Source organism: Alcanivorax sp. 24 (genome assembly GCF_004360225.1).
GTDB classification, from domain to species: domain Bacteria; phylum Pseudomonadota; class Gammaproteobacteria; order Pseudomonadales; family Alcanivoracaceae; genus Alloalcanivorax; species Alloalcanivorax xiamenensis.
This window is the reverse complement of record NZ_SNUA01000003.1, coordinates 1-115,343: the sequence shown is the minus strand read 5'-3', so window position 1 is coordinate 115,343 and position 115,343 is coordinate 1. Positions and strand designations below refer to the sequence as shown.

Here is a 115,343-nt window from a genome sequence, read left to right as displayed (position 1 = left end):
CGGTAAAACCGTGATTGAATGCCGCCTCGGTGACGCTGGCCACACGCCCCTGCTCCAGCGCCCGCCGGCTCGCTTGCAAACGCACGCGCCACACCATGCCCATGGCGGTCTGATCATGGCGGGCAAAAGCGCGGGTCACGGTGCGAGGCGACACATGGTGGGCACGGGCCAGCGCCACCAGCGATAACGACGGGTCCTCGAAGTGCGCCTCGATAAACCGGCAGAGACGGCCATGAAGATCGTTTTCAACCGCGCCGTCGAGGCGCTCGCCCTGCCATTCCAGTGCCACCGCCGCCAGGTCCAGTAACGCGAGCCCGAATTGTTCCGCCGCGCCGATCCGGTCGTCACCCACTTCCAGGGCGGCGGCTTGTTGAATCATGGTCCGCAGCGGCGCGACCCCAGGACGGTGCGGTGCCAGGGCCTGGCCAATACCGCGCTCCGCCTGGGGGAAACGCCGCAATAAGGCCCGGCGTGGAAGCCGGACCAGATAAACCCGGCCGGCTTCCAGCGTGCATTGAAATGGCCTGCCGGCGTCATAAAGAATCAGGGTACCGTCCGTCAGCGGCGTCTGATGACCATTCTGTTCCATCACACCACTGCCGGATTCAGCGAAGCCAATCCACAGATCCTCATCCGGATGAGTGCGCAGATGACTGGCCTCCCGGCTCCAGCGGTGCAATGGCGCCTCCATGGTGCTGATCGCGGCGGGACCGAGATCCCGCACCGACAGACGGCCATCAAACGGAGTCCGACTCAACAGACGGCTGTCGGCGGGAATGCAGTGCCGGCACACCACATCGTGCCAGTATTCGAAACGGCGGGGACGCTCCAGATGATCGGTGGCGTATTCCACATGCATGGGCGGACTCCAGGCGGCTCAAGGTTCGGCCAGCTTGTTAAGCTGCGCCGCGTCGACGCCGATGGCAAGCCCTCAGGCCACCCCTTTTACGATGAACACGTGCCAATCCGCGCCCTTGACCCGGTGCTGCATGGCTTCCTGGTAGGCGGGACTGTGATACCAGGCGCGTGCCGCCTCCACGTCCGGGAACTGGAGAATGACCGCGCCCTCCATGGCCGGCCCTTCCAGCACTTCCAGATCACCGTAGAACGCCAGCGGGGTGATCGGATGGTCCCCCCGGGCGGCCTTGGCGCCTCGGGCGTAAATCTCCAGTTCCGCCGGGTCATGGGTGGTTTCTTTCATCAATACGATGTAGGCGGTCATAACCTTCTCCTGATTGAGAGTCTGTTCAAGATCGATGGCATGATACGACGTTCATCCGCGCCCCAAGCAAAACAAGCGCTAATTGTTCGCGATCACACTCCGTGACCTTTGCTGTAATTACCCGAGGCGTGGTGTCTGAGATAGTCGCTAGGTGTTGCCCCCAACAAGCGGCGAAACATGCTGCTGAAGGCTCGGCTACTGCCATAGCCCAGATCCCGCGCCACTTTTTGCACGCCGTCACCGGCCAGCAAGCGCGGCAAAGCCTCGGTCAGGCGCAGTCGTTGCCGCCACTCGCCGAAACTCATACCCAGTTCCTGCGTGAACAGTCGCGACAGCGTGCGGGCGCTGGCGCCGACTTCCAGCCCCCAGTCGTCCAGGGTCCAATCCTGCCGCGGCGCCGCCATAAGGGCCTGGCAAATCACCTGCAAGCGCCGATCGCGGGGCATTGGCAAATGCAGCGGCATCGATTCGAGACTGAAAATTTCGCTCAGAATCAATGCCTGCAAACGCTGGTAGAACGTGTCCCGCCGAGGCCGCAGCTCCAGATCAACGGCCCGCAGAATCATCTCCCGCAGCAATGGGGTCACCGCCAGCACGCAACACTCCGGCATGGGCGACGGCGCCCGGCTCCGGTCAATAAACAGCGTGCGCATGCGCACCACCCCGGACATCACGATTTCGTGCTCGACATAAGGGGGAATCCACACGCCTCTGGTCGGTGGAATGACCCAGGCCCCCTGCTGACTGATCACCCGCATCAAACCGCTGGCGGCGTAAAGGAACTGTGCCTGCCGGTGAGAATGACGTGATACCCGCCAGCCATCGGAGTAATCGAGAGCAACGGCGGCGAATGGGGCACTGGAGGCGTGATCAATCAACATGTCCGTTTCGATGACTTCACTGTCTGATACGAAGATTAAGGACAATCTATCATGGAGCGCTCGAACACCCCATTGGTTTCCATCAATGCCCTCACAGCAGCCATAGCCAAAGACCAGGTGCCATGAACCACCCCAGGACCGTCATCAGATTCATCAACGCCGCCCATGTCATCGACCACATGTTCATGTTGATTTTTCCCGCCGCCGTGCTCGGCATGACCTCGGGTTTCGGGCTCGGATACGCCGAGATGATCGGCCTGTCGCTGGGCGGATTCATCGCCTTCGGCGCCTGCTCACTGCCCGCCGGATGGCTTGGAGACCTGTGGAGCCGACGCCGGATGATGCTGATGTTCTTCTTCGGTATTGGCGCAGCGGCACTGATCACCGGCCTGGCGAAGGACGTGCCGGTGCTGGTGGCCGGACTCACTCTGATCGGTGTATTTGCCGCCATCTATCATCCCGTGGGCACGGCAATGCTGGTGTCGCACGCCGAGAACCCGGGACGAGAGATCGGCATAAACGGGATGTGGGGCAACCTCGGCGTGGCGTTTGCCGCTTTGTTGACCGGCTTCCTTACCGCTCGCTTCGGCTGGCGGGCCGCGTTCATCTTGCCCGGCGCCGTGTCGATCCTGACCGGGATCGGGTTCCTGTTCTGTGTCGGCGAACATCCCCCGCCCCACCTGACACGGAATACGACGGCGCGGGACAGTGCCGGCAGCGGTATTTCCATGCGCCGGGTATTCATCGTGCTGGCCATGGTCACGGCCACCGGTGGCGTAGTGTTCAATGCCAGCACCGTGACCTACCCAAAGCTGTTTCAGGACCGTCTGGCCACGCTTATCGACTCTCCGGACACTCTGGGGATCGTGGTCAGTCTCGCCTACGCCTTCGGGGCTGTCGCACAGTTGATCATGGGCCGCCTGATCGACCGGCTGAGCCTCAAGGCGCCATTCGTTATCCTTACGCTCTGCCAGGCACCCTTACTGGTGATGCTGGCTTTCGGCCAGGGCGGCACCGTGGTTTTGTTCGGAGCCCTGTTCATGTTCGCCGTTTTCGGTCAGGTGACCGTAAACGATGCCATGGTCGCGCGTTTCGTCGCGCCGCGTTGGCAGTCACGAGTCTTTGCTTTGCGTTACTTCCTGTCGTTCGGCGCCAGTGCGGCGGCGATCCCGATGATTGCTTATCTGGAGCCGCGCCATGGCCTGCTCGGGCTCTATCTGGTGCTGGCCTGTTTCGCCACACTGACATTCGTTGCCGCGTTGATCTTCCCTGCCACCGGGACATCACGGGCGGAGGCCGCCAGCACCTGAGGCAAATCGTCGCTTTCGACGATGGCTCGGCCATCGTGGCTCTTCTAGTTTCAGAAGCGCTGTCCGGTCCGTCACCGATCCGCGAACCCGGACCGCGGGACCCGCTAACAATAAAACGCCAGGAGGCCCCATGTACCTTACTCAGCCCTTGCACAAAGCGCTTCTGGAAGTGCCTGAACGCACCGCCACTGTGTACGGCGACCGACGGCAAAGCTACCGCGATCTGGTTTCGCGGGTTTCGCGGCTGGCGGGCGGTTTGAAGGCACTGGGGCTCGGCACCGGTGACCGTGTCGCCATTCTGAGTCTCAATTCCGACCGGTACATGGAAGCCATCTACGCGACTTTCTGGGCCGGTGGCGTGATCAATCCGGTCAACATCCGCTGGAGTCCGCAGGAAATCATTTACTCCCTGGACGACTGCGACAGCACTATTCTGGTAGTGGACGATACCTTTTTGCCTTTGCTTGAGGAACTGCGGCAAGGGTCCCGCTCGTTGAAAACCGTCATTTATGCCGGCGATAAAAGCGCCCCCGCCGGCACCCATGATTTCGAAGCCCTGATCGCCGGCAGCACGCCGGTGGCGGACACCCATCGTCACGGCGATGATCTGGCGGCGGTGATGTACACCGGTGGTACCACCGGCAAACCCAAGGGCGTCATGCTCAGCCACACCAACCTGTACATTGACGGGTTGGGTTCCCAGGCGGTGTCCGGCATGCCCTACCGCTCGGTGACGCTGCACGCGGCACCGACTTTCCATGTGGCCGGAACAGGGTTGATCCTGCAAGCCACGGCGCGTCTGAATACCAGTGTCATCATTCCCATGTTCGAGCCGTTGGCGGTGCTGAAGGCGATCCAGCAGGAGCGCATTCTGGAGGCCTTCCTGGTGCCCACCATGATCCGCATGGTGTTGAGCCATCCGGACTTCGCGCAATACGACCTGAGCAGTCTCAAACATCTGCTTTACGGCGCGTCGCCAATCGACAGCACTTTGTTGAACCGCGCCCGTGAGGCATTGCCCCAGGCCCGCTTCCTGCAAGCCTACGGCATGACGGAATTGTCCCCGACGGTCTCCATCCTCACTCCGGACTGGCACACCGAGGAAGGTTTCCGCAGCGGCAAGATGATGTCCGCCGGCCGTCCTTTACCAATGGTGGAAATGCGCATCGTCGACGACAACGATGAGCCCGTGCCAGCCCGGACCCGCGGAGAGATCGTGGTGCGCGGCCCCGTGGTCATGCAGGGTTACTGGAACAAACCGGAACAAACCAACGACGCCCTGCGCGGCGGCTGGATGCACACCGGTGACGCCGGCTACATGGACGAAGACGGCTTTGTCTATGTGGTCGACCGGATCAAGGACATGATCGTCACCGGTGGCGAGAACGTTTATTCCGCCGAAGTGGAAGAAGCGGTACTGCAGCTACCGCAAGTGGCCCAATGCGCGGTGATCGGCATTCCCGATGGCGACTGGGGCGAACGTGTCCACGCCGCGGTGGTATTGCAGGATGGAGGCGCGCTGGAGCTGGATGAATTGATGGTCCACTGCAAAACGCTGATCGCCAACTACAAGATTCCTCGCAGTCTGGAAGTGCGCACCGAGCTGCCGTTGTCTCCCGCCGGCAAGCTGCTCAAGTACAAGCTGCGCGAGGAACACTGGGGCGGACGCGAACGGCAGGTCAGTTGAGCCGCCTTTGCTATTGATCATCAATGGTGAACGACAACGAGCCCAGCGGCCCGTAGTCAGCGCGGTAGACCCCTGGCACGAACGCCAGCGGCTTGCCCACGGTGCCGGTCATCAGCAGTGTTTCGCCGTCCAGAGACCAGCCCAGCTGGCGCGCCTTGTCGAGCATCCATTGTGATCCATCAACGGCACCGCCAAGGGAACTGTTGGCCGGTGCCTCCAGCAACAGCGCCTCATCCCGGTACAGTTCAATCCGGATGGTGTCCAGACTGGCCAGCGTGGCGTCATTCCATGGCTGTGTTTCTCCCACCAGAAAGGCATCCGCACCCAGATTGATCGCCGCCAGATTGGGCGGCGTCAGGTCCTCCGACCGGGCGAAATCCACATTGACGAACTCCAGCGCCGGCGCCACCGACACCGGCCGCCCTCCGGCATCCACGAAAACCGCCAGCTCGCACTCGATCATGGCCTTGCCACGGCGGGACAGACGAGCCCCCGATTGCAGACGTCTATTCGGATAAAGATGCCCCAACATGACCTCATACAATCCCAGATGGGCTTGTATACGCGGGTCGGTCAGCCCTGCTTTCAGCGCGTGGAGGGCCTTCTCCCCGACCACGGCTTGCGCCAGCTGACGCGCCAGTTGATAGCCTTCCATCTCGGTCAAACCCGGCGGTAGTGGCGGCAATGTCTTGTGCCGGCAAACCGCCTCCGCCAACAGCGGCACGAATGAAGTCAGGTCAGTCATAACAGCCGCCTTTGTAGTGCTATTGGCCGGAGGCGTGGCGTTTGGATCATGCGATCAGGTCTCTGTTTTAATCAGGGGGCTACTTGATGACCGTCCGGTGCAGTACCCGCTCATGGCCTTCATAGCCACCATTGGCTTTATGCAAAACCGCCCGGTTATCCCACATCACCAGCATGCCCGGTTGCCATTCATGCTGATACTGGAATTGCTCACGGGTTTGCCAGCGATACAGGTCCATCAACAGCGCCATGCTGTCGTCCGGATCCATGTCCTGGAATCCGAGGATGTAACCGATACAGCCGAAGATCGACTCATTGCCTGTTTCCGGGTGCGGGCGGATGATTGGGTGCGGTTGCACTTTGTAGGCTTCATCGGAGGCCAGGATCTTGAATCCTCTCCCCTTCCCGGAATCCTGCTCGCCATAGATCCCGTCCGGCGCGTAGGCCCGCTGCGCCGAGTGCAAGGCCACCTTATCCCGCAACCGCCGCCGCAGTTCCTCCGGCATTTCCCGTAATGCCAATTCCTGGTTAATGAAATCCGTATTCCCACCATGAGGTGGAATAGTGATGCCATACAGAATAGTGGCCGCCGGCGGAGTTTCACCGAAGCTCCAGTCTGTGTGCCAGCTGTCGGCGAAAATCGGTGACGTTTCATCGGCGGTGCGGCGCAACTCGATGATATTGGGCCGGTCTTCCATGGAAGCAATGTAGGGGTCGCCGGCGAAGTCACCGAAATAACGGCTGAACCGTTCCAGGTCATCATCCGACAAACTCTGATCGGGGAATACCACTACCTTGTGTTCCAGCCAAACCTCGCGGACCGCAGCCACCGTGGCCGAGTCCAAGGGGCGGGACAAATCCAGTCCGTTAATCATGGCGCCGCAGGCGGCACCGGTGGGGCTCACGGTGAATGACATTACTCGCTCCTGTTCTATTTATCATGTGAACGACTATGCGGGAGCCCGCCGGCCAATACATTGCTGGAAAGCGAGCATTATTTGCAGTTGACGACACCTGTCCGCCCCGCCACTAACCGTGTCCGGCCCGCTCTGGTTATGCTTGGCTGAGCAGGAGGCAAACCATGAATCATTTTCACGTGGCCCATTTGTGGGTTTCCGGACTGTTGCAAGCGTTCGAGAAAGTCGGCCTCGATACCCGGCAACTGGGCACCGGAATCCATGAGATTCGTTAAGGGCAAATTATCGACGGCCATCACCTCGGCATCGAAGCCACCCGCACCCTGTGGCATCGCGCCAGCGCCATCAGCCATAACCCACTACTCGGCATCGACGTGGCGCGCCGCCAGAGCCCGCGCACCGGCGGTGTGCTGCTGCCGATCATGCTGCACAGCCCGACCGCACTGCAGGCATTACGCCACATGGTGGACTACCAGCCCCTGCTCAGCGACAGTGGCCAGTACCGGATCCACCCGGTGTCCACGAACCGGCTGGTACGCTGCGAATACGTTCCGGCACCGGATGCCGTGGTGGTCTCCAATCAACAGGTGCTGTCCATTGTCACGCAAACGCTGGGGCTGCTGCGCACGGTCACCAATCATCGACTCCGGGTGCGGCGTTTCTTTGTCCCCGAAGGGATGGCGGCGGAACCTATCGGCCAGGCGTTGAACTGCCCCTGCCTGGGCCATTCCGGTAACTTCTTTCTGGAAATGGATGGCGAGGCCATGGCGGCACCGGTCAGTGAACGTGATGAGCACCTCTACCAGATCAATCTCAGTTACGCTGAAGGGCTGATTCGTGCCAAGCGCCGCCGGCAAACCTTCATCGACGGTATCAAGGAACTGATTGATGACGACCGGCCGGCGCTCCGCACCATTGACGATGTGGCCCTGGCACTGGGGTTGCACAAACGCGTGCTGCAACGTCACTTGCGTGAACATGACACCAGCTTTCGGCAACTTAAGATCTCCGTGCTGAAAACCCGCACTCTGCAACGCATGATCGTTCAGGGCTGGCGCACCGATAGTATCGCCGAGGAATTGGGCTACGCCGACCTCAGTACCTTTCATCGCGCCTTCAAGAACTGGTTTGGGGTGTCCCCCCGGCGCTTCAGAGAGCAGCCGCATGTGTAAGAGCCCGCTCTGTTCAACCGCTAGAAGTGCCATCAGGTCGTGATACAGCCCCACGGTCCAGATGAAACTGCAGGAGGGATCGTCAAACCTTGCCTCGTATCCCGATACCGTTGTTATCCACGCACGCCGATCAGTCTCAGATAAATGGCGGTGAACTCTTCCACCTTCTGTTCGAAGGCGGCGTCGTCGTCGGGCAGCTCTCGCGCGAAGCGGGTGAAAGTCGCGTTCATCACCCCCGCCAGCAACTCCGGGTCGGCCACCGGGTCGGCCCGGCCTTCCGCCACCAACCGTTCGACATAATGTGCCATGCGCCGGGCCGGGCGACGCCGCATCTCGTCACGCATGGCACGCACTTCCTCATCCCCTTCCGCTTGGTGCTCCACCACCGTGAGCAGCGCCGCGTTGGCGGCATGGGCGGCAAGGAAGGCGCGGGTAGCGGCTCGTCCCAGTTCGTAGGGATCGTCAATGCCGGGGAATTCATGGGCGGCAAGAAATTCGTCGCGTAACGCCGCGACGACTTCGAGGAAGGCCTCCCGCTTCGAGGCAAAGTAGGCATAGAACGCTGGCCGGGAGACCTCGGCCTCGGCGGTGATCGCGCCAATGGAGGTGCCGCCGTACCCGGAGCGGGCGAAGGCCCGGGCCGCCGCCTCCAACAGCACCGTGCGCATGGGGTGTTCCTCCCCTGCCCGGCGCCGACGCGCCACCGCCCAGGCCGGCCGACTCTTTCCGCAAGCCGGTTTCGTGGCACGATCGGACATCATTGCTACTCCCTTCCCAACTCCTTCAGGATTCGCGCACGTAACTTGTACTTCTCGATCTTATTGGTGGGAGTACGTGGAATCTCATCAATCAGCCGGATATAGCGCGGCCGCATGTATTTGGGCATGGTCTCCGCGGCGAAGTCGTGCAAGGCCTGCTCACTGAGCCGCGCACCATCCGCCGCCGTCACATAAGCCACCACGTCATCCTCATCGCCCTCACTGCTGGCGATGGCGAATACCGCGGCCAGTGCCACCGAGGCATGTTGATTGAGCAAATCCTCCACCTGGAATGAGGACAGGTTTTCGCCACGCACCCGAATCCGGTCACCCAGGCGATCCAGGAAGGCGAACATGCCATCTTCCAGTTGCACCGCCGCGTCGCCGGTATGAAACCACAGGTTGCGCCAGGCCGCCACGGTGGCCTCCGGCTTGCCCAGATACTCGCTCATGATCAGGCCTGGCAGTTTCGGCCGCACCGCCAACTGGCCCGGTTCGCTGGGGCCACATCGCTGGTCCTGGTGATCCAGCACCGCCACTTCCATGAACGGCGTCGGATCCCCCATCAGCCGTCTGGGCCGATTCTCTCCGCCGGGCAGGACCGCCATGCCCGCCGCCGCGGCCCGCTGTTTAACCTGCTCGTGGGAGCGCCCCCGGTACAAGTCCGCCGGCGTGCCTTCACCTTCGGCGGTCTCCTCGAACAGCAGGCCAAGCGGTGAACCCGACTCGGTTTGTCCAAACCCGGCGGTGACAAAATCCAGCCCGAACCGGCGCGCCACCAGAGCGTGATGCTCAGGCAACGGCTGCATGTGCACCTTGTTCAGGGTATTGCGCCGGTCATCCGGTCCTTCCGGCGCCTTGGTCAACCAGGGAATCATCACATCCAACAGAATCGCCGTGGTCGCTCCCCGGGAGGCGACACGTTTCCAGAAATCACCGGGACTGAAACGGTTCCACACCGCCACTTCACAGCCCACCCAGGCGGCGCGCGCCACATTGGCGATGGCCCCGCCGACGTGGTACAGGGGCAGATCGTTGTAGACCACGTCGTCCGGGGTCAGCGGTTGCCGCAGTTTGAACGTGTACTGCGCCATCCATCGGTATGGCTGCAGTACGCCCTTCGCCGGTCCGGTGGTGCCGGAGGTATAGACCACGTTCGCCGGATCATCAAAGGAGATGGTGATATCCGGCCGCGCGGCCGGCGCCATGAGTGACGCCCAGGACGACTCGGCGAAACGGCTATCGACCTCCTCACGGTGACTCACATGATCGTGAGCATCGGCCGGTGGATCGTAGACGATCACCGACGGCGCCGCCGCCAGATCACCGGCGACCTGATTGACCGCGCCCAGCAGGGCCGGATCCGTCACCAGCAGTTTCGGCGCGGTGTCATTGAGCTGGTATGAGAGCAACCGCCCGGTGTAACTGAAATTCACCGGACAGTACACGGCTCCGGCCTTCCAGATGCCGAACATCATCAGCGCGCTCACCATGGGGTTCAAGGTGAAGACGCTGACCCGGTCCCCCTTGGCAATACCCAGAGCAGCAAGGTTACCGGCGATGTGGTCGGTACGTTCGCCGAAGTCCGCGTACGTGAGGGTGACGTCATCCTCGCCATAATGGAAGAACGGTCTTTCCCCGGCCACCTTCGCCCAGTGATCAAGCCGTTCGGTAACGATTTCGCCGTCTTCCCGCAGCAAGGCGGTCAGTTCCGTCTCGTTCATTGTTGCTCTCCCGAATCAAAGTCTGAGTTGTTGTTCTCACGCCGCTTTTGAATCATGGCCTGGCACCGAATGAGGGCGGTCCGACCTGATCGGGCAGCAATCGATAGGCATCGCGTACCCAATCGCAGAGCAAGGCACGGCTGTCACGGGGGTCGATAAGGTCCTGGGCGCCAAAGTGCTCCGCGGTACGGAACGGCGACGAAACCGCCTTCAGCTCCGCGGCGATCTCGGCGATGGTGGCGGCCGGATCGTCGCTGGCTTCGATCTGCGCGCGGAACGCGGCCTCGATGCCTCCCTGGACCGGCAGCGACCCCCAGTCACCCGACGGCCATGACCAACTGCGGCTGGCGCGGTGACGATTGATGATGCCGGCACCGCCAACGCCGTAGACACGGCGCAGAATGATCTCGGCCTGCGGTACCCGCGCCTGATAGACGGCGGCGATGGCCCGCGCTCCCGCTCGGATAGTGGCACGGCGTTCCGCCACCGAACCGATGGTCATGCCGGCCTGGTCGGTGAGACTGACGATTGGCAGATGGAAAGTCTCGCACAGGTCCACCAGACGACCCACCGCCTGCGCACCTTCCACCGACATGGTGGCGCCCCGCATCGGATCCGACGCGATCACGCCCACCGGATGACCGTCAAGGCGCGCCAGGGCGGTGACGATACCGTCCCCGTACTCGGCGTAGGTGAACACGGATCCAGCGTCGAAAATGGCCTCCAGAATCGGCCCGATGGCGTACGGGTGCCTCGGGTTGCGCGGGATCGCGCTCAGCAGCGCGCTTTCCCGGCGCGCCGCCGGATCCAGCGACGACACCACCGGCGGAAGCTCGAAGGCGCTGCCGGGCAAATATCCCAGGAACGTCCGGATCACCGCGAACGCAGTGGCCTCATCGGGAACGATGCGTTCCACCGAGCCGGTACCGCGGTGTATGTCGGCACCGCCCAGTTCCTCCTTGGTCAGGTCCTCACCGGTACCGCCACGCACCACCGGCGGCCCCGCGGTGAACAGCTGCCCCAACCCCTCGACCATCACCGCCAGATGCGACATCACCAGACGCGCCGCTCCCAGCCCGACCGTCGGGCCGAGGCAAGCCGCCACCACCGGCACCAGGGAGAGGTTGTCCACCACCGCGTCCCAGGCCGGGTTGACCGGGATATAAGTGAAGCCGTTCTCCCGTGCCGTCTTGACGCTGCCGCCGCCACTGGCGCCATCGAGCAGACGCACCACCGGCAAACGCATCTCGCGCGCGTAGCGCTCGGCATAGATCTGTTTATCGTGGATCGCGGCATCGCCAGACCCACCACGCACGGTGAAGTCGTCCACGCCCAGCACTATCTTGCGGCCTTCCACCGTGGCCGTCCCGGCGACGAAGTTGGCCGGCAGGATGCGCTCGGCGCGACCGTCCACATAGTCCACAAAACCGGTCAGGGCGCCGATTTCGCGGAAACTGTCCGGATCCGCCAGCGCGGTGACACGCTCCCGTGCGGTCAACTTGCCCGCCACCCGTTGCCGCTCGACCTTGGCCTCTCCCCCCATGGCCTCGGCGAGTTGGCGGCGGCGCACGATTTCCGCCACTTCCGCCGACCAGTCTTCCACCACCGTTTCGGCAACCGGCGCCCCGCTATGCTCCACCGGGCTGCCATAAACAAGCACATCCCCTTCGTCGACAAAGTCACCGGCCGCCGCGACGACGCCGTCGATACGCATGGACTCCGTCGCGCGGATCACGTGCTCCATCTTCATCGCCTCGACCACCAGAAGCGGCGCGCCCGCCGGCACCACATCACCCGGCGCCACGTCCATCTTCAACAGCACCCCACCCAGGGTTGAACGAACCGAACAGGCGCCATCCGGTACCTGAGGATGGAGAATGTCGCGCCGTTCCTGCCCGATTGCCGCCACCGGAGCCCCCCTTCCCGGTCGGCGGTGGGAGAGTAGCGCCGGCAAATTCTGATCCAGATAGCCGGTATCGAACCGTCCCCGCACGAAGTCCGGCTCGGTGACGATCCCGTGGACCAGATCCAGATTGGTGGGCACCCCCTCGATCCCGAACTCCGCCAGGGCCGCCGCCGTCCGCCGGGCAGCGGTGACGAAATCATCACCGTGACCGATGACTTTGGCGATCAGGGAGTCATATCGGGGGCTCACCCGGTAGCCCGCGTAGCCATAGGTGTCCACGCGCAATCCGGGTCCGGAAGGCAACGCGAAACCGTGGATGACCCCGCTGCCCGGGCGGGGCGAGCCATCGACGTCGAGGGTTTCGAGATTAACCCGGGCCTGAACCGCGAACCCTCTGGGCAGCGGCGGCTCGGCCAGGCCGATATCCGGCAGCCGCGCCCCGTTCGCGATACGCAGCTGGGTCGCCACCAGGTCCACTCCGGTGACCTGCTCGGTGACGGTATGTTCCACCTGCAGGCGCGGGTTGGCCTCCATGAAGAACACCTCATCGCCGTCGACAAGGAATTCAAAGGTTCCCAGTCCGCGATAGTTCAAGGCCCTGGCAAGCTGCAATGCCGCGGCGACGATGCGGTCGCGCTGGTCGGCCTCCAGCGCCGGACTCGGGGCGATTTCGATGAGTTTCTGATGGCGGCGCTGGATACTGCAGTCGCGCTCGCCCAGATGCTGGACGCTGACGCCGTCGCCCACCACCTGAATCTCGATATGTCGGGGATTACGGGCCAGACGTTCCACATACAGCGCATCATCGCCGAAAGCCTGTGCGGCCTCGGAGCGGCATCGTTCGAACGCGGAGGGCAATTCAGCACGATCGGTAACCGCGCGCATGCCACGCCCGCCGCCCCCGGACAGGGCTTTGATCATCACCGCTCCGTGCTCACTGGCGAATGCTTCCGCCTCGGCCAGCGTGGTGGCGCCAGTGGTGCCAGGCATGACGGCGACGCCCTGCTCCATGGCGAAGGCCCTTGCCCGTGCCTTGTCCCCGAGCATCGCCAGGGTATCCGCGCTCGGGCCTATGAACACCACTCCGGCCTCGGCACAGCGGTGGGCGAAATCCGCATTCTCGCTGAGAAATCCGTAGCCCGGATGAATCGCGCCGCAACCGGATGAGAGCGCGGCTTCGATCAGGGCACTGGCATTCAGATAAGCGGCCACCCCGGTTCCCGCGAGCACGACCGCCTCATCAGCGCGATGAACATGCAAGGCGTCTTTGTCGTCCTCCGGAAACACCGCGACGGCCCGCCCTCCCATCTCATGAATCGCCCGGATAATGCGGACGGCGATCTCTCCACGATTGGCGACCAGCACACTGATCGCACCCTGGTCTGTGGTCTCGGCCATGAGCACCTCTTTATTGTTGACATTAGTGTCAACGAACTATGCTGGCCGACCATTTAATGCGTCAAGGCCTTTTACGTTTTTCAGGATTGCCCCACCCGCCTGCGCCGGTTGGCCAAAACCATGTGCTCTTCCCGCGTATCGGACCGGTTCCGCCGTGTACAACGTCCCGTCCCTGGCGTTACATCTTTACCTTCAAGCTCTTAGAGCCTGTTTACGATCTTTACGCCGCCGCGCCGGAGTTCCCTTCTCTCCTGGTGGAAAGTGTCGTCAGGCCGTGATTTCGATTGTGCTATGTAGTCCGTCTACATGAACAAGTGTAATCGCGGCCTGGCGGAAAAATACCCGGAGGGCACAGGGGGGGGGCCGGCCCATCGGGTTGCACTGAAAAAGCCGCCAGACGACGCCCCGGCCTTTGCCTTTGGCCCCAAAGCCTGCAGTCCGTGACGCCCTCTGGCGGCTTTTCCTGCAGCAACGCGGTGGTGTAAAGATCGTGAACAGGCTCTTAGCCCCGACCTTCACCGCGGCCCCGAAGCCGCCGGACAACAGGAACCCGGATCATGAAAAAAGTGATCGCCGAATCGCTGTCATCCATCACCGACTATCAACTGATCGAAACCGAGCGGCCCAGCCCCGGCGAGGGGGAGATTCTGATAGGCGTGGCCGCCTGCGGGCTCGGCTACGTGGATTCTCTGGTCGCCCTGGGCCGCTACCAGGTAAAACCCGCGCTACCGCACACACCTGGCCGCGAAGTAGCGGGCCGGATCCTGGCAGTGGGCGCCGGTATCGAGGCCCCGCGGGTGGGAGAACGGGTGATGGCCACCGTCAACGGCGGCCTGGCTGAGTACGCCCTGGCCCCGGCAGCGGAAGTCCGACCTATACCGGACGCCATGACGTTCGCCGAAGCCGCCGGCTTTCGCGTCAACTACCTGACCGCGCTGCACGGGCTGGTCGACCGGGCCCAGTTGCAGCCCGGGGAAACCGTGGTGGTGTTTGGCGCCGCTGGCGGTCTTGGCGCCGCCGGCGTGCAGGTGGCCAAACGGCTCGGCGCTCGTGTGGTGGCGGTGGCGTCTTCCAGGGAAAAACGGGCGTTCTGCCAGAAACTGGGTGCCGATCAGGTGTTGGATAGTGAGCCGGATGGCTGGCGGGAGCGGCTGCGGGCCGCCTGCGGCGGCACGGCACCGGACGTGGTATTTGATCCGGTGTGCGGTCCGTTATTCGAACCGGCGTTCCGTTCTCTGCATTGGCGTGGACGCCATCTGATCCTCGGCTTCACCGGTGGGCCGATCCCCTCACTCAGGGTGAATCTGCCACTGATGAAAGGGGCGGGCCTGATCGGCGTGGATGTCAGACAGTTCCTGGAAAAGGAGCGGGCGCGAGGCCATCAGCACCTGGCTCGGTTGCTGAGCTGGGTGATGGAAGGTGATCTGAAACCACCGGTCGGCCGCGTCTTCCCGCTAGACGCCTTCATGGAGGCACTGGAGTTCGCTCTGAGCGGCGCCGGGTTGGGTAAAACCGTGGTCGCCATCGCTGAGCCGTAAACACCTTTGGCCACCGGACGGGGTGGCCCTTCTTTCCCAATGTCTTATCTCAAAAATCGCATTATATTTCATAATGCATATTATAAATCAATAACCAAGCCCGGCCTTACCTCTTGCCCCTGTCGATTCATGCATTATAGTACATGTCAGTGTACTGGCTGTACCTAGCACCGAATCGATAACCACAACAATCTCGACAGCAAGGGAGAGAAGCCGACATGACACAAGCCAAGGCTATGCGCGAGCCCGCCGCCGAGCCCCTGCCCCGCCATTTCAACGCCGCCGAACACTTCATTGACCGTCACCTGAAAGAAGGTCGTGCCGGAAACCTGGCGATCATCGACCGCGACGGTGAAATGACCTACGCACGCCTCGCCGAACGAGTAGCTCGGGCGGCCGCCATGTATCATGCCCTGGGGCTGCGCCAGGAAGACCGGGTGGCTCTCGCCATGTCCGACAGCGCTGACTATCTGGCCTGTTTCTGGGGCGGCCTGAAAGCCGGAGTGGTGCCGGTCTGTCTGAACACACTGCTCACCCCGACCCAATACCGTTACATCCTTGGCGACTGCCGTGCCCAGGTATTGATCGTGGAGCAGTCCCTTTATGCCCAATTCGCTGAGTTGATCCCGGCGCTGCCCAACCTTGAAAAAGTAATCGTGGTGAATGGCCGGGAGGCGAATCACGACACTCTGACGGAACTGCTCGACAGCGCTTCACCGGAGAGCCACTGGGCCGGGACCACCTGCGACGATATCGCTTTCTGGCTCTATTCCTCCGGTTCCACCGGCAATCCCAAGGGTGTCCCTCATCGTCACGCCAGTCTGTACTGGACCGCCGAGTTGTACGGCAAGGGCGTACTGGGTATTCAGCCCCATGACCGTATTTTTTCCATCGCCAAACTGTTCTTCGCCTACGGTTTGGGTAATGGCATGACGTTTCCACTTTCGGTGGGCGCCACCACCATCCTCTACGATGGCCGCCCGACCCCGGCCGCGGCACTGGAGATCATGGAACGGCACCAGCCGACGATCTTCTGCGGCGTGCCAACGTTGTACGCGGCACTGCTGGCCGATCCCCAACTGGCCCGACACCCCGGCTCCAAAGCTTTGCGCCGCAGCATTTCCGCTGGTGAGGCGCTGCCCAAAGAGACTGGCGAACGCTGGGAAAAGCGTTTCGGCTCCCCCATTCTCGACGGCGTCGGTTCCACCGAGATGCTGCACATCTATCTGACCAATCAGCCCGGTGATGTGCATTACGGTTGCTCCGGCCGTGCCGTACCCGGCTATCAAGTGAAACTGGTGGACGAAAGCGGCAACGACATCGAAGCGGCCAACCAGATCGGCGAAATGCTGGTGAACGGCCCGAGCGCCGCCAGCGGGTATTGGAATCAGCGTGATAAAAGTCTGCGCACCTTCGTTGGCGAATGGACCTGTACCGGCGACAAGTACTATCGCGACGAACAGGGCCGCTATCACTACTGCGGGCGCGGCGACGACATGTTCAAGTCCGGCGGCAACTGGGTATCTCCGTTCGAGGTGGAATCCACGTTGATGCAACACGAAGGTGTCATGGAAGCGGCGGTGGTGGCGCGCAGTGACGACACCGAAAATCTCAAACCGGCGGCGTATGTGGTCTTGAAAACAACCATCGACGACGAGGAAGCCTTTGCCAGGGAACTGCAGGACTTCGTGCGCTCGCGCATCGAGCTGTGGAAATACCCACGCTGGGTGTACTTCGTCGACGAGTTACCCAAAACCGCCACCGGCAAGATCCAGCGCTTCAAACTGCGAAACCGGGAACAGGTGCCGGCATGACCCTCGAATCTTTAGCAGTCAAAGGCACACGGTTGGAAGCGGCGTGGTTCGGCCCGCCGCCGGATCAGGCCGCTACTCTGGTGCTGCTCCACGAAGGACTGGGTTGCGTGGCGCTGTGGAAAGCATTTCCCCAGCATCTGGCGGAATTGACCGGATGTGGCGTGCTGGCTTACAGCCGTGCCGGCTATGGCGCTTCCGACCCGGTCACTCTGCCCCGCCCATTGAGCTACATGCACGAAGAAGCCCGCGAGATTCTGCCCCGGGTACTCGACGCCGCCAACGTGCAGCGGGCGGTGCTGGTCGGACACAGCGACGGCGCCTCCATCGCCCTGATCAATGCCGCGACGGTGGTCGATCCGCGAGTACGCGGCCTGGTTCTGATAGCGCCCCATGTTTTTACCGAACCGATCGGCCTCGACAGCATCCGTGGCGCCCGCGAAGCCTATCAAAGCGGCCCTTTGCGCGAACGGCTGGCCCGCTATCACCGACATGTTGATGTGGCGTTTCGGGGCTGGAACGAGGCCTGGCTGGATCCGGATTTCGCCACCTGGAATCTGCGGGGGTTCATACCCGGCATCCACTGCCCTTCCCTGCTGCTCCAGGGGCGCCAGGACCAGTACGGCACCCACAAGCAGCTGGATGCTATAGAGGCCGATTGCTCCGGGCCCTGCCGGGTGGTCTGGCTGGATCACTGCGGCCATTCCCCTCATCGCGAGCAGCCCGAGGCCACCTTGGAAACGATCCGGCATTTCGTGACCGATCTTGGCCTGACCGGCTTCCCGCCAACCTGAACCAGGAACTATAAGTCATTTTTTCTTGCCACTTTCGGAATTTTAATTCACTATAATTTCAAATAGTGCACTATAATTCAGAATCCAGTCTGATGATCGGCTCTCCCCGAAGACAACCGGCTCCCTGGAACGCGCCACCCACAACAACCGAAGAGGCAGCGAAATGATTGACTTCCGGACCTCCCCTGACCAGTACCGGCACTGGCGACTGACCATCGACGGCCCCATCGCCCGGGTGACCATGGCGGTGAATGAAAACGCCGGCCTGTTCGACGGCTATCAGTTAAAGATGAATTCCTATGACCTGGGCGTGGACATCGAACTCAACGACCTTGTCCAACGCCTGCGTTTCGAGCATCCGGAAGTCAAAGCCGTGGTACTGGCTTCCGCCAACGAAAAAATCTTCTGCGCCGGCGCCAACATCCGCATGCTCGGCGGCGCCAGCCATGGCCATAAAGTGAACTTCTGCAAGTTCACCAACGAAACCCGCAATGCCATCGAGGAAGCCAGCGCCGAATCCGGTCAGACCTGGATGTGCGCGGTGAACGGCACCGCCGCCGGCGGCGGCTATGAGCTGGCACTGGCCACCGACCATATTGTGCTGATCGACGACGGCACCACCACGGTGTCGCTGCCGGAAGTTTCTCTGCTCGCGGTATTGCCAGGCACCGGCGGTCTGACCCGTGTCACCGACAAACGCAAGGTACGCCGGGACCGGGCCGATATCTTTTGCAGCATGGAAGACGGTGTTCGCGGTCAGCGCGCGCTCGACTGGCGACTGGTGGACGAATTGGCGCCGGCCTCGCAATTCGATCAGGCGGTCACAGCCCGCGCCCAGGAGCTCGCGCAGCGTTCCGACCGCCCGGACAACGCCAGTGGCGTGCGCTTTTCACCGCTGGATCGGGAAATCGGCGAGCACAGCATCCATTACCGCCATCTCACCGTGGAGTTGGATAACAGCCGGCGCACCGCGACTCTGATTGTGCATGGTCCGCAACAGGACGCCCCCACTTCCGTCGCGGATGCCCAGGCTCAAGGCGACCGTTTCTGGCCGCTGGCGCTGGCCCGCGACCTGGACGATGCCATTTTGCATCTGCGCCTCAATCAGCCGGAGATGGGCACCTGGCTGATAAAGAGTCAGGGCGATGGCCCTCGTATCGCCGCTTATGAATGCCTGTTGGAGCAGGAGCACTGGTTGATGCGTGAAATCCGCCTGTTCTGGAAACGCACACTCAAGCGTCTTGATGTGACTTCCCGCACCCTGTTCGCCCTGGTGGAACCGGGAAGCTGCTTCAGCGGTTTGCTCGCCGAACTGGTGTTCTGCGCCGATCGCAGCTTCATGCTCGACGGCCAATGGGAAGGGGATGACACTCCGCCAGCGGCGCTGTGCCTCAGTGCCATGAACTTCGGCGCCTTGCCAATGAGCAACGGTCTGACCCGGCTGGCAACCCGTTTCCACGGTGAACCGCACAGCGTGGATCAGGCCCGTGAGCTACAAGGGCAGCCACTGGATGCCATGAACGCCCTGCGGAGCGGCCTGATCACCGAAGCCTACGATGACATCGACTGGGACGAGGAACTGCGGCTGCTGATCGAGGAACGGTCCAGTTTCTCCCCCGACGCCCTGATCGGCATGGAAGCGAACCTGCGCTTTGCCGGCCCGGAAACCATGGAAACCCGCATTTTCGGGCGCTTAACCGCGTGGCAGAACTGGATATTCCAACGCCCCAACGCGGTCGGCCAGCAAGGCGCCCTGCAGCTATACGGCAGCGGCTCTCGTCCCACCTACAACTTCGAGAGGATTTAACCCATGAGCGCCTTGAAACAGGAAGTGAACTACGACGATCTGATTCCCAACAATGTCAATCTTTCCGAGGACCGCCGCCTGCGCAAAGCGCTGGAGGCCTGGCACCCCGGTTTTATCGACTGGTGGAAAGACATGGGGCCTGATGGTTTCCAGGACACGCCAGTGTATCTGCGCACCGCCGTCGGCGTGGACCCCAAAGGCTGGGCGGAATTCGGCTACGTGAACATGCCGGAGTACCGCTGGGGCATTCTGCTCGCGCCAGCCGAGGAAGGCCGCACTATTCCTTTCGGCAAACACAAGGGCGAACCGGTGTGGCAGGAAGTGCCGGGCGAGTACCGCGCCATGCTGCGCCGCCTTGTTGTCATCCAAGGCGACACCGAGCCGGCTTCGGTGGAGCAGCAACGCCACCTTGGCAAGACCGCCCCATCCTTGTACGACCTCCGCAATCTCTTCCAGGTGAATGTGGAAGAAGGCCGCCATTTGTGGGCCATGGTTTATCTGTTGCACAAATACTTCGGCAAGGACGGACGCGAGGAAGCGGAGAACCTGCTCAAACGCACTTCCGGCGATAAGGACAAGCCGCGTATGCTCGGCGCCTTCAACGAAGAAACACCGGATTGGTTGTCGTTCTTCATGTTCACGTTCTTCACCGACCGCGACGGCAAGATGCAGCTGGAATCCCTGGCGCAATCCGGCTTCGATCCACTCTCACGCACCTGCCGGTTCATGCTCACCGAGGAAGCCCATCATATGTTCGTGGGGGAATCCGGTATTTCCCGCGTCATCCAGCGCACCTGCGAAGCCATGAACAAGGCCGGCATCACCAACCCCGCCGATGAGGAAGCGGTGCGCAAGCTCGGCGTAATGGACCTGCCGATGATTCAGCGAAAGATGAATTTTCACCTCGCCGTGACGCTGGATTTGTTCGGCAATGAGGTTTCCACCAACGCCGCCTCCGCCTATGAAGCCGGCATCAAGGGCCGCTATCAGGAAACTCGCATCGACGATGATCACCAACTGCACAACGACACCTACGCGGTGCTCAAGGTGGTCGACGGTGAACTGAAGATGGTGGAAGAAACGGCGCTCAACGCTATCAATGCGCGGCTGCGCGATGACTACGTCAAGGACGCCGAGGGCGGCGTCAAGCGTTGGAACAAGCTGATCAAGAAAGCCGGCTTTGATTATGAACTGACATTGCCGCACATCGCGTTCAACCGTCAGATCGGCGAGTTCAGCGGTCTGTTCGTTTCTCCCGGTGGCGATGTGATCGACCAGGCCACTTTCGAAGCCAATCGCGATGCCTGGTTGCCCACCGCGTCGGATCTGACCTACCTGGATTCCCTGATGGTGCCGGTTACCGAGCCCGGCCAGTACGCCGGCTGGATCGCACCGCCGAAGGTCGGTATTGATAACAAACCCGGGGATTTCGAATACGTGCGCCTGGCCGGCTGATTTTGCCGCTCCGCGGGCGCGGCGGTGCCCGCGGCAAGAGCGAGAGGACTCATCATGAGCTTGTTGCGACAACACCTCATCGATCCGGAAATTTGCATCCGCTGCAACACCTGCGAGGAAACCTGCCCGATCGATGCGGTCACTCACAACGAAGACAACTATGTGGTGGATGCGGAAAAGTGCAACTACTGCATGGACTGTATTGCCCCCTGCCCCACCGGCGCCATCGACAACTGGAGGCTGGTCAATGAACCTTTTACCACCGAGCAGCAGTTCGGCTGGGACGAGCTTCCGGAAGAAAACGCCGACGCGTTGAGCGACAGCGAGGCGCCCGACGAGGACGACGAAGTCCGCGAACTGTTGACCCTGGCCCACGCCGGCGTGCGTGCGCGGGCTCCGGATTCCGCCGGCAAGCCGATGCTCAACATGTTCACCCGTTCCACCCCCGCCCGTGCCAGGGTGGTGGGCAACTACCGCATCACCGCCGAAGGCACTGAATCCGACATTCGTCATATCGTGCTGGATTTTGGCGCCACTGCCTTTCCGGTACTGGAAGGACAAAGCGTGGGCATTTTGCCACCAGGCCATACCGGGACCGGTAAGCCGCACAAAATGCGACTGTATTCCGTCGCCAGTCCCCGCGACGGCGAACGTCCCAACCACAACAATCTATCGCTGACGGTCAAGCGAGTGGAGGGCGGCGTGGCCTCCAACTTTATCTGTGATTTGAACAAAGGGGATGAGGTGGACGTGGTGGGCCCGTTCGGTGACAGCTTTTTGATGCCCGAACACCCGGACGCCAACATCATCATGATCTGTACCGGCACCGGATCAGCGCCCTTCCGCGCCATGACCGAGCGCCGGCGCCGCAGGCAACCGGATGCCAACGGACGGCTGGTGCTGTTCTTCGGCGCCCGTACTCCCAATGAGCTGCCTTATTTCGGCCCTCTCGGCAAGTTACCGGACAGCCTTATTCACAAGGAGCTGGTGTTTTCCCGGCTACCCGATGCGGCCAAGGAATATGTCCAGCACCGGATGAGCGCGCGCAGCGGCCTGCTCGGGGAACTGCTCGGCGACAGCCATACCCATATCTACATCTGCGGCTTGAAAGGCATGGAGGAAGGTGTTGAGGAATCGCTCCATGTGATCGCGGAAAAACACGGCCTCGACTGGCCCGAGTTACGCGACGACATGGTCCGTCTCGGGCGCTATCACGTGGAGACCTATTAGGACGGGCCCCTGCCGGGTCCGGGCAAACTCTGTCATTACAAAAAAAACGGCGGGACAGGCCTGCCAGGAGAGAAAAAATGAAACTCGCACGCATACGCAAGCACACCCGCCACCTGATGACCGCCATGGGGCTGCTCTTCCTGGCGGCGTTCCAGCCCCTGATGGCGCAGCAAAACCGGGAAGATCAGGCGACACCGGTGAGACTCGGACTGATGCTGCCCTACTCTGGCACCTACGCACCCCTGGGCGAATCGATCACCAACGGTCTGAAGCTGGCGATCAAACAAAATGGTGATCAACTGGGAGGGCGCCCGGTGGAATACGTTGTCCTCGACAGCGAAGCCGATGCCTCCAAGGCACCGCAAAACATGAGCCGCCTGGTCAAGGGCGACAAGGTCGACGTGGTCATCGGTCCGGTGCATTCTGGCGTGGCCATGGGTATGTTGAAAGTGGCGAAGCAGACCGGCGCCATCATGATCATCCCCAACGCCGGCCTGGGCGCGGCCACCGGGCAACTGTGCATGCCCAACGTGTTCCGCACCTCTTTCTCCATGTGGCAGGACAGCTACCCCATGGGCAAGGTGGCCTATGATCGTGGCTACCGCAAAGTCGTGACCATCACCTGGAATTACGCCGGTGGCAAGGAAGACATCGCCGGCTTCGAGGAATCCTTCACCAAAGCCGGTGGCGAGATCGTCAAACAGATTCTGGTGCCGTTTCCGGAAACACAGTTTCAGCCCTATCTGACCGACATAGCCAGCATCAAACCGGACGCGGTCTACACTTTCTTCGCCGGTGCCGGCGCGGTCCGTTTTGTTCGCGACTACGCCAAACTGGGTTTGAAGGACAGCGTGCCGTTGCTGGGTTCAGGGTTTCTCACCGACGGCAATCTGGACGCCCAGGGTGAAGCCGCCGAGGGTATCCTTACCACTCTGCACTATGCCGATGGTCTCGATTCGGAAGTGGATCGTGCCTTCCGCGAAGCGTATGGCGAAACCTATGAACGCAAGCTCGACACCTACGCCGTACAAGGCTACGACGCCGGCATGATGCTGGCTCAAGCGCTGGACCAGACTCAAGGTAACAGCGCCGACCGGGACGCGCTGATCTCGGCGCTGGCCGGTGTCAAACTGAACAGCCCGCGCGGGCCGGTGGCCTTCTCCAAGGCTCACCACCCGATTCAGAACATCTATCTCCGCCAGGTCAAGGAGGGACGCAATCAGGTCATCGATGTGGCCAGCCGGGCTTTGGAAGATCCAGCCCGTGGCTGCCGCCTGTAGACCGATCAGGCGCCCCGCGAAGGCGCGGCGCGCCCCTGCCGGGCAACCGACCCGAGGAGAATGTTCATGGATCCCGTATTCATCGCCATACAGCTGCTCAACGGCCTGCAATACGGCCTGCTGCTGTTCCTGATCGCCAGCGGACTCACACTGATTTTTGGCATCATGGGTATCATCAATCTTGCCCACGGGGCCATGTACATGATTGGTGCCTATCTGGCCTATGACCTGACGCTGCGCACCGGCAGCTTCTGGCTCGCCCTGCTGCTGGCCGTGCCGATCGCCGTGGTGTTGGGACTGGTGATCGAGCGGCTGTTTCTCGGCACGCTGTATCGACGCGATCATCTTTACCAGGTGCTGCTGACTTTCGGGCTGATCCTGGTGCTCAACGAGGCCCAGCGCATCATCTGGGGCAACGACGTGCAAAGCGTGGCGGTTCCTCCCTCTCTCAGCGGCAACATAACTCTCACCGATAATCTGCAGTACCCGGTTTACCGGTTGTTCGTCGGCAGCGTGTGTTTGCTGATGGCCGGCGGTATTTATTGGGTTATCCGCCATACCCGTCTGGGTATCGTCATCCGTGCCGGTGCCGCCAACCGGGATATGGTGGAGGGGCTCGGCATCGATGTGCGTACCCTGTTCACGCTGATATTCAGTATCGGAGTGGGACTGGCCGCGTTCGCCGGCATGCTCTCCGCACCCATGACATCCTTGTATCCTGGCATGGGGGACAACGTGCTGATCACCTGCTTCGTCATTGTCGTGATCGGCGGCATCGGTTCCATCAAGGGCGCCTTCCTGGGCTCCCTGCTGATCGGACAGGCCGCGACCTTCGGCCCGGTGCTACTTCCCGCTCTCGCCAGCGTCATCATCTATCTGATCATGGCAGCCGTGCTCATTATCAAGCCGCGCGGGCTGTTCGCCTGAGGAGAAATCCATGCTTCATCGCTACCCCAAGCGCGTACCGATCATGATGCTCACGCTGACCGCTATTCTGGTGCTATACCCTCTTTGGGGGGCGGCACTGATCGGTGATGGCAGCGAATTCTTCCTGGAGAAACTCACTCTGATGTTGATTCTCGGGCTGTTCGCCATGAGCCTGGATTTGCTGGTTGGCGTGATTGGTCTTGTCAGTCTGGGACATGCGTTGTTCTTTGGTCTGGCCGGTTACACCCTGGCAATGGCCAGCCCATCCTACAGCGCCGCTTCGCTGTGGTGGATGATGCCACTGGTGATGCTGGTGAGTGCCTTGTCCGCTCTGGTGATTGGCGCACTGGTGCTACGTACCCGGGGCATTTTCTTCATCATGACCACTCTGGCTTTCGGCCAGATGCTCTACTACCTGGTCAGTGACGCCAGCTTCACCGGCGGCAGCGACGGCCTCTTCATAATGTTCAAGCCCACTCTGGCCATCGGTGACCTGACGCTCATCGATCTCGAAAATCCACTGCATTTTTTTTATTTTGTCATGGGCGTGACCCTGCTTGCCTATTTGTTTCTGCACTGGCTGATACGCTCCTACTTTGGCCAGGTGCTCGACGGTATCCATGACAACGAACATCGAATGCAGGCCCTTGGCTATGCCACCTACGGCTACAAGCTGGCCGCGTTCGTCATCTCCGGGGTACTGGCCGGCGTCGCCGGCATGCTGGCGGCGATGCAGTATGGCTTCGCCAACCCGGCGCAGCTGGGTTGGCATCTTTCCGGCGAGGTGCTGATGATGGTCATCCTGGGTGGCATGGGCACGCTGTTCGGTCCGCTACTCGGGGCTTTCGCCTACGAGCTGTTGCATTACGCCTTCGAGCATTTAACCGTCTATTGGCAGTTACTGATGGGGTTGACGATCATCCTTATCGTGTTGGTGCTACCGAAAGGCCTGGCCGGTCTCATTCTCGATCCGCCTCGCTTTCGACTGCCCGGTGCCGGCATGAAGGGGCTGTTCAGATCCGGTCCCGCCGCTTTATTCAAAGCACGTCTGGGCCCTGCCCTGCCTCACGAACACGACGAGGGCCGCCATTATGAATAGCGCATTGTTATCCACCCGGGGACTGACCTGCCGGTTCGGCGGTCTGACGGCGGTGGACCGGGTCGACTTTGACGTCCGGCCCGGCCAGGTCCATGCCATCCTCGGCCCCAATGGCGCGGGTAAGAGCACGCTGATCAATTTGCTCTCCGGGGAGCTGCGTCCCAGTGAAGGGGAAATCCACTATCGGCAACGCCCGATTCACGGCCTGCCGGCTCACCGTGTCGCCCGCCTGGGTATCGGCCGCAGTCATCAGAAAACCAATATTTTTCCCCGCTTGAGTTGCCTCGAAAACTGCCGGCTCGCCGCCCGTATCCATCTCGGCGGCGTCATCGCCAGCTGGCGCTCTCGCGCCACCGCGCGGCAAGTCGATGAGCGCGCGGAGCAGGCCCTGGCAACCTGCCAGCTCTCCCATCGTGCCGCGACACCCGCAAACGCCATGAGCTATGGCGAGCAACGTCAATTGCAAATCGCCATGGTGCTGGCCACGGCGCCCACTTTGATGCTGCTCGACGAACCCCTGGCCGGCATGGGCCGCGAGGAAACCGCCCGGGTTACCGAGCTGCTTGGCGCCTTGCGTGGTGATTACACCCTGGTGCTGATCGAACACGACATGGACTCCGTCTTTGCGCTGGCGGAACGGATCACCGTCATGGTCGATGGTCGCGTTCTTGAAACCGGGACCACGGACACCATTCGTGGCAGTTCAAAGGTTCGGGACGTCTATCTGGGCAGACATCAACAGGAGGAGGCATGAATACCTTCAACGCGTCACTTTCGCCTCCACAAACGGCTCAGCCGTTGATCGACGCCCGCGATCTGCATGCCTACTATGGTCAGAGCCATGTCCTGCATGGCGTCGATCTTCATTTAATGCCCGCTGAAACGCTCAGCCTGATGGGACGCAACGGCATGGGCAAGACCACAACCCTGAAGGCGCTGCTTGGCTTTGTTACCCCCAGGCAGGGCAGCGTCCGGATCCTCGGAAAACCGACCCGCAAGTGCCGGCCCTGGCAGGTGGTACGCCGGGGCATCGGCTATGTGCCGGAAGGGCGCGGCATCTTCCCGGGTATCAATGTGCATGAGCATTTGATCATGGCGGCGCGTCCCGATGCCGAGGGCCGCTCACCCTGGACACTGGAGCGCGTCCTGGATACTTTTCCACGTCTGGCGCAGCGGCTCCAGCATGACGGCGCCCTGCTCTCCGGCGGCGAACAGCAGATGCTCTCCATTGGACGGGCGCTGATGACCAACCCCCGGATCATGATTCTCGACGAAGCCACCGAGGGCCTAGCGCCACTGATTCGTGATGAGATATGGAGAATCCTCGGCGAGATCAAAGCCTCCGGCATCGCCAGCATCATCGTCGACAAGAACATTGACAACCTGCTGACCATCGCCGACCGGCATCTGGTCCTGGTAAAGGGATCCGTGGTTTTTGACGGCGACAGCGCGGAAATCAGCCGGGATACCAGCCTACTCGACACCCACCTCGGCATGGGATAATGCCTCCCAACAGCCCCGGTCGAGGCCATCGCCGGTACGCTCAGGGAAACGGAGACGAGCATGCACCCTGCCAACGATCAGAATGAAAGCAACGGGCCAGACTATATGGTGACCATTGGAGACCGGGTGCGCGCCATTCGCGCCCGGCGGGGCATGGCGCGCAAGGAACTGTCGTCCCAGTCGGACATCTCCGAGCGCTACCTGGCGCAAATCGAAGGGGGCAAGGCCAATATTTCAATCATGCTGCTGCAACGCCTTGCCGCCGCCATGGGCGTGCCAGTGCAGGACATCCTCCCGCAACCGGAACAGCAGCAGGTCCTTTCGCCGCCTTTGCGGGATCTTCTTGATCGACTCTCCCCAGCTCAACTGGATGAAGCGTACCAGCTGTTGGTCCGGCATTTTGATGTGAACAAGGGGCAACACCGCGGCGTGGCACTGATCGGCCTGCGCGGTGGCGGCAAAAGCCGGTTGGGTCAGATGCTTGGAGAGCGGCTAAACGTGCCTTATATCCGGCTCAATGGCCTGATCGAACAACTGGCCGGCATGGACATCGGCGAGATCATGGCGCTTGGCGGGCAGCCCGCCTACCGGCGCTTTGAACGGGAAGCGCTGGAGTACGTGATCGAACAGGATCCCCTTTCGGTGGTGGAAGCCGGCGGCAGTCTGGTGTCCGAAGCGGAGACGTTCCAACGTCTGCTGAGCCGCTTCCATACCGTCTGGATCAAGGCCTCCCCGGAAGAACACATGCAACGTGTTATCGACCAGGGGGACACGCGGCCAATGCAGGGCCATACCCATGCCATGGACGACCTCAAACGAATCCTGGTGGAACGCGACGCCGACTACCGCCGCGCCGACGCCGTGCTCGATACCTCGCACCGGAGCGTCGAGGACAGCTTCGCCGAGCTGCTGAGCATGACCCGCCCGTATTTGACCGGTCCCACGGCGGTCAATCAGTAACCGGTCCGCGCCGGCCCACGGCGCTATCCATGCTATCATTACGCCCTGTGTTTATCGGCTTTTCCCAATCACCAAAGCGGGCGAATAAAAACCATGGCGGCCTCTTATCAGCTGCAAACACTGACACGTGCCCTGGACGTCCTGGAGCTGCTGGAACGGACATCGGAACCGCTCTCTCTGACCGAAGTGGTCGCCGCCATGGGCGAAGCCACGACCATCGTATACCGGATTCTGCAAACCCTGGAGGCACGCGGCTACGTCTACCGCCGCCCCCAGGACAAGCGATACAGCTACACCGGGCGTTCCGGTGGGGCCGGCTCGATATCCCGGGCCGTGGATTTACTGCAAGCGGCGGCGGATAATCTTCCGGGGGACGCATCCACCGAACAGCTCTCCCGGCAGGCCGGGTTGGATCCACGCATCGCGCTCGAAATTCTGACACCGCTGGCCGACAAGGGGCTGATCGAGCAGAACCTCGACAACGAACAATGGCGCCTCTCCCCTTCCGTCATGCAATTGGCCCGGCACTTCCTCAACAATGATGATGTGCTGGTACGCATCCGCCCTCTGATGGAACGACTGCACGCCGAGACCAGGGAGACCGTTTCCCTGTTTCATCGTGCCGGTAACAAGCAGATCGTCACTTCGGTATTACCCAGCCCGCACCCGGTCCGCTACGCTCTGGAAACAGGCAGCGCCTTTCCCCTCTATCTGGGCGCGGCGGGAAAGGCCATTCTGGCCTTTCTGCCCGAGGCCGAGATGGAAACCCTGATCCGCAATCCCACCATGACGGCATTAACCGCCCATCAGCCCAAGGTCAGCGCCCTGCGCAAGGAGCTGAAAGGTATTCGCCAGCAGGGCTTCGCCATCTCCAATGGCGAACGTGTGGAGGGCGCCAGCGCGGTGGCCGTGCCCATCCACGACGGAAGCGGCTACCCGGATACCGTCCTGGGGCTGATGATGCCCAGTTTCCGGACATCCGACGAACAGTTGCGTCAGTTTGGCGTACGCTTACAGGAGGAACTCGGTGCCTTGTTTCCCGCATAAAATAATCCACAACCCGCCGATTGGCGGGGCGGGACAATATGAGTAGCTCGGAGAGAGTTGGATCTGGTGCGGGTAGCCGGACTCGAACCGGCACGACCTAACGGTCGAGAGATTTTAAGTCTCTTGTGTCTACCAATTTCACCATACCCGCTTGATCTCGGGGTGCTCGAGGTAGAGGACTTCCACTGAGAGGGATTGGAGGCGCGGGTCGGAATCGAACCGGCGTACACGGAGTTGCAGTCCGCTGCATAACCACTCTGCCACCGCGCCTGAAATCTTGAAAGAACAAAAAACCTCGGCTGTGCCGAGGTTGAAAATTGGAGCGGGAAACGAGATTCGAACTCGCGACCCCAACCTTGGCAAGGTTGTGCTCTACCAGCTGAGCTATTCCCGCTTTAGCGTCGATTGTTTGTCTCGACGCGGATCAGCATTCTACTCATACCCCCTGTTCTGTCAACCCATTTTCTCTGTTTTTTCAGGGTCTTGGGCGCGAACGCCGGAACTGCGGCGCCGCTGCCTTCAGATACAGGAACATCGACCACAAAGTAAGCAACATGGCTACGTAGAGACAAACATAACTCAACCAGAGGATGGGCGTCATCAGCATCCCCCCGCTGATGTCGTAGCCGGGCTGGACCGCCAGCAGCAAGGTGATGGCCACCATCTGGGTCACCGTCTTTATTTTACCGATGGCACTGACCGCCACCTTAGCGCGCATCCCCAACTCCGCCATCCACTCCCGTAGCGCCGATACGGTGATTTCCCGGCACACGATAACCATGGCCGGGGCGGTGAGCCAGAGCGTGGCATGCTGCTGCACCAGCATCAACAGCGCCACGGCGACGATCAGCTTGTCCGCCACCGGATCCAGAAAGGCGCCAAAAGGACTGGTTTGTCCCAGTTTGCGAGCCAGGTAGCCGTCCAGCCAGTCAGTCAGTCCGGCGGCCAGAAACAGCACGGCGGCCACCATATTGCTGCCTTTGAACGGGAGATAAAACGCCGCCACCAGCACCGGGATGGCGGCGACGCGAATCAGGGTCAGGATGTTCGGCAGATTCAAAATCGGAGAGTGCGCAGGCATGAACCACTTCAACCGGCTGAAAAAAAACCAGTATAGCGGAATCGTTCCGTCTTCTCATTGCCGGACTGCTTTTGTGGGAATGATAAATCGGCCCGGCCGGCCCGCCCGAAGCAGCCGGCCTAGCCGTGGAACCAGTCGTAGATGGTTTGCGCGGTCTGGGCGTTGACCCCCTCCACCCGGGCCAGTTCCTCCTTGGAGGCATTACGCAATTGCTTGAGGCCGCCGAAGTGACTGAGCAGCGCCTTTCGCCGCTTCGGCCCCACTCCGGGAATCTCCTCCAGGCCGGACCGGCGGGCCTTGGCCCGTCGAGCGCGGTGGCCGGTGATGGCGAACCGGTGGGCCTCATCCCGGATCTGCTGCAGCAAGTGCAGTGCCGAATCGCCGCCGCCGGGCACCAGCTCGCGGCCGTCGGGCAGATACAGGACTTCGAGTCCCGGTTTGCGGGTCGGACCCTTGCCTATCCCCATGACCAGAATACGATTATCCAGCTGCAACGACTGGATCACATCGAAGGCACGCCGCATCTGCCCTTTTCCCCCGTCGATCAACAGCAGGTCCGGCAAGCGCCCCTCCTCCTTGACCACGCGCTGATAGCGGCGACGAACCGCTTCCTCCAACGCCTGATAGTCGTCGCCGCCCTGGTCCGGAGTAACATTGAAGTGACGGTAATCGGTCTTGCGCGGCCCATGCTGGTCGAACACCACACAGGAGGCCACCGCCCGCTCTCCCTGGGTGTGGCTGATATCAAAGCACTCCACGTGGCGGATCGGCGCGTCCGCCTCCAACAGGGTCTCCAGGGCGTGGAAGCGACTCTCCAGATGTTCGCGGGCAGCCAGATCCCCGGCGATGGTCTGCTCGGCGTTGGTTCTGGCCATATTGAGCCAGGCGGACCGCCCTGCCCTGACCCGCCAGGCCAGCCGGATCTGCCGTTGATAGCGGCTGGACAGCGCTTCCTGCAAGGCATCGGCACCAGGCAACGCCATCGGCAGCAGGATTTCCTTTGGAATCGACTGTTCGTCCCGCTCTCCGAGATAGTACTGGGCCAGGAAGGCTTCCAGAATTTCCTCCTGATCGTCCTCGCCACGGGTATCCGGACGGAAGCTGCGGTGGCCAAGCACCCGGCCCTGGCGGACCATCAGCACCTCGATCACCGCCAGTCCATGGCGGGTGGCGATGGCCACCGCGTCCACATTGCCGCTGCCGGCTTCCACATTCTGTTTCTGCTGCACCGCCTGTACCGCGGCCAGTTGATCACGTAATTCCGCCGCACGCTCGAACTCCAGCCGCTCGGCGGCGGCTTCCATTTCCCGGGTCAGCCGGCGGGTCACCTCGCGGCTACGGCCAGAAAGAAAATCGATCGCCATGCGTACCTGGGTCGCGTAATGCTCCTCGGACACCAGATCCACGCAGGGCCCGGTACAGCGGTGGATCTGATACTGCAGACAGGGGCGGGAGCGGTTACGGAAGAAGCTGTCCCGGCAATTGCGGATCAGGAACACCTTTTCGATCAGCGCCAGCGTCTCACGGACACTGCCGGCGCTGGGATAAGGACCGAAGTACTGGGCGCCGGGGCGGCGGCTGCCACGGTGAAAGGTCACCCGGGGAAAGCGGTCCGAGGTGGTGATCTTGATGTAGGGATAGGATTTATCGTCCCGCAGCAGAATGTTATAGGGAGGCCGCAGCGTCTTGATCAACGACTGTTCCAACAACAGCGCTTCCGCCTCGCTGCCGGTGACGGTGCTCTCCACCGCTTCGATCTTGGCCACCAGCGCGCGGGTCTTGGCGGAATCCACCCGCTTCTGGAAATAGCTGGAGAGCCGGGCCCGCAAATCCCGCGCCTTGCCCACGTACAGGACCCCGCCTTTGCCATCCAGCATGCGGTACACCCCCGGGGTGCGCGGGCAATGGGCGAGGAAATGCTTGGCGTCGAAACTGGACAAGTTCACTCCGAATTGAGGCGCGACGGGAACAGGCGATAGCCGTTGATGACACGGGCCGGTCGCCCGGAACGCAAAACGCCCGTGCCGGAGCACGGGCGCCACCTAGTTTAGCAAAATCCGGGTTTAAGCAGCCTCTGAAAACGTCATGCCCGGATTCGATCCGGCATCTCCTTCCACGAAGCCACTCACCTTGCGGTGGGAGATCCCGGGTCAAGCCCGGGATGACGGGGTATTTTTTCAGAGGTTCCCTTTTACAGGGCCACCGCTTCGTGGGCGTTGACCAGGCCATGACGCACCGCGATCAGCGCCATTTCCATGTCACTGGTAATACCGAGCTTGTCGAAAATCCGGTATCGGTAGGTGTTGACCGTTTTGGGTGACAAGCAGAGCTGATCGGCCACGTCCTGCACTTTGAAGCGGTTGACGATCATCGTCATGATCTGCAGTTCCCTTTCGGACAGCACATCCAGGGCCGCCGGCGTCGGCTTGTAGGCACGCAGCGCCATCGCCTGGGCGATGTCCGGGCTGATGTAACGCTGCCCGCTTTGCACCACCTTGATTGCCCGCACCATTTCTTCCAGATCCGCCCCCTTGGTCATATAACCAGCGGCGCCGGCTTCCATCACCCGGGAAGGAAACGGTTCTTCCTCGCACACGGTTACCGCGATGATGCGAATGCCGTCGTCCTGCTTCATCATCTTACGGGTGGCAACCAGTCCGCCCATGCCGGGCATCTTGATGTCCATCAGCACCACGTCCGGCTCCAGGTCGCGAGCCAGCTTCACCGCCTCCTCGCCGGAGGCGGCTTCCCCAATGACACGGATGCCATCCTGGTCACTCAGCATCCGGCTAATGCCGGTACGCACCAACTCGTGGTCGTCCACCACCATTACTTTGATCATCGTCGAATCTCCCCCACGTCGATCCTTGAAGTGTGGTTTTTGTTGTCGGAAGTCACCCCGGTTCCCCCCTGGCATGGCTTCCTCTCCATGACAATCAGACAGAGGCCGGACATCCGAAAAAGTCAGTTAAGCCTAACCCGCGACGGCCGCTCTGCCTAGAGAGCGCACCAACATTGAGCGCTTTGGACTTTGGTCGCATTGACCAGCTTCACACTTTGGAGTTAATTCTGTGGTGGACATGTCTTACCCGACTGCGCAGCGAATAAGGATTAATCATGAGCGCCATCGTCTTATTGATCCTCGGACTGGGCGGCATGGCCGCCGGCTATTTTCTCTATTCCCGTTTTATCGCCGATAAAATCTACAAGCTTGATCCGAATTTCGAAACGCCCGCCCATGCCATGGAAGACGGCGTGGATTTCGTACCCACTAACAAATTTGTCCTTTGGGGCCATCACTTCACTTCAGTGGCCGGCGCCGCGCCCATTGTCGGTCCGGCCATTGCCGTGATCTGGGGCTGGCTGCCCGCGTTTCTGTGGGTGGTGTTCGGCACCATTTTCTTCGCCGGGGTCCACGATTCCGGCGCGATCTGGGCCAGCGTCCGTAATCGGGCACAGTCGGTGGGCAGCCTCACCGGCGAAGTGGTGGGTCCACGTGCCCGCAGCGTGTTCATGATCGTTATTTTCCTGGTGCTATTGATGGTCAACGCGGTGTTCGGCGTGGTGATCGCCCGCCTGTTGATCAACAATCCCGGCGCCGTGGTACCAGTATGGGGCGCTATTGCCGTGGCCCTGGTGATCGGCCAGTTGATCTACCGCTGGAAATTGAATCTCGCCGTCGTTTCTCTGCTCGGCGTGGTGGCACTGTACGCTTTGATCTGGGTTGGCCCGTCGGTCCCCATCGCCTTGCCGGAGACCACCTTCGGCCTCTCCGCCAACGCCGCCTGGATCCTGATCCTGTTCGCCTACGCCGCCATTGCCTCGCTCTTGCCGGTTTGGGTATTGCTGCAACCCCGTGATTACATCAACGGACTGCAGCTCTTTGTTGGTCTGATCCTGCTTTATGGCGCCATGCTGATCGCCAATCCGACGGTGGTGGCGCCGGCCCTCAATGTGAACGTGCCGGATGGCACGCCGCCGTTACTGCCCTTGCTGTTCGTCACCATCGCCTGTGGCGCGATCTCCGGGTTCCATGGTCTGGTCGCCTCCGGCACCACGTCCAAGCAGTTGAACAAGGAAACCGACGCCCGATTCGTCGGCTATTTCGGCGCCATTGGTGAAGGGGCGCTGGCCCTGGCCGCGATCCTCGCCGCCACGGCGGGCTTTGCCTCACTGGCGGATTGGCAGGAGGTCTATTCCAAGTTCGGCGCCGGCAGCCTGAAGGCGTTCGTCGACGGCGGCGCCGCCATTCTCAGCGCCGGCACCGGCATTGACGCCTCGGTTTCGGCCACCATGCTGACGGTGATGGCCGCGTTGTTCGCCGGTACCACCATGGACACCGGCTTGCGGCTGCAGCGTTACATTTTCCAGGAATGGGGTGAGCTGTATAACATCCGCTGGATGCGCCGCCCTGCCCCCGCCACTCTGCTGGCGGTGGGTGCCTGTGTGCTGCTGGCGTTTGGCGCCGGGGGCGCGGACGGTTCCGGCGGCCTGTTGATCTGGCCATTGTTTGGCACCACCAACCAGTTGCTCGCCGGTCTCACCCTGCTGGTGGTCACGGTAATGCTGGTACGGCTTGGCCGCCCCACCCTCTATACCCTGGTACCGCTGGTATTCCTGCTGGTCATGACGCTGGCGGCGCTGTTGATCCAGCTACGCGGATTCTATGAGAAACAGGATTGGTTCCTGTTCAGCCTCGATCTGGTGGTTCTGGTGGCGGCGGTTCTGGTAACCCTGGAGTGCACCGCCAGCCTTCGCCGCCACAAGAAAGCCCGGGAAGCCGAGGTGAAAGGGTGAAAGCCGTGACGATTCTCGGCAACCTCAAGCGCTGGTATCGGCGCGCCGGAGAGCTGGGGGCGGAGTATTACAACGCCCCCTACCGGTCCGCCATTGCCCGCGCCCGCCGGGATGAAGATGATCTGTTCATGCTCATGGTCTTCTCCGAGACCATGGGCATTCCCAATCCGGCCAGTTGGTACACACTGGAGCTGCAGCCGTTGTTGATGGAGCGATTCCATGACTGGCACCGGCGCATGGGCATGCCCCATTCACCACTGGATAATTTCCGTTGTTGCTGAGCGCTGTCGCCGGTAAGTTCGTCAATGAGCCCCATCACCATGTCGGAACTCAATCTGCATGACCTTCTGAGCCAGCGCCGACAACTGATGGTCGGCGGCAAGGGCGGCGTGGGCAAAACCACGGTGGCTTCCGCGCTGGCCCTGGCCGCCGCCAATCTGGGCCGCCGCACGCTGCTGGTCTCCACCGATCCCGCCCACAGTCTGGCCGATGCTTTTGACCGCGAGATCGGTAACCGGGAACAGACCCTGGCGGTTAATCTCACCGCTCTGGAGGTGGATCCCGAACAGGAGGTCGAAGAGCATCTGCAGCGGGTACGCGCGCAAATGGCCCGCTTCGCCAGACCCGAGCAACGCTCGGCCATGGAACACCAGCTCAAGCTCAGCCGCCAGGCGCCCGGTGCTCAGGAGGCCGCGCTGCTGGAGCGTCTTACCACCATTATGGAAGAGGCTCGCGAGCGCTTTGATCTGGTTGTATTCGATACCGCGCCCACCGGTCACACCCTGCGCCTGCTGAGCTTGCCTGAGGTGATGGCGGCCTGGAGCGAGGGGCTGTTACGGCAACACCGCCGCTCCGAACAGTTGGGCAAGGTGCTATCCCACCTGACCCCCGGCCGCGATTTGGATAGCCCGGTCAATACGCCGGAAGAACATCAACTGGCCGGTCTGGATGACCGTACCCGCGACCTGGCGGCACCACTGATCGAACGGCAGCGCCGTTTCCAGAAAGCCCGCCGCTTGCTTTCCGCCCCCGAGCACAGCGCCTTTCTGTTCGTGCTGACACCGGAACGTCTGCCTATTCTGGAAACCGAACGGGCCGTGCACAGCCTGAAGGAAGCCGGCATTCCGGTGGCCGGCGCGGTGGTCAACCGGGTGCTGCCAGACGGCGCCGAAGGGGCCTTCTTCCAGGCGCGGCGCGAACGCGAGCAGAGAATGTTGGTGGACCTGGCGGAACGGCTGGACCCGCTGCCCCGGCGGCAGGTACCCTTATTCGTCGATGACATTCAGGGACTGTCCGCCCTGGAAGCCTTTGGTTCCCGTCTGCTGAGCACACCCTAGACGTATTCAGCGCGTTTTTTGCCCGTTAACGGATATCCCATGGCGCTGCACACCTGGTTCGCTTTCTTCGTGGCCTGCTGGCTGATCTGTCTGTCACCCGGCGCCGGCGCGGTGGCGTCCATGTCCGCGGGGCTACGCTACGGCGTATTACGTGGAGGTTGGAATATTCTGGGTCTGGAACTGGGTCTGGTGTTGCAACTCGCCATCGTCGCCGCCGGCGTCGGTGCCCTGCTCGCCACCTCGGCTCTGGCTTTCGCCCTGATCAAATGGTTCGGGGTCGCCTACCTGCTCTATCTGGCGGTCAAACAGTGGCGCGCGCCCACTCAGGACTACGACACCCTTGGTGACGATCATCAGGGCCGCCGCCGCGGTGTACTGCTACTTCGGGGTTTCCTGATCAACGCCAGCAACCCCAAGGCAGTGGTCTTCCTGCTCGCGGTCCTGCCTCAGTTTCTCGAACCCTCACGGCCCATGGCCCTGCAATACGCGATTATGGGCCTGACCCTGATCAGCGTGGATGTCGTGGTGATGCTCGGCTACACCGGGCTGGCCGCCCGTGCGCTCAAACTGCTGCGCAGTACCCGCCAACAGCGGCTGGTGAACCGCGGCTTCGCCGCCCTGTTCGCCGCCGCCGCCAGCCTGCTGGCCACCGCCCGCCGGGCGGCGGTCTGATCACGCTACTCGTTGCGCATCAGGAAAGAGCCACGGCCGGTAGCCAGCTTGCGGCCTTCCGCGTCAAGCACATCGGCGCTGCCAACCATGACCTTGCGGCCGGCCTTGATGATTTCACCACGGCAGACGATCTCCCCCTGTCCGGTGGGCCGCAGAAAGCTGACGTTGAGATCCACCGTGATCGGGCCGGCATCGCGCTGATGGTAGGCGCGCACGCAGGTGCCCAGCACGGTGTCGATCAGCACGCAGTAAATGCCGCCGTGCACCATGCCATACGCCTGTAGCAGCTCCGGAGTAACCGGCAAGGCAATTTCGGAACCGCCATCGTCGTTGACCCAGTTGATCTTGATGCCCAGATGACAACGGAAGGGGTTGTTATTGGTCCAGTTGATTTCGTCTTCGCGAGTCCAGCTCATTAACCTGCGATCTCCTGTCTGCTTTATAAAAAAGGAACAAAGGCCGTTGCGACCAGCACCTGGCCCGGCGCATTGTATACGGTATACAGTTGACGGACCACGGCGTCCGTCGCCCCCCTTGCACGGGCCCGAGGCGGGCAAATCCTGTAAACTCCCGCCACTATCCGGGGACACTTTGTCTTAGCGTTTGAGAAACACACTATGCCGCGAACCCAAACCGATCCTTTCGCTCCCGTCCGCCGCCGTTCCATGGAAGAGGAGGTCTATGTGCGCATGCGCGAGGCTATCCTGCGCGGCGACATCGCCGGCGGCGAGCGTCTGGTTCAGGAAGACCTGGCCAAACGTTTCGGCACCAGCCGCATCCCGGTCCGTGATGCTTTACGCCGGTTGGAGGCGGACGGTCTGGTGGAGACCGAGGGCCGGGGTGCCTATCGGGTCAGTTCCTTTGGCGTCGATGACGTCAAGGAGATCTACGCCCTGCGCGAGTTGCTGGAAGGCCACATGGTCGCCCAGGCCTGCCCGCAACTCGGTGAAGAGGAGCTGGACGAACTGGAGCAGCTGCAACAGGACATGGACCAGGCCGCCGATGCCGGCGACTCCGCCGCCTATGTAGCGCTCAATCAGCGTTTTCACCGGGTGCTCTACGATGCCGCCAATCAGCCGCGCACCCAGAAAATCATTCTCACTCTCTGGCAGGGAGTGCCACCGCTGACGCCGATCACCATCGAGAACCGCATGGCGGAATCCAGCCAGGAGCATTGGGCCATCGTCACGGCACTGCGCTCCGGCGACGCTGAAGCCGCCGCCGAAGCCATGCGCCGTCATATCGCCGCCGCCGGCGAGGGCTTGCTTGCCCACGTCTCCAACGGCGGCGCCGGGCTGCGCTGAACAGCTCCGGCCCGCCTGACGTAAGTCCCGCCGGTCAGGACACCCGGCGGGAACGGCCCTGCCAATAGGGCTCCCTCAACGCCTGCTTAAGCACCTTGCCGGCACCGGACAGCGGCAGGCCGTCGCGGAATTCCACTGATCGCGGGCACTTGTAGCCGGCCAGATCCGCGCGGCAGAAGTCGGTCAGTTCGGCGGCGGACACCTCGACGCCGGATTGCGTCACCACCACCGCATGCACGCTTTCCCCCCAGGTGTCGTGGGGAATGCCGATCACCGCGCAACTGGCCACCGCCGGATGCCGGGCGAGCACGTTTTCCACCTCGGCGCAGTACACATTCTCGCCACCGCTGACGATCATGTCCTTCATCCGATCGACGATGTAGATGTAGCCGTCTTCGTCCATGTAACCGCCATCGCCGGTATGCAGCCAGCCACCGCGCAGGGTCTCCGCCGTGGCCTCCGGATTGTTCCAGTAACCCAGCATGATGTTGTCACCCCGCGCCACCACCTCGCCCACGGTACCCCTCGGCACTTCCCTGTCATTCTCGTCGACGATACGCACTTCCATGCCCCAGGTGGCTTTGCCGGCGGAACGAATACGGCCATTGGTGAGGGCCTCGCCACGGTGATTGCGCCAGGAATTCAGCGTGATCATCGGCGATGCTTCGGTCATGCCATAGGTATGGGTGAACTGGGCTTCCGGGAAGACCGTCAGGGCACGTTCCAGAACCGCCTGGGAAATCGGCGACGCCCCGTAAGCAACCCGTGTCAGGGAGCTCAGATCATGCTCGCCGACCGCGGGGTGATCCACCAGCATCTGAATCATGCTGGGCACCAGAATCACATCGGTGATCCTTTCCCGCTCAATGGCGGCCAGCACCTCCTCCACCCGGAAGGACGGCATCATCACCGCCGTACCACCCACCACGATCTGGGTGATGAACTTGGCGACGCCAGCGGTATGGAACAGTGGCGATGCCAACAGGGTGACGAACGGATCAGGCGGGTCGCTCTCCGCCAGCCGGGTAATGGCACAACTCCAGAGATTGTCGTGGGAAAGCATCACGCCCTTGGGAAAACCGGTGGTTCCGCCGGTGTAGAGCAGCACCGCCAGGTGGTCGCCACCAAAACGGCCATCGTCCACCGGTGTCGCCGAGGCCAGAAACTCCTCGTAATGAATCATGCCCGCCGCCCCCGGTGTCTGGACGGGTGGCGTATCTCCCAGATGCAGAACATGGCGCAGTCTCGGACACTGCGTCTTGAGCGTGTCCACCATTGGCAGGAAGGCGTCGCTGACCAGCAGTATCTCCGCTTCGCTGTCGTTGAGAGAGTACGCCATCTCCTTCACATTCCAGCGGGTATTCACGGCATTGGCCACCGCGCCCATCCACCACAAGCCAAGAAAATACTCAGCATGGTAATCACAGTTGGCGGCCAGTATCGCCACCCGGTCCCCGGCCCGTACCCCCAGGCCGGTGAGCCCACCGGCGAACCGGGCGCAACGGTCAGCCAGCTCCCGATAGCTGCGGCGACGTTCGCCATCCACCGTGGCCAGGCGTTGCGGTGCTTGCTGCACGGCGCGATGCAAGCCCTGAGTCAGATACATGGTCGAGACTCCCCTGCCCGGCAACGGGCATGAACAACAATATCGTGGTCGGACATGATTCACCTGTGAGACGGAATAAACGGCCAAAGCCCTTGGAACAAGGGCTTGAAGCGGGCGGTGTTATCCACCCGCGGGAATAAAAAGCACGCACGACGGTTGGCCCCCCGCCATGCGTGGAGAGCGAACTTTTAAGTGTTAACGCACCGCACGCAGCATGTTGCGCGCGATCACGATCTGCTGAATTTGGGTGGTGCCTTCATAGATACGGAACAGCCGCACATCACGGTAAAACCGCTCGATCCCGTACTCGGACATATAGCCGGCGCCACCGTGAATCTGCACCGCGCGATCCGCCACGCGACCGCACATTTCCGAGGCGTACATCTTGCAGCAAGCGGCCTCGGTGCTGACGTTTTCACCATTATCCCGACGCCTGGCCGCGTCCATCACCATGCATCGGGAGGCATAAATCTCCGCCTTGCTGTCTGCCAGCATTGCCTGCACCAATTGGAATTCACCGATGGCCTGGCCGAACTGCTCGCGCTCGGCGGCGTAACGCAGCGCATCGTCGAGCATCCGTTCCGCCACGCCGACACAGATGGCGGCAATGTGAATCCTTCCCTTATCCAGCACTTTCATGGCGGTCTTGAAACCGACACCGGGCTTGCCGCCAATAATGTTAGCCGCCGGCACCCGGCAGTCCTCGAACACCACGTCACAGGTATGGGCGCCTTTCTGGCCCATCTTGCTGTCCGGTTTGCCCAGGGAAATGCCCGGAGTGCTGGCGTCGACAATAAACGCGGAAATGCCGCCCGCGCCTTTCACATCCGGATCGGTACGAGCCATCAAGGTAAAGATACCGGCCTGGGGCGCGTTGGTGATAAAGCGCTTGGTCCCGTTCACCACATAATGATCACCGTCCTTCACCGCGCTGGTCCGCAGGGAAGCGGCATCGGAACCCGCGCCTGGTTCGGTCAGCGCGAACGACGCCATCACCTCGCCGGTGGCCAGCGATGGCAGCCACCGTTGTTTTTGTTCGTCGGTGCCGTCCATCAGAATGCCCTGGGAACCGATCCCCACGGTGGTGCCGAACAACGAGCGAAATGCCGGTGAGGTGCGCCCCATCTCGAACATCACCAGCACTTCCTCCTCCATGGTCAGACCGAGGCCACCGAATTGTTCCGGGATGGTCAGTCCGAACAGGCCGATGTCCTTCATCTCCCTGACAATGTCCTCGGGAATGGCGTCATGTTCCGCCACCCATTCCTCGTTGGGCACCAGCCGCTCTCGCACAAAGCGACTGATGGTATCCAACAGCGTATTCATGGTTTCCTGATCACGTATCATGCTGGCCTCCCGGCGGCGTCGCCGCCCTGAATAAAGGGCGCCTCACAGCGCCTCGGCAGTACCCAGAATGGCGGTGGACTGGCTGGACAGCGTGCCGCCGTTACCGTGCACGATGGCCGTTCGCGCACCGGCCACCTGGCTATCGCCCGCCTTGCCACGCAACTGACGCACGCCCTCGATGGCGGCGAAAATGCCGTACATTCCCGGGTGGCCCCACGACAGACCGCCACCGTTGGTGTTCACCGGCAGGCTGCCGCCAGGGGCGATGTGCCCATCCTCCACGAAGGCCCCGGCCTCTCCTTTGGCACAGAAGCCCAGGTCCTCCAGGAACAACAAGGTGTTGATGGTGAAGGCGTCGTAGAGCTCCGCCACATCGATATCCTTCGGCCCCATTCCCGCCATGGCGTAGGCGTCACGGCCGGACTGCGTGGCGGCGGTAACGGTAAGATCCGCCATGCTGGAGATTTGCCGATTCCACACCGCCGTGCCCTGGCCCAGCACATACACCGGCGGCTGTGGCAGATCGCGGGCGCGATCCGCGCGCACCAACACATAGGCACCGCCGCCATCGGTAACCAGACAAGCGTCACGCACGGTCAACGGGTCGGAAACCATGCGCGAGTTGAGAACCTCTTCCACGGTGAGTGGATCGCGCATGAACGCATCCGGATTCTTCCGCGCCCATTGACGCGCCGACACCGCCACTTGCGCCAATTGACGACGCGTGGTGCCAAACTCATGCATGTGACGGGAAGCCGCCAGCGCGTACGCGGACATCGGCAGCATCGGTTGATAAGGATGCTCGTAAGGCTGCGGGTCCATCAGCAGGCGGGCCTTGCCGATCTCCTTGCGGCTTAATGTGGAGGTGCGCTGGGCGCTGCCGTAGGCCACCAGTACCGCGTCGCATTGACCGGACTCCAGCGCTTGCATCGCCGGCATCAGGTGTGCAATGAAACTGGAACCGCCGACCATCGTTGCGTCAAGGAAACGGGGCCGGATACCCAGATACTCCACCACCGGCATCGACCACATGGTGGAAGAGGCACTGGCGGTACACAGACCGTCAATGTCCTTCATGGTCAGACCGGCATCGGCCACGGCCAGACGCGCGGCCTGGGCCAGCAGCTCCATGTCGGTATAGCCCGGCGCCTCACCGCAACCAAAGGTAGCCACGCCGGCAATGGCGAACTTGCCGCGCAAATGATTCAGATCTCCGCTCATTGGGCCTCTCCTTCCGCCGCGTCGAATACCAACAGACCCGCACCGTCGTTCACCGCCACCCGGGCTTTCACCGTCATACCGATTTTCACTTCATCCGGCGCCGTGTTTTCAATGCGGCTCATCAACCGGACGTTTTCTTCCAGATCAATCAGAGAAACGTTGTAATCGCCACCGGCCTCGGGCTTGCGCCGCACCGTGGTCACCGCGTAGACAGTGCCTTTGCCGCTGGGTTTGAACCACGACAGATCACCGCTGCCGCAACCCGGGCACAATTCACGCGGAAAGAACACCGCGTCACCACAGTCATTACAGCGCTGGATCTCGAAACGTCCCTGATCCAGGGCCGCCTGATAGATGGCCTGTACACCACCTTCTTGGTTAACCATGTTTGCTCTCCTCGTAATTACCGCCAGCCGTCGGCGACAGGGGCCCGGCGAAACAACCGGTCACCCGTTCCCCGCCGCCACCGCATCGCCGCCCTCAAGCAACGACCGCTGTTCATCCTGCAGTTGACGCCAGAGAATCTTGCCAGCGCCTGACTTGGGTAAGGCGTCGACGAATTCCACCCGTCGGGGGGCTTTGTACACCGCCATCTTTTCCCGCGCCCAGTCGATCACCTGCTCTTCGGTGACCTGGCCCCGGTAACGGTCCTTGACGACCAGAATCGCCATGACCACTTCACCGCGACGGCTATCCGGCACGCCGATGACACAGGCCTCCTGAACCGCCGGATGGTCATACATGAAATTTTCCACTTCCGCCGGCCAGACCTTATAGCCGGACACATTGATCATGCGCTTGAGCCGGTCCTTCATGAAGAAGTAACCGTCCTCGTCGATGCAGGCCAGATCGCCGGTACGGAAAAAACGACGCCCATCGCGTTCAACAAAGGCGTCGCGATTGGCCTCGTCGTTGTGCCAATACCCTTCCATGACTTGCGGCCCGCTGGTGATCAATTCACCAACTTCTCCTCGTGGCAGCGGCTCCAGGGTTTCCGGATCGACCACCCGGGACTCCACGCCAAAGGTAGGCACCCCCAGACACTGACGCTTGTTACGGTGCACGGGATTGGCGTGCAGGAACGCGGAAGTTTCGGTCAAACCATAGGATTCATTGAACGCGATGCCGTGGTCTTCCTTCAGGGTGCGCGACACCGCTTCCGGCATCGCCGCACCGCCGCCGAAAATCAGACTCAGGCGCGACAAGTCGTAGTCGGCGATATCCGGCTTGGCGAAAAAGTCGATGATCATCGCCGGCGGCGCGCCCCATACACTGACACCCCAGCGGTCGATCAGCCGCGCCGCCATGTCGCGGTCCCAGCGCGGCAGAATCACCGTGGTGGCCCCGAGCAGAATCGGCATGTTCATGCCGCTTTGCAGCCCCAGCATGTGAAACATCGGCGCCACTGACAGAAACACGGATTCGGCATTGAGCGCGCGCCACAACGACGAAGAATAAATGGCGTATCCCAGAGTACGGTGAGTGTGAATGCAGCCCTTTGGATGACCGGTGGTACCGGAGGTGTAAGGCAGAACACACATCTGGTCGGCGTCGAAGGCCGCCGGCATCGGGGTCTGCTCCGTGGCCAGGGCATCGGCCCAGGTCACCACCGCCGGATCCGTTACTTGTTCCTGCGCCACCGCGATCCAGCCAGGAACCAGCGGATCTTGCGGATCGCTCAGGTAATCCCGGTACTGATGCAGAATCACCCGGGTAACCAGACCGCTGTCCACACAGGGACGCAGATTGCCATAGAGGTCGGCGGCGCAGAACGCCAGACGGGCGCCGCTATTTTCGAAATAGTAGGCCAGTTCCTCGTGGGTGCTCATGGCGTTTACCGGCACCACCGCCGCTCCCAGCGACATCACCGCATAGAAGGCCACGGTGAACTGCGGGCAGTTCTGAGTGTAGAGCAATACGCGATCGCCCTTGGCGACGCCGCACTCCTGTTGCAGATAGCCGGCCATGCGCCGGACATCCCGCTCCAGATCGTGATAGCTCAGCACACCGTTATAAAACACCAGTGCCGGACGCTCGGGGTAACGCTGGGCGGAGATGCGCAGGTTATCCACCAGAGTGGTTCGCGGAGCGCGAATCCGCTCAGGCAACCCCTTCGGGTAGAAGGCCAGATGAGGTGATGTCATCGATCCACTCCCATCATTGATCCATGGAACGGGCGATGATTTCCTTCATGATCTCGTTGGCACCGCCATAGATCTTGCCGACCCGGGCATCGGTGTACATTCGTGAGATCGGGTACTCTTCCATATAGCCGTAGCCGCCGTGCAGCTGCAGGCATTCATCGATGATCTGGCAGTTTAATTGCGTGGTCCACCACTTCGCCATGGCGGCGGTGGGCACGTCCAGCTCTCCACGCAGGACCTTGTGGACACAGTCATCAACGAAACAACGGGCCACCGTTGCCTGGGTCTGACACTCCGCCAATTTGAAGCGGGTGTTTTGCATATCCATAAGACGCTGGCCGAACACCTTGCGATCCTTCACATAAGCCGTGGTCTCATCGATGGCCTTCTGCATGGTGGCCACCGCGCCCACGGCGATGAACATGCGCTCGCGCGGCAGTTGTTCCATCAATTGCACGAAGCCCTTGCCCTCGGCGCCGCCCAGAACATTTTCCGCTGGCACGCGCACGTCATCGAAAAACAACTCAGCGGTGTCCTGCCCTTTCTGGCCGATTTTTTCCAGGATGCGTCCCCGGCGGAAGCCGCTGACTTTTTCCGTCTCCACCATCACCAACGAAATACCCCGGCTGCCCTTTGCCTGCGTGTCGGTTTTCGCCACCACGCAGATCAACTCAGCGTGATAACCGTTGGTGATAAAGGTCTTGGACCCATTGATGACATACTCGTCACCGTCCCGAACCGCGGTGGTGCGTACCGCCTGCAAATCGGAACCGGCTCCCGGCTCGCTCATGGCAATGGCGGCGACTCGTTGTCCACTGGCCAATTGCGGCAGCCATTTCTTGCGCTGCTCCTCGGTGCCGTAGTTGAGAATATAGTGAGAGACAATGCCGCTGTGCACGCTGATGCTGAAGCTGCTCACCTGGGCGCGAGCCTGCTCCATGCAAATAACCGCCTCATGAGCAAAAGTGCCACCACCACCGCCGTACTCGGAAGGAATGCTGGCGCACAGCAAACCCAGCTCTCCGAGCTTCGGCCAGACCTCACGATCCGGATGGCGCTGCTTGCGCCATTTTTCCTCCTGGGGAATGAATTCACGCTCGAAGATTTTCCGCACGGAATCCTGAAAAATGGTCAGATCGTCATCGATCCAGGCGGACTGCCACTGTGTCATTGATATTCTCCTCGGCAGGGGGCGGCGCGCATGTCACCGAAAAACCGTCTTGCCGTTGGCTGTTTTTGTTGTGCTCAGAATGCCCAACGGTCGCGACACGACCAATGGCCATCACCATCAAAACCATTGGCCATTTCGTTCCCCTGAATGCTCACACAAGGGCTCCGGCGATGGATTTGGCCAAGTCTTTTCATCATTGCATGTTCAGATAGGGGCGGGCCGCTCTCAGCCGGGTATAGCGGTACTCTCCCGGCGGCAGGCCAGTCCATTTCTTGAACGCGCGATGAAAGGTGCTGAGCTCGGAAAATCCCAATTTGGATGCCACGTCCACCAGATTCAGATCCGGACGCGACAGATACTCGATCGCCGCGTCACAACGCAGGTTGTCCTTCAGTCCCTGATAGCACTGCCCTTCATCACGCAGGCGCCGGCGCACCGTTTGTGGTGTCATCCCCAGCACCGACCCGACCTCTTCCAAGGTTGGCAATCCGGAACTCAGATGGCGCCGAAGCAAACGCCGGATCCGCTCACTACAAGAGGTTTCGTCCCTATAACGCACCAGCAAATTGGCCGGCGCCTGGCGCAGGAACGAGGTCAGACTCAGGCGGTTCTGCACCACCGGTAATTCCAGCCAGCGCGATTCGAAAGTAAAGCCGAAGCAGTTGTCGTTGGCTTTCAGGGGCGCATCGAAGATCAGATGAATACGATTGCTTTTGCCATCACCCATGTCCTGGTAGCTGACCTGTTGCAAGGGAATCCGGCGTGCCGCCAGCCAGGAAGACACGCCCCAGGTGAAGAACATGAACATCCGTTTGGCGTAACTGAGGCAGCCCGGTTCGCCGGCCTGGTCGCGGACGCAGACGTGAGCGGTTTCACCTTTCACCACCAGTCGCGGCACGAAGTCCTTCAGCAGCAGGTGATAGAATGTGAAACCACGCCGCAGCGCATCCCCCAGGGTCTCGCACTGAATCAGGTCCTGACACATGTGGGCGAAAGCGCCCAACGGGACCGGATGGCTGCACAGGCCGAAAAACTCATCACGAAGATCCCGCCGCAGCAGATACATCAATCGCGCGTACTGGTCCTGGGACACCCGGGACAAGGGTGATTTCAGCAAACGCACCGGGATCCCCGCGCGTTGCATCACCGGCTCCGGGTCCAGGCCGTGTCGGCACGCGCCCGCCAGCATTTGCTCCACATGATGAATGGAAATGGTATGACTGGTGGTCATCGCCGAGCCGTCAAACCGGATATTCATCACTGTCCTCCGCGGTGGAACCAGACCGGGCCGGTCCACCATTGGTATTTGTTGTTAGCGCCTGCCTTGCTTGGCCGAATCCGACACTGACGGGGAGCCGCCGGCGCGTCTCTGTACTTTTCCGCCAAACCCGCCGTGATCAGGAAACGGCAAGCTCGCTTTTCTGTTGCGTGATCAATGTATACTGTATACCGTATACAAAATCAAATCGGTTCCACCGCCCAATGCGCTCCCGTCACAGGACCCGCAGGCGGTTCGATTTCTTTTTATATGCCTGTTCATACCTATATGCGGAGCCTGCGCATGGCCTTGGATAACGCGAACAATTGGCTGGGCAAGGAGCAGGTCCAGGACGATAGCCTGGATCTTCACGCTCTCGCCCGGGTCACCGCCACACTTGGCGGTACTACCCTGAATACCGGAGATCCCCTTCCCTGTCTGTGGCAATGGGCGTTCTTTCAACCGGTTTCCGGCATGGACACTCTGGGGCCCGACGGCCATCCCCTCCCCGGCGATTTCCTGCCGCCGATTCGTGACTGCCAACGCATGTGGGCCGGCGGAGAAGTGCGTTTCAACAACCCGCTGCGTGCCGGTGTGCCGGCACAACGACACAGCCGAATCGAGGACATCAAGGAAAAGCACGGCCGCAGTGGTTCACTGACCTTCATCACCGTACGGCACCGCTACCTTCAGGACGGTGAGGAGAAAGTGAGCGAACGGCAGGACATTGTTTACCGTGAACCGGTCCCGCTGAAAGCCTCCAGCGGCGAGCCGATGCCGGAACTGCAGTGGGCCGAGACCATTGAGCCGGAAGCCACCCTGCTGTTCCGCTATTCCGCGGTGACGTTCAATTCCCACCGCATCCATTACGACTGGCCCTACACCACCGGTGAGGAGGGTTATCCAGGGTTGGTGGTTCATGGCCCCCTGATCGCCACGCTGGTAATGCGCGCGTTTCATCAGGCCAACCCGGACAAGATCGCCAGGGTATTCCGCTACCGGGGCATGCGCCCGTTGATCGCCCCCGAACCCTTTCAGGTCGGCGGTGTTATTGAGTCCCCCGGGGTTGCCCGGGTCATGGCCGGCAACGAACAGGGCCAGGCCCATGCCGGTGAAGTTGAGTTCGAGGAGATCGGTTAATGATTCAGTACGATAAAGAAGCCCTGGACGCCATTCGTGATGGTGTACGCGGCCTGTGCGCCGGGTTCGACGACGCCTATTGGCGTGGCGTCGATGAACGCCAGGATTTTCCAGAGGAGTTCGTCACCGCGCTGACCCAGGCCGGATGGCTGGCGGCGATGATTCCGGAGGAGTATGGCGGTTCCGGCCTGGGTCTGGCGGAAGCCTCGGTGATTCTGGAAGAAGTAAATCGCTGCGGCGGCAACTCCGGCACCGTGCATGGTCAGATGTACAACATGTTCACGCTGCTGCGTAACGGTTCCGCCGAACAGAAAGATCATTATCTGCCGCGCATCGCCTGCGGCGAGCTGCGCCTGCAATCCATGGGCGTCACCGAACCGACCACCGGCACCGACACCACCAAGATCAAAACCACCGCTGTGCGCAAGGGCGATCGCTACGTGATCAATGGTCAGAAGGTGTGGATATCCCGCATCCAGCATTCCGACCTGATGATCCTGCTGGCACGCACCACTCCACTGGATCAGGTAAAGAAGAAAACCGACGGCATGTCCATCTTCCTGGTGGACTTGCATCAGGCCATCGGCAATGGCATGACGGTTCAACCGATCGCCAACATGGTGCATCACGTTACCAATGAGCTGTTCTTCGACAATCTGGAAATTCCCGCTGACGCCTTGATCGGTGAGGAAGGCAAAGGGTTCCGCTACATTCTTGATGGCCTCAATGCCGAGCGCACGTTGATCGCCGCCGAGTGCATCGGCGACGGCCGCTGGTTCATCGACAAGGCCAGCCGCTATGCCCGCGACCGGGAAGTGTTCGGTCGCCCGATCGGCAAAAACCAGGGCATTCAATTCCCGATCGCCGAAGCGCACATCGAAGTGGAAGCCGCCGACCTGATGCGCTGGCGGGCCTGCGAGCAATACGATTCCGGCCTCAACGCCGGCGCCGCCGCCAACATGGCCAAATACCTGGCCGCCAAGGCGTCCTGGGAAGCCGCCAACGTGTGCTTGCAAACCCATGGCGGCTTCGGCTTCGCCTGCGAATACGACGTGGAGCGGAAGTTCCGTGAAACCCGCCTGTATCAGGTGGCGCCGATTTCCACCAACCTGATTCTCTCTTACGTGGCCGAGCATCTGCTCGAACTGCCGCGCTCATTCTAAACACACGGTCTTTGCAAGGAGCGAACATGAGCGACGCAACCCGGGCCCTGGCCTCGTTTCTCGCCGAACTACGCTATGAGGATCTGCCGGAAGCGGTGGTGGCCCGCGCCGAGGATCTGTTCCTCGACTGGCTCGCGTCCCTGATCGCTGGCGGCGGTCAGCATCCGATCCCTCTGTTCGCCGGTTATGCGCGGCGCATGGGGCCTGCTTCCGGTCTTGCCCAGAACCTGGTGGACGGCACCGACACTTCCGCGTACTTCGCCGCGCTGGTCAACGGCGCCGCGTCTCATGTGGTGGAACAGGATGATCTGCACAACAGTTCGGTACTGCACCCGGCCACCGTGGTGTTCCCCGCCGCCCTGGCCATGGCTCAGGAACAGGGCAAAAGCGGCCGCGACCTGATCGTTGCCTCGGTGGCCGGCTACGAGGCAGGCATTCGCATCGGCGAATTCCTGGGGCGCTCCCACTACCGTATTTTCCATACCACCGGCACCGTCGGCACACTGGCGGCGGCGGTGGCCGCCGGAAAAATTCTGGAACTGGACCAGGACGGGTTCATCAATCTTCTCGGCAGCGCGGGCACCCAGGCCTCGGGCCTATGGGAATTCCTGCGCGACGCCGCCGACTCCAAACAACTGCACACCGCCAAGGCAGCGGCGGACGGCGTGCTGGCCGCCTGTCTCACCGCCGACGGGCTGACCGGAGCACGCAATATCCTTGAAGGCGATCAGGGGCTTGCCGCCGGCTTTTCCCGGGATGCCGATGCCCGTTTTCTCAATGACCGCCTCGGAGAGCGCTGGGCGCTGGCGGAAACCTCGTTCAAGTTCCACGCCTCCTGCCGCCATACTCACCCGGCGGCGGATGCCCTGCTGGCGGTGATGCGGGAACACGATCTCAAGGCGAACGACATCGAATCCGTCACCGCCCGGGTACACCAGGGCGCCATCGATGTGCTCGGCCGCGTGGACGTTCCCGCCACCATCCACCAGGCCAAGTTTTCCATGGGAACGGTGCTTGGCCTGATTGCGTTGCACGGCCACGCCGGGCTTACGGAGTTCCACCGGATTCCGCTGGACGATGCCGCGGTCGCAGCCTTTCGTGACAAGGTCACGATGCAGTTGGATGCGGAAGTGGATGGGGCCTATCCGGCGCGCTGGCTCGGCCGGGTGGATGTGGTCACCCGGGATGGCCGCACCCTGCATGGCAGTATCGATGAGCCCAAAGGCGACCCTGGCAACACCCTCAGCCGGCCGGAACTGGAAGATAAATTCCGCCGACTGGCGCGTTTCGCCGGTGGCCTTTCCGAGGACGCCATGGGCGCCGCCATCGAACGGGTCTGGACGCTGCACGACGCCGACAGCGTTACCCCTTTGATCTGAACCATGAGGATGCGGAATACACGCCGCATCCCGAGGCAGCTGGCCGGCTTCGCCAGAGCCAGCGCCCATTGCAGCTAGCTGTAGGAGCAACAAGAATGAGTATTGCCGCTTCTCCCCGGCCCCTGGACGGTATCACCGTGGTCAGTCTGGAACATGCCATCGCCGCGCCATTCTGCACCCGCCAACTGGCGGACATGGGCGCACGGGTGATCAAAGTGGAGCGTCCCGGCGTCGGTGATTTTGCCCGTGGCTATGATGAGCGGGTCCATGGTCTGGCTTCCCACTTTGTCTGGACCAACCGTTCCAAGGAAAGCCTCACGCTGGACCTGAAGCACGATACCGCCACGCCGGTATTGGAGCGCCTGCTTGAGCAGGCCGACGTCCTGGTGCAGAACCTGGCTCCCGGCGCCGCCGCCCGCCTTGGCCTGTCGTTCGAAGCACTCCATGAGCGCTTCCCCAAACTGATCGTCTGCGACATCTCTGGTTACGGTGAAGGCGGCCCTTACCAGGATAAAAAAGCCTACGATCTTTTGATCCAGAGCGAGGGCGGTTTTCTGTCCGTCACCGGCACCCCGGACGACATGGCCAAGGCCGGTTGTTCCATCGCCGACATTTCCGCCGGTATGTACGCTTACACTCATATTCTCAACGCCCTGCTGCTGCGTCAGAACACCGGTAAGGGCAGTCGCATCGACGTTTCCATGTTGGAGAGCCTGGTGGAATGGATGAACTATCCGCTCTACTACGCCTTCGAAGGCGCTGAACCACCGCCGCGCACCGGCGCCGCCCACGCCACCATCTACCCTTATGGTCCATTCGACACTGGCGATGGTGGCACCGTGATGCTGGGGCTGCAGAATGAACGAGAATGGCGAGTATTCTGCGAGCAGGTCCTGCTGCAAACGGAACTGGCCGACGATGAACGTTTCGCTTCCAACTCTCAGCGAGTGCATAACCGGGCCGCGCTGAAATCGCTGATCCTCGGGGTGTTCGCGGAACTGGACGCGGAGGAAGTAATCCGCCGCCTGGACCAGGCCCGCATCGCCAACGCCCACGTCAACGACATGCACGGCGTCTGGCATCATCCGCAACTGGCCGCCCGACAACGCTGGACCGAGATCGGCAGTCCCAAGGGGCCCTTGCCGGCATTGCTTCCTCCCGGAGCCAGCAATGCATTCCAGCCGCGTATGGACGCCGTCCCGGACCTGGGCGAACACAGCGCGGCCATCCTCACCGAACTCGGTTACGGTGACGCCGATATTCAACAGTTCCAACAAACGGGAGTGATTTGAATGGCCTCGAGAGCGTCCCGCGATGCCCGCACCATGCTGTTCGTGCCCGCCACCCGCCTTGAGCGGGTGGCCAAAGCTCAGGCCAGCGGCGCGGACCTGGTGATCATCGATCTTGAAGACGCCGTGGCGGAAACGGATAAAGCCGAGGCACGCCGCGCCCTGGCCGATTTCCTCGAACATGCCTCGGCCCCCTTGTTCGTGCGTACGAACGGCGCCGGTACGGACCACTTCGAGGCGGATCTTGCCCTGTGTTCCCACGCCGACGCGGTAACGGGAATCATGCTGCCGAAAGCCGAAAACGCCGAGGATGTTCAGCGCGCCCGCCTTGACGGCAAAGCACTGTGGCCGTTGGTGGAGAGCGTGCGCGGCGTGAGCAACATTCCAAGCATCGCCACCTGCGACGGCATTGAACGTCTCACTTTCGGCGCCCTGGATCTGAGTCTGGATCTGGGTGCCGAAGCCGGCAGCGACGGCGCTGTCACCGTCCTGGACCAATGCCGCGCGCAGCTGATTCTACACAGCCGCCTTAATCGTCTTGCCGGCCCGGTTGAAAGCGTGGAGCCGGATTTCCGCAACACGGAAAAGGTCGCGGCGGTGGCGCTGCGGGCGGCACAAATGGGGTTCACCGGGATGCTTTGCATCCATCCCGGGCAGATCGAACCGGTACGGCGGGCGTTTTCTCCCACCGATGAACAACTGGCATGGGCCCGCCGGGTGGTGAACGGCGTCGCCGAGCACGGCGCCACCTTCCAGTTGGACGGGCAGATGGTGGATGAACCGGTGATTCAACGGGCCCGCCGCTTGATCGCCGCTGCGGAATAAAATCATCAAGGCGTCCGATCTGTGGGAGCTTGTTTGCAAGCGAATCTTGGGGCCCGGAAGCCCATTCGCTTGCAAGCAAGCTCCCACAGCGGCGTTGTAGTGACCTCCGAAGTTTATTTCTCCTCTTCACCAGTTCCCTCCCGCCAGAACAACAGCTTCGTCGCTTCCGACGATGCCGCCCCCTACCGAGACACTGCTACTCTGTTGACTCTTAACCGGGCTGACTCATAACCAGAACAGCGGTGGGTGCGGAATGAAGGACTGGCAATCGCTCGTCGATCTGCGGGCACTGAACACCTGGATGGAACGGCAAGGTCTGGGCAAAGGCGAGATCGAGAATCCGCAACCGCTGGCCGGCGGCACCCAGAACTTACTGCTACGCTTCCAACGCGACGGCAACGACTATGTGCTGCGCCGCCCTCCCCGTCATTTGCGTGCCAACTCCAACGACACCATGCGCCGGGAAATGCGCCTGCTCGCGGCCCTGGCCGACACCAAGGTGCCTCATCCGCGCCTGCTGGCGGCCTGCCCCGAGGAAGACGTCATCGGCGTTGCGTTCTATTTGATGGAACCCATCGACGGTTTTAACGCCACCTGCGACTTTCCGGAATCCCACGGTGCCAGCGCCGATTGGGTTCACCGCATGGGGCTGTCCCTGGTGGAAGGGATTACCGCGCTCGGCGCGGTGGACTATGAACAGGTGGGATTAACCGGTTTCGGCAAGCCCGAAGGCTTTCTCGAACGCCAGGTACCGCGTTGGCGCGCGCAACTGGAGAGCTATCGGGCGTTTGCGGAATGGCCAGGCCCCGGTGGCATTCCCGGCGTGGATCGCGTTGCCCAATGGCTTGAGCATCATCGACCCGCCACTTTCGAACCGGGCATCCTTCATGGTGACTACCATCTGGCCAACGTGCTGTATCGCCACGATTCGCCGGAACTGGCCGCCATCGTCGATTGGGAACTGACCACCATCGGCGACCCGCTTATGGATCTGGGCTGGCTGCTGGCCACCACGCCGGATCATCTGGATCTGCGGATCAATCAGGAAAACGATCCACTGGGCAAGGCTTTTCCCGATCGCGAAACCATGATCGATCACTATCGGGTCCACAGTGATCGCGACCTTGGTCATATTGAATGGTATGGCGTACTGGCCTGCTACAAGCTCGGTCTGATTCTGGAAGGCACCTACGCCCGCGCCTGCGCCGGCAAGGCACCGGTGGAAACCGGCGAGCGTCTGCACGCCCGCACCATAACGCTGTTCGAACGCGCCCTCGGCTGGATCGCCTGACTCTCACCTGACCCGGAAACCCGGTTTCCAGACGCATTAAGGAGCATGATATGAACGACCTGGATTTCAGCGGCAAAACCGTTCTGGTGGTGGGCGGCTCCAGCGGCATTGGTAATGGTATAGCCCAGGCGTTCCGCCAGCGCGGCGCCGACGTTCACATCTGGGGCAGCCGGGCCAACGCCAGCGATTATTCCAGTGACGAAGGGTCCGACCTCAGCGGTTTGAGTTACGCGCGGGTGGACGTCTCCGATATGGACGCCATCGAACAGCACCGCGCCGGATTTTCAAGACTGGACGTGCTGATTCAATGCCAGGGCACGGTGGTCTATCGCCGTGGCGAATTCGAGCGGGCTGGCTGGGATAAAGTGATCGCGGTCAATCTCGACAGCCTGCGCGCCTGTGCCGTGAAGTTTCACCCGCTGCTTCAGGAAAGCCGTGGAAGCATGATTGTGGTCAGCTCCACCGCCGCCTTCCACGCCACCCGGGGTAACCCCGCCTATAACGCGTCCAAGGCCGGCGCCGTGGCACTGGTGCGCACATTGGGGGAAGCCTGGGCTTCGGACGGCATTTCCGTGAATGGCATCGCGCCGGGTCTGGTGGCCACCAAACTGACCACCGTGACCACCGAAAATCCCAAGCGTCTGGAGGCCTCCCTGGCCAACATTCCCGCCGGTCGCCTCGGTACTCCGGCGGACATGGCCGGCGCCGCGTTGTTTCTGGCTTCGCCTCTGGCCGACTACATTCGCGGCCAGACCCTGGTGGTGGACGGCGGGCTGATCCTGTCCTGACGAACGGGACCCGCTTTTCCCAATGGCTTTTCCCGAAAAAAAAGGGCGTTTCTTATGAATTTCGACCACTCCGAACAAACCCTGGAATTGCTGGCGCGATTGCAACGCTTCATGGACACCCATATCGCTCCGCGGGAACAAGAGCAGCATGACTGGGTCACCGACCCCGCCAGGGTCTGGCAACCCTGGCCCGGTCTCGAAGAGCTGAAGGAAAAAGCGCGTTCCGAAGGTCTTTGGAATCTGTTCCTGCCAAGGGAGTACGGTGATCTCAGCCCCGGACTCAGTAATCTGGAATACGCGCCGCTGTGCGAAATCATGGGGCGAATCCCCTGGTCCGCCGAGGTGTTCAATTGTTCCGCTCCAGATACCGGCAATATGGAAGTGCTGGCCAAATACGGCAACGCCGAACAACAAGAGCAATGGCTCAAGCCGCTGATGAACGGAGAAATTCGTTCCGCCTATCTGATGACGGAGCCGCAGGTGGCCTCCTCCGACGCCACCAACATCGAAACCGAGATCAAGGCCGATGGTGATGACTACATCATCAACGGCCGCAAGTGGTGGATCTCCGGCATCATGGATCCGCGCTGTAAAGTGCTGCTGTTGATGGGTAAAACAGACCCCAACGCCCCCCGCCACCAACAACAATCCACCGTGATCATTCCCCGTGACACGCCGGGAATTCACATCGTCCGGAATCTGACGGTGTTCGGCAGTCTCAATTCACCAGGCGGTGAAGCGGAGCTGCGCCTGGAGAATGTGCGCATTCCCAAACGCAATCTGATTCTGGGCGAAGGGCGTGGCTTCGAAATCGCCCAGGGCCGGCTCGGCCCGGGCCGCATTCATCACTGTATGCGCTCCATCGGCCAGGCTCAGCGCAGCCTCGAAATCATGGCCCGCCGGGTGGAGAACCGCGTGGCGTTCGGGCGTAAACTGTCCGAGCAAAGCAGTATTCGCCAGGACATCGCCCGTTCATTCTGTGATATCGAGCAGGCCCGGCTGCTGACACTCAAAGCCGCCGACCGCATGGACAAGTACGGCAACAAGGACGCCAAGGATCTGATCGCGGCAATCAAGGTGGTCGCGCCACAGATGGCGCAGAATGTGACCGACCGCGCCATCCAGGCCCACGGCGGCATGGGGGTCAGCGACGACACTCCGATCGCGCACTTCTTTACTCTGAATCGCTTCGTGCGCATCGCCGACGGCCCCGATGAGGTGCACATGTCGCAACTGGGAAAAATGAAGATTCAGGAATACAACGATTAACCCTCTAGGGCCTGCTCACAGCGGGAACGGTGCCGCCTGCACCGTTCCCGGTTTCATCATTGAAATAAACCAGCATGCGCAGATGATGATGTTCATCCACGATCAGCATCTCGTGCCGTAATGATTGCACCCGGCCGCCCTTTCCTGCCAGGCGGCTGATGCCACGTTGATACCCCTGCCGATCCGGCTCCGCCCACCAATTCCGGAATGACTCCGACAGCCGTCGCATTTCATCGACGAACGCCAGCATGGTCGGATCCTCCGGCGCCACCGCCAGATCGCAGCGAAAGTTCGCCAGCAACCTTCGCGCATCATGCTCCCAATCCGGCATTCGCCCGCGCAGGCCGGCGTCACGAAACACCAGCCGCAACAGATTGCGTTCCGCGTCGGCGCGGTCACTCAACCTGAACCAACGGTCGGCGGCCCCGTTCCAAGCCACCAGATCCCAACGCAAATTCATTACGTAGGCGGGACAAGGGTCAAGTTGGTCCAGAACGGCTTGTGTCAGTGGCGAAACACCGGAGGCCTGGCGGGCCTCATAGGCCGGCGGCCGTTGCTGTGCCAGCAGAAACAAATGACAGCACTCCTCGTCATCCAGCTTCAACACCCGGGACAGACTCAACAGAAAGGTTTCCGAAACATTGATGTCCCTGCCTTGCTCGAACCAGGTGTACCAGGTAATACCAACACCGGCGAGGGCCGCCACCTCCTCCCGACGCAAGCCGGGGGTGCGCCGGCGAGACCCGGAAGGCAACCCCACTTCCGCCGGGGTCACACGTTCGCGGCGTTGCCGCACGAACTCAGAAAGCTCGTGACGGGTACGGTTCAATGACTTTACCGGGCTCATCCTGTTAGTCCTGCTAATAGCATAAATGCTTAAATTGTACGGTTAGTGAATCATCCCAAGAATAGCGCTTCTTTCACAGGAGAAGCGAGATGACCTCTTACCGCGAACACCTGGTCCCTTCATCATCGACGGACCGCGCCGGTCCACGTCAATGGGCCGGCCTTGCTGTTCTGGCGTTGCCAACGCTGCTATTGGGCCTGGACGTGACGTTACTGTATCTGGCTTTCCCCGCGCTGGCCGCGGAGCTGAAACCGGATAGTACCCAGGCGCTGTGGATCATGGACATCTACGGCTTCTTTATCAGTGGCTTCCTGATCACCATGGGCACCCTCGGCGATCGTATCGGACGCCGTAAACTGCTAATGCTGGGCGCCGGCGGTTTCGCCCTGGCCTCGGTGCTCGCCGCCTTCTCCACCACCGCCACTCAGTTGATCGTGGCACGAGCTCTGCTCGGGTTTACCGGCGCCGCTCTGATGCCCTCCACACTGGCGCTCATCAGCAACTTGTTTCGCGATCCACCACAGCGGGCACTGGCGATCGGGATCTGGGCCACCATGTTCGCCCTCGGCATGGCCGCCGGCCCGCTGGTAGGCGGCGTGTTGCTGGATCATTTCTGGTGGGGGTCGGCTTTTCTGGTGGCTTTGCCGGTGGTGGCGATTCTGTGGTTGAGTGCGCCCTGGTTGCTACCCGAATACCGCGACGAGGCCAGCGGGCGTCTGGACCTGGGCAGCGTGGTTCTGTCCCTTGTGGCGCTACTACCGCTGATCTACGGCGTTAAGCAGTTCGCCAGACATGGCCTGGATTGGACGGCGCTCATCGCACTGTTGATCGGTGCCCTCGGCGTGATTCTGTTCATCAAACGACAGCACCGCCTGGCGGACCCCTTACTGGATCTGAGTCTGTTTCGCAGCCGCTCGTTCACCGCCGCCCTGCTGATCCTGCTGGTGGGTTTGATGGGCGTCGGCGGAGCCATGCTGCTGGTTACTCAGTACCTGCAGTTGGTCAGCGGCCTGACTCCCCGGGTTGCCGGCGCCTGGATGGGACCGCCGGCCCTGGCCATGCTGGTGGCGGCGATCAGCGCACCACTGCTTGCTCGGCGTTTTCCGGTCGGACAGATAGTGGCCGGGGCATTGCTGCTCTCGGTGCTTGGGTATCTGACGCTGGCCGGGGTGGACGCGGAAGCGCGAACAATCCAGGTCGTCAGTGGCTTCGCCCTGGTCTATCTGGGGCTGGGTGCCATCGCCGCGCTCGGTACCGATCTGGTGGTGGCCGCGGCCCCGGCGGACAAAGCAGGCTCCGCGGCCTCTTTGTCGGAGACGGTACAGGAGTTGGGGGTGGCCTTGGGCGTCGCCATGCTGGGCAGTCTCAGCAGTGGACTCTATCGCATCGGGGCGGCCGAACACTTCGCCGGGACGGCTTCGGCAGCGGTCAAGGAAAGCCTGTGGCAGGCGGTATCGAGCGCGGACCGGCTTCCAGCGGGCGTGCTCGATCAGGCGCGGGACATTTTCACCCAAGGACTCAACCTCACTGCCCTGATCACCGCCGTGGGCATCGGCGTTCTCGCCATGGTGCCGATAATCGCGCTGCGCGGCGGACGTTGATCGATCGTGGCGGATGTGGCCCGGCGCCGCCGTGCCACATCCGCAAGAGCCTGTCAGGTCAGTTGGAACAATTTCACATCCGGGCGTCCCGCCAGCAGATCCTTGAGACCGCCACCAAGCCCCTTCATATTTTCGCGGTGTGCTTCCAGCGCCGCCTGATCCGTATATTGCTCATAAATCATCACCACATCCTTGTCGTCCAGGGACTGGTGAACATTATAAGCGTGGTTGCCTTCTTCCTTGCGCACTTCCGCCGCGATCTTATTCATTTCGGCTGCCAGTGCGTCCCCTTTGCCCGCCTGCGCCTGCAGCACAGCTACGATTCCAAGCATGTTGTTTTCCTTACGTTGTAAATGATTAACCATCGGCATGCTGGCACAAGCGCTGGACGGACGAGAGCTCCTGACACTATTGGTTACGTTTTCTGTCCAGAAGGACACCAGCCCAGCCACTGGCAACCAGTGTCCGGCTCCTTCCCTCAAGATATGACACCCACTCCAGTGTGGCCGGTTCCACGGATTCCATGGATTACCAGGGCCGCACCGATGGATCACTTCCGCTTTGTACAAACCCTTGATGCTCTCAGCCAGAGCATTATCATAGCTGTCGCCCTTGCTACCCACCGACGGATCAATGTCAGCTTCGACCAGGCGTTCGGTGTAGCGCGCGGGAACATAGGTAAAGTCCGAGATTCAGAGCTGACTGGGGCGATCCGCGGTGAATTGGCCGTGAGCACGATTCAGCGGACGCGGCAGCGCCCCGATCAGGAACGGTGGTGTGCACCGTCTTGTCCCGGCGTGCACCGCGCAGAGCCAGGCGACGCATGAGCTGTTCCACGGTATTGACGCATCAATGCGAGGTCAAAGTCGTCCGATCAGTCAGTCCACTCAGAATCCGCTGGGGATGGCGATTCCGGTTTTATCTGGCAGCAGCGACATCGAATTGGGCCACAGGCGGCCCACGCCGTCAGAGAGTTGGAGGAGGTCAACGATAGTGATTCGGAGCTAGCGTTCCCGCAGGGCCTCTCCAGCGTGGTCGATCGGCTTCATCAGATACTCGAAAATGGTCTTCTCGCCGGTGCGGATATCCACTTTGGCGATCATCCCCGGTACGATCGGGAACCGGCTACCCGCATCATTGATCAGAGCATCCGTTTTGGTACGGATGAACACGCGGTAGTAAAATATCTCCGGCTTGACCTCGTCCTGAATGGTATCCGGCGAAATCATCGCCACTTCACCATCCAGGTCGCCATAAACGGTGTAGTCATAGGCAGTGATCTTTACCTTGGCGGGTTGCCCGGGATGAATAAAGGCAATATCTCTCGGGGAAATCCGTGCTTCCACCAGCAACTGATCATCCAACGGCACGATTTCCATGAGACGGCCATTGGGAGGAATTACCCCGCCCCGGGTGCTCACTTCAATGTCCTTCACCACCCCACGCACCGGCGAACGCAGTGTCAGTCTCGACAGAGCATCCGAGCGCCCTCTTACCACCGAGGACAGCGCCCTGGCCTCCGCCTCGGCTCGGGCCAGCTCCTCCCGCGCCAGAATCAGGTATTCAGAGCGGATCTCACTGGCTTTGAGCTCCAGCTCCGACAGTTGGCGCCGTAGGCGCAGCACTTCCACGTTACTGGCGGCACCGATTTCCAGCAGCGATTCGGTCAATTGCAACTCTTCGCGCACGATACGCTGGGACTTATGGACCCCGGCCAGGGACGATCGCAGCCCCCGTCGCCGTGTTTCATACAACTCGGTCTCGGCGGCGGTGAGCTCGGGATAGGCTTGTAGCGCCTCGGGGAAGATCAACGGCGTCTCGTTGACTTCCGCTTCCAGTCTGGCAACGGTCCCCAGTGCCGCGCGATAACGGGCCGCGCTTTCTTCCACACTGGACTCGGTCTTGGTCAGATCCAACTGAGCCAGCACTTGCCCGGCATCGACGATGTCCCCTTCCCTGACCCTCAGGTCCATCAGGATTCCGCCCTCCAGAGACTGGATGACCTTTTCCCGGGAAGATGGGATTACACGGCCATCGCCGGTGGAGACCTCCACCACTTTGGCAAAATAGGACCACACCAGTAACGCCACCATGACCAGGCAAACCAGCCACACAATACGGGTTGAACGAACCACCGTGGCATCGTCCACCTCGTCGTTGTAGTGGCGATGATCATTGTCGTAGTCCAGCAAAGAGGCCGCCCCTCCAGCGGCGCTCATCGACAACCCCGTGGCTTCCGCCGGGTGGGGCGTGGTGGCTTTCCTTTTGTCCTTCATGACCGGTTCCCCTCCTCGCTCTTTTTCGCGGATTGAACCGGTGCCTTTTTCGATAGAATGGGAAGGACTTTGGCTCGCGTATCGTCGAGTAGAATCCGCCCATTTTCCAATACAATGATACGGTCCACCAGATTGAGCATACTCATCCGGTGTGTCGCCACCACCAGGGTTCGGTTGTCCAGCCAGTCACTCATTCTCTGAATGAATTTCTTCTCCGCCGTCTCATCCAGTGAGGCGGTAGGTTCATCCAGCAGTAGAATATTGGGTTGTCGCAACAACAAACGGGAGAGCAACAGAGACTGGCGCTGGCCACCGGAAAGGCCAAGCCCGCCTTCAAGAATCGGATGGTCAAGCCCGTCGGGCAGCGCTCTCAGATAATCGCTGGCGCCGGTCATTTCCATGGTTGCGAGTAACTCCTGGTCGGACACATGGGGCGCGCCCAGCATCAGATTATCCCGTAAGGTGCCGTGGAACAGCCGCGCGTTCTGGCTGAGGAGACCGACATCCCGGCGAACATCCGCCGGGTCGATATGGGTAAGATTGACGCCGTCCAGGAGAACCTGTCCGGATCCGGCTTCGATGGCGCCGGCCAGGGCCTGCAACAGAGTGGACTTGCCCGCGCCGTTGCGCCCCAGCACACCAATACGCTCTCCAGGTTTTATCGCCAGTGTTTTCACCGCCAAAGCGGCGGTGGGGGCCTCGGGGTATTGGAACACCGCTTGCTTGAACTGATAGTGGCCGGTAACGAACGGCCGGTGAACGCGCTTCTCTTGCTCGGGATGGTCCACTGGACGTTCCATGATCTGATCCAGGCTGCTCATCGCCACCTTGGCGTGCTGCCATTTGCTCATCACATGGGTGATCTGAGACATCGGTGCCATCATGCGCGAGGCCAGGATAGACGCTGCCACCAGCGACCCCACCGACAACTCCGCTTCCATCACCATCGGCGCACCGAACAGGACTATGACCGCGAACACCCCACTCTGTACCGTATGACTCCACACCACCAGGGTATTGGCGATATTGCGCAGCTTCAGATTCACGTCGGCGGTGACCGCGTTGTAGTGATTCCATTGCTGCTGGAAGCGCCCTTCCGCTTGCAACGCCTTGACATCCTCCAGCCCCTGGATGGTCTCCACCAGCATGGCATTACGTAAAGATGATTCGCGCATGGCCTCATTGGCCAGAACATGTAAGCGTCTCTGCACCAACAGGCCAGGGATGATCATCAGAACCACCGCCGCCAATGGCACCAGCACCAGTGGCCCGGCGATATACCAGAGCACGAAGCAGAACAGGAAAAAGAAAGGCATATCCGCGAAGGCGGTTACCGTACTGGAAGTAAGCAGCTCCCGAATATGCTCCAGCTCGCGAATCTGGGCGATGAAGGATCCGGTGGATCTGGGTTTTTCCGAGTTTTTTATGCGTAACGCGTGGCCAAAAACCCGATCCGACACCCGCATGTCGGCTCGTTTCCCCAGCAGGTCGGTGATATGAACACGGCTCCTGCGCAGGATGAAGTCAAACACCATTGCCACCAGCACACCGGAGAACAGCACATACAAAGTGGCGTAGGATTCCGCCGGGACCACCCGATCATAGACCTGGCGGGAGAACAGAATGCCGGCCAGCGCCAATAAATTGGCGGCCAGCGATGCCAACATCACATGGCCGTAGGGTTTCAGATCACGAAGAATGATACGTCGGAACCAACTCGATTGATAAGGCCGCACATAGTCGTCCACCCTGGCGTCGGGGGCCGACCGGGCCGGTCTCAGGATCAGAGTGAGAACCACATTGTCGATCAGTTCCTGACGAGAAAGCTGACTCCTCAGGCCCTGATCACCACTATAGGACAGAGTGATCGTCCCATCACCACCAATGCTTTCGGCCACCGCCACCTGACCGTCCTTGAATTGCACCACCAGGGGAAACCGCCAAGGGGTCAGTGGCATCCGATCCAACTCGTCAATTTTGCAGGCCAGGCCCAATTGGCGAGCCATGGCCTTCAGCACGTCGCCCGGGCTCTGCCCCATGCTCCAGGCAGCGGTCAGATGAACATTCTCCTCGGAATATTCCAAACGGTAATGCCGGGCCACCGCCAACATGGCCTCGGTCCAAGGTCCGTAGTCGGGAGCCGGCGAGACTTCGACAGGGGGTTCTTCCGCATCCTGGGTATTCATGGCTGAATCGGCACTCCCTGTACGGCGGCGCTGCTCAAACCAAACGCCGCGCGAATTTCCGCCACGTTGTAAAGACAGTCGATTTGCAAGCGGCGCAGATCAAATCGGGTATTCTGTTGTTCGATGCGGGACTGATGGATTTCCTGTTCCGTGTTGAGGATGTCCAGCAATGAACGCGTTCCCAAGGACAAGTACTGCTGCCGATACAGCTTCTGTGTCTCGGCGATGCTGTTATAACGGTTGTTCAGTAATTCGAGGCGCCCTGACAGACTCAGTGTCTGTACCTTTGCCTCCCGTAACCCCAGGGACACTTCCCGGTAAGCGGCGTCCCGGGCAGCATTCGCCGCCTCAAGGGCGTAGTCCGCCGCGCGCCGGCGGGCCTTTAACGCGCCGCCTTGAAACAACTTGCTGCTTACCCCCACGGAAACGAAAACGTCATTGTCACGATCCATGGCTTCCAGTTCCGCGGGGCGATCGTTCAGATAGTGCTCGAAATCCGCGGAGATCGAGAAGGTTGGCAACATCTGCGCCCGCGCCTGCCGGATCAGGGAACGGGCCTCCTCCCGCTCCGCTTCCGCCCGCATGATTCGGGGCACATTGTCGAAGTTCTCCTCCACGAGCAGACAGGCATCAGCCAGATGATTAGGAAACGCTGGAGATACCCTAACCGGCCCGGGGGCATTCAGCAGACTTTGCAGATTGCGCTGCCATGCATCGCTTTGCGCCTGGAACTGCAGAACCGTGGCTTGTGCCGCCTCTTTTCGGGACAGCGCCTGAATTTCGTCCGACCGGGTAGCCGCGCCCTTGGCGGCCCGCTGAGACGCCAGTTCCTGCAACTCTCCGATGGCGTCAACCTGCTCCTCGGCGATTGCCAGCAGCGTTTGATAGCGCTGAACCTCGATCACCGCCAGCGCGGTCTGTTGAGCTAGCTGGTCCACTGCCAAAAGTACATTGGCCCGGTCTCGCTCCACCCCATGGGAGGCCGCCGCAACGGAACTGGAGACCTTGCCAAAGTCATACAACATCTGGGAAGCCGAAGCAGTCAGCGCCTCTTCGGAGCGTCCGGTGGAGTCTCGATAACCACGGCTCAGACCGGCGCTGAGCTCGGGATAATAGCCCGCGCGGGCCACCGCCACCTGCTCGTTTTGCTGAAACAGGCGGCCTATGGATTCAGCGATAACAGGATGGCTATCCACCGCCCGCTGAACCGCGCTGACAATATCGAGTTCCGCTTCGCTTCCGTATGCCGCAACGTCCTTGGTAGGTTTTTGCCGGGCACCGTTATCGAAACCGGTTTCCCCTGCCCGGGCCTCGCCAAGGCAAACGCACAGCATCACGATCATTAACAGGTATGGACGATGAACGCCCTTGCTTCCATGAGACCGCATTTAGATCCCTGACTGCCGTTTTCCCCAAGAAGGCACCGGACCTCTTGGCCCGGTGCCGGTGCGCGTCGCCGGCGGACTAAATCACCGAGATGCCGCTTTGAACCCACAGTTCACTGGGATTGCCCTCCTGGCTGTAGACCACGTAATCAGTGCCGTCCACGGTGGAGGTACCGGTACTCTGCCAATCTCCGATCAGTTCCACCGTATCGTCCTGATCACCGTCTATGAACAGCACATTGTTGGCATCGGTCATTGCGATCAACGATGCCAGGTCGATGGATATCTCGTTGGCGCCGGTGCCGCTGATCGACAGATGCTCGATATTGTTGATCGTCGCCGGGTCGACATAGTCGCCCGCGAGGCTGTCAACGAAGTCGAGAGAAATGCCATCACCAGTCAACAGCAATGTATCCTCGCCGGCACCGCCGTCGAAAGTATCGTTACCCAGGCCTTCGTAGACCAGGGTATCGTTACCGTCCCCGCCATTGAGGGTGTCGTTGCCGTTGCCACCGCGCAGCCAGTCATCTCCGGCGTTGCCGTTGAGTACATCGTCACCATCGTAACCATAGAGACGATCACCACCCGCCGTCCCTTCCAGGGTGTCGGCACCCGAGGTGCCATCAGTCACCGGATTATTCGCCGCGTTCAACAGGCTGAGCTCGGCCAGATCGGTAACGCTGTCGGTAGCGGTCTGCCCGTCGAGGTCCTCCCCTGTAATGGTATAGCTTGGCAGCAATCCGAGATCGGTTCCGAGCAAGGCATCCGCCAGATAGATCGAAGCCAGAAACTCGTTGATCGCGAGATTATCGATGGCGCCGCCGTCCGCCGCGGTAATCGTCAGTGTCGGTGTGAGATTGAGAGGGAAAAGATTGTAGTCGCTGAACTGGATATCCAGTCCCAATTCATCAGCCAGCGCCTGAGACCAGTTCAAAGTCTGGTTCCCTGCTCCCAACAGCCCCAGAATCTGGTTGATGCTCAACAGCGAAGACATCTCGATAGTGACCGACGCCAGATTGTTATTCGGGTCGTAGGCAGAGAACATCTGATGGTTGAGATCAAGGAGCCCGATCGCTTCCACACCAATCAATCCCAGCAGACTGCCGCCATCGACATTCACTACCGGACCGGAAGCATCGACGTCAAAGCCGACCGAATTGGAATCCGGCGAGACGTTGCCCGCCGCATCGGTGATCGTGGCGGTAGCGGTGTAGGTACCGTCATCCAGCCATTGGGCCACATCCACATTGGCCGTACCCGCGGTCACCTCATCCGTGGTTACGGTGTGTTCAGCAGTGTAGACCGCGCCACCGTCTCCGGTGAAAGTCAGAATGATGACATCACCCGCCTCGGCGCCGGCAGGCAGGCCTACCTCGGCCTGTACCCCGTCCACCATTTCGTTGCTGTCGACGATACCGTCGGCGGCATCGGCGATGCTCAAGGTCGGCGCATCCGGAGCAACGGTGTCCACTGTCACATCAAAGGAGGTACTCGGATCCGAGGTGTTGCCCGCTTCGTCCGTGGCCGTGGCCGTGAAGCCATAAGTACCATCGGCCAGTGCGGCCGGGACGACAAAACTCCAGTTACCGCTGGCATCGGTCTGCACCGTGCCCACGGAAACACCATCCTGGAAAATCTCCACGGTGCTGTTGGCTTCCGCCATACCCCTCAGAGTAGGCGTATCATCGTTAGTGCTGCCGCCGGGCAGTATCGGGCCGGTGCCGGGATCCACATCGTCCAGCGCATCTTCGATGGTCGGCGCGGCTGGAGCCAGGGCGTCCACACCGATCGTAGCTGGAGCACTGGTATTACCGGCTTCGTCCGTGGCGGTAACACTCACATTCGTGCCATCGGCCAACGGGGTATCCGGTGTCACACTCCAGTTACCGCTGCCGTCCGCTTCCACCGTGTAGTCCGGGGTGCCATCCCCGTTGGTATCCACGTCAACCGTGCTGCCCGCTTCGGCGGTACCAGTAAGGATCGTTCCGTCAGTGGGTTCCACCGTTGGTGCCGCCGGTGCGGTGGTGTCCACCGTCAGAGCACCACTAGCGGTGCTCTCATTGCCCGCGGCGTCAGTGGCCGTTACCGTCACGGTGTAATCACCATCGGTCAGTGCCGGCAGATCACCATCGGCCAGCGTCCAGGTGCCATCACCGTTGTTGGTGGCGGTATAGTCGTTGCCGTCCACCGTCACCACGAGGCTGGCGTCCGGATCGTCCACCGTCCCCGTCAACTCCGGGGTGCTGTCGTTGGTAACCAACGCATCCAAGGCCACCACCGGCGCCGTGGCGTCCACACCGATCGTAGCTGGAGCACTGGTATTACCGGCTTCGTCCGTGGCGGTAACACTCACATTCGTGCCATCGGCCAACGGGGTATCCGGTGTCACGCTCCAGTTACCGCTGCCGTCCGCTTCCACCGTGTAGTCCGGGGTGCCATCCCCGTTGATATCCACATCAACCGTGCTGCCCGCTTCGGCGGTACCGATAAGCGTTGCTCCATCGGAGGGCTCCACCGTCGGAGTCGCCGGCGCGGTGGTGTCTACATTCAGTTCAAACACCGCGCTCAGATCCGAGGTGTTACCCGCCGCATCGGTCGCCGTGGCGGTAAAGCTGTAGTCCCCTTCCGCCAGCTCGGTGCTGGGTGTGAAGCTCCAATTGCCACTGCCATCGGCGGTGGTGGTACCGATCTCCGTGCCATCTTGGAAGATCACTACCGTGCTGCCCGCTTCCGCTGTCCCGGTCAGGGTCGGCGTGGTGTCGTTGGTGCTGCCTCCAGTCAGCACCGGATCGGTGCCCGGTGCCACATCATCCATTACCTCGGCGATGGTCGGCGCCGCCGGGGGCGTGGTGTCGTTCAGGTTTTCGTCCACGATGGTGGTGGCAGGATCACTGGTATTACCCGCCGGGTCCGTGGCCGTGACACTGACTTCCGTGCCATCCGCCAGAGGCGCATCCGGTGCCACCGACCAGTTGCCGTCGGCATCCGCTTCCACCGTGTAGTCAGGGGTGCCGTCGCCGTTGGTGTCCACATCAACGGTACTACCCGCTTCCGCCGTACCGGTGAGCAAAGCCCCATCAGACGGCTCCACCGTCACTTCCGGCGCCACGGTATCAATTGTCACCATGCCGGTGGCCGTGCCTTCGTTACCGGCGCCGTCGGAACCGGTAACCGTTACCGTGTAATCGCCATCCGTCAGCGCCGGCAGCTCGCCATCCGCTAGCGTCCAGGTGCCATCGCCATTGTTGGTGGCGGTATAGTTGTCGCCGTCTACCGTCACTACGATGCTGGCGTTCGGATCATCCACCGTGCCAGTCAGTTCCGGGGTGGTGTCATTGGTGACGACCGCATCCAAGGTCACCACCGGCGGCGTGATATCACCAAGGCTGTCGTCAACGATAGTGGTGACCGGATCACTGGTGTTGCCGGCATCATCCGTGGCGGTAACGCTAACTTCCGTATCATCCGCCAGAGGCGCATCCGGCGTCACCGACCAGTTGCCATCGGCATCTGCTTCCACCGTGTAGTCCGGGGTGCCATCCCCGTTGATATCCACATCAACGGTACTGCCCGCTTCGGCGATACCAGTAAGGATCGTTCCGTCAGTGGGTTCTACCGTTGGAGCCGACGGCGCGGTGGTATCTACGTTCAACTCGAACGCCGTGCTCGGATCCGAGGTGTTACCCGCCGCATCGCTGGCCGTGGCGGTAAAGCTGTAGTCCCCTTCCGCCAGCTCGGTGCTGGGTGTGAAGCTCCAATTGCCGCTCGCATCGGCGGCAACTGTTCCCAAGGACACACCATCCTGGAACACTTCCACCGTGCTGCCCGCTTCAGCCGTCCCAGTCAGGGTCGGCGTGGTGTCGTTGGTGCTGCCTCCGGTCAGCACCGGATCAGTGCCCGGTGCCACATCATCTTCTGCCTGAGTGATGACCGGAGCATCAGGACCGCTTCCATCCGGAGCCACCGCGGTGACCGGTTCGGACTCATTCCCCGTTCCGTCGGTCAGGGTCACTTCCAGTTCTTCACCATCTGTTTGCGGTTCGGTCAGTTCGACGGTGAAGTTGCCATCGTCATCCACCGTGCCTTCGCCAATCACGTTACCGTCGGGATCCGTGATGGTGACTTTGCTTCCAGGTTCACCTTCGCCGGTGACGGTGGTGCCGTCCCCGCTCACCTCAACGTTGGTCGGCGCGTCCGGCGCGGTACTGTCCGGCGCGGTGACCTGGCCGGGCTCCGATTCATTGCCCGCCTCGTCGGTCAGGCTGACATCCAGTTCCTCGCCATCGACCTGCGGCTCGCTCAATTCGACTTCGAACTCACCCTCCGCGTTGGTTTGTCCTTCGCCGATAACATTGCCGTTGGAATCACGCACGGTGACCGTGGAGCCCGGTTCACCCCGCCCCGTCACTATCCCCCCATCCTCGCTCACCGTCAGGTCCGTGGGGGCATCGGGAGCCACGTTATCGTCCCCGGATCCGCCGGAACTGGAACCGGAAGAAGAATCACTGATCAGGAATGCCGCCGCCGCACCACCGACCGCCAGCGCCGCCAACCCCCAATCCCCACCTCCCGAGGCTGCCTGGGCAAAACCGAAGCCTCCGGCGCCATCGGACTGGCCCAGCCAGAGAATACCTTCATCATCAAGAAGTTGAAGTTCGTTGGCCGCCTCCTCCCCTTCACCAGCGAGATAGAAATTGGTGATGGTGACTTGCTCACCATTCTTGAGGGTAATGACGAGATCGTTACCCACCCGGCTGGTGAAATCGATCTGGTCGGGGCTCAGGGGCATTTGAACCACATTCCCGCCCCCCATGAGCGACACCGTGTCACCCCAAGGAGCTTTCGTGACAGCGCCGCTGGATTTTTCCAGGATGTTAATAATTTTATCAACCATGTTCCCACTCCTTCGGAACGCACGGCGCGAATATCTTTTTTGTTCGTAACCGTTGCGTTAGTCAGTGAAATCCGTTCATGACTTAGCCGGCTGCTTGCCCTGGTTACAGCGAATAACGACGCCAAGCACGCAACCGGCAAACTGCGTCATATGCTGTTCAGTTTTATTCACTTTTAGCGCAATCCTTTCTTTACGGCAATACACCTTTGTATTGCCTCACTGGAAAATTCCAATTCAATGAAGGTGCGACCACTAAAACTCTCCCTTTTTTTAAGGGCGCTGCCCGAGGAAGCCAAGGAAGTTAAAAACACCGACCTATTTAATAAATGCTTGTTTAATAAGGAATTGAATCTCAATAAAACCAAAATGACATCATTACTCTGGCACTGAAACACTTCCCCTTTTTCATCAGCAATGGAGAATACAGCCACTGAAAAACCACCATTGAAAATGCCGTGACACAGGCCGAAATTTTACAATTCGAATCACACCGAAAGATGGCGAGGAGGAACAGGGCGGGAAAGCCATACGAAAACGCCCCGCGGAGCGGGGCGTTTATAGAGGTATGGCGGAGAGGGTGGGATTCGAACCCACGGACGGTCTCCCGTCGGCGGTTTTCAAGACCGCTGCTTTCGGCCACTCAGCCACCTCTCCGATGGGCGCCAATCATACCTGAGACGCGTTGGCAGTCAACGGGGAAAGATCAAGAAAATTGCTGTAACCCTGTGATTCGTTGGGAAAATCTTGATTTTGGCGCGGACGTCCCTATTATCATGAATACACTTTGTTTTGTGAGCGATTGATCATGCGCAACCAACCAAATCCCTATGTCGCCCCGCACGCCAGCGGTGGAGCGGTAGTCAGCGGCGAACGCGCCGCCCAGGTGCTGAAAAACACCTATATGCTGCTGGGCCTGAGCCTGATCGTGGCCACCGGCGCCTCCGTGTTCGCCATGTCCACGGGCATGGGCTATATGAGCCCGATCCTGACCATCGTCGTCTATTTTGGTCTCCTGTTCGCCACCAGCAAGCTGCGTAACAGCGCCTGGGGCATTCTGGCCGTGTTCGGTCTGACCGGTTGGCTGGGTTTCACCACTGGCCCGATTATCAACATGTACGCCCAGATCCCCGGCGGCATGGAAATCGTCAGCCTGGCTCTGGGCGGCACCGCCACCATTTTCGTGGCCATGTCCGCCATTGCCCTGGTGACCCGCAAGGACTTCAGCTTCCTCACCAACTTCATCATGGTGGGCATCCTGGTGGCGTTCGTCGCCAGTCTGGCGGCCTTCTTCTTCAACATTCCGGCCCTGGCTCTGGCGGTGTCCGCCGCGTTCGTGATGCTCTCATCCCTGCTGATCATGTGGCAGACCAGCGCCATCATTCACGGCGGCGAGACCAACTACATCATGGCCACCGTGACGCTGTTCGTATCCATCTACAACCTGTTCCTGTCTCTGTTGCACCTGCTCAGCGCCCTCAGCGGCAACGATTGATGCAATTCAGTATCCTGGTGACCGCCGGGCCGGAAACGGCGGCGGCGGTCACCGCTCTCCATACCACCGAAGCGGTGCTGCGTTCCCCCTACTCCCTGTTCCGAGTCTTCTTCTACGGTGATGGCGTCCACCTGGCCAATCGGCTGATTCATCCGGGCCGTGACGGCGAAGCCGTGGCCAGCCGCTGGCAATCCCTGGTCAAGAACAGCGCCCTGCCTGCGCGGGTCTGCATCGGTGCCGCTCTACGACGAGGCGTTACCGACCATTCAGAAGGCGAACGCGCTGGGGTCGACAGTGATAATCTGGCCGACGGCTTCCAACTGGTGGGGCTCGGCGAGTGGGTAGAGGCCACCCGCCACAGCGACCGGGTACTGCACTTTGGCTGATTCCATTCTGTACGTCCTGCATCGTGGTCCCTGCCACTCTCCGGATTGGCGCGAGACCCAGGAAATGATTCTCACCGGCGCCGCCTTCGGCCTCCAATCCACTGTGTGGATAACCGACGGAGTACTGCGCGCGCTCAACCGCCTCGCGGCACCACGGGAGCAGTTGGAACAATTGCAGGCTTTCGCGGTGCGTTGCGTGGCTTCGGCGGAAGCCCTGGCCGATTATCCGGTGGATAGCATCGAACCACTGAGCACCGACGACTTGCGTCATCTGCACGCCAACTCGGAACAGACCCTGGTATTTTGACCATGCTGCACCTTATTGCTTTCGACGATCTGGACAGTGCAGCTGCGCGGACCTGCCTCGCTCTGTATCAGCCTGGAGATCCGTGCGTATTCGTCGACCACGGCCATCTGGTGGCGGCGGAGTTTCCACTGCAAGGTCCGGGATACCTGCTTGGCCAGCCGCCGTTGCCGCCGGCGCGGCGCGCCGACCTGGAATGCATCGACTACGACCGGCTGGTGGCACTGACAGCGGAATACGGCCCGGCCACAAGCTGGTATTCTTGACCCATTCTGTTTGATCTCACACGAGTCCTTCCATGAGCGAGCACGCCTTCGCCCCTTTCGTCCGAACCCTTGGACGCGGTAAACGCGCCCGCCGCGACCTGACCCGCGAAGAAGCCGCCGAGGCCATGGGGCATATTCTTCAGGGCGAAGCGACCCAGGCACAGATCGGCGCCTTTCTGATGTTGTTGCGGGTCAAGGAAGAAACCCCTGAGGAACTGGCCGGTTTTCTTGAGGCCTGCCGGCCGGTATGCAGCCACTATTTGGTTGGTTTGCCCAAAGCCGACGTGGACTGGCCCAGCTATGCCGGCAAGAAAAAACATCACCCCTGGTATGTGTTGGCCGCCCGCCTGCTGGCACACAATGGTGTGCGGGTATTCATGCACGGCGGCCCCGCCCATACGCCGGAGCGGCATTACACTGACGAGAGCCTGCGCAAGCTCGGTTGCAAGCTGCCATGCACGGTGGCCGAGGCCAGCGAGCAGTTGCATGATGAAGGCTTTACCTATCTTGGGGTGGAGCAGTTCTGTCCACCGCTGAGTACGCTATTGATGCTGCGCTTTCAGTTGGGATTGCGCTCCCCGATCAACACTCTCGCGCGCAATCTCAATCCGGCTCAAGCCACACTGAGCCTGCAAAGCGTGTTTCACCCCGCCTATCTGAACCTGCATCTGGAAGCGTCCCGCCTCTGTGGCGATCGCAATCTCCTGCTGTTCAAGGGTGAAGGAGGAGAAGTGGAGATCCGTCCGGACGCCCGTACCAGCATTGGCGGTCTGCGTGGCGGAGAGCGGGTGGAGGCCGTGCTCGACTCCGCCCTGCCCCGGCAGGCACCGCCCGGCACCGTCTCCACCGACCATCTGCGAGCGGTGTGGCGTGGCGAGGAAAGCGACGCCTACGGCGAAGCGGCGGTCCGGCAAACCGTGGCAACGACCCTGTGGGGTCTGGGTAAAGCGAAGGACCTGGAGGAAGGGACCAAAGCCGCCCAGGCGCTGTGGACCGCTCGGGACCGGGACGCGCTATAGAATCGCACGCTTGCATGCCAAACCCAGGCGGCTTGCTTGGCCTTGCAGAAAGGAGTTCGAACTGTATTCGCGAGCAAGCTCGCTTCCCACAGAAGATCCACGGAGTCGATGTGGGAAGCGGGCTTGCTCGCGAATAAGGCGTATCAGCATGGTCCACGGACCGCGTTTTGTTTAGCGTCCGGCGCCCGGCGTCCGCCACCCGGCCTCTCCGAACCAGCGATAGCGAGGATGCAGGCTGACCACACTGCCGACAATGATCAGGGTCGGCGCGTGCACGGTGCGCCCCTCGATGGCCGCCGGCAGAGTGTTCAATTGGCCGGTGATCACTTCCTGAGCGTCGGTGGTGCCCCGGGATACCAGGGCAATGGGGGTGTCCGGCGAGCGGCCGTGGGCCATGAGCTGAGCGCAGATTTCCTTCAATCCCACCAGTCCCATGTAAAACACCAATGTTTCCTGCTCCGCCATCAGATTCGGCCAGTCCAGGTCGACGCTGCCGTCACGGCGATGGCCGGTGACAAAGCGCACCGACTGGGCGTGATCGCGATGGGTCAGCGGGATGCCGGCGTAGGCGGCACAGCCGGCGGCGGCGGTCACGCCAGGCACCACCTGAAAGTCGATACCGGCGGCCACCACTTTTTCCAGCTCTTCACCGCCGCGCCCGAAGATGAACGGATCGCCGCCCTTCAAGCGGCACACCCGTTTCCCCTGGCTGGCGTAGTGCACCAGCAGATCGTTGATCTCCCCCTGGGGCAGTGCGTGCTGATCGCGGGCTTTGCCGACGTACACCTTCTCCGCGTCGGCACGGGCCAAAGCGACGATCTCCGGTGCCACCAAACGGTCGTACAACACGACGTCCGCTTTGGTCAGCAGATGATGCCCCCGGAACGTCAGGAGATCCGGATCACCAGGTCCGGCACCGACCAAATAGACCTCTCCCCGCGCCTCCGACGGATTCCCGCCGGCACTGGCCAGGGCCCGTTCCAGGGCGTGTTCCGCCTCGCTTTCGTGACCGGATAGCACCTGTTCCATTAAGGGACCGTCCAGTTGCGCCTCCCAGAATGCTTCCCGCTGGCGGCGGCCTGGCAGTCGCTCCGCGACTCTGTCCCGCAGGCGGCCGAGGAACGTTGCCAGCCGGCCCCAGCGCGCCGGCAACCAGGCTTCCAGTTGATCACGCAGACGCCGTACCAATACCGGCGACGCGCCAGACGAGGTGATTGCCACGAACAGCGGATCGCGATCCACCAGGGCGGGGAAAACGAAACTGCTGAGTTCGGGCCGCCCCACCACATTGACGGGCAGGCCACGGGCATGGCATTGCTCGGCGATACGCTGGTTCAGGGCGTCATCATCAGTACACGCCACCACCAGGCGCGCCTGATCAAGATCGCCGTCTTGGTAGGTCCGTTGGTGGCAGTCGCCGCCGCCCCGCTCCACCAGGGCGCACAAATCCGCGCGCCATTGCGGCGCGATCAAGCAAATCAACGCACCGGATCGGTGCAGAAGGCCCGCCTTGCGCAGGGCGGTGTCACCACCGCCCACGATCACCACGGTTTGCCCGGTCAGTTTCAGACCAAGGGGAAGAAAATCCATCGTCAGCTGGCGCCCTTGTGTTGTGGAGCGCCTCAGCTCAGACGCTCCTTTCCTCTCAGGTAGGGCCGCAGTGCCTCCGGCACGGTCACGGAACCATCTTCATTCTGATAGTTTTCCAGGATCGCCACCAGGGTACGGCCTACCGCCAGCCCGGAACCATTCAAAGTATGTACCAGCTCCGGCTTGCCGGTTTCCGGGTTGCGCCAACGGGCCTGCATGCGCCGCGCCTGGTAGTCGCGGAAGTTGGAGCATGAAGAGATTTCCCGGTAGCGCTGCTGGCTCGGCAACCACACCTCCAGGTCATAGGTCTTGGCGGCGGAGAAGCCCAGGTCACCGCCGCACAGCGTCACCAACCGGTAAGGCAGGTCCAGCTTTTGCAGGATCGCCTCGGCGTGGCCAGTGAGCGCTTCCAGCGCCTGCTCGGACTCTCCCGGGCGCACCAGTTGCACCAGCTCCACTTTCTCGAACTGATGCTGACGGATCATACCCCGGGTATCCTTGCCGTGGCTGCCAGCCTCGGAGCGGAAACACGGCGTGTGGCAAACGTAGCGACGGGGCATGGTCTCGGCATCGAGAATCTCATCCGCCGCCAGATTGGTCACCGGCACTTCCGCGGTGGGGATCAGGTACAGTTCGCGCTCACCGCGCATCTTGAACAGATCTTCCTCGAACTTCGGTAACTGGCCGGTGCCGGCCAGAGCTTCCGGCCCCACCAGGTAAGGTACGTACAGCTCCTGATAGCCGTGTTCGCTGGTGTGCTGGTCGAGCATGAAATCGATCAGCGCCCGGTGCAGGCGCGCCAATTGGCCGGTCATCACCGCGAAGCGGGCGCCGGACAACTTGCTGGCACGCTCGAAGTCCAGCCGGCCCTCGTTGAGCGCTTCGCCCACATCGACATGGTCCTTGGGCTCGAAGTCAAACCGGCGCGGCGTGCCCCAGCGACGCACTTCCACGTTGTCGTCTTCATCCGCGCCCGGCGGCACTTCCTCCGCCGGCGCGTTGGGTACGCCCATGAGAAAATCGCGCAGCTCATCCTGGATCGCCTTGGCACGGGCTACTTCGTCGTCGAGCTGAGCATCCAGGGTCTTGAGCGTCTCCGCCACCTTGGCCTTGGCCTCATCCACCGACAAACCGGACTGGATCAGTTCTCCGATCTGCTTGGAGGCCTTCTTGCGTTGGGCCTGCAGATCCTGGGAACGAATATCGGCTTCCTTGCGGCGCCCATCCAGCGCCCGGAATCCGTCCAGATCCAGGGCATAACCCCGTTTTGCCAGTGCATCGCGGATGGCTTCGCCATTTTCCCGCAAGGCCCGAATATCAAGCATGGTGGCTCCTTTGCGCACTCATAAGATGTCAGGATTGAAAAAAATCAGGATTCAAACCACAAACGCCCCAGCGCCAGGCCCAGGCCAGCCAGGGAAACGCAGGACACCACCGAAACGGCGGCGTATGCCAGGGCCAACCCCAGGCCGCGGCTTTCCAGCAGGCGGACCAGCTCGAAGGAAAACGTCGAGAAGGTGGTCAGGGCGCCAAGCATGCCAGTCATCAACGCCAGCCGCCACAGTTCACTGGTGGTCAGGCTCGCCAGCAGCACCGCCAACAGGCCAAACAGAAAACTGCCGGCCAGGTTCACCGCGAAGGTGGCCCAGGGCCACGCCGGCATCGCCGGCACACCTATCCAGAGAGCGGTGGCATAGCGCAAGCAGGCCCCCATCGATCCGCCCAGCGCCACCGCCAGCCAGGGAAAAATACCGTGTGCGTTCATTGCTCATCCCCGTAACGTTGCCACTGGCTGTCGTGGTTTCGGCGCCGTAGCTGGCGCAGCTTCTCGGCGATGCGGATTTCCAGACCACGTTCCACCGGTTGGTAAAAGCGGGTGTCGCCCAGGGACGGAGGAAAATAGTTCTCGCCGTCCACGAAAGCGTCGGGGTGATCGTGGGCGTAGTGATACTCGGCGCCGTAGCCTTCCGCCTTCATCAATTTGGTCGGCGCGTTACGCAGATGCAGCGGCACCTCATTGCTGGGGTGCTCCGCGACGAATCGCCGGGCTGTGTTATAGGCGTTGTAGACAGCATTGCTCTTCGGCGCCACAGCTAGAAAAACGATGGCCTGGGCGATAGTCAGTTCGCCCTCCGGGCTGCCAAGACGCTCCTGCACCTCCCAGGCGTTCAGCGCCAGCGTCAGCGCCCTGGGGTCGGCGTTGCCGATGTCCTCACTGGCCATGCGCACCACACGCCGCGCCACGTAGAGCGGATCACAGCCGCCGTCGAGCATGCGCGCGAACCAGTACAGAGCCGCGTCCGGATCGGACCCCCGCACGGACTTGTGCAAGGCGCTGATCTGGTCATAGAACAGATCACCGCCTTTGTCGAAGCGGCGCACCGCATCACGCAGCACTTCCTGCATCAACGGCCGGTCGACGCGCGGCTGATCCCCGTCCGCCAGGTCCAGGGCCACTTCCAGCATATTGAGCAGCCGCCGCGCATCGCCATCGGCATAGTCCAGCAACAGATCGCGGGCGTCATCTTCCAGCACCATGGCGCTAAGATCCGGTTGACGCAGGGCCCGATCCAAAAGCCCGGACAGATCCTGGCGCTCCAGGCTGCGCAGGCGATAAACCCGGGCCCGGGACAGCAAGGCGTTGTTGAGCTCAAAGGAAGGGTTCTCGGTGGTGGCACCGATGAAGATCACCGTGCCGTCTTCCACGTGCGGCAGAAAGGCGTCCTGCTGCGCCTTGTTGAAACGGTGCACTTCATCCACGAACAACACCGTGCGGCGCCCCTGCCCCAACCGCGCCTTGGCTTGCTCCACCGCCGCGCGGATGTCCTTCACGCCGGACAATACCGCCGACAGGGTGATGAATTCCGCGTCCACCGCGCCGGCGAGGATCAGCGCCAGCGTGGTTTTGCCGGTGCCCGGCGGGCCCCACAGGATCATGGAATGCAGTTGCCCGCGTTCCACCGCCTGACGCAGGGGCTTGCCGGGGCCGATCAGATGGGACTGCCCGACATAATCGCCCAGCGACAAGGGCCGCAACCGCGCCGCCAATGGCTGGGCGGCGCCGCGGGTTTGATCGGCGAACAGATCATTCATGGTGCGCGCCACCACGCCCGCTCATGATTCACTCCTGACGGATAATGTCGGTGCCTTCCGGCGGGGTGAAGGAAAATCGCTCCGCCGGCAACGACCGGTTCAGGGTCAGATCGTGAAAACGGATCAGGGTCTGCTGGCCGAGCGCATCGCGCAAATGCATGGAATACGGCGTGTCGCCATGGAAAGTCACGTCCAGGGTCTCGAACAGAGGATCAGCGCCCTTGGGCTTGAGCCGATAGGTGATCTCGGTGCCCGTGCTTTCCAATTCGGAAATCTCGAACGCTTGCCCTACCCGCCGCGGATCGCCACCGAACAGCAGTGCCGGGGTGTTTCCCAGGTCCGGAGTCAACGGGCGAACCACCACCTGCTCCAGATCCACGTCGTACACCCATACGGTTTTACCATCGGAAACCGCCAGCTGCTCGAACGGCGCTTCGGTCTTCCAGTAAAACCGGTTGCCCCGCGCCACATCCATGGTGCCACTGGCATTCTGCTGGCGATCGCCATCGGAGCCCACCATGGATTGTTCGAACTGGCCGCTCATGCTACGCAGTCCGCTGAGTTTGGCGAGCAGGGTTTCGGTCGCGGAAGCCCAGGCCAGGGACGGCATCAACAGTGCCAATACAAGCCATTTTGTCATTGATCGTTATCCTCAGGCGTCCGGCGGTGGTGGCGCCAGCACCTCACGTTGTCCGTTGTGTCCGGCTTCGGAAACCACGCCGGCCATCTCCATGGCTTCAACCAGATTGGCGGCGCGGTTATAGCCGATCTTCAGTTTCCGCTGCACCGAGGAAATGGAAGCCCGCCGTGACTGTGTCACATAGGCCACCGCTTCGTCGTAGAGCGGATCGCTCTCATCATCACCACCGCCGGCCATTTCCATGCCAGGCATCGGCGCGTTCAGGTCCGAGCCGCCGTCCAGAATCTCTTCGAGATAGTTCGGTTCGCCGCGCTTGCGCCAGTCGTCGCAGACCCGGTGCACTTCCTCATCTGAGACAAAGGCACCGTGCACCCGTTCCGGCACGCTTTTGCCGCCGGGCAAATAGAGCATGTCACCGTGGCCGAGCAGCTGCTCCGCCCCGCCCTGGTCCAGCACCGTGCGGGAATCGATTTTCGAGGATACCTGGAAACCGATGCGGGACGGCACATTGGCCTTGATCAGGCCGGTGATCACGTCCACCGACGGCCGTTGCGTGGCCAGAATCAAGTGGATACCGGCGGCCCTCGCCTTCTGCGCGATACGGGCGATCAGTTCTTCCACTTTCTTGCCGACGATCATCATCATGTCGGCGAATTCATCAATGACAATAACGATGTACGGCAGCTTTTCCGCCAGCGGCGGTTCTTCCTCCAGATCCATCGGGTCGTTGGGTTTCCACAACGGATCCTTGAGCGGTTCGCCGGATTTCCTGGCGTCCTCCACCTTGCGGTTATAGCCGGAGATATTACGCACGCCCATGGCCGCCATCAGCCGGTAGCGGCGCTCCATTTCACCGACCCCCCAGCGCAACGCGCCGGCGGCTTCCTTCATGTCGGTGACGACCGGGGTGAGCAGATGGGGAATGCCGTCGTACACCGCCAGTTCCAGCATCTTCGGGTCGATCAGGATCAGGCGCACATCTTCCGGGCTGGATTTGAACAGCATGGACAACAGCATCGCGTTGACGCCCACCGACTTACCGGAACCGGTGGTACCGGCCACCAGCAAGTGCGGCATCTTGGCCAGATCCGCCATCACCGGATTGCCGGAGATGTCCTTGCCCAGCGCCATGGTCAGCGGCGAACTGGCGTCGTCGAACATCCTCGACCCCACCACCTCGGTGAATCGGATCATCTCCCGCTGCTCATTGGGGATCTCGATGCCCACCGTGGTCTTGCCGGGGATCACTTCCACCACTCGCACACTGATCACCGCCAGGGAGCGGGCCAGATCCTTGGCCAGGTTGGTGATCTTGGACACCTTGATGCCCGGGGCCGGCTGGATCTCGAAGCGGGTGATCACCGGTCCGGGCTGCACCGCCACCACCTCGGCATCGACGTTGAAATCCTTGAGCTTGATTTCCAGCAGACGCGACATGGCGTCCAGCGCTTCCTCGGAATAACCGCCCTTGCCGTCCTCGTCCACCTGATCCAACAAGGACACCTGCGGCAACTCTCCGGAAACCTCGGCGGTAAATAGTTTCTGCTGCTTTTCCTTTTGTACCCGCACGCTTTTCTCCACCGGCTTGGCCGGTTGGGCGATCTTCGGCGGCGTGCGGTTTTCCTTCTTCTTGTTGGCCTCGGTGATCACCCGGGCGCGTTGCTCGCGGGCTGCCTGAGCGGCCTTGCGTTCCTCTCGCCGCTCCCGGCGCTGTTCGAACCAGGCCGGCACCTTCTGGCCGATGCTGACCACCAGCTCTCCCAGGCGCTCGGCCAGGGCGATCCAGGACAGATCGGTGAATACGGTGATGCCGATCAGAAACAGCGCCACCATCACCAGGGTGCCGCCAAGGGCATTGAAGGCGTCCAGGGCGCTGCCGCCGACCACCTGGCCCAGAATCCCGCCGGCGTCTTCCGGCAGGCCGCCAGTGGCGAAATGCATATAAGCCAGCGCCGTGCCACCGATCATGGTCAGCACGAAACCCACCAGGCGCAGACTGAACATGGGCCAGCTTCCGGGCAGGCCGGCGTGGCGCTCACGCAGGACCTTGAACGCCCAGAACCCCACCAGTACCGGAAACAGATAGGCCATCAGCCCGAACAGCCCCAACAGCAGGTCGGCACAGAAAGCGCCGGCGCGGCCGCCGGCATTGCGCACGCTGTCCACGTGCCCCACATAGGACCATCCCGGGTCGCGGCTGTCGTAGCTGATCAATGCCAGGAGCAGATACAGCGACAGGGCGATCAGGGCGATGACCATGCCTTCCACCAAACCCCGTTTGAGATGGCGGGAAAAACCGGATTGAGTGTTACCGGCGGCTGCCTTTGTCACGCCTCGCCTCTTGCGTTTGGAATCCATAGAGCCTACTGAGTTTGCCAATGCTTTTTCCCGGGTCATGTAAAAGCTGGAAAAAACATGAACTCAACGCCATAACAAATTGAAAACTATGAAATTGTACAGAATTAGCGCCTTTCGAGCCAGCGCCCCGAGCGGCTCGTGCGCACGCAGTATCCCGCGCCTGGGCCCGGGCAACAAGGGCCGCTGGCGTGGCCATCGCCGCCTCAAATCGCATTGATAGTCGTGGCCGCCTTCACCAGGCGGTGAAAGTATTGTAGCTTGCTCGTCCTTGAAACGGTCCACCGGCGACACCATAACGTCGCCACTTCTTTCGCAGACCCAGTTTTCAGGCCCTGACCTGGTGGAGGATTCAATGAGCGACGTGCAGCACCATCGACTGATCATTCTGGGTTCCGGACCCGCCGGTTATACCGCGGCGGTTTACGCGGCCCGGGCCAACCTGAATCCGGTGGTGATCACGGGCATCCAACCGGGCGGGCAGTTGACCACCACCACCGAAGTGGATAACTGGCCCGGTGACGTGGAAGGCTTGCAAGGCCCGGATCTGATGGTGCGCATGCAACAGCACGCCGAGCGCTTTGAAACCCAGGTCCTGTTCGACCACATCAACGAAGTGGTGCTGGATCAGCGCCCGTTCGTTCTCAAGGGCGACTCCGGCACCTACAGCTGTGACGCCCTGATCATCGCCACCGGAGCCTCGGCCATGTATCTGGGGCTGGATTCCGAGCAGGCCTTCATGGGCAAGGGCGTGTCCGCCTGCGCCACCTGTGACGGTTTCTTCTACCGTGGCCAGAAAGTGGCTGTGGTCGGTGGCGGTAATACCGCCGTTGAAGAAGCCCTGTATCTGTCCAATATCGCCTCCGAGGTGGTGCTGATTCACCGTCGCGACAAACTGCGCGCGGAGAAGATCCTGCAGGACAAATTGCTCGCCAAGGACAACATCACGGTAATGTGGGATCACGTGCTCGACGAAGTGCTGGGCGATGATTCCGGCGTCAACGGCATCCGCGTCAAGTCCACCAAGGACGACAGCACCGAGGAGCTGGAACTGCAAGGCGTGTTCATTGCCATCGGCCATAAGCCCAATACCGACATCTTCGCCGGCCAGTTGGACATGCACGACGGCTATATCCGTATCCGCAGCGGTCTGGAAGGCAATGCCACCGCCACCAGCGTGGCCGGTGTGTTCGCCGCCGGCGACGTGGCCGACCACGTTTATCGCCAGGCGGTGACCTCCGCCGGCTCCGGTTGCATGGCGGCACTGGACGCGGAACGCTACCTGGAAACCCTGGAAGACTGATCGCGCATGATCCCCTGGTTGCCCGCCGGGGGGCCCTTTCCCGCCGTGGAAGAGGCCCTTGAGGAGCCCAACGGGCTGCTCGCCGCCGGCGGCGACCTCTCCCCCTCCACTCTGCTTCGCGCCTATCGTCAAGGCATCTTTCCCTGGTACGACGACACTCAGCCGATACTGTGGTGGTCACCGGCTCCGCGCTGCGTATTTCGCCCCGGCGATCTGCACCTGAGCCGCCGCACCCGGCGCACCCTGCGCGGCTGGAATCCGGAAATCCGTCTGGACCAGAATTTCGCCGACGTGCTCGACGCCTGTGCCGCGCCCCGCCCCGGCCAGGACGGCACCTGGATCACCCGTGACATGCGTGACGCCTATCTGCGCCTGCACCATCTCGGCCATGCCCACTGCGTGACAGTGCACGACAACAGCGGCATGGCCGGCGGCATCTACGGCATTCAGTTGGGCAGCGTATTCTTCGGCGAATCCATGTTTTCCCGCCGCGATAACGGTTCCAAATGCGCGCTGGCGGCGTTGTGGGCACTGGCACCGGAGCTCGGCATCCAGTTGCTGGACGCCCAGGTGGAAAATCCTCACCTGATGCGGTTGGGCGCGGTGTTGATGCCGCGACAGGCATTTCAACATGCCTTGCGCACTTTGATCACCAATACCGAACCCCAGTCATGGCCACCGGCTCCGTTGACCTGGAACGAGCTTGCTGGCCGGGATCGCGATTCATAAACCCGGATATCACTGCCAAGCGGAGCGCCGCCCGGGCAGCTCCCCACGAACACGGCTGTATTTGCGTTCGTCGCCCCATATCTCATAAAATGCGAACCATTATCATTTATGGGCGACCTTTCGCCCTCTCTGGCTACACATTCTGGCTACCAAGGGACCTACTGTGTCGGGCACCAAATTGGCACGACAAGCTGACATCCATGCCCTTTATAGTGATCATCAAGGCTGGCTGCTGGGTTGGTTGCGGCGCAAGCTCGGCAATCATCATGACGCGGCGGACATCAGCCACGACACCTTTCTGCGGCTGATTAGCGGTCACCGGGATACCTCCCGGCTTGGCGATGAACCCCGTGCTTTGCTGACCCACATTGCCCGCTGCCTGGTCATCGACCACTGGCGCCGGCGGGATGTGGAACAGGCCTACCTGGATTCCATTGCTCATTTGCCGGCCTGCGAAGCGCCATCGCCAGAAACCCGCTGGCTGATCCTGGAAGCGCTTTATCGAATCGATACCATGTTGCGCGACCTGCCGGCGCTCACCCGCCGGATTTTCCTTTTATCCCAGCTCGACGGCCTGAAATACCAGGACATCGCCGAGCGGATGGCGGTTTCGCTGCCCACCGTCAAACGCCACATGCGCAAGGCTTTTCTGGCCTGTCTGAGCCTGGACTAGAGCCGTTCCCGATGCCGACCGGCCCGTCTCCGACGTCTTCGCCCCCTATTGATCCCGCCATCCTCGAAGAGGCCGCGGACTGGCTGCTCCTGCTCCAATCCGGGGACGCCACGCCGGCCGACAGACAAAACCTGGAGCGCTGGAAAAACCAGGGCGCCATGCACCAAGCGGCTTGGCAACGGGCGGAGTCGGTGCTCGACACTTTCCACCAGGCGTCCCATCAGGCAGCCGGCCCGGCGGCCCGCCGGACGCTGTCACGACTGGAAAACACGGACCGGCGACGGGCCATGAAAACCCTTGCCCTGCTGCTGTTGGCCACACCCACGGCCTGGGTCAGCTACCGTTACCTGCCCTGGTACAGCTGGCAGGCGGATCTGTACACCCATACCGGGGAGCAACGGACTCTGGATCTGGCGGACGGCACCCATCTGGTGATGAACACCGCCACCGCCGTGGACTTGGACTTTTCCGAACGGGAGCGACGGCTGACCCTGAGGGCCGGCGAAATTCTGTTGACTACCAGCAAGGATCCCGCGCCCCATGCGCGCCCCCTCGTGGTCGATACTCCACAGGGCCGGTTGCGGGCGCTGGGCACACGCTTCGCCGTACGCCAGCTTGAGGGTGAAACCCTCCTGTCGGTTTTCGAAGGCGCGGTGGAAATCAGCCCGATCCATGCCGACAAGGTCATTGTTCCCGCCGGTCAACAGCGCCTGTTCAGCGGGTCGCGGATACGACCTTCTAAACCGGTTGCCGACGATGCCCTGCTCTGGGAAAAGGGCATGTTGCTGGCCAGGGATATGCCCTTGCGCACCTGGGTGGAAGAGATCGGCCGCTATCGCAACGGTATTCTGCGCTGCGATCCCGAAATCAGCGATATCCGGGTATCAGGCGCGTTCCCGCTCAATAATACCGATGCCAGCCTCGACCTGCTGCGCAAGACCCTGCCCGTGGAGATCAGCCGGGTATCCCCATGGTGGATCACGTTGCGAAAACGATGACCGTGAAGGGGGTGTTCCCATCATTGGCCAAACAACTGATCCTTTTTCCGTTCTCGTTCGGTGTAGTGGATAGAAAGGCGTTTTCCGGGCCGTTCACCTCCCGGGAAAGACCTTGTCCGACCACACCAGACATCAACGGGAACGACCTCCATGACAGTATATAACGGCCCACGGCCGGGCCAGGCGCGGATCAGCGTCAATAACAAATCAGCGGCACTGGCTCTGGCCATGACCTGCTCGCTCGCCGGTATCGGCGCGGCCATCACCCTGACACCTGCCACGGCCTTCGCCCAGCAAAACACAGCGCGGCAACACTTCTCCATTGCCGCCGGCAAGTTGAGCGATGTGCTGGCCCAATTCGCCGCCCAGGCCCAGGTTCCTTTGTCCTTTGATCCGCGAGTGTTGTTCGGTATCCGCAGTGACGGCCTGCAAGGCTCCTATACCGCGCGTGAGGGCTTCCAGGCGCTGCTGTCCGGCAGCGGATATGCGCTGCAACCAGAAGGGGAAGGCAGCTACTCCCTGCGCCGGCTCCCATCGGATCCGGTTACCCTTTCACCGATCCGGGTGGATGCCGGAGCCGGCGAAGAGTCAGCCTATGGCCCGGTGGCGGGCTACGCCGCAAGACGCAGTATCACCGCCACCAAGATGGATATTCCTCTAATCGAGACGCCACAGAGCGTCTCCGTGGTGACGGCGGATCAAATCGAAATCCAGGATGCGGAATCCCTGCACCAGGCGCTGCTGTATACCCCCGGCGTGGTCCCCATGGGTAGCGACAACCTGATCAGCGATGGTTTGATCATCCGCGGCTTCAATGTCACCGGCTCCGAGCCGATGTACCTCAATGGCAGCAAATTACCGCGCAACACTTTTAGCGGTGTCTCGGAACCCTACGCCATGGAGCGTATTGAAGTTCTCAAGGGCCCGGCCTCCGTACTGTATGGCAATGCGGCCCCCGGCGGGATAGTCAACATGGTCAGCAAGCTGCCGCGGACCAAGACTTCGCGGGAACTGAAGGTGCAAGGAGGCCGTTTTGACCGCAAACAACTGGCCGGTGATTTCACCGGCGCGCTCACCGAGGATGGGCGCCTGTCGTATCGCGTGACCGGCTTGCTGCGCCGCGGCGACACCATGACCGACCATATTCCCGATGACCGCGATTTCGGCCAATTATCGCTGCGCTGGCAACCCACCGACGATACCTCTTTGACCTTGCTGGCCAACAGTCAGCGTAACGACACCGTTTATCTGTACGGGCTCCCCCTGGAAGGCACGGTGCAACACAACGTCAACGGCGATATCGACCGCGACCGGTTCATCGGTGAGCCCGGTTTCGACAAATTCGAAACCAAAAACAAAAGCCTCGGCTATTTGTTCAGTCACCGCTTCAACGACACTTTCACCTTTCGCCAGAACGCGCTCTATTTCGACGCCGAGACCGATTGGAACTACCTCATCATGGGGTCCCTGGATGCCTCGCAGCGGATGTTGTCCCGCACTTCCGCCGCCCGTAACGACAGAAACCGCACCTTCACCCTGGACAACCAGCTGCAGGCAAAATGGAGCTGGGGAGCCGTCGAGCATACCTCACTGCTCGGCCTGGACTATGAACAAAGCCAGTTCAAGCGTACCCAGTACCGAGGCACCGTCGAAGCGCTGGATATCTTCGATCCGGTATACGGCTCTCCAGTGCAACTGAACGGCTCTCCGGTTAGCGATACCACGGAAGACAGCAACCAACTGGGGATCTATGCCCAGGAACATATCAAGATCGACGGCCGCTGGGTGGTGATGCTGGGTGGTCGTTACGACCAGGTTGACGGTAAAGGAAAGGATCATCTGGCCGGAGTATCGGCCACCACCTATGACGACCACGCCTTTACCGGCCGTGCTGGTGTGCTTTATCTATTCGACAACGGTTTCGCCCCATATCTCAGCTACTCCGAGTCATTCGAGCCGATCTCCGGCCAAAGTGCCGGCGGGCAGGCGTTCGAACCCACCGAAGGGGAACAGACTGAAATTGGTCTGCGTTATCAGCCACAGGGCGGGTTCACCTCCATCACCGCGTCAGCCTACAAACTGACGCAGGAGAACGTGGTAACCAGTGATCTGGCCAATCCCGGCTTTTCCGTGCAGGAAGGTGAGGTCGAGTCCACCGGCTTCGAGCTGGAGGCACGGGCCAATCTGAGCAGCGGCCTGAACCTGATCGCCTCCTATGCCTACATCGACAATGAGGTCACCAAAAGCAACAGCGGCACCAAAGGGAACCGGACCAATGGCGTGCCACGAAACATGGCGTCACTGTGGGCGGATTATGCCTTCGACGGCCTCCTCTACGGGCTTGGAGTGGGCGCCGGCGTCCGCCACATCGGCGAGACGCGCAATATTGCCAATACCGTCGCCGTGCCCAGCTATACGGTGGTGGACACCAGCCTCCGCTACCGGCTGTCACCGCAATGGCTGGTGACCCTCAATATCGACAACTTGTTCGATGAGAAATACGCCACCTGCAGTTACGCTTGTTTTTACGGGGTCAAACGCTCAGCCACCGTTACCGTCAAATACCAATGGTGACATGACAGGTCGGACGCGGGGGCATCCTGCCCCCGCCGTTGGTACTTCTCAGCCGGTTTTCACCTGCCCCGCCCCATTGGCGGTGTCACGGCGTTCGGCATAGTCGATGTAGAACGTCAGGCTGTCCGGATTGGCCATGGCATCCGGATTCGCCACCTTGTCCAGGGACTGCCCCAGCAGCAGTTTCTTGATCGGCAGCTCCATTTTCTTGCCGGTGAGCGTGCGCGGAACCTCCGGCGTCGGCACGATATCGTTGGGCACGTGCCGGGCGGACAGGTTGTCACGGATCGCCGACTTGATCCGGTTTTTCAGATCCTCGTCCAGGGACTGCCCCTCGCGCAGCACCACGAACAGCGGCATGAAAGATTCCCGCCCAAGATATTCCAGATCCACCACCAGACTGTCGAGGACCTCGGGAAATTCTTCCACCACCCGATAAATCTCGCTGGTGCCCATACGGATCCCGTGGCGGTTGATGGTGGTGTCGGAGCGGCCATAGATCACCGCGCCACCGCGCGGGGTAATGCGGATCCAGTCACCGTGGCGCCAGATGCCAGGAAACACGTCGAAGTAGCTGTCGTGGTAACGCAACCCTTCCGCATCGTTCCAGAAATACAACGGCATGGACGGCATCGGCTTGGTCACCACCAACTCCCCCACTTCGTCCTCCAGAATCCGGCCATCGTCGGACATGGCGTAGGTCGCCGTGCCCAGATACCGGCACTGCATCTCTCCGGAATAGACCGGCAGTATCGGGCAGCCACCCACATAGGCCGCCGCCACATCGGTGCCACCGCTGATGGTGGCGATCATCACGTCGCCCAACTGGTCCATGATCCACTGATACCCTTCCTCCGGCAGTGGCGAACCGGTGGACCCTACCGATTTGAGCCTGCCAGGAGTCAGCCATTGTCCCGGTTCGATTTCCGCCTTCTTGCAGTTGAGAAAATAGGCGGCACCGGCACCAAGGAAAGTCAGTTCGGTTTCCTCGGCAAAGCGCCACAAGGTGCCCAGATCCGGGTAACCGGGGTTGCCGTCGTAGAGACAGATGGTGCTACCCACCATCAAACCGGTGATCTGCGAATTCCACATGATCCAGCCGGTGGTGGTGAACCACATGAAACGATCCTCCGGCCCCAGATCCATGTGCAGGGCGTGGCCTTTCAGCCCTTCCAGCAAGGTACCACCATGACCGTGCACAATGGGTTTGGGCATACCGGTGGTTCCGGAGGAATACACCACCCACAACGGGTGATCGAACGGCACCTGCTCAAAAGTCATGGGCGTCTCGCCTTCGACCATATCCCGCCAGAGATCCGCGCCATCCAGGCGGGCCTCCGGGTCGAGATACGGCAACAGGATCATCTGCTCCACCGTCGGCAGCGCCTCACGTAAACCACGCACCACCTCCAGGCGGTCAAAATCCTTGCCGCCGTAGCGATAACCATCCACGGCGATGATCACTTTCGGATCGATCTGACGGAAGCGGTCGAGCACGCTGCGGGTGCCCATATCCGGGGAGCAACTGGACCAGATGGCGCCGACACTGGCGCAGGCACAGAACGCCACCACCGTCTCCGCCACATTGGGCAGGTACGCCACCACGCGGTCACCGGGACCAACACCGCGCTCGCGTAACCGGGAAGCCAGAGCCGCCACCTGCCGGCGCAACTCACCCCAGGACAGGGATTGCAGCGGACGAAGTTCGGAACGGGACAGAATCGCCGGACGATCGGGCTGATCATGGTGAAACCGGAAGATCTGTTCCACCAGGTTCAGCCGGCTGCCCTCGAACCATTGAGCCCCGGGCATTTCGTGGCTGTCGAGCACCTCGGTGTAGGGTTCCGAGGCAACCACATCGAAGTACTGCCAGATCGCCTCCCAGAAGGCTTCCAGATGGTCCACGGACCAACGCCAGAGGGCGTCATAGTCCCGGAATTGCTGGCCAGTGCGTTGCTCCAGCCAGCCCTGAAAGTGATGCAGGCGGCTGTTGCGGATGCGTTCCTCGCTGGGTTGCCACAGCGGCGTCGGGTCGGTTGTTGTCATCATAGCTCTCCTGAAGCGGCCTCCGTGCATACCAAGGCCGTTTATTGTTATTTCGCCCTAACAGGGCTTCGGAAGCCTATCCAACTCCGGAGGGCGGCGAAAGGTACAAGTATTCACGGACGCCGGACGCCGGACGCCGGACGCCGGACGCCGGACGCCGGACGCCGGACGCCGGACGCCGGACGCCGGACGCCGGACGCCGGACGCCGGACGCCGGACGCCGGACGCCGGACGCCGGACGCCGATAATGCAAAACCAGACCCAACACCCTGGCAAGGATTAAAAGCGCCTATTTATATCCGCAACGTTCCAAGACCCGATGTTCTAAAGCGTCAGGCGTCCGGCGTCCGGCGTCCGGCGTCATCTGGCATCTAGCTAGCCGCCAATGCCTTGGATACACTGATCTCATGAGTGACCTGTCCGAACTTCGCTTCTTCCGCACGCCGGCCCACCCATGCAGCTACCTGGAAGGCCAGCAGGCCGCCACGCTGTTCGTGGATCCGCAGGTGCGCCTCAATGCGGCGCTGTACAGCGAGCTCTCCCTGCTTGGCTTCCGCCGCAGCGGCGACTACCTGTATCGGCCACACTGCGAAGCCTGCCACGCCTGCCTGCCAGCACGGGTCCGGGTAGCGGATTTCCGGCCGCGCCGGCGGCAGAAGCGAATCCTTCAGCGCAACAACGATCTGATCGTGCGGCAGGAGCCCTCCCGGTATACCCGTGAATTCTACCGGCTCTACTCACTGTATATTCGCGAGCGTCACGGCGACGGCGACATGTACCCGCCCTCCGAGGAACAGTTTTCCAGCTTTCTGACCTGTGCCTGGACCGATACCCGTTTCTACTGCTTCCGCGATCCGGCCACCAAAAAATTGTTGGCCGTGGCCGTCACCGATGCCCTCAAGGACGGCTTATCCGCGGTCTATACCTTCTTCGATCCGGCCGCCGCCGACCGAGGCCTCGGCGTTAACGCCCTGCTCTGGCAGATCGAGGAATGCCGGCGCCAGGGTCTGCCCTATCTCTACCTGGGTTACTGGATCAGCGAGTGCCGCAAGATGAGCTACAAGAGCCAGTACCGCCCGCTGGAACTGCTGATCAACGACGAATGGCAGGAATACCAGCCCCCCTCTTCCTCCACGCCGCGCCCTCCCGGCGCCTAAACCTTTGCAGCAGGCGCCCAATTCCGGCACAATTGCGCCTCCCTCCGTAGCCGACGACATCAGGGTACGCGCTGAATGGCGAAAGAAGAGCAAATTGAATTGGAAGGCGTGGTTCTCGAAACCCTTCCCAACACTATGTTTCGTGTGAAGCTGGATAATGGGCATGTCATCACCGCCCACATTTCCGGCAAGATGCGTAAATTCTATATCCGGATTCTCACCGGCGATCGCGTCAAGGTGGAGATGTCCCCCTACGATCTGAGCAAGGGGCGCATTACCTTCCGCATGAAGTAACGGCGATTGTCTTGATACGCAAAAAACCCGGCATGCCGGGTTTTTTGTTGGTGCCTGTTTAAGATCCGTCGTTACCGCGTTGCTGCTGAAAAATACCCGCGGGGCCATCCCTGGCCACGATCTTCAGCAGGTGGCTTCTTCCTGGGAGGCATCCACGGTCAGCAGCAGCTTGTCGTCGCGGACCACGACTCGTGCCCGACCGCCCTGCTCCGACAGCTCGCCAAACAGCAGTTTCTCCGCCAGCGGCTTCTTGATCTGTTCCTGAATCAGACGGGCCATGGGACGAGCCCCCATATCCTTGTCGTAGCCATGATCGGCCAGCCAGGTACGGGCATCCGCCTCCACTTCCAGCACCACGCCTTTCTCATCCAACTGCGCCTGCAGTTCCACCAGGAACTTGTCCACCACACCGAGAATGGTGTCTCGATCCAGCGGGTTGAACTGGATGATGGCGTCCAACCGGTTGCGGAATTCCGGTGTGAAGGCTTTCTTCAACACCTCCATGCCATCACTGGACTGATCCTGTTCGGTGAACCCGATGGAGCGCTTGTTCAACACCTCGGCGCCGGCATTGGTGGTCATGATCAGGATCACGTTGCGGAAATCCGCCTTGCGGCCGTTGTTGTCGGTCAACGACGCGTTATCCATCACCTGCAGCAGGATGTTGAAAACTTCCGGGTGCGCCTTCTCGATCTCGTCCATCAACAACACACAGTGCGGTGTCTTGGTGATCGCCTCGGTGAGCAGGCCACCCTGATCGTAACCGACATAGCCAGGAGGCGCGCCGATCAAACGGCTGACGGTATGCCGCTCCATGTACTCGGACATATCGAAGCGCACCAGTTCCACCCCCAGCGCGCGGGCCAACTGCCGACTTACCTCGGTTTTACCGACCCCGGTGGGACCGGCGAACATGAACGAGCCAATCGGCTTGTTGTCCGCCTTCAATCCGGCACGGGACAGCTTGATCGCCGCGGAGATCGCGTCGATGGCCTCGTCCTGGCCGAACACCGTCATCTTCAGATCCCGCTCCAGATTGCGCAGTACCTCCTTGTCCGAGGAAGACACCTGCTTCGGCGGAATCCGCGCGATTTTGGCCACCATGGCCTCCACGTCATCCTGCTCGATAATCTGGCGACGATCAGCCTCCGGCCGCAGGCGCTGCCAGGCACCGACTTCGTCGATCACATCAATGGCCTTGTCCGGCAGGAAGCGGTCATTGATATAGCGCGCGCTCAACTCCGCCGCCGAGCGCAGGGCCGCGTCGGTATACTGCACGCCGTGGTGTTTCTCGAAGCGGCTCTTGAGCCCCCTGAGAATACCCACGGTGTCTTCCACCGACGGCTCCACCACATCCACTTTCTGGAAGCGGCGGGACAGCGCCCGGTCCTTTTCAAAAATGGTCCGGTACTCCTGAAAAGTGGTGGAGCCCATGCATTTCAATTCACCGGATGCCAGCAACGGCTTAAGCAGGTTGGAAGCGTCCATGACACCGCCGGAAGCGGCGCCGGCACCGATGATGGTGTGAATCTCATCGATGAACAGGATCGAATTGTCCTGCTTGCGCAATTCCGCCAGCAGACTCTTGAGCCGCTTCTCGAAATCACCCCGGTATTTGGTACCGGCCAGCAGCGCTCCCAGATCCAGGGAATAGACCACGGCGTCCTGCAGCGGCTCGGGAACCTGCCCTTCCACGATCATGCGCGCCAGGCCCTCGGCGATGGCGGTCTTGCCGACCCCCGGCTCGCCCACCAGCAGCGGATTATTCTTGCGCCGCCGGCACAGAATCTGCGCCGCCCGCTCGATTTCAAACGCACGGCCAACCAGCGGATCAATCCGATCGGCCCGGGCCATTTCGTTCAGATTGGTGGCGTAAGCCTCCAGGGCATTGGCGGAAGCGCCCCCTTCGGGGCCGCCACCGGCCTCGATGTCCGGCTGCTGCGCATCATCCGCTTCCTGTTGCGGAGAGACGCCGTGGGAAATGTAATTGACCACGTCCAGGCGATGCACGTCCTGGCTGTTGAGCAGATAAACCGCCTGGCTCTCCTGCTCATTGAAGATCGCCACCAGCACATTGGCGCCGGTCACCTCCTTCTTGCCGGAGGACTGCACGCTGAATACCGCACGTTGCAGCACCCGCTGGAAGCCCAGCGTCGGTTGAGTGTCACGCTCGTCGTCACCGTCGTCCGGCAATAACGGCGTGGAATCGCTAATGAACTGAGTCAGGGCCTCGCGCAGCTCATCCAGGTCCGCGCCGCAAGCGCGCAACACTTCCAACGCGGCATCGTTTTCCAGCAGCGCCAACAGCAGATGCTCCACGGTCATGAATTCATGACGGTGGCTTCGTGCGTGATGGAACGCCTCGTTAAGGGTAAGTTCCAGTTCTTTGCTGAGCATAGGCTACCTCACTACTCGTCACCCTCGGTGTCGGGCTCGCCGGCCTGAATCAGGCCCTCTCCACCTGACACATCAGCGGATGCTGATGTTCCCGGGCGTAATCGACCACTTGCGCGGCCTTGGTCTCGGCGATATCCCGGGGAAACACCCCGCACACCGCCTTGCCCTCGGTATGAACCGTCAGCATGACACGAGTGGCCTGCTCGCGGTCCATACGAAAAAAGGTTTCCAGTACCTCGACGACGAAATCCATTGGTGTGTAGTCGTCGTTGAGCATAATCACTTTATACATGGACGGACGCTTCAGCCGTGGCTTGCTCGCCTCAACGGCCAGATCGCCCTGACGATCGGGATCCACCGGCTTATCCGGCCCCAGGCGTGTTGGCGCCCCCCGATCGTTACCCGTGAAAAACACCTTGTGCTGCCTTTTCATGCGTCTCTCTGAAGTTTGTATACCCGCGGGCGCCGACAGGCAATCCACTTATTGGGGCATTAACCGCTATTTTTCAATCCCAGGAACCTAATTGTAATCTTTACGGCAGCGCGGCGGCGTAAAGAGCACGATTAGGCTCCCCATTGGGCTTGACACTCCGTTTTCCATGATGAAAAGTTGGGCAGAGCGCGACCCAGGGGATCTCTGAATCCAGCAATGCCGGATATTCCGGGACTTTCCGGCCCGTTCGGCGCATCTCATTCCATATCAGCCGAGGCCGGTGGCAAGGCCTTCATAGCAACTCGCTATGATAGCCAGAGCAAAGCCCCATGGCCGGCGGCGTTGATATTGGATATTGACGTCAGTGATCCAGGCCCCGCCCGGGCGGGGATAACAAAAACAATGTACAGCCATAGGTTACCGTGCGATGACCGGTTGTCATACAGAACACCGGCACAGCGGGACACCCGGAGCAACCAGAGGGACGACCATGGCAACGGGAACGGTAAAGTGGTTCAACAACGCCAAAGGGTACGGCTTCGTTCGACCGGACGAAGGTGGCGATGATCTGTTCGTGCACTACTCCTACATACAGGAGAAAGGTTACAAAACCTTATACACCGGACAGAGTGTGGAATACGAATTGCTCGAGGCCAGCAAAGGCTACCATGCGGTGAATCTGAAGCCAGGAGCGGTTCCCACCACCCGCCGGCACCGGACGGGCCGGAGGCGGGAGCGGGAGAAAAGCGCTCTCTCCACCTGAGCGAGCGCTTCACCGGAGAGGGCTGGAATCAGCGCCCCATGTGTTCGATCACGGCATCGCCGAATTCGGAACACTTCAACAGCGTGGCATCAGGCATCAGACGCTCGAAATCGTAGGTCACGGTCTTGGCGGCAATCGCCCCTTCCATGCCATTGATCACCAGATCGGCGGCGTCTTCCCAGCCCAGATGGCGCAGCATCATCTCGGCGGACAGGATCAGTGAACCCGGGTTCACCTTGTCCTGGCCGGCGTACTTCGGCGCGGTACCGTGCGTGGCCTCGAACAGAGCCACGGAGCCACCGATGTTGGCGCCCGGAGCGATACCGATACCGCCCACTTCCGCCGCCAGAGCGTCGGAAATGTAGTCACCGTTCAGGTTCAGCGTGGCGATCACGCTGTACTCCGCCGGACGCATCAGGATCTGCTGCAGGAACGCATCCGCGATCACGTCCTTGATGACGATCTCTTTACCGGTACGCGGGTTCTTCATCACCATCCACGGGCCACCGTCAAGCAGCTCGGCGTTGAAGCGGTCCCGGGCCAATTCGTAACCCCAATCCTTAAAGGCCCCCTCGGTGTACTTCATGATGTTGCCTTTGTGCACCAGGGTGACGGAATCCTTGTCATTATCGATGGCGTACTGGATCGCCTTGCGGACCAGACGCTGGGTGCCCTCGCGGGACACCGGTTTGATGCCGATACCGCAGCCTTCCGGGAAACGGATCTGGGTAACGCCCATTTCCTCGCGCAGGAAGCGAATCAGCTTGGTGGCTTCGGGACCATCCGCGGCCCACTCGATGCCGGCATAGATGTCTTCGGAGTTTTCACGGAAGATCACCATGTCGGTCAGTTCGGGGTGGCGTACCGGGCTGGGTACCCCTTCGAACCATCGTACCGGGCGCATACAGGTATAAAGGTCGAGCTCCTGGCGCAGGGCCACGTTCAGAGAACGGATCCCACCGCCCACCGGAGTGGTCAACGGTCCTTTGATACCTACGGTGAATTCCCGCATGGCTTCCAGGGTCTCTTCCGGCAGCCAGACATCCGGCCCGTAAACCCGGGTGGCCTTTTCACCGGCATAGATTTCCATCCAGGTGATGCCACGCTTGGCGCCATAGGCTTTTTCCACCGCGGCGTTAACCACTTTTATCATCACCGGCGAGATATCAACGCCGATGCCGTCCCCTTCGATATACGGAATGATCGGGTGGTTGGGGACATTCAGGGATAGGTCCGCATTAACGGTGATTTTGTCACCGTCTGCCGGAACCACGATCTTTTGGTATCCCATCTACACTACTCCCTCTGAGAATAACCGTGGAATTCGGTTGCCGGGCGAGTATACCATCGAGTGGATAACCTTGCTTGGCCTTCATGGGCCCGAACCGACGATTTTCCCAATGGCCCGGCTTATTTTGTTTAACAAACCCTTTCAGATGTTGTCCCAGTTCACCGACACTCGTGGGCGCCGGACCCTCAAGGAAGCACTTCCGATGGACGGCGTCTATCCGGCCGGCCGCCTGGACTGGGACTCCGAAGGATTACTGCTGCTCACCGATGACGGCGGCCTCCAGGCTCGCATTGCCAGTCCGCGTTTCCACCTGCCGAAGACCTATCTGGTACAGGTGGAAGGCGCGCCCGGTGAAGACGATCTGGAGCCGTTGCGCCAGGGCATCACGCTCAAGGATGGCCCCTGCCGGCCGGCGCGGGTCCGGCGCATCGACGAACCGCGGCTCTGGCCGCGCCAGCCGCCGGTGCGCACGCGGCTCACGGTACCCGACCGCTGGCTGGAACTCACCATAGACGAAGGTCGCAACCGCCAGGTGCGGCGCATGACCGCGGCGATCGGCTTCCCCACGCTACGGTTGGTACGCTGGCGGATCGGTGACTGGAGCCTGGGTGGCCTGGCCCCCGGCCAGTGGCGGGAGGAAACCGTGCATCTGCCGAAGGCGCCGGCGCGGGGCGGGCCATCCCGGCGCCGTTCTCCTCCACGTCAGCGGCGCGGGAAAGCGCGCCGGTCGTGACGAGCCCCCCGGCGTTGCGCTACCATCTGGCGCCCGCCATGCCTGGAACCGCCATTCTATGAACAGCTTCGAACCGCACATTACGGTAGCCACCGTGGTGGAGCAAGACGGACGCCTGTTGTTCGTGCGAGAACACCAGGACGGAGAGCTGGTGCTCAATCAGCCCGCCGGCCATGTGGAATTCGGCGAGGACCTGATGCAGGCCGCCTACCGAGAAACCCTGGAAGAGACGGCCTGGCAAGTGGAAGTGACCGACCTGCTCGGGTGGTACATTTTTCAGCCGTTCAAGGGTGCCGGCGTATACTATCGGGCCTGTTTCGTCGCCCGTCCGCTGAAACACGATCCGCGCCAGAAACTGGATCGCGGCATCGAGGAAGCGGTCTGGCTGACGCCCCGGGAACTGTCCTCCCGGCAGGCGGAGCACCGCAGCCCGCTGGTGGCGCGCTGCGTCTCCGATTACCTGAGCGGCCGGCGCCTGCCGCTGGACACCATTTATCAGCATCCCTGGCCTTTGCAGCAGGGCTGAATCCATCACTACACAGTTGGTCGCCATGTCGGAACTGCGTTCTCCTTCCACCCTTGCCCCCGAATCCACCCGCGTCATCGTCGGTATGTCCGGGGGGGTCGATTCCTCGGTTGCCGCCGCCCGTTTGCTGGAGGCGGGCTATCAGGTGGAAGGCCTGTTCATGAAGAACTGGAACGAGGACGACGGCACCGAGTATTGCACCGCCCGCGAGGATCTGCTCGACGCCATGCAGGTGGCGGGCGTACTGGGAATGGAGCTGCATACGGTGAATTTCGCCGGTGAATACTGGGACCGGGTGTTCGAACACTTCCTCGAGGAATACCGGGCCGGCCGCACTCCCAACCCGGACATTCTCTGTAACAAGGAGATCAAGTTCCGCGCTTTCCTGGATCACGCCGTGGCACTGGGCGCCGACGCCATCGCCACCGGCCACTACGCCCGCATCGAGCATGGGCCCGGGCCCGCCCGATTGCTGCGCGCGGTGGATACCAATAAGGACCAGACCTACTTTCTGCATGCGGTGGGCGGCGACAAATTCGCCCGCACCCTGTTCCCGCTCGGCGATCTGCACAAGCCGGAAGTTCGGCGTCTGGCCGCGGAAAAAGGCTTCGACAATCACAAGAAAAAAGACTCCACCGGCATTTGCTTCATCGGCGAGCGCCGCTTCAAGGACTTCCTGGAAACCTACCTTCCGGCCCAGCCCGGCGTCATCGAGGACGACCACGGCAAGGTGATCGGCCGGCACGACGGACTCATGTACTACACTCTCGGTCAGCGCCAGGGGCTTGGCATCGGCGGCCGCGCCGATGGCAATGAAGAACCCTGGTACGTGGCCGGCAAGGACCTGACACGCAACGTGCTGATCGCGGTGCAGGGCCATGACCATCCGCTGTTGTTCAGCCGCGAGCTGACCAGCGCGCCGGTGGACTGGGTGGCGATGGCGCCCCCCACCCTTCCGGCGCGGCTTACCGCCAAAACCCGCTATCGCCAGCCCGACCAGGCCTGTACCGTGGAGAGCGCCGGCGAAGGCCGTGTGCGGGTGGTGTTCGATCAGCCGCAACGGGCGGTCACCCCGGGTCAGTCGGTGGTGTTTTACGACGGTGACGCCTGCCTCGGCGGCGCCGTGATCGAGGAGACACGATGACCGAGCAATCCCTGTCCCCGCAGCAACAGCAGATGCTGGCGCTCGGCGCGGTATTCGAGTGCGCGGTGATGGCCGACCAGATCGCCACCCGTGGCGACGCCGATCCGGCGGTACTGGAGTCACTGTTCGAATCGGTGTTGGTAATGGACGCCACCGACTTCGACACCATTTACCCACGCCCGGCCCGTTTCCAGGATGGCCTGCGTCTGTTGCGCAAGAGCCTCAATCGGGAACAGAGCCGGGACGCCGCCCGCCCTCTCAGCTATGGATTGGCGCTGCTGCATCTGTCTTCAAAATTACGCAAGAATGACGACGTGGTGAACATTCTTCGCAACCGGCTGTTGGCCCTGGAAGGTCAGCGCGCTCATTTCGAGGATCTTACCCAGCCCGGCTTCTGCCACCGGTTGGCGGGTATCTACCTGGATACGCTGGGCACATTCCGGTTCCGCATCCGGGTCCAGGGCGACCCCGCCAAACTGCAGGATGAGGACAACGCGGCCCGCATCCGCGCCCTGTTCCTGGCCGGTGTGCGAGCCGCCTTTCTGTGGCATCAGATGGGCGGCCGGCGCTGGCGCCTTCTGTTTCAACGAAAGGTTCACCTCGACACTTTAAATAGCATAAAAATCAACGAGATAAGTTAGTTTTATAAAGCAGAACATTAAGGTGGATCGCGGCTCGCAAGCCGCGATCCATCCGTCCTTCGACCTTCGTCATAACCCACGCGGCGCCACCCGATTTGCTGTATCATAGCGCCGCTTTCGGTTTTCCTGTCTAGGAGTGCTTCATGTCCAGCCTTACTCACCTTCGTGCCATTTCTCCAGTGGACGGCCGCTACGCCGGCAAAGCGGATGCCCTACGCGACATCACCACCGAATACGGTCTGATTCGCTACCGGGTTCATGTGGAAGTCAGCTGGCTGGAACAGCTTGCCCACGAGAAGGCGATTCCGGAGGTCCCCCTGATGAGCGGCAAGGCCGCCTGGCACCTGCGGGGCATCACCCGAGAATTCGAGGAAAAGCACGCCGAGCGCATCAAGGACATCGAGGCCACCACCAACCATGACGTCAAGGCCGTGGAGTACTTCATCAAGGAGTGCATGGCCGAGCACGAAGAGCTGGACAAAATGACCGAGTTCGTGCACTTCGCCTGCACCAGCGAGGACATCAACAACCTGTCCTACGCGCTGATGCTCAAGGAAGCACGTGACGCCCTGCTGCCGAAACTGGATCAGGTGACCAACGCCATCCGCAAGCTGGCCCACGCCAACGCCGACCGGCCGATGCTGTCGCGCACTCATGGCCAGTCCGCCTCCCCCACCACCGTGGGCAAGGAGATGGCCAACGTGGTGGCGCGCCTCCAGCGTCAACGTGAGCAATTCGCGGCGGTACCGGTGCTCGGAAAGATCAATGGCGCGGTGGGCAACTACAACGCCCATCTGGCGGCCTACCCGGAAGTGGACTGGGAAACCTTCGCCCGCCGTTTCGTCGAGGGTCTGGGACTGACCTTCAACCCCTTTACCACACAGATCGAACCGCACGACTGGATCGCCGAATACTTCCACGCCCTGATGCGCTTCAACACCATCCTGCTGGACTTCGACCGCGACGTCTGGGGTTACATCTCGCTCGGTTACTTCAAACAGAGAACCGTGGAAGGCGAAGTGGGTTCCTCCACCATGCCGCACAAGGTCAACCCGATCGACTTCGAGAACTCCGAAGGCAACCTGGGCCTGGCCAACGCGATGATGGATCACCTCGCCGCCAAACTGCCGATCTCCCGCTGGCAGCGCGATCTCACCGACTCCACCGTGCTGCGCAATGTCGGCGTGGGTCTGGCCCACAGCCTGATCGCCTATGAAGCCAGTCTCAAAGGCATCGGCAAACTGGAAGTGAACCCGACCCGTCTGGAAGAGGATCTGGAGCACGCCTGGGAAGTACTGGCCGAGCCCATTCAGACGGTAATGCGCCGCTACGGCATCGAGCAGCCCTACGAGAAACTCAAGGCCCTGACCCGTGGCAAGGCCATCACCGAGGAGGCACTGATCGCCTTCATCGACACCCTGGCGATCCCCGAGGAAGCCAAGGCGCGGCTCAAGGACATGACCCCTGCCACCTACGTGGGCAGCGCCGGCCAGCAGGCACGGGCAGTCTGATCTTGGCCACCGAGCTGCCCCGCTTCACGCTGCCACTGCCGGCGGAGACCTTTCTCGAGCGGCACTGGCAGCGGCGCACCCTGTTCATGCCCGCCGCCGCCCGCGGCCTGGACTACCCCGACGCCGATACCCTGGCCGGGCTGGCCCTGGAAGCGGAAGTGGAATCCCGACTGATCCGGGGCGCCGGCGACGGCCCCTGGTCGTTGCAGCAGGGACCGCTGGAAGAGGATGCGTTCGAGGGCCTGGGCGAACGGGACTGGACCCTGCTGGTGCAGTCCGTGGATCATTTTCTGACGCCGGTGAGCCTGCTGCTGGATGATTTCGGCTTCGTGCCGGGCTGGCGTCTGGAAGACATCATGATCAGCTACGCCGCCGAGGGCGGCAGCGTCGGCCCCCATTTCGATCAGTACGACGTGTTTCTGATCCAGGCCAGCGGCCATCGCCATTGGAAAATCGGACCGCATTGTGACGACGCCGCGCCGCAGCGCACTGATACGCCGCTGAAGATGCTGGCGCACATGCCCTGCGAACAGGAGTTCCATGCCGGCCCTGGCGATGTGCTGTATCTGCCGCCGGGCGTCGCCCACCATGGCGTCGCCAGCGACAGCGATTGCGTCACCTGGTCGGTGGGGTTCCGGGCTCCGGATTACCGGGACCTGCTGGCGGAAATGGTGGCCGAATGTCTGGCCAACCAGCCCGAGCAGCTTTACGGCGACGCCGGGCGTGCGCCCTGCACGGATCCGGGACGACTCGAACAGAACGATCTGGAGCGTCTGCTGTCTGCTTCCCTGGGGCTGCTGGACCGCGCTCAGGCCGCCCGGGCGGTGGCCCGCTGGCTCAGCACGCCTCGTCAGAACGGTCTTGATTTTGTTGTGGACGAAGAGCAGATTCGCGCCGGCGCGCCAGACGCCGCGCTGGTGCGGCACGGCGGCGTACGCCTGCTTCGCCAGGGCGATCAGGCCTGGCTGAACGGCGAATGCTGGACACTGGATGCGGAGCAAACCGCCCTGGTGGACCTGCTGGCCAGTCAGCGCCGCTATCGAGAGGACCAGTTGCAGCCGCTGCTGGACGGGTCCGCCCGCGAGCTGCTCAATCATTGGATCGATCAGGGCTTCTTTGCCCCGCTTTAACCGAGAACACCATGGCCTTTAGCATTATCGAAACCACCTGGGATGAACACGAGCCGGCACTGCGCCAGCTACGCGAAACCATCTTCATCGGCGAGCAGAATGTGCCGGAAGAACTGGAGTGGGACGGCGAGGATCCCGGTGCTTGTCATTTTCTCGCCTGCGACCAGCAGAACCAGCCGGTGGGCTGTATCCGCCTGCAGAACAGCGGCCAGATCAGCCGCCTGTGCGTACTCTCGAATTACCGCAACAGCGGTATCGGCAGAGCCCTTCTGGTGGCCGCCGAGGAAGCGGCGCGGGCACGTGGCATGCAGGAGATATTCCTCAATGCCCAGACCCATGCCACCAGCTTCTATGAAGCGGCCGGCTTCGCCAGTTCCGGCGGCATTTTCATGGATGCCCATATTCCGCACCGGCAGATGTTCAAGCTGTTGAAGTAGCCCGTCGCGCCACCACGAAACAAGAATCAGAAAAGAGAGCCTTTCATGTCCGACACCACCCAATACTTCCTGGAGCAATCCCGCCTGCCGAAACAGTGGTACAACATCATGGCGGATTTCCCGGAGCCCATGGCGCCGGTACTGCACCCCGGCACGCACCAGCCGGTGGCGCCCTCCGATCTGGCTCCCCTGTTCCCGGAAACCCTGATTGCCCAGGAAATGACCACCGAGCGCCATGTGGAAATTCCGGCGCCGGTGCTGGACGTCTACAAGATGTGGCGGCCCAGCCCGCTGATCCGCGCCCGGCGGCTGGAGCAGGCTCTGGACACCCCGGCCAGGATCTATTTCAAATACGAGGGCGTGAGCCCGGCTGGCTCACACAAGCCGAACACCGCCGTGGCCCAGGCCTATTACAATGCGGAGGCTGGCACCCGCCGCCTGACCACCGAAACCGGCGCCGGCCAGTGGGGCTCGTCCCTGGCGTTCGCCGGCAGCCTGTTCGGGCTCGAGGTGCAAGTATTCCAGGTCAAGGTGTCCTACCAGCAAAAGCCCTATCGCCAAGCGCTGATGCGCACCTATGGCGCCGAGTGCATCCCCTCCCCGTCCAATCTCACCAACGCCGGCCGCGCCATCCTGGCGGAGAACCCCGACCATCCGGGCAGCCTCGGCATCGCCATCAGCGAGGCGGTGGAACTGGCGGCCCAGGCCGACGACACCAAGTATGCCCTCGGTTCCGTGCTCAACCATGTGATGCTGCATCAAAGCATCATCGGCCAGGAAGCCCTGCTGCAGATGGAAATGGCCGGCGACGATCCGGACATACTGATCGGCTGCACCGGCGGCGGCTCCAACTTCGCCGGTCTGGTGTTTCCGTTCCTCGGCCAGCAACTGCGTGGTGGCCGCGGTCGCCGCATCCTGGCGGTGGAGCCGGCGGCCTGCCCGACCCTGACTCAGGGCCGGTTCGCCTACGACTTCGGCGACACCGCCCACCTGACACCGCTGACCAAGATGCACACCCTCGGCTCCAGCTTCACCCCGCCGGGCTTCCACGCCGGCGGCCTGCGTTACCACGGCATGGGCCCGCAGGTTTCCCACGCGTTGCAACTGGGGCTGATCGAAGCCCGCGCGTACGCCCAGACCGGCTGCTTCGAGGCGGCGGTGCAATTCGCCCGCCACGAAGGCATCGTGCCGGCGCCAGAGTGCTCCCACGCGGTCAAGGCCGCCATCGACGAAGCGTTGCGCTGCAAGGAAGAAGGCCAGGGACAAACCATCCTGTTCAACCTGTCCGGCCACGGTCATTTCGACATGCAGGCCTACATCGATTTCTTCGATGGCAAACTGGAAGACCGCGAGTACGACGCCGCCGCCGCGGAAGTGGCGCTGGCGCAGTTGCCTCAGCTCGGTTGAGGCCCGTGACGGCAACACGCGGAATCGCGGCTTGTGCGCCGCGATTCAATCCGCCGACCGGGTAAACCGCCACGCGCACCACACCGCTAACAGCGCCATCGGCAGCACCGCCATGAACACCACCGGAGCTGCCCGCTCGGCGCTTTCCGGCGACAGACCTTCCGCCACACCGGCCAAATTGGCCGCCAACCCCGCCAGCACCGCGCCCACGGCACCACCCACCTGGCGCACCGCGATCAATGCCGAAGAGCCAATGGTCCGGTCTCCTTCCGCCAGCGCCCGCAGCAAGCGCCGGTTCATCAGACTGGAGCCCCAACCCAGGCCCAGACCGCAGATTGCCGCGCCCATCAATACCCAGAGCACCGGCGACGTCATAACGGCGGCCAGCAACAACACCCCGAGTAAAACCGTCAACGCGCCGATGCGAATCCAGCGGCGCTCGCCCTCCTGATCCGCCCCGGAAACCGCCAGCGCGGCCAGCGTCCAGGCCATCGCCTGCACCGCCACCACATAGCCAGCCCGTAACGGCGACAACCCCTGTAGCGCTTGCAGAATCGGTGGGCCATAGATGAGCAATGCCATGGACGCCGCGGTTACCGCGAACAGCGTGGCGTAACCGGCCCCCACCGTCCGTTGCAACCGCCAGGCACCACCCGGCAGCAGACGGTTTGTCGCGCACTGATCGACCTCACGCAAGCGAAACAGCATCAGCCCCGCCACCCCCATCAGCCCCAGCACTACCAGCCAATGGCTGGCGAGACTGGCGAGCGTCAGCGCCGCCACACCCGCCGCCAGCAACCCCAGTTGCACCCAGGGCACCCGGACAGTGCGTTCCGCCGGAGCCGCGCCACGAAACAACCGCAAGGCGGCAAAGACGAACAGCACGGCCTGAGCCGAGAACAGCCAGAACACACCGCGCCACCCGCCAGACTCGGCAAACACACCACCCAGCAAAGGGCCAAGCACAGTGGCGAGCGCCCAGATCGCGGTGGCCGAGGCGAACACCCGGGCCAGATGCCGTTCCGGGAAGAACTGTGCCACCGCCACCATGGCGAAACCGGAAATCCAGCCGCCGCCAACCCCCTGCACCAGCCGCCCCAGCAGAAAAGTGTAAATATCCGGGGCCAATGCCGAGATCAGGCATCCCGCCGTCAGCACGGCGCCTGCACAAGCGCAGGCGCGGGCCAGACCAAAGCGCTCAGCCAGCCGCCCGGCGCTGGCCACCGCCACGATGGTCCCCACCATGAAACCGGCCACCGCCCAACTGAAATAAGCGTAGCCCCCCAGAGAGGCCGCCACCGTCGGCATGATGGTGGCGGTGACCAGACTCTCCACCGCGCCCACCCACACTCCCAGCCAGATCAACAGCAAACGGGGCAGCCTTCCGCCGGATAACAGATCGCTCCAGGTATCGGATTCAGGGGTTTCCAGGTAAGACATGCGGGGCTCCCTGCCGAAGGCTCAGAATGCCAGAGCGGCACCCACTCAGCGCAAAGTCGCGGTCAGCCGCCAGAGCTCGTGGCCGCTGAGGCGATACTTTTCCTCGAAGTCGGTCAACGCCGCCTCATCTTCCGGCAGCGGTTGCAAGGACGCCTCGACTCCGGCCAACGCTAACGCCGCCGCCAACTCCTGCAGATACAGGCGCCAGTTACTACGTGCTTCCAACTCACCTCCCAGGGCAAGCAGATGCGGAAATACCGGGTGACCATGCCAGCGGCGCTTCAGGTGAGCGCTTTTCGGCCAGGGGTTGGGATACAGCAGATAATGGCGCCGCAACCGCCAGCCGGCGTCCTCCGCCAGCCGCCAGAACCCGGCGCAGTCACAACGCACCAAACGCAGGTTTTCCGGCAGCGCCTCGCCAAAACGCCGCTCGCCCCGCCGCAGCCGATGATCGGACTGGTCCAGTCCGAGTACCTTCGCCTCCGGGAAACGGCGGGCCAGCGCCACCGAGGAACGGCCGGTACCACAACCGGAATCCAGGATCAGCGGCCTCGCATCCTCGCCGAGCCATTGCCGCGCCTGATCAAACGCCCGGCGGTCATGCTCCGCCAGCGGCGCCCGCCAGGGCTGCGACAAATGGCGGCGCACGGTGGCCTCCAGGCGCTCGTGCAGGCCGGTTTGGTTGGAAACCACGGGGGAACTGTTGGCGAACATGAAATTATTGTGATCCGCATGAAGTTGGGATGGCGGCCATTTGCTATTCTTTCGGCAAGCCGGGCGAAGGCCCCATTATGCGTTTTTAAAGCCTGCTTTTCCTCCTGATGACGAATTTATCGGGGCATCGGCAAGGCATCGATAGCAAGCCCATCATGACCAGGAGGCCGCCATGAACACCGTCATCCGTACCCTGGCCCTGCTCGGCCTGATTCTGACCGGCCCGGCACTGGCCCAAATGTCCATCCATGTGGTCCAGCGGGCCGACGCTGAAGCTCTGGTGCCGGTCATCGAACCGCTGCTGCCGGAAGGCGGCTCCGTCAACGCCTACCAAGGCCGGCTGGTGATCCGCACCAGTCAGGAGAATTTTGATCAAATCCTCAATGCCCTGGGCGACATGCCCGCCGCGCCACGCACGGTATCAGTGATGTTGCGGCGCCGCCAGAACAGCGAAGGCGACGACCGCGTATTGAAAGTCGAAGGTGGCCGAGTCACCGTGAACGGCGGCCGGCACCAGCAACAACGCGAGGATCAATATCGGATCAACACTCTGTCGGGGCATCCGGCCAGTGTTGGTCAGGGTACCCTGATCGCCCTTGCCGGCAGCCAGTTGCCCGCTTTATTGAGCCTGAAACAAGGGATCGATATTCTGCCTCTGCTCACCGCCGACAATCAGGTGCGCCTGCGCATCAGCCAGCGCTTCGAACAATTGAGCCATGGCACCGTCGCGGACACCCAGAGCACCGCCACCACCCTGCAAGTGCCCCTGGGCCAGTGGACGCCCTTGGGAAACATAGAAGTGCGCGAACAAACCCGGAGCCAGGGCTTGGGCGGCGTGGAGCAACACGGCAGCACCGTCACCCTGCCGCTGGAAATCAAAGTCGATCTGGTCCAATGACCAACCCACGGGAGCGGCAATGGAAACCACCACACTGGCCAACAGCGGCCTGACCTGCAGCCGTATCGCCCTGGGCACCCGGACCATGGGCACCGGAGCGCGGGACAGCGCCGCAGCGGGCGCGGGATGGGATCGCCATAACGCTCTGCAGGCCATCCTGGAGGCGGTGGAAAACGGCATTACCACCATCGACACCGCTCCCCTGTACGGCTTCGGAGAATCCGAAGCGCTGGTGGGCGAAGCGCTGCACCGTGGCCGCCTGCGACAGCATGTGGCGCTGTCCACCCAGGCCGGACTGGATTGGCGCGACGGCATCCCGTTCCGTGACGCCCGGCCGCAACGGCTGTTCGAGGAAGTGCACGCCAGCCTGCGGCGCCTGCGCACCGATGTCATCGACCTGTATCAAGTGCACTGGCCGGATCTGGCCTGCCCGCTGGAAGACACCGCCGGGGCCATGGCCACACTAAAGCGCCAGGGCAAGATCCGCGCCGTCGGCGTCAGCAACGTCACCGGCCAGCAGCTGCGCGCCTTCCACGCCCTCTGTCCGCTCACTGCGGTTCAGGTACCCTACAATCTGTTCGAACGGGGTATTGAAGAGGATCTGCTGCCCACCGCCCGGGAGCTGGGCATCAGCGTGCTGGGTTACAGTGCTCTGTGCCGTGGCCTGCTGTCCGGCAAGATGCGTCCGCACACCCGTTTCAACGGCGACGACCTGCGCAACCACGACCCCAAATTCCAGTCGCCCCACTACGCCCAGTATCTGAAGGCCGTGGAGGCGCTCAATGCGCTTGCCCGTGACAATGGCCTCAGCGGCGTGCTGCCTCTGGCGGTACGCTGGCTGCTGGACCAGCCCGGCGTCGATCTGGCCCTCTGGGGCGTGCGTCGCCCGGAACAGATCCTGCCCATGCTGGAGTTGGACGGCTGGCATCTGGATGACGCTTTGAACGCGGAGATCGAGCGTATTCTGGCTGACGCCACCACCGACCCGGTGGGGCCGGAGTTCATGGCGCCGGCGGGGCGGTAAGTAGGCAGGCTCCCGACGCGTTGTGCTGCCTGAGCTCTAACTGCCATTAGAAGCTCACGTCTTGCGGCGTTTGAACAGTCTGCCAAGCATCGCGCCCGCGCCAACCACGATCAGCACGCCGAATTTCTTCAGGAATACCAGCGCCGCGGCGAGAAATCCCGTTTTAGTAATTACCTTTCCGGCGACCAGTGCACCAATACCGTAGGCCGCCATCTGATCAATACCCGGATCAAAATCCTTGTAGCAATAACCTTTATTGAATTCTGCCAAAGCCAGGACCGTATCCAGCTGTGAGTCTATGATCTGCTTTTGATCCATGCCGGCAATGAAGTTCAGGATCAGCACGCCTTTGCGTCCCAGAACCCGAATGTTGTAGTTCAAGGTGTTGACGTCCTGACCCCCGAATTTGATTTCCTTTGCCCAATGCAGTTTATGCGACTCTTTATCGTAGAACGGCTTTGATGCCCAGCCGACGAGCTCCATGGACTCGTACCCTTCTTCGACACGTTGCCGGCTGTACTCCGAGGTCCCTTCCTTCATCTGCGACAACAGTGCGTCATAATCGATGGTGTCGGCATCCTCATCGGACACGTACCCCTCTTCCTCATATTCAATAGTCACGCCCCAGGCGTCTTCATCAAAGGGGGCGGCATTGGATGGGAAGAGCATTCCCAATACCGCTTCAGCGGTATCGGGGGGATTGCCCCACACTTCGACCAGAACCTATTCCGAGTCTTGCGGATTCAAATAATAGAAGCTGTCAGGAACGGTTAGTTCGGCAACACCATTAGGCAAACTGACCCCGCCCTGCTGACGGTCGAGCGAGTCCCATATTCGCCGCATCTCCGCCACATACCGCTCCTCTTCGGGAGTCAGTTGCGATTCTTCCGCGAAGCCCAAGTTCGCTGAAAAAAGCGCCAGACACACAACCAGTACTTTTATGTACTTCACAACATCCCCCACTGATATCTTCATATATGCTATGAGCCACATAATTTTATTTGACAAGGCATGCGATGGGCTTTGCTAACCCGGATCTCCAATGGGCAAACCCAAAGCTCACAATCCACTTACTTGGAGAAGAATCCCAGCTTCGCTGGCCCTCTACGCCTCGCCACCTCTATTTCCATTATCTTTATCGTGAAAAAACACCCCCAAAAATATTAAAAATAAAGACCAAGGAGATAACCCACCCCCCTTTCCTCTTAAATAGAAAGATCCATTCATTAATAGAGAAAAAAGGAACGACTTCCCATCATCTCAACCAACCACCTTCATAACACTGAGCATCACTAGATAAATAAGCACACTACCGTAAAGAACCATATAGAAAAGTCTTTCAGTGCGGTTTTCATTACTATAGGACACCATGCGTCCAAATGCTGAAACCACATCCATCTTTAAAAGGAAGGCCGCAACCTGATAGCATGAAAATGCGACCAAAACACTCTTCCCCAAAAGAGGGGGCCACGCTTCAAAAGAATAGATCTCCACTCCAAGAACAAGAAAAAAACAAATGACAAAGAAGATGGAAATCACTTTCTTACTGACGATCATCCAGCGCCCTCTCATAGAAAATAGATGATGCCGCCCCCATGAATTCACCTACGGCGGCGCCTGTCATCTTACCTAGCCCGAATGGAAGAACAGAATAAATGCTCCACCCGCTTTCCCTAATATCATAAACCGAATATATATCAACTGCGAATGAGAGAGGCCTAGATATAGGAGAAACGAGAGAAGTCACTGTTCTCATGTAATTCTTCGTCCTCGCATCAAGGGCATCAACGTAACTTGCATTCAATGGGTGATCTTCCGGAAAATTAGCCCCTTCCATACTGCATTGCAATGACGCGCACTCATAAAAATAAGCAGGATATAACTCCCCGCCCACCTCTTTCATAACAACTTTCATTCCCGCTGGGGGTTTCTTATCTTTTGAAAGCTCATTCGCCAGATATCCCATAGCGCCAGTCACCGCCCCAACAGCAAATTTGCCTCCACTTATCTCCGACATCGTCCCACTGATTAGCCCCGCAACCAACACACCGCCGGCTCTGTGGTTCAGCCCGTTGGATTTCAGGCCATCGCGAATACTGCTCCCCAAGGCCCCTTCGGTAAAGCCACCTATAAAACCGGACCAAACGCCTCTCCCCCCCTCTTTACTCATTGCCGCATAATAGGCCCCACGCCCACCATGCGCTAAGCCTCTTTTAGCCCACCCCCAGTCCTTCTGCATACCAATACTCTTCGCCATGTCGGCACTTACAAAGGCTATCCCGCCCGAATAGACACCGGCAAACAAGGCCTCCCCAACGGACGCACCGCTACCATAAGCCATGCTACTGGCAACAACGCCCTGATATCCCCCTATGCAGGCCGGAGCGAGAGGCCCTGTGCCCGCGCACGCCGCCATGCCTGCAACACTGAGAATTTCACCAGCAAATTTATTACGTGCTGCGAAGCGGGCAAGCTCGCGCCCTCCTTCTCTATGGGCGAACACAGGAAATGCATGTTGCGGATTAATGACCAGCGCCGCTGCCCACCCCAACCGTTTACTGACAGAACGACGCAGCTTCTTCCACGCTTTGCTCAACCACGAGTACCCAGACGGGTCGGTGTAATTCAATGGGCTGTTCAGAGCGTACGCGTAGCGATTGTAGCTCTCGACGTTACCCAACCCCTTGACGATTGGATCCGCGCTAAGAAAGCGGCCTAGGGTGGGGTCATAGATGCGCCCGCCCATATGCACCAGCCCAATTTCATCCAGCATATTGTGGCCGGAGAAGCCCTTACCGCTGGTTTTTTCCAGACGGTTCAGGTTGAACCATTGGCTATCCGTCAACGATGCCAGACTTGCCGGGGAGCGAGGGCGGCCCCAAGGATCATAACGGTAACGTTCCAGCACCTGACCCAGATTATCGGCGATCACCTCTGTCGAACCCACTGCATCCGTAATCAGGTAACGTTCCTCCGGATCGTTGGGGCTGCCATTGGTAAAGCTAAGGATTACACCACCTGGAAGGCTAAAGCGCTCTTTTTCAGTGGTGATCCCGTTCTCGGTAACGGCAACATACTCATACTGCCCAAGATTGACCTGAGAGGTCGTCTTGTTTCCGGCGGTGACCGTCATTCGTAGCAGCTCACGCCCCGCGCCATAGTCAAATTGCGCCTGCGCCGATGCCGTAGCCACACTCAGGGGCTTATTAAAACCGGAATAGGTAATTCGCTTGCCACCACCGGAGATCATGTTACCGGCATGATCGTAGCAGTAGGTGCCGCTTCTTATACCCTCGGTTCGAGTGACGGCATGAGGACCGGGAGTGAAAGTTTGCTCATCATAGCTACAGGCTTCCCCGTAGTGATAGCTACCAACGCCTGAATGATGGGTGATATTGCCCGTCAGGTCGTACTCAAAAGTCGTCTCCATCAGGGGATCACCGAATGCGGATCGCGATACATTCTCCTTTACCAATCTGTCATGTTGATCGTACAGATAGTTGGTACCGGAGTAGCCTATGGATTCCAGGTACTCTGATAAATCCATCCCCGGCGGCACCGTCCCGGAAACAGGCACCGAATCCATAATTGTGGACGTCGTCATACGCCCCTTGGCATCGTAACCATAGACTCTCTGATACACACGAGTATCCCCGTAAACCGGGGTAACGGACTTGCTTGATAAGAGGCCATCAGAGACGCGATAACCCCGGCTCTCCCGCATCATGCCGCCAGCGAGCAGACGCTGTGTGACCTGCCCTCGTATATCCTGTCCGGTTACCCGCCAATAGTAATAGTCGGGCTCCTCGGGGTTGCCGATTTCTTTGAGATAGCCCAGATTGTTGTAACGGTATTCCACCGTCACCTTGGGGCTGCCCCCCTGCGGGGTGTGCCGATGAGGCAACACCTCTTCAGTGAGTTGCCCTGTAATACCGTCGAAACGCTGCTCACTGATATAGGTGGTACCGTCCAACTGGACTGTGGTTTTGATTGGCCGGCCCAGCCCGTCATAATCCACGGATTCACTGTGACCGGCACCATGTTGCACGAAAGACAGCCGCCCCAGGCCTTTAGAGGGGTCATCGTAGGTCCATTGGGTGGTGGCACTCTGGCCAGCACATTGGTTGCGAGCCGCGCCAGTTGCGGCCTGCCAATCCAGCGAGGATCGGTAATCGTCCACTCGCCGGATCATCCGCCCCAAGGCATCGTAGGCCATACAAACCCGAATACCATTGCCATTTTCCTGCAGAACCGGGGCACCATCCCCGTTATAGGCATAGCGCCATAGCCCCATGTTGGGGTCATCACTGGCTATTTTGCGGCCCAGAGTATCGTATTCGGTGGTGAGTTCCGTCTGATCGGGCAAGACCGTTCGGGTCAGATTCCCTGCTGCATCGTAGTGGAATCGTAGAGTCCGATTACCTGTATCCGTGGTCTGGCGAGTCTGGCCCAAGACATCTTCAGTGACACTGCTAGTTTGGGGAGCGACACCGCTCAATGTCTGGACGGTGGTAAGCCCCTGATACTGGGTGGAGACTTTCAGTCCCGTAGGTGCCGTCTCCAACAGAGGGCGGCCCATGACGTCCCGGCTGTTGACGGTATGCCAGGACGGGGATTGCCCGGCTTGGTAGGGTTCTGATTCTCGGATCACCTGGGCGTTCTCATCATATTCAGTACGAACACTAATCATCTGCCCGGAAAAACCCTGGGTGCGAGTCTCAATGGTTCGGCCGAAAAGATCCTTATATTCGTAGGTTCGTGGCGAAATAGCGGCGCCATTGATGTCCGCGGTCCAGCTTTCACCATAGTAAGTAGCATGAACGGGACAGGCGCTATCGCAGCTTTTAATACGGGTTTCTTGACGCTGCCCGCCCGGCCCGGTCTCGGTCAGCAAGCGCCCGATAGGGTCATATTCCCACGTCGTCGTTAAGCCATTGGGTCCAGTTTGGCTGGTTTTCCAGCCGGTGACGGCGTCATAATCATAGGTCACGGCATGCCCGAGCGCGTTTTCCACGCTGGTGAGGAAGCGCCCTTGGGGGTCATAAGAATAGTGGGTAACACGGGGAGCGATGCCCGGAGCAGTGAGGGTTTCCGTTTCCTTGAGGCCAAAGCCGTTGTAGGTGTATTCGACGGCACGTCGATATTCAGGCTGATCTGGCTCAATGATTTCGGTCTTGAGCATCCCTTTGTGTATTCCAGAGGGGTAATACTCCCACGCCGAGGTACGTGTTATCGCCGGGACAGAAGCACCCTGGTAAGTGGCGGTAGTGGTGGCCGTGGACCGGGTCTGCCGCCCCAGTATCCAGTCGGTTTCGTTATTATCGAAGGTGCTGGTGGTAGTCTGAACAAAGCGCTGCCCGGTTCCCGTGGTGGTCGCCACCTGTTTTTCCAGGTCACCATAATTATTATAGCTATGAGAGGTTTGCACACTACGTATCAGCGCACCCGAGAGTTCCCTCTCACTGGCGATACTGGACTTCAGGCGAATGGCATAGCGAAGACTAATTCCGGCGTTTCCGTTCCACGCACTCACCGCTCCTGGCACAAGCTGGAACCCCACCCCTTGATAGATTGCCGTTTCCCAATTGTATTGGGTACTTTGCACTACCTTGAATGAACCGCCTACTTTATAGCTGGTTTGCTCCTTTCTGAGCTGGCTGCCCCTATGGGTATAGCCATCCTGTTCATACCAGGTTTCGTGGCGTTTATTACCATTCTCGGAATCCACACGAATGTAGCGGAACCCCATACCACCGAGCTCATCGGAGTAGTAACCATAGTCCTCGTAGTAATAGGCTTGCTCGCTAGTGCCCCCCACGCCATCGGACGTGTACAGGTGTGAGACCACACGCATGGCGGCATTAACGGTCAGCAGATTGTCTCTTTGCACCGCCGAAGCAGATGTCAGTGCCAACGGTGTGGCGGCGGGTACGGGGAAAGCCCCATAGCCAAAAGCAGAAGTATCATTGGTATCGGCATAGCGTACTTTATATTCTAGCCCCATACCGTTGGTCACACCGGTCAAATAATCCGGAACTTTGGGGTTACCTCCATTCCAGCAGCGAACCTCGTCTTTCCCCATGGCACATAGCCGGGGGATTCCATCTCCCTCCACATCCGCCCAGGCATGACCTCTCAACTCAGAGGGCGCCTGATTCAGCGATAGCGACACCACTTCGCTGGTGAAGGCGCCATTTCGAGACAGCTGGCACTTGAGAACCGCATGGTCCTGGACACACCAATCGGTATAACCATCCTGGTTGATATCCGCAAAGCTCAATCCGTATGGATAGATAACCTCAACTTCAAGAGTGTTATAATCCATTATAATTTCAACATTTACGGAGAGTTTGGGAGAGACAACATCCGTTACCCACCCCTTCCCGTTATTAATCAAACATCTTGATCGATAATTCTTCTTGTCTCCACTTTCATCCCAGTAGAAGCGACAGTAATCTGGGTAACCATTCCCATTAAAATCAATAAACTCGGATCTGAAAGTCGCATCATCGGGTTGCCAATAGCCCCCATTACGTTTCGACCTCAAGAAGGAAGCTGAGATAGACCACTGAGGTGTTGCGACAGCCAAAACACCTGCATTGTTTTTGTAGCATTGGGCTTTTCCACCCGAAAACCAACAGTACTCAGGCAGGCCATCGTTATTCATGTCGATCCAGCCACCTTCAACTGCGGAGACTTTTACCTGCCCAGAGATCCACTGTGCATAGCTCAGCGAATTTGTTCCCTTGTTGTAATTTCCCTTCGCACACCGTATATATTTATTGCTGCTCACATGATATGCATAGCAATAGTCAGCCACTCCATCCCCGTCCACATCTTGCAGAGATCTTTGAGCCACATATCGAGCGGAGACTGGCCTGACAATATTGCTGGTCCACTTCTCCGAGAAACTTTTCCCTGCGTTATTCCTGTAACATCTTACCGAGTCGGAGTTCCCATTTGGCTTACTGAAACAAAAATCCAGATAGCCATCGCCATCTATATCCAACCACTCTGGGTCAAGATTCCAAATTCCCTGAGCCGGGTTTGGAGCGTAGGTACTCGTTTGCGTGGACAAGATATCTCCACTCAGGATATCTACAGAGCCTGAGAAACCACCCACTCCGTCCGAATAATGACAAACCACTCGATTAAACGGCGCCATGGGCATGCCTGTGAACGGATCAGGAATTGATTGGGAATCTACTCGACAGAAATCGGACCTACCATTCCCGTTGATATCAATCCACCATCGCCATGGTGTCTTCCGGTCGCTTTCGACGAAACTTTTCTCTTTTGACGAGCCAAACCCCTGTCTTGCCCCATCCTCCCAAACCAATCTGGTTGGGGAAAGACATTGCCCTCCCTGGCCGCACTCCTGAAATTCCATAAGTTGGGCCCGTTTGGTTTCGGAACTTATTCGATAACTCAAATTCCAGGATCGAACGGTCTGCCCCGACACTTTGCTCAGGACCGTTTTCAATCTGTAAGCTGACAAATATGCCTTGCCAAAAATGGCCGACTGTGAGGCGTAACTGTCGGCTACGTACTGAAGCTCAACTCTGTGGGAGGCGGCGCCATGCCCCAACGTATAGAGCAAAAGCGAGGGGAAAGCAGCACCAGAACCCGCCACATAACGAATCTCATACCCCTGCCCCAGCCGGTCTTCCACTTTTTCCAATGCCCAGCGGGCAACCTGGTTATTGACAATCGGACCACCAATAATTCGAGTAGCGGCACTGGCGCCATATCGATAGATATCCCCATCTTTGTGATACACAGCAAACGTGCCCTGATGGTATGCCGTTCCGCTACCACGCTGATACACCACTTTGGTGCCGGACTCTGCTTCCGTGCGGTATACGGAGCCGTTACCCCAATATGTTCCCGAGACCAGTATTAGCCGTTGCCCATCCAAACATGCCAAGTCAGCGGTAGTGCCCGCCACTCCAGCGGAAATACCATCCCGCAGCAGCGTCCGTCGCATCGGACAACGCTCGATCGCGGAGAGTCCGGAGATATGAAACCCCATGCCAGCATGGCCGTAGCCGGAGTCACTGGAATAATCCAGGGAGAATGAAGGGTTGATACCACCAGGTCCGTCTGGCAGTTGGATCGGGATGGAATAACGCAGTTGCCCTTGCACCACGTCCAGAGCACCCGGAGAGGCCCCAACCAGTTGACCAGTCAGGTTTTGAGTACTGGCGCGAATGGTACTTACTTAACGCTCGCCTTCTTTCCGCCCGAGGCCGTTTTATTCCATGGGCGTTGCTTCGGTGGATGCCCATGCTGACGTATCCAAGCCTGCGCCTCATGCCGGGGACGGGTTAACAGCGGAAGCGGCTTCGGTCGTCGCTTGACTGCTCTGGGTTCAATACGTCCTGGTCGATTCCCCACACGCTGCTGGCCGATCAGACGAAAGAGTTCCGTTAAATCGTCACTGGTATGGCAAGCGAGCCGTTGTTGGTACCAAGCCTGCCAGCATTGCAGCGCG

General features: G+C 60.9%; 94 protein-coding genes, 4 tRNA genes and 2 pseudogenes (1 of these 100 running past the window's edge). 53 read left to right on the top strand and 47 right to left on the bottom strand.

What is annotated here, in order from left to right:
- The 3 genes from E0L37_RS05410 to E0L37_RS05400 form a co-directional block, all read right to left on the bottom strand.
- Positions 1-859, bottom strand: partial view of an AraC family transcriptional regulator gene (locus tag E0L37_RS05410; RefSeq protein ID WP_133490757.1) — the 5' portion only. It extends 77 nt beyond the left edge of the window; 859 of the gene's 936 nt are visible here — the first part of the coding sequence; its start codon is at positions 857-859; the stop codon falls past the left edge of the window.
- Between the two features lie 72 nt (positions 860-931).
- A complete protein-coding gene (locus E0L37_RS05405; protein WP_133490756.1) occupies positions 932-1,222 on the bottom strand; it encodes a DUF1330 domain-containing protein in 291 nt (96 codons plus the stop codon).
- A gap of 92 nt (positions 1,223-1,314) precedes the next feature.
- Positions 1,315-2,103, bottom strand: a complete 789-nt coding sequence (locus tag E0L37_RS05400; protein WP_133490755.1) for a helix-turn-helix transcriptional regulator — start codon at positions 2,101-2,103, stop codon at positions 1,315-1,317.
- A gap of 122 nt (positions 2,104-2,225) precedes the next feature.
- Here E0L37_RS05400 and E0L37_RS05395 point away from each other — a divergent pair, with 122 nt between their 5' ends.
- Together E0L37_RS05395 and E0L37_RS05390 are read left to right on the top strand one after the other, a co-directional pair.
- A complete protein-coding gene (locus E0L37_RS05395; RefSeq protein WP_133490754.1) occupies positions 2,226-3,413 on the top strand; it encodes an MFS transporter in 1,188 nt (395 codons plus the stop codon).
- A 130-nt stretch (positions 3,414-3,543) separates the two neighbouring features.
- Positions 3,544-5,100 (top strand): long-chain-fatty-acid--CoA ligase, encoded by a 1,557-nt coding sequence (locus E0L37_RS05390; protein ID WP_133490753.1) that lies wholly within the window; start codon positions 3,544-3,546, stop codon positions 5,098-5,100.
- A 10-nt stretch (positions 5,101-5,110) separates the two neighbouring features.
- Here the strand turns inward: E0L37_RS05390 and E0L37_RS05385 are convergent, their stop codons facing one another.
- Together E0L37_RS05385 and E0L37_RS05380 are read right to left on the bottom strand one after the other, a co-directional pair.
- On the bottom strand, positions 5,111-5,845 hold the full coding sequence (locus E0L37_RS05385; RefSeq protein ID WP_133490752.1) for a hypothetical protein: 735 nt from the start codon (positions 5,843-5,845) through the stop codon (positions 5,111-5,113).
- A 79-nt stretch (positions 5,846-5,924) separates the two neighbouring features.
- The gene (locus tag E0L37_RS05380; RefSeq protein WP_133490751.1) at positions 5,925-6,761 is read right to left on the bottom strand and encodes a TauD/TfdA family dioxygenase; all 837 of its coding nucleotides are present in this window, start codon (positions 6,759-6,761) and stop codon (positions 5,925-5,927) included.
- Between the two features lie 281 nt (positions 6,762-7,042).
- Between E0L37_RS05380 and E0L37_RS05375 the strand changes: the two genes are divergently transcribed.
- Positions 7,043-7,933, top strand: a complete 891-nt coding sequence (locus tag E0L37_RS05375; protein ID WP_370450520.1) for an AraC family transcriptional regulator ligand-binding domain-containing protein — start codon at positions 7,043-7,045, stop codon at positions 7,931-7,933.
- Between the two features lie 113 nt (positions 7,934-8,046).
- On the opposite strand, the gene E0L37_RS05370 is transcribed toward E0L37_RS05375, so the two are convergent.
- The 3 genes from E0L37_RS05370 to E0L37_RS05360 are packed head-to-tail and all read right to left on the bottom strand — an operon-like array spanning position 8,047 to position 13,719.
- Positions 8,047-8,694 carry a TetR/AcrR family transcriptional regulator gene (locus tag E0L37_RS05370; RefSeq protein WP_205655584.1) on the bottom strand — a complete coding sequence of 216 codons (648 nt, stop codon included), beginning with the start codon at positions 8,692-8,694 and terminating at the stop codon, positions 8,047-8,049.
- Between the two features lie 2 nt (positions 8,695-8,696).
- Positions 8,697-10,415, bottom strand: coding sequence for a class I adenylate-forming enzyme family protein (locus tag E0L37_RS05365; RefSeq protein WP_133490749.1), 1,719 nt, complete (start codon positions 10,413-10,415; stop codon positions 8,697-8,699).
- A 52-nt stretch (positions 10,416-10,467) separates the two neighbouring features.
- Positions 10,468-13,719, bottom strand: coding sequence for a carboxyl transferase domain-containing protein (locus E0L37_RS05360; RefSeq protein WP_133490748.1), 3,252 nt, complete (start codon positions 13,717-13,719; stop codon positions 10,468-10,470).
- A 557-nt stretch (positions 13,720-14,276) separates the two neighbouring features.
- Between E0L37_RS05360 and E0L37_RS05355 the strand changes: the two genes are divergently transcribed.
- The 13 genes from E0L37_RS05355 to E0L37_RS05295 all read left to right on the top strand — a co-directional run bounded on the left by E0L37_RS05355 (position 14,277) and on the right by E0L37_RS05295 (position 29,170).
- A complete protein-coding gene (locus E0L37_RS05355) occupies positions 14,277-15,257 on the top strand; it encodes an NADPH:quinone oxidoreductase family protein (protein ID WP_133490747.1) in 981 nt (326 codons plus the stop codon).
- 218 nt (positions 15,258-15,475) lie between these two features.
- Complete coding sequence (locus E0L37_RS05350) at positions 15,476-17,071, top strand: benzoate-CoA ligase family protein (RefSeq protein ID WP_201303782.1); 1,596 nt, start codon at positions 15,476-15,478, stop codon at positions 17,069-17,071.
- Positions 17,068-17,862 carry an alpha/beta fold hydrolase gene (locus E0L37_RS05345; RefSeq protein ID WP_133490746.1) on the top strand — a complete coding sequence of 265 codons (795 nt, stop codon included), beginning with the start codon at positions 17,068-17,070 and terminating at the stop codon, positions 17,860-17,862. Before E0L37_RS05350 ends, E0L37_RS05345 begins: the two co-directional genes overlap by 4 nt.
- Positions 17,863-18,025: 163 nt before the next feature.
- The gene (gene boxC, locus E0L37_RS05340) at positions 18,026-19,669 is read left to right on the top strand and encodes a 2,3-epoxybenzoyl-CoA dihydrolase (RefSeq protein ID WP_133490745.1); all 1,644 of its coding nucleotides are present in this window, start codon (positions 18,026-18,028) and stop codon (positions 19,667-19,669) included.
- 3 nt (positions 19,670-19,672) lie between these two features.
- Entirely contained in the window at positions 19,673-21,124 is a 1,452-nt protein-coding gene (gene boxB, locus E0L37_RS05335) for a benzoyl-CoA 2,3-epoxidase subunit BoxB (RefSeq protein WP_133490744.1), read from the top strand.
- A gap of 54 nt (positions 21,125-21,178) precedes the next feature.
- On the top strand, positions 21,179-22,354 hold the full coding sequence (gene boxA, locus E0L37_RS05330) for a benzoyl-CoA 2,3-epoxidase subunit BoxA (protein ID WP_133490743.1): 1,176 nt from the start codon (positions 21,179-21,181) through the stop codon (positions 22,352-22,354).
- Positions 22,355-22,431: 77 nt separating this feature from the next.
- Complete coding sequence (locus E0L37_RS05325) at positions 22,432-23,634, top strand: ABC transporter substrate-binding protein (protein ID WP_133490742.1); 1,203 nt, start codon at positions 22,432-22,434, stop codon at positions 23,632-23,634.
- A 66-nt stretch (positions 23,635-23,700) separates the two neighbouring features.
- Positions 23,701-24,561, top strand: coding sequence for a branched-chain amino acid ABC transporter permease (locus E0L37_RS05320; RefSeq protein ID WP_133490741.1), 861 nt, complete (start codon positions 23,701-23,703; stop codon positions 24,559-24,561).
- Between the two features lie 10 nt (positions 24,562-24,571).
- Positions 24,572-25,660, top strand: coding sequence for a branched-chain amino acid ABC transporter permease (locus E0L37_RS05315; protein WP_133490740.1), 1,089 nt, complete (start codon positions 24,572-24,574; stop codon positions 25,658-25,660).
- The gene (locus E0L37_RS05310) at positions 25,653-26,414 is read left to right on the top strand and encodes an ABC transporter ATP-binding protein (protein ID WP_133490739.1); all 762 of its coding nucleotides are present in this window, start codon (positions 25,653-25,655) and stop codon (positions 26,412-26,414) included. Before E0L37_RS05315 ends, E0L37_RS05310 begins: the two co-directional genes overlap by 8 nt.
- Positions 26,411-27,163, top strand: a complete 753-nt coding sequence (locus E0L37_RS05305) for an ABC transporter ATP-binding protein (protein ID WP_133490738.1) — start codon at positions 26,411-26,413, stop codon at positions 27,161-27,163. Before E0L37_RS05310 ends, E0L37_RS05305 begins: the two co-directional genes overlap by 4 nt.
- 60 nt (positions 27,164-27,223) lie before the next feature.
- Positions 27,224-28,123 (top strand): helix-turn-helix transcriptional regulator, encoded by a 900-nt coding sequence (locus E0L37_RS05300; RefSeq protein WP_133490737.1) that lies wholly within the window; start codon positions 27,224-27,226, stop codon positions 28,121-28,123.
- A gap of 93 nt (positions 28,124-28,216) precedes the next feature.
- Positions 28,217-29,170 (top strand): IclR family transcriptional regulator C-terminal domain-containing protein, encoded by a 954-nt coding sequence (locus E0L37_RS05295; RefSeq protein ID WP_133490736.1) that lies wholly within the window; start codon positions 28,217-28,219, stop codon positions 29,168-29,170.
- Between the two features lie 64 nt (positions 29,171-29,234).
- Here E0L37_RS05295 and E0L37_RS05290 read toward each other — a convergent pair.
- The 6 genes from E0L37_RS05290 to uvrY form a co-directional block, all read right to left on the bottom strand.
- A tRNA-Leu gene (locus tag E0L37_RS05290) sits at positions 29,235-29,321 on the bottom strand.
- A gap of 45 nt (positions 29,322-29,366) precedes the next feature.
- Positions 29,367-29,440: transfer RNA gene (locus E0L37_RS05285), tRNA-Cys, on the bottom strand.
- 48 nt (positions 29,441-29,488) lie between these two features.
- Positions 29,489-29,564 (bottom strand) — tRNA-Gly (locus E0L37_RS05280).
- A gap of 81 nt (positions 29,565-29,645) precedes the next feature.
- Positions 29,646-30,251: a CDP-diacylglycerol--glycerol-3-phosphate 3-phosphatidyltransferase gene (pgsA, locus tag E0L37_RS05275; protein ID WP_133490735.1), complete on the bottom strand. Its 606-nt coding sequence runs from the start codon at positions 30,249-30,251 to the stop codon at positions 29,646-29,648.
- A gap of 119 nt (positions 30,252-30,370) precedes the next feature.
- Positions 30,371-32,191: an excinuclease ABC subunit UvrC gene (uvrC, locus tag E0L37_RS05270; RefSeq protein WP_133490734.1), complete on the bottom strand. Its 1,821-nt coding sequence runs from the start codon at positions 32,189-32,191 to the stop codon at positions 30,371-30,373.
- Positions 32,192-32,442: 251 nt separating this feature from the next.
- Positions 32,443-33,093: a UvrY/SirA/GacA family response regulator transcription factor gene (uvrY, locus tag E0L37_RS05265; RefSeq protein ID WP_014994378.1), complete on the bottom strand. Its 651-nt coding sequence runs from the start codon at positions 33,091-33,093 to the stop codon at positions 32,443-32,445.
- Between the two features lie 275 nt (positions 33,094-33,368).
- Between uvrY and E0L37_RS05260 the strand changes: the two genes are divergently transcribed.
- The 4 genes from E0L37_RS05260 to E0L37_RS05245 are packed head-to-tail and all read left to right on the top strand — an operon-like array spanning position 33,369 to position 37,057.
- A complete protein-coding gene (locus tag E0L37_RS05260; RefSeq protein WP_133490733.1) occupies positions 33,369-35,048 on the top strand; it encodes a carbon starvation protein A in 1,680 nt (559 codons plus the stop codon).
- A 5-nt stretch (positions 35,049-35,053) separates the two neighbouring features.
- A complete protein-coding gene (locus E0L37_RS05255) occupies positions 35,054-35,329 on the top strand; it encodes a cory-CC-star protein (protein ID WP_370450519.1) in 276 nt (91 codons plus the stop codon).
- Between the two features lie 24 nt (positions 35,330-35,353).
- A complete protein-coding gene (locus tag E0L37_RS05250) occupies positions 35,354-36,385 on the top strand; it encodes an ArsA family ATPase (RefSeq protein ID WP_133490731.1) in 1,032 nt (343 codons plus the stop codon).
- A 39-nt stretch (positions 36,386-36,424) separates the two neighbouring features.
- Entirely contained in the window at positions 36,425-37,057 is a 633-nt protein-coding gene (locus tag E0L37_RS05245) for a LysE family transporter (protein WP_133490730.1), read from the top strand.
- Between the two features lie 5 nt (positions 37,058-37,062).
- On the opposite strand, the gene E0L37_RS05240 is transcribed toward E0L37_RS05245, so the two are convergent.
- The gene (locus E0L37_RS05240; RefSeq protein WP_014994373.1) at positions 37,063-37,473 is read right to left on the bottom strand and encodes a PaaI family thioesterase; all 411 of its coding nucleotides are present in this window, start codon (positions 37,471-37,473) and stop codon (positions 37,063-37,065) included.
- Positions 37,474-37,674: 201 nt separating this feature from the next.
- Between E0L37_RS05240 and E0L37_RS05235 the strand changes: the two genes are divergently transcribed.
- The gene (locus E0L37_RS05235; protein WP_236564116.1) at positions 37,675-38,361 is read left to right on the top strand and encodes a GntR family transcriptional regulator; all 687 of its coding nucleotides are present in this window, start codon (positions 37,675-37,677) and stop codon (positions 38,359-38,361) included.
- A 34-nt stretch (positions 38,362-38,395) separates the two neighbouring features.
- Here E0L37_RS05235 and E0L37_RS05230 read toward each other — a convergent pair whose 3' ends face one another.
- The 7 genes from E0L37_RS05230 to E0L37_RS05200 form a co-directional block, all read right to left on the bottom strand.
- Positions 38,396-39,967, bottom strand: coding sequence for a long-chain-fatty-acid--CoA ligase (locus tag E0L37_RS05230; RefSeq protein ID WP_133490729.1), 1,572 nt, complete (start codon positions 39,965-39,967; stop codon positions 38,396-38,398).
- A gap of 195 nt (positions 39,968-40,162) precedes the next feature.
- Positions 40,163-41,314: an acyl-CoA dehydrogenase family protein gene (locus tag E0L37_RS05225; protein WP_133490728.1), complete on the bottom strand. Its 1,152-nt coding sequence runs from the start codon at positions 41,312-41,314 to the stop codon at positions 40,163-40,165.
- A 42-nt stretch (positions 41,315-41,356) separates the two neighbouring features.
- Positions 41,357-42,535 carry a thiolase gene (locus E0L37_RS05220; RefSeq protein ID WP_133490727.1) on the bottom strand — a complete coding sequence of 393 codons (1,179 nt, stop codon included), beginning with the start codon at positions 42,533-42,535 and terminating at the stop codon, positions 41,357-41,359.
- Positions 42,532-42,921, bottom strand: coding sequence for a Zn-ribbon domain-containing OB-fold protein (locus tag E0L37_RS05215; RefSeq protein WP_133490726.1), 390 nt, complete (start codon positions 42,919-42,921; stop codon positions 42,532-42,534). The genes E0L37_RS05220 and E0L37_RS05215 overlap by 4 nt, the downstream gene beginning before the upstream one ends.
- A gap of 60 nt (positions 42,922-42,981) precedes the next feature.
- Entirely contained in the window at positions 42,982-44,679 is a 1,698-nt protein-coding gene (locus E0L37_RS05210; RefSeq protein WP_133490725.1) for a long-chain-fatty-acid--CoA ligase, read from the bottom strand.
- A 13-nt stretch (positions 44,680-44,692) separates the two neighbouring features.
- Positions 44,693-45,850, bottom strand: a complete 1,158-nt coding sequence (locus E0L37_RS05205; RefSeq protein WP_133490724.1) for an acyl-CoA dehydrogenase family protein — start codon at positions 45,848-45,850, stop codon at positions 44,693-44,695.
- Positions 45,851-46,043: 193 nt separating this feature from the next.
- The gene (locus tag E0L37_RS05200) at positions 46,044-47,108 is read right to left on the bottom strand and encodes an AraC family transcriptional regulator (RefSeq protein ID WP_133490723.1); all 1,065 of its coding nucleotides are present in this window, start codon (positions 47,106-47,108) and stop codon (positions 46,044-46,046) included.
- Between the two features lie 303 nt (positions 47,109-47,411).
- On the opposite strand from E0L37_RS05200, the gene E0L37_RS05195 reads away from it, so the two are divergent.
- The 8 genes from E0L37_RS05195 (at position 47,412) to E0L37_RS05160 (ending at position 56,252) form a co-directional block, all read left to right on the top strand.
- The gene (locus E0L37_RS05195; RefSeq protein ID WP_133490722.1) at positions 47,412-48,248 is read left to right on the top strand and encodes a MaoC family dehydratase N-terminal domain-containing protein; all 837 of its coding nucleotides are present in this window, start codon (positions 47,412-47,414) and stop codon (positions 48,246-48,248) included.
- A complete protein-coding gene (locus tag E0L37_RS05190; protein WP_205655583.1) occupies positions 48,248-49,411 on the top strand; it encodes an acyl-CoA dehydrogenase family protein in 1,164 nt (387 codons plus the stop codon). The genes E0L37_RS05195 and E0L37_RS05190 overlap by 1 nt, the downstream gene beginning before the upstream one ends.
- Positions 49,412-49,437: 26 nt before the next feature.
- A complete protein-coding gene (locus E0L37_RS05185; RefSeq protein ID WP_133490721.1) occupies positions 49,438-50,790 on the top strand; it encodes an MmgE/PrpD family protein in 1,353 nt (450 codons plus the stop codon).
- A 95-nt stretch (positions 50,791-50,885) separates the two neighbouring features.
- The gene (locus E0L37_RS05180; RefSeq protein WP_133490720.1) at positions 50,886-52,082 is read left to right on the top strand and encodes a CaiB/BaiF CoA-transferase family protein; all 1,197 of its coding nucleotides are present in this window, start codon (positions 50,886-50,888) and stop codon (positions 52,080-52,082) included.
- Complete coding sequence (locus E0L37_RS05175) at positions 52,083-52,904, top strand: CoA ester lyase (protein WP_133490719.1); 822 nt, start codon at positions 52,083-52,085, stop codon at positions 52,902-52,904.
- 253 nt (positions 52,905-53,157) lie between these two features.
- Complete coding sequence (locus tag E0L37_RS05170; RefSeq protein WP_133490718.1) at positions 53,158-54,195, top strand: phosphotransferase family protein; 1,038 nt, start codon at positions 53,158-53,160, stop codon at positions 54,193-54,195.
- Between the two features lie 50 nt (positions 54,196-54,245).
- Entirely contained in the window at positions 54,246-54,983 is a 738-nt protein-coding gene (locus E0L37_RS05165) for an SDR family NAD(P)-dependent oxidoreductase (RefSeq protein ID WP_133490717.1), read from the top strand.
- A gap of 54 nt (positions 54,984-55,037) precedes the next feature.
- On the top strand, positions 55,038-56,252 hold the full coding sequence (locus E0L37_RS05160) for an acyl-CoA dehydrogenase family protein (protein ID WP_133490716.1): 1,215 nt from the start codon (positions 55,038-55,040) through the stop codon (positions 56,250-56,252).
- A gap of 4 nt (positions 56,253-56,256) precedes the next feature.
- On the opposite strand, the gene E0L37_RS05155 is transcribed toward E0L37_RS05160, so the two are convergent.
- Complete coding sequence (locus E0L37_RS05155; protein WP_133490715.1) at positions 56,257-57,099, bottom strand: helix-turn-helix transcriptional regulator; 843 nt, start codon at positions 57,097-57,099, stop codon at positions 56,257-56,259.
- An 89-nt stretch (positions 57,100-57,188) separates the two neighbouring features.
- Here E0L37_RS05155 and E0L37_RS05150 point away from each other — a divergent pair, with 89 nt between their 5' ends.
- Positions 57,189-58,700: an MFS transporter gene (locus E0L37_RS05150; RefSeq protein WP_133490714.1), complete on the top strand. Its 1,512-nt coding sequence runs from the start codon at positions 57,189-57,191 to the stop codon at positions 58,698-58,700.
- Between the two features lie 53 nt (positions 58,701-58,753).
- On the opposite strand, the gene E0L37_RS05145 is transcribed toward E0L37_RS05150, so the two are convergent.
- The 7 genes and pseudogenes from E0L37_RS05145 to E0L37_RS05080 form a co-directional block, all read right to left on the bottom strand.
- Positions 58,754-59,071 carry a putative quinol monooxygenase gene (locus E0L37_RS05145; protein ID WP_236564117.1) on the bottom strand — a complete coding sequence of 106 codons (318 nt, stop codon included), beginning with the start codon at positions 59,069-59,071 and terminating at the stop codon, positions 58,754-58,756.
- Between the two features lie 37 nt (positions 59,072-59,108).
- Positions 59,109-59,540 (bottom strand): annotated as a pseudogene (locus E0L37_RS21905) (hypothetical protein); the annotation flags it as partial.
- A gap of 164 nt (positions 59,541-59,704) precedes the next feature.
- Positions 59,705-60,976, bottom strand: coding sequence for an HlyD family type I secretion periplasmic adaptor subunit (locus E0L37_RS05135; RefSeq protein WP_240687427.1), 1,272 nt, complete (start codon positions 60,974-60,976; stop codon positions 59,705-59,707).
- Positions 60,973-63,162: a type I secretion system permease/ATPase gene (locus E0L37_RS05130; RefSeq protein WP_133490713.1), complete on the bottom strand. Its 2,190-nt coding sequence runs from the start codon at positions 63,160-63,162 to the stop codon at positions 60,973-60,975. The genes E0L37_RS05135 and E0L37_RS05130 overlap by 4 nt, the downstream gene beginning before the upstream one ends.
- Positions 63,159-64,550 carry a TolC family outer membrane protein gene (locus E0L37_RS05125; RefSeq protein ID WP_236564119.1) on the bottom strand — a complete coding sequence of 464 codons (1,392 nt, stop codon included), beginning with the start codon at positions 64,548-64,550 and terminating at the stop codon, positions 63,159-63,161. The genes E0L37_RS05130 and E0L37_RS05125 overlap by 4 nt, the downstream gene beginning before the upstream one ends.
- A gap of 76 nt (positions 64,551-64,626) precedes the next feature.
- Positions 64,627-69,441 carry an Ig-like domain-containing protein gene (locus E0L37_RS21505; RefSeq protein ID WP_166643008.1) on the bottom strand — a complete coding sequence of 1,605 codons (4,815 nt, stop codon included), beginning with the start codon at positions 69,439-69,441 and terminating at the stop codon, positions 64,627-64,629.
- Between the two features lie 566 nt (positions 69,442-70,007).
- Positions 70,008-70,095: transfer RNA gene (locus tag E0L37_RS05080), tRNA-Ser, on the bottom strand.
- A gap of 151 nt (positions 70,096-70,246) precedes the next feature.
- On the opposite strand from E0L37_RS05080, the gene E0L37_RS05075 reads away from it, so the two are divergent.
- From E0L37_RS05075 to E0L37_RS05055, 5 genes are read left to right on the top strand one after another with little or no spacing between them, the layout of a single operon-like run.
- Positions 70,247-70,933, top strand: a complete 687-nt coding sequence (locus E0L37_RS05075; protein ID WP_133490712.1) for a Bax inhibitor-1/YccA family protein — start codon at positions 70,247-70,249, stop codon at positions 70,931-70,933.
- Positions 70,933-71,319 (top strand): sulfurtransferase complex subunit TusD, encoded by a 387-nt coding sequence (gene tusD, locus E0L37_RS05070; protein ID WP_133490711.1) that lies wholly within the window; start codon positions 70,933-70,935, stop codon positions 71,317-71,319. Before E0L37_RS05075 ends, tusD begins: the two co-directional genes overlap by 1 nt.
- A complete protein-coding gene (locus tag E0L37_RS05065) occupies positions 71,312-71,626 on the top strand; it encodes a hypothetical protein (protein WP_133490710.1) in 315 nt (104 codons plus the stop codon). Before tusD ends, E0L37_RS05065 begins: the two co-directional genes overlap by 8 nt.
- Before the next feature lie 2 nt (positions 71,627-71,628).
- On the top strand, positions 71,629-71,889 hold the full coding sequence (locus tag E0L37_RS05060) for a hypothetical protein (protein ID WP_133490709.1): 261 nt from the start codon (positions 71,629-71,631) through the stop codon (positions 71,887-71,889).
- A 32-nt stretch (positions 71,890-71,921) separates the two neighbouring features.
- Positions 71,922-72,908 (top strand): glycosyl transferase family protein, encoded by a 987-nt coding sequence (locus E0L37_RS05055; RefSeq protein ID WP_133490708.1) that lies wholly within the window; start codon positions 71,922-71,924, stop codon positions 72,906-72,908.
- A 171-nt stretch (positions 72,909-73,079) separates the two neighbouring features.
- Here E0L37_RS05055 and cysG read toward each other — a convergent pair whose 3' ends face one another.
- The 6 genes from cysG to E0L37_RS05025 are packed head-to-tail and all read right to left on the bottom strand — an operon-like array spanning position 73,080 to position 80,589.
- Positions 73,080-74,498 (bottom strand): siroheme synthase CysG, encoded by a 1,419-nt coding sequence (cysG, locus tag E0L37_RS05050; protein WP_133490707.1) that lies wholly within the window; start codon positions 74,496-74,498, stop codon positions 73,080-73,082.
- Positions 74,499-74,530: 32 nt separating this feature from the next.
- Complete coding sequence (gene serS, locus E0L37_RS05045) at positions 74,531-75,823, bottom strand: serine--tRNA ligase (protein ID WP_133490706.1); 1,293 nt, start codon at positions 75,821-75,823, stop codon at positions 74,531-74,533.
- A gap of 44 nt (positions 75,824-75,867) precedes the next feature.
- Complete coding sequence (locus tag E0L37_RS05040; RefSeq protein WP_133490705.1) at positions 75,868-76,263, bottom strand: CrcB family protein; 396 nt, start codon at positions 76,261-76,263, stop codon at positions 75,868-75,870.
- On the bottom strand, positions 76,260-77,591 hold the full coding sequence (locus tag E0L37_RS05035) for a replication-associated recombination protein A (RefSeq protein ID WP_133490704.1): 1,332 nt from the start codon (positions 77,589-77,591) through the stop codon (positions 76,260-76,262). The genes E0L37_RS05040 and E0L37_RS05035 overlap by 4 nt, the downstream gene beginning before the upstream one ends.
- A 28-nt stretch (positions 77,592-77,619) precedes the next feature.
- Entirely contained in the window at positions 77,620-78,231 is a 612-nt protein-coding gene (lolA, locus tag E0L37_RS05030; protein ID WP_133490703.1) for an outer membrane lipoprotein chaperone LolA, read from the bottom strand.
- A gap of 12 nt (positions 78,232-78,243) precedes the next feature.
- The gene (locus tag E0L37_RS05025; RefSeq protein WP_370450517.1) at positions 78,244-80,589 is read right to left on the bottom strand and encodes a DNA translocase FtsK; all 2,346 of its coding nucleotides are present in this window, start codon (positions 80,587-80,589) and stop codon (positions 78,244-78,246) included.
- A gap of 352 nt (positions 80,590-80,941) precedes the next feature.
- Here E0L37_RS05025 and trxB point away from each other — a divergent pair, with 352 nt between their 5' ends.
- From trxB to E0L37_RS05000, 5 genes are all read left to right on the top strand, one after another.
- The gene (trxB, locus tag E0L37_RS05020) at positions 80,942-81,889 is read left to right on the top strand and encodes a thioredoxin-disulfide reductase (RefSeq protein ID WP_133490701.1); all 948 of its coding nucleotides are present in this window, start codon (positions 80,942-80,944) and stop codon (positions 81,887-81,889) included.
- Positions 81,890-81,895: 6 nt separating this feature from the next.
- Positions 81,896-82,618 carry a leucyl/phenylalanyl-tRNA--protein transferase gene (gene aat, locus E0L37_RS05015; protein ID WP_133490700.1) on the top strand — a complete coding sequence of 241 codons (723 nt, stop codon included), beginning with the start codon at positions 81,896-81,898 and terminating at the stop codon, positions 82,616-82,618.
- A gap of 163 nt (positions 82,619-82,781) precedes the next feature.
- Complete coding sequence (locus E0L37_RS05010) at positions 82,782-83,291, top strand: sigma-70 family RNA polymerase sigma factor (protein ID WP_133490699.1); 510 nt, start codon at positions 82,782-82,784, stop codon at positions 83,289-83,291.
- 11 nt (positions 83,292-83,302) lie between these two features.
- Positions 83,303-84,289 carry a FecR domain-containing protein gene (locus E0L37_RS05005; RefSeq protein WP_133490698.1) on the top strand — a complete coding sequence of 329 codons (987 nt, stop codon included), beginning with the start codon at positions 83,303-83,305 and terminating at the stop codon, positions 84,287-84,289.
- A gap of 150 nt (positions 84,290-84,439) precedes the next feature.
- Positions 84,440-86,863: a TonB-dependent siderophore receptor gene (locus tag E0L37_RS05000; protein ID WP_133490697.1), complete on the top strand. Its 2,424-nt coding sequence runs from the start codon at positions 84,440-84,442 to the stop codon at positions 86,861-86,863.
- Between the two features lie 48 nt (positions 86,864-86,911).
- Here E0L37_RS05000 and E0L37_RS04995 read toward each other — a convergent pair whose 3' ends face one another.
- Positions 86,912-88,912, bottom strand: coding sequence for an acetoacetate--CoA ligase (locus tag E0L37_RS04995; protein WP_133490696.1), 2,001 nt, complete (start codon positions 88,910-88,912; stop codon positions 86,912-86,914).
- Positions 88,913-89,316: 404 nt separating this feature from the next.
- Between E0L37_RS04995 and E0L37_RS04985 the strand changes: the two genes are divergently transcribed.
- Together E0L37_RS04985 and infA are read left to right on the top strand one after the other, a co-directional pair.
- Entirely contained in the window at positions 89,317-90,066 is a 750-nt protein-coding gene (locus tag E0L37_RS04985) for an arginyltransferase (RefSeq protein ID WP_133490695.1), read from the top strand.
- Between the two features lie 75 nt (positions 90,067-90,141).
- Positions 90,142-90,360, top strand: a complete 219-nt coding sequence (gene infA, locus E0L37_RS04980; RefSeq protein ID WP_014994331.1) for a translation initiation factor IF-1 — start codon at positions 90,142-90,144, stop codon at positions 90,358-90,360.
- A 123-nt stretch (positions 90,361-90,483) separates the two neighbouring features.
- On the opposite strand, the gene clpA is transcribed toward infA, so the two are convergent.
- Positions 90,484-92,757: an ATP-dependent Clp protease ATP-binding subunit ClpA gene (gene clpA / locus E0L37_RS04975; protein WP_133490694.1), complete on the bottom strand. Its 2,274-nt coding sequence runs from the start codon at positions 92,755-92,757 to the stop codon at positions 90,484-90,486.
- A gap of 49 nt (positions 92,758-92,806) precedes the next feature.
- Positions 92,807-93,190, bottom strand: a complete 384-nt coding sequence (gene clpS / locus E0L37_RS04970; RefSeq protein ID WP_201303823.1) for an ATP-dependent Clp protease adapter ClpS — start codon at positions 93,188-93,190, stop codon at positions 92,807-92,809.
- A gap of 490 nt (positions 93,191-93,680) precedes the next feature.
- Between clpS and E0L37_RS04965 the strand changes: the two genes are divergently transcribed.
- Positions 93,681-93,953: a cold-shock protein gene (locus E0L37_RS04965; RefSeq protein ID WP_014994328.1), complete on the top strand. Its 273-nt coding sequence runs from the start codon at positions 93,681-93,683 to the stop codon at positions 93,951-93,953.
- 28 nt (positions 93,954-93,981) lie between these two features.
- Here E0L37_RS04965 and icd read toward each other — a convergent pair whose 3' ends face one another.
- A complete protein-coding gene (gene icd, locus E0L37_RS04960) occupies positions 93,982-95,244 on the bottom strand; it encodes an NADP-dependent isocitrate dehydrogenase (RefSeq protein WP_133490693.1) in 1,263 nt (420 codons plus the stop codon).
- A 109-nt stretch (positions 95,245-95,353) separates the two neighbouring features.
- On the opposite strand from icd, the gene E0L37_RS04955 reads away from it, so the two are divergent.
- The 8 genes from E0L37_RS04955 (at position 95,354) to E0L37_RS04920 (ending at position 102,773) form a co-directional block, all read left to right on the top strand.
- Positions 95,354-95,977, top strand: coding sequence for a pseudouridine synthase (locus tag E0L37_RS04955; RefSeq protein ID WP_133490692.1), 624 nt, complete (start codon positions 95,354-95,356; stop codon positions 95,975-95,977).
- 58 nt (positions 95,978-96,035) lie between these two features.
- The gene (locus tag E0L37_RS04950; protein ID WP_133490691.1) at positions 96,036-96,503 is read left to right on the top strand and encodes an NUDIX hydrolase; all 468 of its coding nucleotides are present in this window, start codon (positions 96,036-96,038) and stop codon (positions 96,501-96,503) included.
- A 25-nt stretch (positions 96,504-96,528) separates the two neighbouring features.
- Positions 96,529-97,647 carry a tRNA 2-thiouridine(34) synthase MnmA gene (gene mnmA, locus E0L37_RS04945; protein ID WP_133490690.1) on the top strand — a complete coding sequence of 373 codons (1,119 nt, stop codon included), beginning with the start codon at positions 96,529-96,531 and terminating at the stop codon, positions 97,645-97,647.
- A complete protein-coding gene (gene hflD / locus E0L37_RS04940; RefSeq protein ID WP_133490689.1) occupies positions 97,644-98,288 on the top strand; it encodes a high frequency lysogenization protein HflD in 645 nt (214 codons plus the stop codon). Before mnmA ends, hflD begins: the two co-directional genes overlap by 4 nt.
- Before the next feature lie 143 nt (positions 98,289-98,431).
- Positions 98,432-99,799: an adenylosuccinate lyase gene (purB, locus tag E0L37_RS04935; protein ID WP_133490688.1), complete on the top strand. Its 1,368-nt coding sequence runs from the start codon at positions 98,432-98,434 to the stop codon at positions 99,797-99,799.
- Positions 99,800-99,801: 2 nt separating this feature from the next.
- A complete protein-coding gene (locus E0L37_RS04930) occupies positions 99,802-100,929 on the top strand; it encodes a JmjC domain-containing protein (RefSeq protein WP_133490687.1) in 1,128 nt (375 codons plus the stop codon).
- Between the two features lie 11 nt (positions 100,930-100,940).
- Entirely contained in the window at positions 100,941-101,366 is a 426-nt protein-coding gene (locus E0L37_RS04925) for a GNAT family N-acetyltransferase (RefSeq protein ID WP_133490686.1), read from the top strand.
- A 45-nt stretch (positions 101,367-101,411) separates the two neighbouring features.
- Complete coding sequence (locus E0L37_RS04920) at positions 101,412-102,773, top strand: TrpB-like pyridoxal phosphate-dependent enzyme (RefSeq protein WP_133490685.1); 1,362 nt, start codon at positions 101,412-101,414, stop codon at positions 102,771-102,773.
- 45 nt (positions 102,774-102,818) lie between these two features.
- Here the strand turns inward: E0L37_RS04920 and E0L37_RS04915 are convergent, their stop codons facing one another.
- Together E0L37_RS04915 and E0L37_RS04910 are read right to left on the bottom strand one after the other, a co-directional pair.
- Positions 102,819-104,213, bottom strand: coding sequence for an MFS transporter (locus tag E0L37_RS04915; protein ID WP_133490684.1), 1,395 nt, complete (start codon positions 104,211-104,213; stop codon positions 102,819-102,821).
- 45 nt (positions 104,214-104,258) lie between these two features.
- Positions 104,259-104,927, bottom strand: coding sequence for a tRNA (guanosine(46)-N(7))-methyltransferase TrmB (locus E0L37_RS04910; protein ID WP_166643007.1), 669 nt, complete (start codon positions 104,925-104,927; stop codon positions 104,259-104,261).
- 172 nt (positions 104,928-105,099) lie between these two features.
- Here E0L37_RS04910 and E0L37_RS04905 point away from each other — a divergent pair, with 172 nt between their 5' ends.
- Together E0L37_RS04905 and E0L37_RS04900 are read left to right on the top strand one after the other, a co-directional pair.
- On the top strand, positions 105,100-105,825 hold the full coding sequence (locus E0L37_RS04905; protein ID WP_133490683.1) for a hypothetical protein: 726 nt from the start codon (positions 105,100-105,102) through the stop codon (positions 105,823-105,825).
- Positions 105,826-105,844: 19 nt separating this feature from the next.
- The gene (locus E0L37_RS04900) at positions 105,845-106,849 is read left to right on the top strand and encodes an aldo/keto reductase (RefSeq protein ID WP_133490682.1); all 1,005 of its coding nucleotides are present in this window, start codon (positions 105,845-105,847) and stop codon (positions 106,847-106,849) included.
- 54 nt (positions 106,850-106,903) lie between these two features.
- Here the strand turns inward: E0L37_RS04900 and E0L37_RS04895 are convergent, their stop codons facing one another.
- From E0L37_RS04895 to E0L37_RS04880, 5 genes and pseudogenes are all read right to left on the bottom strand, one after another.
- The gene (locus E0L37_RS04895) at positions 106,904-107,560 is read right to left on the bottom strand and encodes a DUF2167 domain-containing protein (RefSeq protein ID WP_205655582.1); all 657 of its coding nucleotides are present in this window, start codon (positions 107,558-107,560) and stop codon (positions 106,904-106,906) included.
- 12 nt (positions 107,561-107,572) lie between these two features.
- Positions 107,573-107,800, bottom strand: a complete 228-nt coding sequence (locus E0L37_RS21665) for a hypothetical protein (RefSeq protein WP_205655581.1) — start codon at positions 107,798-107,800, stop codon at positions 107,573-107,575.
- A gap of 309 nt (positions 107,801-108,109) precedes the next feature.
- A complete protein-coding gene (locus E0L37_RS04890; RefSeq protein WP_133490681.1) occupies positions 108,110-108,406 on the bottom strand; it encodes a hypothetical protein in 297 nt (98 codons plus the stop codon).
- Entirely contained in the window at positions 108,393-114,998 is a 6,606-nt protein-coding gene (locus E0L37_RS04885) for an FG-GAP-like repeat-containing protein (RefSeq protein WP_133490680.1), read from the bottom strand. Before E0L37_RS04885 ends, E0L37_RS04890 begins: the two co-directional genes overlap by 14 nt.
- A gap of 68 nt (positions 114,999-115,066) precedes the next feature.
- A pseudogene (locus E0L37_RS04880) lies at positions 115,067-115,343 on the bottom strand (IS4 family transposase); the annotation flags it as partial.

What these genes read in the sequence shown, in the direction of transcription:
- E0L37_RS05405 (WP_133490756.1), bottom strand. Translation starts at nt 1,222, where the DNA reads ATGACCGCCTACATCGTATTGATGAAAGAAACCACCCATGACCCGGCG.
- E0L37_RS05400 (WP_133490755.1), bottom strand. Translation starts at nt 2,103, where the DNA reads ATGTTGATTGATCACGCCTCCAGTGCCCCATTCGCCGCCGTTGCTCTC.
- E0L37_RS05395 (WP_133490754.1), top strand. Translation starts at nt 2,226, where the DNA reads ATGAACCACCCCAGGACCGTCATCAGATTCATCAACGCCGCCCATGTC.
- E0L37_RS05390 (WP_133490753.1), top strand. Translation starts at nt 3,544, where the DNA reads ATGTACCTTACTCAGCCCTTGCACAAAGCGCTTCTGGAAGTGCCTGAA.
- E0L37_RS05385 (WP_133490752.1), bottom strand. Translation starts at nt 5,845, where the DNA reads ATGACTGACCTGACTTCATTCGTGCCGCTGTTGGCGGAGGCGGTTTGC.
- E0L37_RS05380 (WP_133490751.1), bottom strand. Translation starts at nt 6,761, where the DNA reads ATGTCATTCACCGTGAGCCCCACCGGTGCCGCCTGCGGCGCCATGATT.
- E0L37_RS05370 (WP_205655584.1), bottom strand. Translation starts at nt 8,694, where the DNA reads ATGATGTCCGATCGTGCCACGAAACCGGCTTGCGGAAAGAGTCGGCCG.
- E0L37_RS05365 (WP_133490749.1), bottom strand. Translation starts at nt 10,415, where the DNA reads ATGAACGAGACGGAACTGACCGCCTTGCTGCGGGAAGACGGCGAAATC.
- E0L37_RS05360 (WP_133490748.1), bottom strand. Translation starts at nt 13,719, where the DNA reads ATGGCCGAGACCACAGACCAGGGTGCGATCAGTGTGCTGGTCGCCAAT.
- E0L37_RS05355 (WP_133490747.1), top strand. Translation starts at nt 14,277, where the DNA reads ATGAAAAAAGTGATCGCCGAATCGCTGTCATCCATCACCGACTATCAA.
- E0L37_RS05350 (WP_201303782.1), top strand. Translation starts at nt 15,476, where the DNA reads ATGACACAAGCCAAGGCTATGCGCGAGCCCGCCGCCGAGCCCCTGCCC.
- E0L37_RS05345 (WP_133490746.1), top strand. Translation starts at nt 17,068, where the DNA reads ATGACCCTCGAATCTTTAGCAGTCAAAGGCACACGGTTGGAAGCGGCG.
- boxC (WP_133490745.1), top strand. Translation starts at nt 18,026, where the DNA reads ATGATTGACTTCCGGACCTCCCCTGACCAGTACCGGCACTGGCGACTG.
- boxB (WP_133490744.1), top strand. Translation starts at nt 19,673, where the DNA reads ATGAGCGCCTTGAAACAGGAAGTGAACTACGACGATCTGATTCCCAAC.
- boxA (WP_133490743.1), top strand. Translation starts at nt 21,179, where the DNA reads ATGAGCTTGTTGCGACAACACCTCATCGATCCGGAAATTTGCATCCGC.
- E0L37_RS05325 (WP_133490742.1), top strand. Translation starts at nt 22,432, where the DNA reads ATGAAACTCGCACGCATACGCAAGCACACCCGCCACCTGATGACCGCC.
- E0L37_RS05320 (WP_133490741.1), top strand. Translation starts at nt 23,701, where the DNA reads ATGGATCCCGTATTCATCGCCATACAGCTGCTCAACGGCCTGCAATAC.
- E0L37_RS05315 (WP_133490740.1), top strand. Translation starts at nt 24,572, where the DNA reads ATGCTTCATCGCTACCCCAAGCGCGTACCGATCATGATGCTCACGCTG.
- E0L37_RS05310 (WP_133490739.1), top strand. Translation starts at nt 25,653, where the DNA reads ATGAATAGCGCATTGTTATCCACCCGGGGACTGACCTGCCGGTTCGGC.
- E0L37_RS05305 (WP_133490738.1), top strand. Translation starts at nt 26,411, where the DNA reads ATGAATACCTTCAACGCGTCACTTTCGCCTCCACAAACGGCTCAGCCG.
- E0L37_RS05300 (WP_133490737.1), top strand. Translation starts at nt 27,224, where the DNA reads ATGCACCCTGCCAACGATCAGAATGAAAGCAACGGGCCAGACTATATG.
- E0L37_RS05295 (WP_133490736.1), top strand. Translation starts at nt 28,217, where the DNA reads ATGGCGGCCTCTTATCAGCTGCAAACACTGACACGTGCCCTGGACGTC.
- pgsA (WP_133490735.1), bottom strand. Translation starts at nt 30,251, where the DNA reads ATGCCTGCGCACTCTCCGATTTTGAATCTGCCGAACATCCTGACCCTG.
- uvrY (WP_014994378.1), bottom strand. Translation starts at nt 33,093, where the DNA reads ATGATCAAAGTAATGGTGGTGGACGACCACGAGTTGGTGCGTACCGGC.
- E0L37_RS05260 (WP_133490733.1), top strand. Translation starts at nt 33,369, where the DNA reads ATGAGCGCCATCGTCTTATTGATCCTCGGACTGGGCGGCATGGCCGCC.
- E0L37_RS05250 (WP_133490731.1), top strand. Translation starts at nt 35,354, where the DNA reads ATGAGCCCCATCACCATGTCGGAACTCAATCTGCATGACCTTCTGAGC.
- E0L37_RS05245 (WP_133490730.1), top strand. Translation starts at nt 36,425, where the DNA reads ATGGCGCTGCACACCTGGTTCGCTTTCTTCGTGGCCTGCTGGCTGATC.
- E0L37_RS05240 (WP_014994373.1), bottom strand. Translation starts at nt 37,473, where the DNA reads ATGAGCTGGACTCGCGAAGACGAAATCAACTGGACCAATAACAACCCC.
- E0L37_RS05235 (WP_236564116.1), top strand. Translation starts at nt 37,675, where the DNA reads ATGCCGCGAACCCAAACCGATCCTTTCGCTCCCGTCCGCCGCCGTTCC.
- E0L37_RS05230 (WP_133490729.1), bottom strand. Translation starts at nt 39,967, where the DNA reads ATGTATCTGACTCAGGGCTTGCATCGCGCCGTGCAGCAAGCACCGCAA.
- E0L37_RS05225 (WP_133490728.1), bottom strand. Translation starts at nt 41,314, where the DNA reads ATGATACGTGATCAGGAAACCATGAATACGCTGTTGGATACCATCAGT.
- E0L37_RS05220 (WP_133490727.1), bottom strand. Translation starts at nt 42,535, where the DNA reads ATGAGCGGAGATCTGAATCATTTGCGCGGCAAGTTCGCCATTGCCGGC.
- E0L37_RS05215 (WP_133490726.1), bottom strand. Translation starts at nt 42,921, where the DNA reads ATGGTTAACCAAGAAGGTGGTGTACAGGCCATCTATCAGGCGGCCCTG.
- E0L37_RS05210 (WP_133490725.1), bottom strand. Translation starts at nt 44,679, where the DNA reads ATGACATCACCTCATCTGGCCTTCTACCCGAAGGGGTTGCCTGAGCGG.
- E0L37_RS05205 (WP_133490724.1), bottom strand. Translation starts at nt 45,850, where the DNA reads ATGACACAGTGGCAGTCCGCCTGGATCGATGACGATCTGACCATTTTT.
- E0L37_RS05200 (WP_133490723.1), bottom strand. Translation starts at nt 47,108, where the DNA reads ATGAATATCCGGTTTGACGGCTCGGCGATGACCACCAGTCATACCATT.
- E0L37_RS05195 (WP_133490722.1), top strand. Translation starts at nt 47,412, where the DNA reads ATGGCCTTGGATAACGCGAACAATTGGCTGGGCAAGGAGCAGGTCCAG.
- E0L37_RS05190 (WP_205655583.1), top strand. Translation starts at nt 48,248, where the DNA reads ATGATTCAGTACGATAAAGAAGCCCTGGACGCCATTCGTGATGGTGTA.
- E0L37_RS05185 (WP_133490721.1), top strand. Translation starts at nt 49,438, where the DNA reads ATGAGCGACGCAACCCGGGCCCTGGCCTCGTTTCTCGCCGAACTACGC.
- E0L37_RS05180 (WP_133490720.1), top strand. Translation starts at nt 50,886, where the DNA reads ATGAGTATTGCCGCTTCTCCCCGGCCCCTGGACGGTATCACCGTGGTC.
- E0L37_RS05175 (WP_133490719.1), top strand. Translation starts at nt 52,083, where the DNA reads ATGGCCTCGAGAGCGTCCCGCGATGCCCGCACCATGCTGTTCGTGCCC.
- E0L37_RS05170 (WP_133490718.1), top strand. Translation starts at nt 53,158, where the DNA reads ATGAAGGACTGGCAATCGCTCGTCGATCTGCGGGCACTGAACACCTGG.
- E0L37_RS05165 (WP_133490717.1), top strand. Translation starts at nt 54,246, where the DNA reads ATGAACGACCTGGATTTCAGCGGCAAAACCGTTCTGGTGGTGGGCGGC.
- E0L37_RS05160 (WP_133490716.1), top strand. Translation starts at nt 55,038, where the DNA reads ATGAATTTCGACCACTCCGAACAAACCCTGGAATTGCTGGCGCGATTG.
- E0L37_RS05155 (WP_133490715.1), bottom strand. Translation starts at nt 57,099, where the DNA reads ATGAGCCCGGTAAAGTCATTGAACCGTACCCGTCACGAGCTTTCTGAG.
- E0L37_RS05150 (WP_133490714.1), top strand. Translation starts at nt 57,189, where the DNA reads ATGACCTCTTACCGCGAACACCTGGTCCCTTCATCATCGACGGACCGC.
- E0L37_RS05145 (WP_236564117.1), bottom strand. Translation starts at nt 59,071, where the DNA reads ATGCCGATGGTTAATCATTTACAACGTAAGGAAAACAACATGCTTGGA.
- E0L37_RS05135 (WP_240687427.1), bottom strand. Translation starts at nt 60,976, where the DNA reads ATGAAGGACAAAAGGAAAGCCACCACGCCCCACCCGGCGGAAGCCACG.
- E0L37_RS05130 (WP_133490713.1), bottom strand. Translation starts at nt 63,162, where the DNA reads ATGAATACCCAGGATGCGGAAGAACCCCCTGTCGAAGTCTCGCCGGCT.
- E0L37_RS05125 (WP_236564119.1), bottom strand. Translation starts at nt 64,550, where the DNA reads ATGCGGTCTCATGGAAGCAAGGGCGTTCATCGTCCATACCTGTTAATG.
- E0L37_RS21505 (WP_166643008.1), bottom strand. Translation starts at nt 69,441, where the DNA reads ATGGTTGATAAAATTATTAACATCCTGGAAAAATCCAGCGGCGCTGTC.
- E0L37_RS05075 (WP_133490712.1), top strand. Translation starts at nt 70,247, where the DNA reads ATGCGCAACCAACCAAATCCCTATGTCGCCCCGCACGCCAGCGGTGGA.
- tusD (WP_133490711.1), top strand. Translation starts at nt 70,933, where the DNA reads ATGCAATTCAGTATCCTGGTGACCGCCGGGCCGGAAACGGCGGCGGCG.
- E0L37_RS05060 (WP_133490709.1), top strand. Translation starts at nt 71,629, where the DNA reads ATGCTGCACCTTATTGCTTTCGACGATCTGGACAGTGCAGCTGCGCGG.
- E0L37_RS05055 (WP_133490708.1), top strand. Translation starts at nt 71,922, where the DNA reads ATGAGCGAGCACGCCTTCGCCCCTTTCGTCCGAACCCTTGGACGCGGT.
- cysG (WP_133490707.1), bottom strand. Translation starts at nt 74,498, where the DNA reads ATGGATTTTCTTCCCCTTGGTCTGAAACTGACCGGGCAAACCGTGGTG.
- serS (WP_133490706.1), bottom strand. Translation starts at nt 75,823, where the DNA reads ATGCTTGATATTCGGGCCTTGCGGGAAAATGGCGAAGCCATCCGCGAT.
- E0L37_RS05040 (WP_133490705.1), bottom strand. Translation starts at nt 76,263, where the DNA reads ATGAACGCACACGGTATTTTTCCCTGGCTGGCGGTGGCGCTGGGCGGA.
- E0L37_RS05035 (WP_133490704.1), bottom strand. Translation starts at nt 77,591, where the DNA reads ATGAATGATCTGTTCGCCGATCAAACCCGCGGCGCCGCCCAGCCATTG.
- lolA (WP_133490703.1), bottom strand. Translation starts at nt 78,231, where the DNA reads ATGACAAAATGGCTTGTATTGGCACTGTTGATGCCGTCCCTGGCCTGG.
- E0L37_RS05025 (WP_370450517.1), bottom strand. Translation starts at nt 80,589, where the DNA reads ATGGATTCCAAACGCAAGAGGCGAGGCGTGACAAAGGCAGCCGCCGGT.
- trxB (WP_133490701.1), top strand. Translation starts at nt 80,942, where the DNA reads ATGAGCGACGTGCAGCACCATCGACTGATCATTCTGGGTTCCGGACCC.
- aat (WP_133490700.1), top strand. Translation starts at nt 81,896, where the DNA reads ATGATCCCCTGGTTGCCCGCCGGGGGGCCCTTTCCCGCCGTGGAAGAG.
- E0L37_RS05005 (WP_133490698.1), top strand. Translation starts at nt 83,303, where the DNA reads ATGCCGACCGGCCCGTCTCCGACGTCTTCGCCCCCTATTGATCCCGCC.
- E0L37_RS05000 (WP_133490697.1), top strand. Translation starts at nt 84,440, where the DNA reads ATGACAGTATATAACGGCCCACGGCCGGGCCAGGCGCGGATCAGCGTC.
- E0L37_RS04995 (WP_133490696.1), bottom strand. Translation starts at nt 88,912, where the DNA reads ATGATGACAACAACCGACCCGACGCCGCTGTGGCAACCCAGCGAGGAA.
- E0L37_RS04985 (WP_133490695.1), top strand. Translation starts at nt 89,317, where the DNA reads ATGAGTGACCTGTCCGAACTTCGCTTCTTCCGCACGCCGGCCCACCCA.
- infA (WP_014994331.1), top strand. Translation starts at nt 90,142, where the DNA reads ATGGCGAAAGAAGAGCAAATTGAATTGGAAGGCGTGGTTCTCGAAACC.
- clpA (WP_133490694.1), bottom strand. Translation starts at nt 92,757, where the DNA reads ATGCTCAGCAAAGAACTGGAACTTACCCTTAACGAGGCGTTCCATCAC.
- clpS (WP_201303823.1), bottom strand. Translation starts at nt 93,190, where the DNA reads ATGAAAAGGCAGCACAAGGTGTTTTTCACGGGTAACGATCGGGGGGCG.
- E0L37_RS04965 (WP_014994328.1), top strand. Translation starts at nt 93,681, where the DNA reads ATGGCAACGGGAACGGTAAAGTGGTTCAACAACGCCAAAGGGTACGGC.
- icd (WP_133490693.1), bottom strand. Translation starts at nt 95,244, where the DNA reads ATGGGATACCAAAAGATCGTGGTTCCGGCAGACGGTGACAAAATCACC.
- E0L37_RS04955 (WP_133490692.1), top strand. Translation starts at nt 95,354, where the DNA reads ATGGCCCGGCTTATTTTGTTTAACAAACCCTTTCAGATGTTGTCCCAG.
- E0L37_RS04950 (WP_133490691.1), top strand. Translation starts at nt 96,036, where the DNA reads ATGAACAGCTTCGAACCGCACATTACGGTAGCCACCGTGGTGGAGCAA.
- mnmA (WP_133490690.1), top strand. Translation starts at nt 96,529, where the DNA reads ATGTCGGAACTGCGTTCTCCTTCCACCCTTGCCCCCGAATCCACCCGC.
- hflD (WP_133490689.1), top strand. Translation starts at nt 97,644, where the DNA reads ATGACCGAGCAATCCCTGTCCCCGCAGCAACAGCAGATGCTGGCGCTC.
- purB (WP_133490688.1), top strand. Translation starts at nt 98,432, where the DNA reads ATGTCCAGCCTTACTCACCTTCGTGCCATTTCTCCAGTGGACGGCCGC.
- E0L37_RS04925 (WP_133490686.1), top strand. Translation starts at nt 100,941, where the DNA reads ATGGCCTTTAGCATTATCGAAACCACCTGGGATGAACACGAGCCGGCA.
- E0L37_RS04920 (WP_133490685.1), top strand. Translation starts at nt 101,412, where the DNA reads ATGTCCGACACCACCCAATACTTCCTGGAGCAATCCCGCCTGCCGAAA.
- E0L37_RS04915 (WP_133490684.1), bottom strand. Translation starts at nt 104,213, where the DNA reads ATGTCTTACCTGGAAACCCCTGAATCCGATACCTGGAGCGATCTGTTA.
- E0L37_RS04910 (WP_166643007.1), bottom strand. Translation starts at nt 104,927, where the DNA reads ATGTTCGCCAACAGTTCCCCCGTGGTTTCCAACCAAACCGGCCTGCAC.
- E0L37_RS04905 (WP_133490683.1), top strand. Translation starts at nt 105,100, where the DNA reads ATGAACACCGTCATCCGTACCCTGGCCCTGCTCGGCCTGATTCTGACC.
- E0L37_RS04900 (WP_133490682.1), top strand. Translation starts at nt 105,845, where the DNA reads ATGGAAACCACCACACTGGCCAACAGCGGCCTGACCTGCAGCCGTATC.
- E0L37_RS04890 (WP_133490681.1), bottom strand. Translation starts at nt 108,406, where the DNA reads ATGATCGTCAGTAAGAAAGTGATTTCCATCTTCTTTGTCATTTGTTTT.